The 113,091-nt window shown below is 62.1% G+C and carries 112 protein-coding genes (2 of these 112 running past the window's edge); 23 read left to right on the forward strand and 89 right to left on the reverse strand.

Going from position 1 to position 113,091, the window contains the following annotated elements:
- Positions 1-2,115 carry the 3' portion of a bifunctional aconitate hydratase 2/2-methylisocitrate dehydratase gene (acnB, locus tag HB675_RS04015; RefSeq protein ID WP_213876560.1) on the forward strand. The gene continues 495 nt to the left of window position 1, outside the view, so only the last 2,115 of its 2,610 coding nucleotides appear in the window; its start codon lies off the left edge, out of view; its stop codon occupies positions 2,113-2,115.
- Between the two features lie 56 nt (positions 2,116-2,171).
- Here the strand turns inward: acnB and HB675_RS04020 are convergent, their stop codons facing one another.
- The 6 genes from HB675_RS04020 to HB675_RS04045 form a co-directional block, all read right to left on the reverse strand.
- A complete protein-coding gene (locus HB675_RS04020; protein ID WP_213875907.1) occupies positions 2,172-2,564 on the reverse strand; it encodes a hypothetical protein in 393 nt (130 codons plus the stop codon).
- Positions 2,565-2,693: 129 nt separating this feature from the next.
- Positions 2,694-3,206, reverse strand: coding sequence for a hypothetical protein (locus HB675_RS04025; RefSeq protein ID WP_213875909.1), 513 nt, complete (start codon positions 3,204-3,206; stop codon positions 2,694-2,696).
- Positions 3,207-3,337: 131 nt separating this feature from the next.
- Entirely contained in the window at positions 3,338-3,874 is a 537-nt protein-coding gene (locus HB675_RS04030) for a GNAT family N-acetyltransferase (RefSeq protein ID WP_213875911.1), read from the reverse strand.
- 41 nt (positions 3,875-3,915) lie between these two features.
- The gene (locus HB675_RS04035) at positions 3,916-5,289 is read right to left on the reverse strand and encodes an ATP-binding protein (protein ID WP_213875912.1); all 1,374 of its coding nucleotides are present in this window, start codon (positions 5,287-5,289) and stop codon (positions 3,916-3,918) included.
- A complete protein-coding gene (locus HB675_RS04040; RefSeq protein WP_213875914.1) occupies positions 5,286-5,957 on the reverse strand; it encodes a response regulator in 672 nt (223 codons plus the stop codon). Before HB675_RS04040 ends, HB675_RS04035 begins: the two co-directional genes overlap by 4 nt.
- 66 nt (positions 5,958-6,023) lie before the next feature.
- Complete coding sequence (locus HB675_RS04045; protein WP_213875916.1) at positions 6,024-9,029, reverse strand: DUF6543 domain-containing protein; 3,006 nt, start codon at positions 9,027-9,029, stop codon at positions 6,024-6,026.
- A 145-nt stretch (positions 9,030-9,174) separates the two neighbouring features.
- On the opposite strand from HB675_RS04045, the gene HB675_RS04050 reads away from it, so the two are divergent.
- Entirely contained in the window at positions 9,175-9,984 is an 810-nt protein-coding gene (locus HB675_RS04050; protein WP_213875919.1) for a TlpA disulfide reductase family protein, read from the forward strand.
- Here HB675_RS04050 and HB675_RS04055 read toward each other — a convergent pair whose 3' ends face one another.
- On the reverse strand, positions 9,985-10,812 hold the full coding sequence (locus tag HB675_RS04055) for an amino acid ABC transporter substrate-binding protein (protein WP_213876562.1): 828 nt from the start codon (positions 10,810-10,812) through the stop codon (positions 9,985-9,987).
- 194 nt (positions 10,813-11,006) lie between these two features.
- Between HB675_RS04055 and HB675_RS04060 the strand changes: the two genes are divergently transcribed.
- Together HB675_RS04060 and HB675_RS04065 are read left to right on the forward strand one after the other, a co-directional pair.
- Positions 11,007-11,555, forward strand: coding sequence for an exonuclease domain-containing protein (locus HB675_RS04060; RefSeq protein WP_213875921.1), 549 nt, complete (start codon positions 11,007-11,009; stop codon positions 11,553-11,555).
- 73 nt (positions 11,556-11,628) lie between these two features.
- Complete coding sequence (locus HB675_RS04065) at positions 11,629-11,910, forward strand: pyrimidine/purine nucleoside phosphorylase (RefSeq protein ID WP_213875923.1); 282 nt, start codon at positions 11,629-11,631, stop codon at positions 11,908-11,910.
- Positions 11,911-11,934: 24 nt separating this feature from the next.
- Here the strand turns inward: HB675_RS04065 and HB675_RS04070 are convergent, their stop codons facing one another.
- A complete protein-coding gene (locus HB675_RS04070; RefSeq protein WP_213875925.1) occupies positions 11,935-13,695 on the reverse strand; it encodes an ABC transporter transmembrane domain-containing protein in 1,761 nt (586 codons plus the stop codon).
- 179 nt (positions 13,696-13,874) lie between these two features.
- Here HB675_RS04070 and HB675_RS04075 point away from each other — a divergent pair, with 179 nt between their 5' ends.
- On the forward strand, positions 13,875-14,054 hold the full coding sequence (locus HB675_RS04075; RefSeq protein ID WP_213875928.1) for a PA1571 family protein: 180 nt from the start codon (positions 13,875-13,877) through the stop codon (positions 14,052-14,054).
- Between the two features lie 62 nt (positions 14,055-14,116).
- Here the strand turns inward: HB675_RS04075 and pdxB are convergent, their stop codons facing one another.
- Positions 14,117-15,256: a 4-phosphoerythronate dehydrogenase PdxB gene (gene pdxB / locus HB675_RS04080; protein WP_213875930.1), complete on the reverse strand. Its 1,140-nt coding sequence runs from the start codon at positions 15,254-15,256 to the stop codon at positions 14,117-14,119.
- Between the two features lie 144 nt (positions 15,257-15,400).
- Here pdxB and HB675_RS04085 point away from each other — a divergent pair, with 144 nt between their 5' ends.
- Positions 15,401-16,795, forward strand: coding sequence for an MATE family efflux transporter (locus HB675_RS04085; protein WP_213875932.1), 1,395 nt, complete (start codon positions 15,401-15,403; stop codon positions 16,793-16,795).
- A 7-nt stretch (positions 16,796-16,802) separates the two neighbouring features.
- Here HB675_RS04085 and HB675_RS04090 read toward each other — a convergent pair whose 3' ends face one another.
- Entirely contained in the window at positions 16,803-17,690 is an 888-nt protein-coding gene (locus HB675_RS04090) for a DUF808 domain-containing protein (RefSeq protein WP_213875934.1), read from the reverse strand.
- A 146-nt stretch (positions 17,691-17,836) separates the two neighbouring features.
- Here HB675_RS04090 and HB675_RS04095 point away from each other — a divergent pair, with 146 nt between their 5' ends.
- Positions 17,837-18,442, forward strand: coding sequence for a TetR/AcrR family transcriptional regulator (locus tag HB675_RS04095; RefSeq protein WP_213875936.1), 606 nt, complete (start codon positions 17,837-17,839; stop codon positions 18,440-18,442).
- 51 nt (positions 18,443-18,493) lie between these two features.
- Here HB675_RS04095 and HB675_RS04100 read toward each other — a convergent pair whose 3' ends face one another.
- On the reverse strand, positions 18,494-18,919 hold the full coding sequence (locus HB675_RS04100) for a heme-binding protein (RefSeq protein ID WP_213875938.1): 426 nt from the start codon (positions 18,917-18,919) through the stop codon (positions 18,494-18,496).
- Between the two features lie 212 nt (positions 18,920-19,131).
- On the opposite strand from HB675_RS04100, the gene gcl reads away from it, so the two are divergent.
- The 6 genes from gcl to HB675_RS04130 all read left to right on the forward strand — a co-directional run bounded on the left by gcl (position 19,132) and on the right by HB675_RS04130 (position 25,604).
- A complete protein-coding gene (gcl, locus tag HB675_RS04105; protein ID WP_213875940.1) occupies positions 19,132-20,907 on the forward strand; it encodes a glyoxylate carboligase in 1,776 nt (591 codons plus the stop codon).
- 10 nt (positions 20,908-20,917) lie between these two features.
- Positions 20,918-21,700, forward strand: a complete 783-nt coding sequence (gene hyi / locus HB675_RS04110; RefSeq protein ID WP_213875942.1) for a hydroxypyruvate isomerase — start codon at positions 20,918-20,920, stop codon at positions 21,698-21,700.
- A 12-nt stretch (positions 21,701-21,712) separates the two neighbouring features.
- Positions 21,713-22,612 carry a 2-hydroxy-3-oxopropionate reductase gene (locus HB675_RS04115; RefSeq protein WP_213875943.1) on the forward strand — a complete coding sequence of 300 codons (900 nt, stop codon included), beginning with the start codon at positions 21,713-21,715 and terminating at the stop codon, positions 22,610-22,612.
- 165 nt (positions 22,613-22,777) lie between these two features.
- Entirely contained in the window at positions 22,778-23,650 is an 873-nt protein-coding gene (locus tag HB675_RS04120; protein WP_213875945.1) for an urea transporter, read from the forward strand.
- 30 nt (positions 23,651-23,680) lie between these two features.
- On the forward strand, positions 23,681-24,508 hold the full coding sequence (locus HB675_RS04125) for an ion transporter (RefSeq protein WP_213875947.1): 828 nt from the start codon (positions 23,681-23,683) through the stop codon (positions 24,506-24,508).
- A 94-nt stretch (positions 24,509-24,602) separates the two neighbouring features.
- Positions 24,603-25,604 (forward strand): sulfate ABC transporter substrate-binding protein, encoded by a 1,002-nt coding sequence (locus HB675_RS04130; protein WP_213875949.1) that lies wholly within the window; start codon positions 24,603-24,605, stop codon positions 25,602-25,604.
- A gap of 72 nt (positions 25,605-25,676) precedes the next feature.
- On the opposite strand, the gene HB675_RS04135 is transcribed toward HB675_RS04130, so the two are convergent.
- The 11 genes from HB675_RS04135 to ccmA form a co-directional block, all read right to left on the reverse strand.
- Positions 25,677-26,297, reverse strand: a complete 621-nt coding sequence (locus tag HB675_RS04135) for a DUF5666 domain-containing protein (RefSeq protein ID WP_213875951.1) — start codon at positions 26,295-26,297, stop codon at positions 25,677-25,679.
- Between the two features lie 68 nt (positions 26,298-26,365).
- Positions 26,366-26,773 carry a hypothetical protein gene (locus HB675_RS04140; protein ID WP_213875953.1) on the reverse strand — a complete coding sequence of 136 codons (408 nt, stop codon included), beginning with the start codon at positions 26,771-26,773 and terminating at the stop codon, positions 26,366-26,368.
- 10 nt (positions 26,774-26,783) lie between these two features.
- On the reverse strand, positions 26,784-27,983 hold the full coding sequence (ccmI, locus tag HB675_RS04145; protein WP_213875955.1) for a c-type cytochrome biogenesis protein CcmI: 1,200 nt from the start codon (positions 27,981-27,983) through the stop codon (positions 26,784-26,786).
- Positions 27,980-28,483: a cytochrome c-type biogenesis protein gene (locus tag HB675_RS04150; protein ID WP_213875957.1), complete on the reverse strand. Its 504-nt coding sequence runs from the start codon at positions 28,481-28,483 to the stop codon at positions 27,980-27,982. Before HB675_RS04150 ends, ccmI begins: the two co-directional genes overlap by 4 nt.
- Positions 28,480-29,016, reverse strand: a complete 537-nt coding sequence (locus HB675_RS04155) for a DsbE family thiol:disulfide interchange protein (protein ID WP_213875959.1) — start codon at positions 29,014-29,016, stop codon at positions 28,480-28,482. The genes HB675_RS04150 and HB675_RS04155 overlap by 4 nt, the downstream gene beginning before the upstream one ends.
- Positions 29,013-31,001, reverse strand: a complete 1,989-nt coding sequence (locus HB675_RS04160; protein ID WP_213875960.1) for a heme lyase CcmF/NrfE family subunit — start codon at positions 30,999-31,001, stop codon at positions 29,013-29,015. Before HB675_RS04160 ends, HB675_RS04155 begins: the two co-directional genes overlap by 4 nt.
- Positions 30,998-31,441 (reverse strand): cytochrome c maturation protein CcmE, encoded by a 444-nt coding sequence (gene ccmE / locus HB675_RS04165; RefSeq protein WP_213875962.1) that lies wholly within the window; start codon positions 31,439-31,441, stop codon positions 30,998-31,000. Before ccmE ends, HB675_RS04160 begins: the two co-directional genes overlap by 4 nt.
- On the reverse strand, positions 31,438-31,614 hold the full coding sequence (ccmD, locus tag HB675_RS04170) for a heme exporter protein CcmD (RefSeq protein WP_213875964.1): 177 nt from the start codon (positions 31,612-31,614) through the stop codon (positions 31,438-31,440). The genes ccmE and ccmD overlap by 4 nt, the downstream gene beginning before the upstream one ends.
- Positions 31,611-32,387: a heme ABC transporter permease gene (locus HB675_RS04175; RefSeq protein ID WP_213875966.1), complete on the reverse strand. Its 777-nt coding sequence runs from the start codon at positions 32,385-32,387 to the stop codon at positions 31,611-31,613. The genes ccmD and HB675_RS04175 overlap by 4 nt, the downstream gene beginning before the upstream one ends.
- Positions 32,388-32,434: 47 nt before the next feature.
- Positions 32,435-33,103 carry a heme exporter protein CcmB gene (gene ccmB, locus HB675_RS04180; protein ID WP_213875968.1) on the reverse strand — a complete coding sequence of 223 codons (669 nt, stop codon included), beginning with the start codon at positions 33,101-33,103 and terminating at the stop codon, positions 32,435-32,437.
- Positions 33,100-33,720, reverse strand: a complete 621-nt coding sequence (gene ccmA / locus HB675_RS04185; protein ID WP_213875970.1) for a cytochrome c biogenesis heme-transporting ATPase CcmA — start codon at positions 33,718-33,720, stop codon at positions 33,100-33,102. The genes ccmB and ccmA overlap by 4 nt, the downstream gene beginning before the upstream one ends.
- A 176-nt stretch (positions 33,721-33,896) precedes the next feature.
- On the opposite strand from ccmA, the gene HB675_RS04190 reads away from it, so the two are divergent.
- The 5 genes from HB675_RS04190 to HB675_RS04210 all read left to right on the forward strand — a co-directional run bounded on the left by HB675_RS04190 (position 33,897) and on the right by HB675_RS04210 (position 40,290).
- On the forward strand, positions 33,897-35,507 hold the full coding sequence (locus tag HB675_RS04190; RefSeq protein WP_213875972.1) for a flagellar hook-length control protein FliK: 1,611 nt from the start codon (positions 33,897-33,899) through the stop codon (positions 35,505-35,507).
- Positions 35,504-35,818, forward strand: coding sequence for an EscU/YscU/HrcU family type III secretion system export apparatus switch protein (locus HB675_RS04195; protein WP_213875974.1), 315 nt, complete (start codon positions 35,504-35,506; stop codon positions 35,816-35,818). Before HB675_RS04190 ends, HB675_RS04195 begins: the two co-directional genes overlap by 4 nt.
- 94 nt (positions 35,819-35,912) lie before the next feature.
- A complete protein-coding gene (locus tag HB675_RS04200) occupies positions 35,913-38,681 on the forward strand; it encodes a DUF6543 domain-containing protein (protein WP_213875976.1) in 2,769 nt (922 codons plus the stop codon).
- A 212-nt stretch (positions 38,682-38,893) separates the two neighbouring features.
- Entirely contained in the window at positions 38,894-39,982 is a 1,089-nt protein-coding gene (locus tag HB675_RS04205; RefSeq protein WP_256737463.1) for a M4 family metallopeptidase, read from the forward strand.
- Positions 39,982-40,290 carry a protealysin inhibitor emfourin gene (locus tag HB675_RS04210; RefSeq protein ID WP_213875978.1) on the forward strand — a complete coding sequence of 103 codons (309 nt, stop codon included), beginning with the start codon at positions 39,982-39,984 and terminating at the stop codon, positions 40,288-40,290. Before HB675_RS04205 ends, HB675_RS04210 begins: the two co-directional genes overlap by 1 nt.
- A gap of 52 nt (positions 40,291-40,342) precedes the next feature.
- Here the strand turns inward: HB675_RS04210 and HB675_RS04215 are convergent, their stop codons facing one another.
- The 64 genes from HB675_RS04215 to flgB form a co-directional block, all read right to left on the reverse strand.
- Entirely contained in the window at positions 40,343-41,011 is a 669-nt protein-coding gene (locus tag HB675_RS04215; RefSeq protein ID WP_213875980.1) for a response regulator, read from the reverse strand.
- Positions 41,011-42,402, reverse strand: a complete 1,392-nt coding sequence (locus tag HB675_RS04220) for an ATP-binding protein (protein ID WP_213875982.1) — start codon at positions 42,400-42,402, stop codon at positions 41,011-41,013. The genes HB675_RS04215 and HB675_RS04220 overlap by 1 nt, the downstream gene beginning before the upstream one ends.
- 116 nt (positions 42,403-42,518) lie before the next feature.
- Complete coding sequence (locus HB675_RS04225; protein ID WP_213875984.1) at positions 42,519-42,911, reverse strand: DUF2802 domain-containing protein; 393 nt, start codon at positions 42,909-42,911, stop codon at positions 42,519-42,521.
- On the reverse strand, positions 42,912-43,391 hold the full coding sequence (locus HB675_RS04230; protein WP_213875986.1) for a chemotaxis protein CheW: 480 nt from the start codon (positions 43,389-43,391) through the stop codon (positions 42,912-42,914).
- 22 nt (positions 43,392-43,413) lie between these two features.
- A complete protein-coding gene (locus HB675_RS04235) occupies positions 43,414-44,262 on the reverse strand; it encodes a CheW domain-containing protein (protein ID WP_213875988.1) in 849 nt (282 codons plus the stop codon).
- Complete coding sequence (locus tag HB675_RS04240) at positions 44,262-45,050, reverse strand: ParA family protein (RefSeq protein WP_213875990.1); 789 nt, start codon at positions 45,048-45,050, stop codon at positions 44,262-44,264. Before HB675_RS04240 ends, HB675_RS04235 begins: the two co-directional genes overlap by 1 nt.
- Positions 45,051-45,151: 101 nt before the next feature.
- Positions 45,152-46,018 carry a flagellar motor protein MotD gene (motD, locus tag HB675_RS04245; protein WP_213875992.1) on the reverse strand — a complete coding sequence of 289 codons (867 nt, stop codon included), beginning with the start codon at positions 46,016-46,018 and terminating at the stop codon, positions 45,152-45,154.
- A 2-nt stretch (positions 46,019-46,020) separates the two neighbouring features.
- Positions 46,021-46,761 (reverse strand): flagellar motor protein, encoded by a 741-nt coding sequence (locus HB675_RS04250; protein WP_213875994.1) that lies wholly within the window; start codon positions 46,759-46,761, stop codon positions 46,021-46,023.
- Entirely contained in the window at positions 46,761-47,885 is a 1,125-nt protein-coding gene (locus tag HB675_RS04255; protein WP_213875996.1) for a chemotaxis response regulator protein-glutamate methylesterase, read from the reverse strand. Before HB675_RS04255 ends, HB675_RS04250 begins: the two co-directional genes overlap by 1 nt.
- A 40-nt stretch (positions 47,886-47,925) precedes the next feature.
- Positions 47,926-50,112, reverse strand: coding sequence for a chemotaxis protein CheA (locus HB675_RS04260; protein WP_213875998.1), 2,187 nt, complete (start codon positions 50,110-50,112; stop codon positions 47,926-47,928).
- Between the two features lie 45 nt (positions 50,113-50,157).
- A complete protein-coding gene (locus HB675_RS04265; protein WP_213876000.1) occupies positions 50,158-50,946 on the reverse strand; it encodes a protein phosphatase CheZ in 789 nt (262 codons plus the stop codon).
- Between the two features lie 19 nt (positions 50,947-50,965).
- Complete coding sequence (locus HB675_RS04270) at positions 50,966-51,340, reverse strand: chemotaxis response regulator CheY (protein ID WP_213876002.1); 375 nt, start codon at positions 51,338-51,340, stop codon at positions 50,966-50,968.
- 119 nt (positions 51,341-51,459) lie between these two features.
- Complete coding sequence (gene fliA, locus HB675_RS04275) at positions 51,460-52,212, reverse strand: RNA polymerase sigma factor FliA (RefSeq protein WP_345945750.1); 753 nt, start codon at positions 52,210-52,212, stop codon at positions 51,460-51,462.
- Positions 52,206-53,039 (reverse strand): MinD/ParA family protein, encoded by an 834-nt coding sequence (gene fleN / locus HB675_RS04280; protein WP_213876005.1) that lies wholly within the window; start codon positions 53,037-53,039, stop codon positions 52,206-52,208. The genes fliA and fleN overlap by 7 nt, the downstream gene beginning before the upstream one ends.
- 115 nt (positions 53,040-53,154) lie before the next feature.
- Positions 53,155-54,477: a flagellar biosynthesis protein FlhF gene (flhF, locus tag HB675_RS04285; RefSeq protein ID WP_213876007.1), complete on the reverse strand. Its 1,323-nt coding sequence runs from the start codon at positions 54,475-54,477 to the stop codon at positions 53,155-53,157.
- Between the two features lie 12 nt (positions 54,478-54,489).
- A complete protein-coding gene (gene flhA / locus HB675_RS04290; protein WP_213876009.1) occupies positions 54,490-56,619 on the reverse strand; it encodes a flagellar biosynthesis protein FlhA in 2,130 nt (709 codons plus the stop codon).
- 160 nt (positions 56,620-56,779) lie between these two features.
- Positions 56,780-57,922 carry a flagellar biosynthesis protein FlhB gene (gene flhB / locus HB675_RS04295; protein ID WP_213876011.1) on the reverse strand — a complete coding sequence of 381 codons (1,143 nt, stop codon included), beginning with the start codon at positions 57,920-57,922 and terminating at the stop codon, positions 56,780-56,782.
- A 1-nt stretch (position 57,923) separates the two neighbouring features.
- Positions 57,924-58,709, reverse strand: a complete 786-nt coding sequence (fliR, locus tag HB675_RS04300) for a flagellar biosynthetic protein FliR (RefSeq protein ID WP_213876013.1) — start codon at positions 58,707-58,709, stop codon at positions 57,924-57,926.
- A gap of 2 nt (positions 58,710-58,711) precedes the next feature.
- Positions 58,712-58,981 carry a flagellar biosynthesis protein FliQ gene (gene fliQ, locus HB675_RS04305; RefSeq protein ID WP_213876015.1) on the reverse strand — a complete coding sequence of 90 codons (270 nt, stop codon included), beginning with the start codon at positions 58,979-58,981 and terminating at the stop codon, positions 58,712-58,714.
- A gap of 27 nt (positions 58,982-59,008) precedes the next feature.
- Positions 59,009-59,761 (reverse strand): flagellar type III secretion system pore protein FliP, encoded by a 753-nt coding sequence (gene fliP / locus HB675_RS04310; RefSeq protein ID WP_213876017.1) that lies wholly within the window; start codon positions 59,759-59,761, stop codon positions 59,009-59,011.
- The gene (gene fliO, locus HB675_RS04315) at positions 59,761-60,228 is read right to left on the reverse strand and encodes a flagellar biosynthetic protein FliO (protein WP_213876019.1); all 468 of its coding nucleotides are present in this window, start codon (positions 60,226-60,228) and stop codon (positions 59,761-59,763) included. Before fliO ends, fliP begins: the two co-directional genes overlap by 1 nt.
- Positions 60,228-60,689: a flagellar motor switch protein FliN gene (gene fliN, locus HB675_RS04320; protein ID WP_213876021.1), complete on the reverse strand. Its 462-nt coding sequence runs from the start codon at positions 60,687-60,689 to the stop codon at positions 60,228-60,230. The genes fliO and fliN overlap by 1 nt, the downstream gene beginning before the upstream one ends.
- 47 nt (positions 60,690-60,736) lie before the next feature.
- Positions 60,737-61,705, reverse strand: a complete 969-nt coding sequence (gene fliM, locus HB675_RS04325) for a flagellar motor switch protein FliM (protein ID WP_213876023.1) — start codon at positions 61,703-61,705, stop codon at positions 60,737-60,739.
- Between the two features lie 9 nt (positions 61,706-61,714).
- Positions 61,715-62,221 carry a flagellar basal body-associated protein FliL gene (gene fliL / locus HB675_RS04330; RefSeq protein ID WP_213876025.1) on the reverse strand — a complete coding sequence of 169 codons (507 nt, stop codon included), beginning with the start codon at positions 62,219-62,221 and terminating at the stop codon, positions 61,715-61,717.
- 234 nt (positions 62,222-62,455) lie between these two features.
- Positions 62,456-63,976 carry a flagellar hook-length control protein FliK gene (locus HB675_RS04335; RefSeq protein WP_213876027.1) on the reverse strand — a complete coding sequence of 507 codons (1,521 nt, stop codon included), beginning with the start codon at positions 63,974-63,976 and terminating at the stop codon, positions 62,456-62,458.
- A gap of 84 nt (positions 63,977-64,060) precedes the next feature.
- Positions 64,061-64,405 carry an Hpt domain-containing protein gene (locus HB675_RS04340; protein WP_213876029.1) on the reverse strand — a complete coding sequence of 115 codons (345 nt, stop codon included), beginning with the start codon at positions 64,403-64,405 and terminating at the stop codon, positions 64,061-64,063.
- Positions 64,406-64,431: 26 nt separating this feature from the next.
- Complete coding sequence (locus tag HB675_RS04345) at positions 64,432-66,135, reverse strand: SpoIIE family protein phosphatase (RefSeq protein ID WP_213876566.1); 1,704 nt, start codon at positions 66,133-66,135, stop codon at positions 64,432-64,434.
- A 2-nt stretch (positions 66,136-66,137) separates the two neighbouring features.
- Entirely contained in the window at positions 66,138-66,446 is a 309-nt protein-coding gene (locus HB675_RS04350; RefSeq protein WP_213876030.1) for an STAS domain-containing protein, read from the reverse strand.
- A gap of 96 nt (positions 66,447-66,542) precedes the next feature.
- Entirely contained in the window at positions 66,543-66,992 is a 450-nt protein-coding gene (gene fliJ, locus HB675_RS04355; protein ID WP_213876031.1) for a flagellar export protein FliJ, read from the reverse strand.
- A 6-nt stretch (positions 66,993-66,998) separates the two neighbouring features.
- Positions 66,999-68,357 carry a flagellar protein export ATPase FliI gene (fliI, locus tag HB675_RS04360; protein ID WP_213876033.1) on the reverse strand — a complete coding sequence of 453 codons (1,359 nt, stop codon included), beginning with the start codon at positions 68,355-68,357 and terminating at the stop codon, positions 66,999-67,001.
- Positions 68,358-68,392: 35 nt separating this feature from the next.
- Positions 68,393-69,160, reverse strand: coding sequence for a flagellar assembly protein FliH (gene fliH, locus HB675_RS04365; protein WP_213876035.1), 768 nt, complete (start codon positions 69,158-69,160; stop codon positions 68,393-68,395).
- Between the two features lie 181 nt (positions 69,161-69,341).
- Entirely contained in the window at positions 69,342-70,361 is a 1,020-nt protein-coding gene (gene fliG, locus HB675_RS04370; protein ID WP_213876037.1) for a flagellar motor switch protein FliG, read from the reverse strand.
- Entirely contained in the window at positions 70,354-72,153 is a 1,800-nt protein-coding gene (gene fliF, locus HB675_RS04375; protein WP_213876039.1) for a flagellar basal-body MS-ring/collar protein FliF, read from the reverse strand. The genes fliG and fliF overlap by 8 nt, the downstream gene beginning before the upstream one ends.
- Positions 72,154-72,167: 14 nt before the next feature.
- Positions 72,168-72,497, reverse strand: a complete 330-nt coding sequence (fliE, locus tag HB675_RS04380) for a flagellar hook-basal body complex protein FliE (protein ID WP_213876041.1) — start codon at positions 72,495-72,497, stop codon at positions 72,168-72,170.
- A gap of 221 nt (positions 72,498-72,718) precedes the next feature.
- Positions 72,719-74,128 (reverse strand): sigma-54 dependent transcriptional regulator, encoded by a 1,410-nt coding sequence (locus HB675_RS04385; protein ID WP_213876043.1) that lies wholly within the window; start codon positions 74,126-74,128, stop codon positions 72,719-72,721.
- Positions 74,125-75,360, reverse strand: a complete 1,236-nt coding sequence (locus HB675_RS04390) for an ATP-binding protein (RefSeq protein ID WP_213876045.1) — start codon at positions 75,358-75,360, stop codon at positions 74,125-74,127. The genes HB675_RS04385 and HB675_RS04390 overlap by 4 nt, the downstream gene beginning before the upstream one ends.
- Before the next feature lie 203 nt (positions 75,361-75,563).
- Positions 75,564-77,045, reverse strand: a complete 1,482-nt coding sequence (locus HB675_RS04395) for a sigma-54 dependent transcriptional regulator (RefSeq protein ID WP_213876047.1) — start codon at positions 77,043-77,045, stop codon at positions 75,564-75,566.
- A gap of 161 nt (positions 77,046-77,206) precedes the next feature.
- The gene (gene fliT / locus HB675_RS04400) at positions 77,207-77,503 is read right to left on the reverse strand and encodes a flagellar protein FliT (RefSeq protein ID WP_213876049.1); all 297 of its coding nucleotides are present in this window, start codon (positions 77,501-77,503) and stop codon (positions 77,207-77,209) included.
- A gap of 40 nt (positions 77,504-77,543) precedes the next feature.
- Positions 77,544-77,933 (reverse strand): flagellar export chaperone FliS, encoded by a 390-nt coding sequence (gene fliS / locus HB675_RS04405; protein ID WP_213876051.1) that lies wholly within the window; start codon positions 77,931-77,933, stop codon positions 77,544-77,546.
- Between the two features lie 220 nt (positions 77,934-78,153).
- The gene (gene fliD / locus HB675_RS04410) at positions 78,154-79,650 is read right to left on the reverse strand and encodes a flagellar filament capping protein FliD (RefSeq protein WP_213876053.1); all 1,497 of its coding nucleotides are present in this window, start codon (positions 79,648-79,650) and stop codon (positions 78,154-78,156) included.
- A gap of 82 nt (positions 79,651-79,732) precedes the next feature.
- Positions 79,733-80,095: a flagellar protein FlaG gene (locus HB675_RS04415; protein WP_213876055.1), complete on the reverse strand. Its 363-nt coding sequence runs from the start codon at positions 80,093-80,095 to the stop codon at positions 79,733-79,735.
- A gap of 106 nt (positions 80,096-80,201) precedes the next feature.
- Entirely contained in the window at positions 80,202-81,632 is a 1,431-nt protein-coding gene (locus HB675_RS04420; RefSeq protein ID WP_213876057.1) for a flagellin, read from the reverse strand.
- A gap of 408 nt (positions 81,633-82,040) precedes the next feature.
- Positions 82,041-82,967 carry a ketoacyl-ACP synthase III gene (locus HB675_RS04425; protein ID WP_213876059.1) on the reverse strand — a complete coding sequence of 309 codons (927 nt, stop codon included), beginning with the start codon at positions 82,965-82,967 and terminating at the stop codon, positions 82,041-82,043.
- Positions 82,968-83,285: 318 nt separating this feature from the next.
- Positions 83,286-84,860: a flagellar hook-associated protein 3 gene (locus HB675_RS04430; RefSeq protein WP_213876060.1), complete on the reverse strand. Its 1,575-nt coding sequence runs from the start codon at positions 84,858-84,860 to the stop codon at positions 83,286-83,288.
- Positions 84,861-84,873: 13 nt separating this feature from the next.
- Complete coding sequence (gene flgK, locus HB675_RS04435) at positions 84,874-86,919, reverse strand: flagellar hook-associated protein FlgK (RefSeq protein ID WP_213876062.1); 2,046 nt, start codon at positions 86,917-86,919, stop codon at positions 84,874-84,876.
- Positions 86,920-86,929: 10 nt separating this feature from the next.
- Positions 86,930-88,252, reverse strand: a complete 1,323-nt coding sequence (gene flgJ / locus HB675_RS04440; protein WP_213876064.1) for a flagellar assembly peptidoglycan hydrolase FlgJ — start codon at positions 88,250-88,252, stop codon at positions 86,930-86,932.
- Between the two features lie 11 nt (positions 88,253-88,263).
- Positions 88,264-89,370, reverse strand: coding sequence for a flagellar basal body P-ring protein FlgI (locus tag HB675_RS04445; protein WP_213876065.1), 1,107 nt, complete (start codon positions 89,368-89,370; stop codon positions 88,264-88,266).
- 24 nt (positions 89,371-89,394) lie between these two features.
- Entirely contained in the window at positions 89,395-90,090 is a 696-nt protein-coding gene (gene flgH, locus HB675_RS04450; protein ID WP_213876067.1) for a flagellar basal body L-ring protein FlgH, read from the reverse strand.
- 73 nt (positions 90,091-90,163) lie between these two features.
- Complete coding sequence (gene flgG / locus HB675_RS04455; protein WP_213876069.1) at positions 90,164-90,949, reverse strand: flagellar basal-body rod protein FlgG; 786 nt, start codon at positions 90,947-90,949, stop codon at positions 90,164-90,166.
- A 51-nt stretch (positions 90,950-91,000) separates the two neighbouring features.
- On the reverse strand, positions 91,001-91,741 hold the full coding sequence (locus tag HB675_RS04460; protein WP_213876071.1) for a flagellar basal body rod protein FlgF: 741 nt from the start codon (positions 91,739-91,741) through the stop codon (positions 91,001-91,003).
- Between the two features lie 331 nt (positions 91,742-92,072).
- Positions 92,073-95,528 carry a glycosyltransferase gene (locus HB675_RS04465; protein ID WP_213876073.1) on the reverse strand — a complete coding sequence of 1,152 codons (3,456 nt, stop codon included), beginning with the start codon at positions 95,526-95,528 and terminating at the stop codon, positions 92,073-92,075.
- Complete coding sequence (locus HB675_RS04470; protein WP_213876075.1) at positions 95,525-96,694, reverse strand: aromatic ring-hydroxylating dioxygenase subunit alpha; 1,170 nt, start codon at positions 96,692-96,694, stop codon at positions 95,525-95,527. The genes HB675_RS04465 and HB675_RS04470 overlap by 4 nt, the downstream gene beginning before the upstream one ends.
- Before the next feature lie 49 nt (positions 96,695-96,743).
- Positions 96,744-97,979 (reverse strand): FkbM family methyltransferase, encoded by a 1,236-nt coding sequence (locus HB675_RS04475; RefSeq protein ID WP_218626419.1) that lies wholly within the window; start codon positions 97,977-97,979, stop codon positions 96,744-96,746.
- A 55-nt stretch (positions 97,980-98,034) separates the two neighbouring features.
- Positions 98,035-98,661 (reverse strand): hypothetical protein, encoded by a 627-nt coding sequence (locus HB675_RS04480; RefSeq protein ID WP_213876077.1) that lies wholly within the window; start codon positions 98,659-98,661, stop codon positions 98,035-98,037.
- Positions 98,658-99,830, reverse strand: coding sequence for an aromatic ring-hydroxylating dioxygenase subunit alpha (locus HB675_RS04485; protein ID WP_213876079.1), 1,173 nt, complete (start codon positions 99,828-99,830; stop codon positions 98,658-98,660). Before HB675_RS04485 ends, HB675_RS04480 begins: the two co-directional genes overlap by 4 nt.
- Complete coding sequence (locus tag HB675_RS04490) at positions 99,823-100,497, reverse strand: acetyltransferase (RefSeq protein ID WP_213876081.1); 675 nt, start codon at positions 100,495-100,497, stop codon at positions 99,823-99,825. Before HB675_RS04490 ends, HB675_RS04485 begins: the two co-directional genes overlap by 8 nt.
- Entirely contained in the window at positions 100,490-101,239 is a 750-nt protein-coding gene (locus tag HB675_RS04495; protein ID WP_213876084.1) for an SDR family oxidoreductase, read from the reverse strand. Before HB675_RS04495 ends, HB675_RS04490 begins: the two co-directional genes overlap by 8 nt.
- A gap of 9 nt (positions 101,240-101,248) precedes the next feature.
- On the reverse strand, positions 101,249-102,289 hold the full coding sequence (locus tag HB675_RS04500) for a ketoacyl-ACP synthase III (RefSeq protein ID WP_213876570.1): 1,041 nt from the start codon (positions 102,287-102,289) through the stop codon (positions 101,249-101,251).
- Between the two features lie 3 nt (positions 102,290-102,292).
- Positions 102,293-102,520 carry an acyl carrier protein gene (locus HB675_RS04505; protein WP_213876086.1) on the reverse strand — a complete coding sequence of 76 codons (228 nt, stop codon included), beginning with the start codon at positions 102,518-102,520 and terminating at the stop codon, positions 102,293-102,295.
- 62 nt (positions 102,521-102,582) lie between these two features.
- Positions 102,583-103,719 carry a DegT/DnrJ/EryC1/StrS family aminotransferase gene (locus HB675_RS04510; RefSeq protein WP_213876088.1) on the reverse strand — a complete coding sequence of 379 codons (1,137 nt, stop codon included), beginning with the start codon at positions 103,717-103,719 and terminating at the stop codon, positions 102,583-102,585.
- Positions 103,720-104,295: 576 nt separating this feature from the next.
- Positions 104,296-105,612, reverse strand: coding sequence for a flagellar hook protein FlgE (gene flgE / locus HB675_RS04515; protein WP_213876090.1), 1,317 nt, complete (start codon positions 105,610-105,612; stop codon positions 104,296-104,298).
- Between the two features lie 30 nt (positions 105,613-105,642).
- Entirely contained in the window at positions 105,643-106,350 is a 708-nt protein-coding gene (locus HB675_RS04520) for a flagellar hook assembly protein FlgD (protein ID WP_213876092.1), read from the reverse strand.
- A 21-nt stretch (positions 106,351-106,371) separates the two neighbouring features.
- On the reverse strand, positions 106,372-106,824 hold the full coding sequence (gene flgC, locus HB675_RS04525) for a flagellar basal body rod protein FlgC (RefSeq protein WP_213876093.1): 453 nt from the start codon (positions 106,822-106,824) through the stop codon (positions 106,372-106,374).
- A 3-nt stretch (positions 106,825-106,827) separates the two neighbouring features.
- Positions 106,828-107,238 (reverse strand): flagellar basal body rod protein FlgB, encoded by a 411-nt coding sequence (gene flgB, locus HB675_RS04530; RefSeq protein ID WP_213876095.1) that lies wholly within the window; start codon positions 107,236-107,238, stop codon positions 106,828-106,830.
- 632 nt (positions 107,239-107,870) lie between these two features.
- Between flgB and HB675_RS04535 the strand changes: the two genes are divergently transcribed.
- Positions 107,871-108,410: a hypothetical protein gene (locus tag HB675_RS04535; protein WP_213876097.1), complete on the forward strand. Its 540-nt coding sequence runs from the start codon at positions 107,871-107,873 to the stop codon at positions 108,408-108,410.
- A gap of 109 nt (positions 108,411-108,519) precedes the next feature.
- Entirely contained in the window at positions 108,520-108,807 is a 288-nt protein-coding gene (locus HB675_RS04540; protein WP_213876099.1) for a hypothetical protein, read from the forward strand.
- A 203-nt stretch (positions 108,808-109,010) separates the two neighbouring features.
- On the opposite strand, the gene HB675_RS04545 is transcribed toward HB675_RS04540, so the two are convergent.
- The 3 genes from HB675_RS04545 to HB675_RS04555 all read right to left on the reverse strand — a co-directional run bounded on the left by HB675_RS04545 (position 109,011) and on the right by HB675_RS04555 (position 111,433).
- Complete coding sequence (locus HB675_RS04545; RefSeq protein ID WP_213876101.1) at positions 109,011-109,490, reverse strand: FkbM family methyltransferase; 480 nt, start codon at positions 109,488-109,490, stop codon at positions 109,011-109,013.
- A gap of 113 nt (positions 109,491-109,603) precedes the next feature.
- Positions 109,604-110,431 (reverse strand): protein-glutamate O-methyltransferase CheR, encoded by an 828-nt coding sequence (cheR, locus tag HB675_RS04550; RefSeq protein ID WP_213876103.1) that lies wholly within the window; start codon positions 110,429-110,431, stop codon positions 109,604-109,606.
- Between the two features lie 78 nt (positions 110,432-110,509).
- Positions 110,510-111,433, reverse strand: a complete 924-nt coding sequence (locus HB675_RS04555) for a chemotaxis protein CheV (protein WP_213876105.1) — start codon at positions 111,431-111,433, stop codon at positions 110,510-110,512.
- Between the two features lie 71 nt (positions 111,434-111,504).
- Between HB675_RS04555 and flgA the strand changes: the two genes are divergently transcribed.
- From flgA to HB675_RS04570, 3 genes are all read left to right on the forward strand, one after another.
- A complete protein-coding gene (gene flgA / locus HB675_RS04560) occupies positions 111,505-112,248 on the forward strand; it encodes a flagellar basal body P-ring formation chaperone FlgA (protein WP_213876107.1) in 744 nt (247 codons plus the stop codon).
- A 163-nt stretch (positions 112,249-112,411) separates the two neighbouring features.
- Complete coding sequence (gene flgM / locus HB675_RS04565; protein ID WP_213876109.1) at positions 112,412-112,726, forward strand: flagellar biosynthesis anti-sigma factor FlgM; 315 nt, start codon at positions 112,412-112,414, stop codon at positions 112,724-112,726.
- A gap of 51 nt (positions 112,727-112,777) precedes the next feature.
- Positions 112,778-113,091, forward strand: the 5' portion of a protein-coding gene (locus HB675_RS04570) for a flagellar protein FlgN (RefSeq protein ID WP_213876111.1). 154 nt of this gene lie beyond the right edge of the window; the window shows 314 of its 468 coding nt (coding positions 1-314); it begins with the start codon at positions 112,778-112,780; its stop codon lies beyond the right edge, outside the window.

Below are 113,091 nucleotides of genomic sequence, written 5' to 3' on the forward strand. Positions count from 1 at the left end.
ATCAGCCTGCGCGTGTTCAAGGTCACCGGCGAAACCAACACCGACGACCTCTCCCCGGCGCCCGACGCCTGGTCGCGCCCGGACATCCCGCTGCACGCCCTGGCCATGCTGAAAATGGCCCGCGACGGCATCGTTCCGGACGTGCAAGGCTCCATCGGCCCGATGAAGCAGATCGCCCAGATGTACAACGACGGCTTCCCGGTGGCCTACGTGGGTGACGTGGTCGGTACCGGTTCATCGCGTAAATCGGCGACCAACTCGGTGCTGTGGTTCTTCGGCGACGACATTCCATTCGTGCCGAACAAGCGCGCCGGCGGCTTCTGCTTCGGCACCAAGATCGCGCCGATTTTCTACAACACCATGGAAGACGCCGGCGCCCTGCCGATCGAATTCGATGTCTCGAATATCAACATGGGTGACGTGATAGACCTGTACCCGCACCTGGGCAAGGTCTGCAAGCACGACAGCGAAGAAGTCATCACCACGTTCGAACTGAAAACCCCTGTGCTGCTGGACGAAGTCCGTGCCGGCGGCCGTATCCCGCTGATCGTCGGCCGTGGCCTGACCGACAAGGCCCGTGCCGAGCTGGGTCTGGGTGCCACTGACCTGTTCAAGCTGCCGGAAGCCCCGGTCGACACCGGCAAGGGTTTCACCCTGGCCCAGAAAATGGTCGGCAAGGCCTGCGGCCTGCCGGAAAACAAAGGCGTGCGCCCTGGCACCTACTGCGAACCGCGGATGACCACCGTCGGCTCTCAGGACACCACCGGCCCGATGACCCGCGACGAACTCAAAGACCTCGCCTGCCTGGGCTTCTCTGCCGACCTGGTCATGCAGTCCTTCTGCCACACCGCCGCCTATCCAAAGCCGATCGACGTCACTACCCACCACACCCTGCCGGATTTCATCCGCACCCGTGGCGGCGTGTCCCTGCGTCCTGGCGACGGCATCATCCACAGCTGGCTGAACCGTATGCTGCTGCCTGACACCGTCGGCACCGGTGGCGACTCGCACACCCGCTTCCCGATCGGTATCTCGTTCCCGGCGGGCTCCGGCCTGGTAGCGTTCGCCGCTGCCACGGGCGTGATGCCGCTGGACATGCCGGAATCGGTACTGGTGCGCTTCAAAGGCAAGCTGCAACCGGGTATTACCCTGCGCGACCTGGTTCACGCCATTCCGTACTACGCCATCCAGAAAGGTCTGCTGACCGTCGAGAAGAAAGGAAAGATCAACGCCTTCTCCGGCCGCATCCTGGAAATCGAAGGCCTCGACGACCTGACCGTGGAGCAAGCGTTCGAATTGTCCGACGCCTCGGCCGAACGTTCGGCGGCCGGTTGCACGATCAAGCTGCCGGAAAAGGCCATCGCCGAGTACCTGAAGTCCAACATCACCCTGCTGCGCTGGATGATCAGCGAAGGCTACGGCGATGCCCGGACCATGGAACGTCGTGCGCAGGCCATGGAAGCCTGGCTGGCCAACCCGGAACTGCTGAGCGCCGATGCCGACGCCGAATACGCCGAAATCATCGAAATCGATCTGGCCGACCTCAAGGAGCCAGTGCTCTGCGCCCCTAACGATCCGGACGACGCTCGGCTACTGTCCTCGGTGGCTGGCGAGAAAATCGACGAAGTGTTCATCGGTTCCTGCATGACCAACATCGGCCACTTCCGCGCTGCTGGCAAGTTGCTGGACAAGGTCAAGGGCTCGATTCCGACCCGTCTGTGGCTGTCGCCGCCGACCAAGATGGACGCTCACCAACTGACCGAAGAAGGCTACTACGGCATCTACGGCAAGGCTGGTGCGCGCATGGAAATGCCGGGCTGCTCGCTGTGCATGGGTAACCAGGCGCGGGTAGCGGCAAACTCGACGGTGGTCTCCACCTCGACCCGTAACTTCCCGAACCGTCTGGGCGATGGCGCCAACGTATACCTGGCCTCGGCGGAACTGGCCGCTGTGGCTTCGATTCTGGGCAAACTGCCAAGCGTCGAAGAGTACATGGGCTACGCCGCGAGCATCGACAGCATGGCAGCGGACGTATACCGCTACTTGAGCTTCGACCAGATCGCTGAATTCCGTGATGCCGCAGCGAATGTGAACATCCCGGTGGTTCAGGCGTAAGCACTGACAGCCATGAAAAAACCCCGTGAATTCACGGGGTTTTTTTCGCCTTCATGTCAGCCCACGCTCAAGATACGCACTTGAAAATCCAGCACCTGTCCCTCCTCCGCGCTCAGGTAGTCAAAGGTGCGATTGAGGATGTTTTGCGGTGTTTGAGGCTGACGAATGTTGGCGGGTGGGTCAACTCGAGTGATTACCGACACACGGTGACCGCGATGGTCACGCCAGATGCACTGCCCGCTGTCCGAGCTGCCGACCCACTGGAGCTTCCAGAAGTCAGTCACCTCGGCGATCGAATAGAAACCCAGGTAACCGTTACGACTGATACCCAGTTTGGCACCCATGTACTCCCCGGATGCCGCACTGATATTGAAGTGGTCACGGCCCTCGACGTGGTCGATGAAATCGAAACGCATGGCGATCGACTCTTGCTTGTCTTTGGTTCGCATCAGCCAACCTCCGGTCGCGAATCCGTCCGACCGCCTGCAGCATACGGGTGACTCGAATCCGGGCGTCACTATGTCCAAAGTGGCGATGAATGAATTCCCTTTTATCAACTCCATGATACCGCCTCTCCTTCAAATCGTAGTGATACTCAGGACATTGGCCTGAAACTCCAGTGGTGTTCCCGACTCCACGCACAGGTAGCGATGGATGGGGGGCAAGAGATCCTCCGCCGCTGTATGCCTGCCTCCCCAGCGCCTGGTCTCTTGCTCGTCGGCAGCACCGACGCGATAGCCACGATGATCGCGCCAGATGAACCGCCCTGAGCCCGCCGCACCGACCCATTCGACTTTCAACGGATCAGCCACATCCCCGGGGGTATAAAAACCCAGATAGCCATTACGGCTGACCCCGAGCCTGCTACCCACGTAGATTCCGGAGCCGGCGGTTATAGTGAAGAAATCCCGTTCGGCCTCATGTTTCAAAAAATCAAATCGCAACGCCAGGAACGGACCAGAATCCGTTGACCGTACCAGCCACCCCCCTCCGGTGGGTACCACCATTTTGGGCATGCAAGCCACCACGCTTTCAAATCCGGGGGTTACCACCTCTACTGTGGCAACAAACGACTTTATATTCATATCCATAATGCTGCCTCCCGTCTCATGAAGTTCGACGGCCCTCCAGCTACACCGCTGTCCGACGCGCCGACGATCATGCTGGTGTGCCACGGCATTGGAGCCAAGAGGGAACCGCGGCCGCTGCAGTGCTGGATGGATCAGGTGGCGGGCGCCCTGACCCCCGCCATCAGCCGCGCCATCCAGTCCCCCATGGCCGGACGCACCAGGCTTTTTTCCATCAGGGTGACCGTGAGTCCATCGACCTCCAGACGCTGGCCCGACTCCCGATAGCCAAGGTGCCGATAGAAGCCAAAACCTGTCAGGGTGCTGCTCAGGCTGGCCACCTCGCGCCCTTGTTCCAGCAGGCACCCCTCTATGTCCGTCATCAGGGCGGTGCCCACACCGCGCCGGCTGAACTCGGGCATGACATAGCACTGAAGAATCTCGCCGTCGGAGCCGGCGATGACCACGCCGACAGGCTTGCCTTGCAGCAACGCGAGCCGGGCCAGGGTCTTGGGCAGACGCAGGCAGCGCAACAGCTGTGCCGGGCTGGTGCTGCGCAGCCATGCACCAATGAGGCGTTGTTCGTTGCGATGGTCGGCGGCGCAGGCGGTGCGAATGGCCCGCTCGATGATCAGGCTGATGGCCGTGACATCGGCCGGCAGGGGTTGGCGCAAGTGCAGAGAGTGGTCCATGAGAGGCTTCCTCGATCCATGAGTGTGCTGGAAAGGAAACCTTACCTCGCTGCCTGGTGCACAGCGACCGCGTTGCTGTAACCATCCGTTTCGGCGTCCGCCAGCGGCAGGCACAGCGTCACCTGCAGGCCATGGTCGTGGCTGTGAAAGTGCAGTTGGCCAGCGTATTGCTGGACGATCGCCTGAACGATGGCCAGCCCCAGACCGCTGCCGGCCCCTTGCCCTTTGCGCCAGAAACGCTGGGTCAGATAGGCCAGGTGCTGGGGCGCGATGCCCGGCCCCTGATCATGGATGTCGAACCGTGCAGCCCCCTCCTCCACACTCAGGGCCAGGCGCACTACGCCACCGGCCGCGCCATGGCGCCGGGCGTTCTCCAGCAGATTGCGCAAGGCAGCAATGGCCAGGGCGGACGGCACGGCGAGCACTTGATCGCCCACCCGCGCAGGCAGCTCCAGCTGGATAGGCAAGTCGGCGCCCTGCTGCGCATCGTTCATGGCCAACCGGGCGATCTGAGTGATATCGCAGGCCACGCCATCCTCGAACGACAGGCTGCCTTCGACTCTGGCCAGCAACAGCAGTTGTTCAAGGGTCCGATGCAGCCGGTCGGCACCTTGTTCGGCATGTTCAAGTGCCTGCTCCCGGGCGGCGCCAGTGGTCATGCGTGCTACCTGCAAGTGAGTCTTCACCGCCGTCAGCGGGCTGCGCAACTCATGGGCCGCGTCGCCGGTCAGGCGACGCTCGCGCTCGAATGCCTGCGCAATGCGCAGCAATAATTGATTCTGGGTGTCGAGCAAGGGTTGCAGTTCGCGGGGCAAAGCCGAGACCTGCAGCGGCTCCAAAGAGTCGGCGCTGCGCCGGGTCAACGCCTCGCGCATGCGCTGGAGCGGCGCCAACCCTCGCCCCAGCCCCAGCCAAAGCACCCCCAGGCTGCCCAGCAGCGCCATCAAAACCGGCGCGGAGGCGGCCAGCACCACCGAGCGTTCGAGGGCTTCACGCTCTTGCTGGCGGTCGGCGGTGGTGATGCGCACATCGCCATGGGACAAGGTAAAGCTGCGCCATGCAGCCCCCTCGATCTGCTGGTCACGAAAACCGCTGCTCTGCGCATCCAGCGCGGACTGCGTGGCCGAATGGCTGCGGGCCAGGATCTCGCCGCGCAACGAACTGACCTGGCAGGCCATGCCGTCCGGAATGCTCAGTGGGTCGGCGCTGAACCGGGTGCCCTCGCCGACACTGGACAAAGGTTGCGGCAATTGGTTCACCAAACCGGCGACCATGCGCGCCGACGCCACCAGACGCTGGTCCAGCGAGAACATCATCTGGTTGCGCAGATCCCGAAACATCCACGCAGCCGCCAAGGCCCAGATCAGGATGAACGCGGCGCCGAGAATCAGCGTCAGGCGCAGACGCAAGGTCACGTGGCCGCTCCGGCAGGCCCGAGGCGATAGCCCAGACCGCGCACCGTCTCGACGATCTGCGTGCCAAGCTTGCGGCGCAAGTGATGAATATGCACGTTCAGGGCGTTGCTCTCGACCTCATCGCCAAAGCCATAGAGGCTGTCTTTCAATTGCTCGCTGGAGAGCACCCGGCCGCGGTTGTGCAGCAAGGCCTGGAGCAACGCCTGCTCACGGCGCGACAGTTCCACCGCCTGGCCGCCCAACCAGGCTTCTCGACGGCTGGGATCGTAGCTCAGGGGGCCGTGCTCGATGAGGTTTACCGCTCGCCCGGCGGCGCGCCGCATCAAGGTATGCAGCCGCGCGCTCAGCTCGCGCAGATCGAAGGGTTTGAGCAGGTAATCATCGGCACCGGCCTGCAGGCCGGCGACACGATCGCTGACCGTGTCCCGTGCCGTCAAGACCAGTACCGGCAGGGTACTGCCCTGCCGACGCATACGCTCGAGCCAGGTCAGGCCGTCTTCGTCAGGCAGGCCGAGATCGAGGATGATCACATCGAAATCTGCCGCCAGCAGCAGGGCCTGCGCGGCGGCGGCGGTGGCCACGCGGTCGACCACCAGACCCTGCGCGCCCAGGCCGGCAACGATGCCGCTGGCGATCAGGTCGTCGTCCTCGCAAAGCAGTATGTGCATGGGCAGACTCGGGTAAAAGACAGCACTGTGACGTCAGTGCATTAACGCCACATTATGCCGTCTTGGTCAGGTCGACAGCCAGCTGCCGGTGGAGCCGATACGGATCAATCCGCCCAACGCGCTGTAATGCCGAGCCTGCGCACGCAATTGCTCGGCGATGGCTTCACGCATCGGCGCCGGCACATGCAACTGGCCCCGCGCTATGTGGTGCAGCCCTCGGTATTGCCGGTAGGCGGGCAGCGCGCGATCAATCATCTCGTTGAACAACTTCGGCCCGGTGACATGGCTGATACGTTGACCGTAGGCGTTCAGTTCGGCATCGGTGTTGGCAAAGTCATAGGGACGGGTCTTGTACAAGTCTGTGTTCGCGAGAAAACGTCGGTAGCTTTCCTCGGACATCTGCTCCAGCAATGGATTACCGGGCAACGAGCCAAAATTGCTGGTATTGAAGTCCACCTGCATCCGCAGCCGCTGATGACAGACCGGGTTGTTCAGCAGCAAGTGCCCGGGCGCCACCTCGAACGCGCCTTCGGCGAAGTTGGGCACGCCGTCCCCCGACCCTTCGATCAGGTCATCGACATCCATGTAGATACCGCCTTCGCGGTACAGCAGCCGATAGCGCAGCACGTCGACGGCACTGGCGTAGTTGATGGCCGGCCCCGTGCTGGCGGCCAGGTACTGCTGGTAATAGCGCGTGGTGCGAAACGCCTTGAAAAAATCGGTCTGTTCCAGAATGTGCACCTTGAGTGTGGACGGCCCCCGGGCCAGGCGCAGCAAGGTGCTGTCCAATTCCACGGGGTCTTTGATGTCGAGGTACAGGTGCGTCTCGAAGGGCTGCGAACCTTGCCCGGCTTCCTCGGCGTTATGAATCACCCGACGAATCAGCTTGCGTGGCATGTGCCGGCCGAGCCAGACGCTGTGCAGTTGGCGTGGGACAGGGCGGACCTGGGCGGTGGGCAGTGGCTCGACTTCCCAGGGCAGATGCACATTGATGCCGAGTTGCTGCACCGCGCGATCGATATCGACGGCCACACGTGGCGGCAGGCTGTCCGGGACTGACACCCCGACGAAGCCCCGTAACGGATCGAAGCGGTACGCGCTGCCGGCAGACGTGCGCCAGGTGTCGCTGAACGGGTCGTAGCGCACAGCCCGGGGCACGCCCTGTACTTCGATGCTGTAGCGCGGCAGGTGACACCCAAACCCCACAGGCAACTGCTGCACGCCCTGGAGCACCCCAGGTGAATCGGGGGGCGAGAGCCTCCCGTGCAACGGATCAGCCAGACGTTCAAGGTCGGCAGTGGATACCGGGAGAAATTGCCAGCGGTCCAGGCTGTCCATGGCCAGATGGACTTCATCGAAAGCCCAGCTGCCCCCGCTCCATTCGCCAAGCCCGCGCCCTGCGGCCTGCAGTGCATGCAAGGCATCAGCCGGCTCACCCAGATGACGCAGCAGGGCGGCCTGATTGTGGCTGAAATTTTCGCGAAAGGACGCCGTCATCACACCCTCGGCATCGATTTCGTGCAGGACAAAGGCTGCGTCGAACTCGGCCTGGGCATATTCCAGCGCGCCCCTCGGCGTGGCAAAGGCCTGTAGCACAGGACCTTGCAGCATGGGTCGCACGCCAGATGTCTCGGTCAAGGGCGTCAGCGAGGCGAGGACGGCGGCCGGGTCGGCGCCCCGCAGCAGGGGGTGAATGCAATACAGGGTTTTCACGTCACTGCGTTCGATCAGGCCCAGCCCGTTGACCTGTCCGCCGGGGAGCGGCTCGAAAGGATGGACGACGGGCGCCTGCTCCAATACGTCAAGGCTCTGCTCGGCAGACGATGTTTCAGGCAGTCGGAGCTCGAACAACAGAGGGGTGTTGAAAGCGATCACGATGGCACCGTTGAGCGCACCGAAGATGCCATCGCGGCGCTCTTGACGGGTTGCCGCGTACACCGCCTTGTGTACATTCAATGCCAGCGAGACGGCTGCTGCACCGACCACCACCAAGGCCACTGGCCACCCCAGGGGCGCGAATCCACTGCCCAGGTTGATAAAGGCACTCAGATACCCCAGCCATAAGCCTTGACGCAGATGAGCGTTGGAGGTCAGCAGGGTATCGGCCTGGTGCTGCATTTCCTGCTCGGCCTGTCTACGCAGCCAGGCGAACGGATCGCCGGCGAGAGCGGACTCTCGCGGCTGCAGCACGTTCAGGCGCGCCAGGCGGGTGTCCTGGCGAACCTGTTCAAGCAGTTCGCGCAACCCATCCAACTCGGAGGTACGGGCCGGGTTGAACGAGGAAAAATGGCGCAGCAAGGCATCCCGCTCGCGAGGAATCGCCGCGCAGTGGCGCAACCATTCATAAAACGCCCGGTGATCAGCAAAGGCTTGCAGGGCCTGGGCCTCACCCGGCAGATACAGAAGTTGGCGCCCACCGTGAGTGGCGATCCGCAAGGCATCCCGCGCCAGATAACCGCCCAGACTCAGTCGATAGACCGTGCCCGCAGGTCGCCCCTCCAGCAACGCCTGCAAGACGCCAAGATCGCCCGCAGTCAACGCCTGGCGCTGCCGAGCCGCCAGCACCGCCGCGCGCAGGGCCATCCTCGCCAGCAGCACAAAACTGACGCCCTGCTGATGCCAGAATGCGCCCAGGCGAGCGCGGTAACGTTGCGCGAAATCGATGCTCCAGAACTCTGCGCAGACGTCGGCGGCCAGCAGGCGCACTTCATTGCGTTGGTCGTACACCCCGTGTTCGGGCCCGTCGGTATAAAAGCCGCCTTCTACCTGAAGGTTGTCGAGGCTGTCCTGATCCCGCGCGCCGTAACGCTGCAAGAGCAACTGAATAAAGGTCATGGATTGCACCGGGCGCCCACTGTGCTGCCAGCCGGTGAAGGTCAGCGGGCTGCTGACGGCGCCGTCGAAGCGGTGCCACCACACGCGCTCCGGGTCCAGATTACGGTTGGTATGGCGCCGGAGGATGCGCAAGGCCTCGTCCCGAGCCAGGCTATGAATGTCCGGGAAGGCTTGCGTCCAGCGCCGCGCCGTGTCGCTCCAGAACGCCTGGTCGTGCCCCAGAATAGTGGTGCTCATGTGCTGCCCCTTTTGGCTGAAAAGGGGCGCAGGGTGGCAGCGTGGCCCGGCGACATGAGGTACATATATCTGGGCAACCTGCATTAACGACGCCTTAACATCCCCCCCGCATCCTCGGCCCTCGATCGACTCAGGAACGCCCGCCATGCTCAGCTTCACCCTCGGCCCCTTTACCTTGGCCATGGACCATTTGATTCTGCTGGCATCCTTGCTGCTGGCCACCTGGAGCGGGGCACGCAGCGCCAGAGCCGCCGGGGTGAAAAACCCCGAGTCGGTACTGTTCAGCCTGCTATTGATGGCGCTGCTGGTAGCCAGGCTGAGTTTTGCGCTGGTTTATTGGCCGCAATACCGGCAGGCGCCCTGGCAGATCCTCGACGTGCGCGACGGCGGCTTTCTGCTCTGGCCTGGCGTGCTGGCGTTGCTGTCAAGCGCGGCCTGGCAGGCGTGGCGCCGGCCGGACCAACGCCGGCCACTGGCCTGGGCTATCGGCAGCGGCCTGACCCTGTGGCTGCTGGGCACACTGACCGTACAGCTCCATGACCGCCGCCAGACCTTGCCGGATACCCCCCTGCAAACATTGGCCGGCACCCCACTGAACCTGCGTGACTACGCCGGACAACCACTGGTGGTCAATCTGTGGGCCAGTTGGTGTCCGCCGTGCCGGCGAGAAATGCCCGTGCTGCTGGAGGCCGCCCGGCGAACGCCGGGGGTGCGATTTGTACTGGTCAACCAGGGTGAGAGTCCCGATCAGGTAAGGACATTCCTCGCTGCAGCCGGCATTGATAGCCAGCAAGTGGTGTTCGATCGAGCCAGTCAACTGTCGCGCGCGGCAGGCTCGGCAGCATTGCCGGCGACCTTGTTCTATGACGCTCAGGGCCGGTGGGTGCGAAGCCACGTCGGCGAGCTGTCCAGCGCCAGCCTGGAGCATGGCCTGCAAGGGCTGTTGCAGCCCTGATCAGCGAGATGCCTGGCCGTTTCGGGCCACCGACTCCCCGGTGGCCAGGGGCAGCACGGCAATCCGGTAAGGTTGAAAGATCCGCGCCATGTCGCCGTTTTCGCGCAACATGCCGAGGTATTGGCTGAACGCTTCGGCGCTGATCGGTCCCTTGGGCTGAAGCAGGGCAAAGTGGTGGTAGATCTGGTCAACCCGCTCGGAAATCAGCAACTGGCTGGCACTGTCCGGATTGCGCGCCAGGAAGTCGCTGAGGTAGGAGCGCGTGATCAGGGCGATGTCCGCACGATCACGCAGCACCAACGTCAAGTTGCTGTCATGGGAATAGGTCAGGGTGGCGTTGAAATGCTGCGCCAGATAACGCGGGTCGGCGTCAAAACCGGCAAACGCATAGTGATAACCGCTGAACAGCGCCAAGCGTTTGCCCTCCAGGTTACGAAAATACGACTGGTCGCGCCCCGTGGCACGATGGGCGACAAACACTTCAGCGTCTTCGAGGCCCAGGTCCACGTTGACATGGGGAATGTCCTGCCACCCCCAGTCAGGGTTCTCGAAAATTGCCACGTCCACGCGGTCCTGCTGGAAATCACGGAACCGTCGAGCCAACGAGGTCGGTACCATCACGAAGTGGTATTGCTGCTGGACCTTGTTCAGCGCCTGGACCATCTCGGGCAGCAAGCCGCTTTGGGCCCCTTCTTCAGGCTTGGAGACGTAGGGCGGAAAATAGGCGGCACCGATTCTGACCTCTTGCGCCGCCATCGCGTGCAGGCTGAGCACGGTGGTCACGACACACAACAGGTAACGGAGGGCAGCCCGCAAAGTGAGATCGATCAAGGCCAGGACTTCCCGAAACACACGGATGGATCCTGATTAAGCTAGGCTGTTTCGCAGGGCACAGCAACTGGCAAATATTCAATTGGACCTGAGGCGGAGCATACTGGCATTTCGGCGGTCCCATCAGGCACGGTTCTATTGCCACGGCTAATTTATCGGTAGCGAACGAGCGCTATTTTCTGGAGCCTGTTATGCCGCATTGGCTGGTCATTGACCTGGAAGCCACCACCGATGAAGGCGGTTGGCCGGTCGAAGAAATGGAAATCATTGAAATCGGCGCCAGCGTGGTCGATCGATCCGGGCGCGAGATCGACCATTTCCAGCGCTTCGTCAAACCCGTGCGCCGCCCGGCCCTGACCGGATTCTGCCGGCAATTGACGCACATCACCCAAGCGAACATCGACGGCGCCAGCACGCTGGTGGAAGTCTGGCGTCAGTTCGAGCGCTGGCTGGGCCACTGCGGATCGCAACTGCAAGCCTGGGTGAGCTGGGGTGACTACGATCGTCAGCAACTGCTGCTGGAATGGCAACGTCACCAATTGCACAGCGTGCTGGCGGACTTGCCCCACATCAATCTCAAACAGCGTTTTGCCAAGGCCCGCCAGCTGCAACGTCCGCTGGGCCTCAACAGTGCACTGCAACTGGCAGGGCTACAGTTCTGCGGACAGCAGCATCGAGCACTGGAAGATGCACGCAACACGGCCAGGCTGCTGCCATTGTCCCTGCCGGCCAGCGGCTGAAAGGGCATGACGGATGGACATCGCTTGGGCATACTGGCGAGCGTTTTTTTGACCACTTCGAGGAGATCGCTACATGTTCAAAGTCAACGAGTACTTCGATGGCACCGTTAAGTCCATCGCATTCGAAGCGCCTGAAGGCCCCGCCACCATCGGCGTGATGGCGCCTGGCGAGTACGAGTTCGGCACGGCACAGCGCGAGATCATGCACGTGGTCTCCGGCGCCCTGGTGGTCAAGCTGCCGGACAGCACCGACTGGGAAAGCTTCGAAGCCGGCAGCCAGTTCAATGTCCCCGCCAACAGCAAGTTCCAACTCAAAGTGGCAGTAGAAACCGCTTATCTCTGCGAATACCGCTGATACAGGCTGATCGGCACACCGTCCTCAAGCTGGAAACTGTAGCGCCGCCAAACGCGCATACAGTTCATTGCCCGCAATCAGCTCCTGATGCGTGCCGATCGCCGCCACCCTTCCCTGTTCGATCACCGCAATGCGGTCCGCGTTCTGCACGGTGGCGAGGCGGTGGGCGATCACCAGGGTGGTGCGACCTTGCATCAAGGTCGGCAGTGCCTGCTGGATCAGATGCTCGCTCATGGCATCCAGCGCGCTAGTGGCTTCGTCCAGCAACAGAATCGGTGCGTCCACCAACAGCGCACGGGCAATGGCCATACGTTGCCGCTGGCCGCCGGACAAGCCCAGCCCCGCCTCCCCCAGATGGGTCTGATAGCCATTGGGCAAGGCCATGATGAACTCATCGGCATGGGCGATTCGCGCCGCTTCGCGCAGTTGCTCGTGCGTCGCCGATGCCCGACCGTAACGCAGGTTGTCCTCCACCGTGCCGTAGAACAGCGCAGGCGTCTGTGCAACCAGAGCGAAATGCCGACGCAGGTCGCTGGGGTCAAGATCGACCAGCGCATGGCCATCGATCAGAATGCGCCCGTGCTGAGGGTCGTAGAAGCGCAGCAACAGGTCGAACAGCGTCGACTTGCCGGCGCCGGATGGACCGACCAGCGCCAGGGTTTCGCCCGGTTTGACACTCAAATTCAGGCCGCGAATCGCCGGTACATCCGGTCGCGACGGGTAGGCAAACTGCACGTCCTGCAGATCGAGCCGGCCGCTGACCCGCTCGGGTAACCGCAGCACGCCCGTGACGGGTGCCTGAATCTCGCTGCGGGCCTGCAGCAGTTCGCCGATACGTTCCGCGGCACCGGCCGCCCGTTGCAACTCGCCGATGACTTCGCTCAGCGTGCCGAAGGCGCTGCCGACAATGAGGCTGTAGAAGACGAAGGCCGCCAGATCACCGTTGGAGATTTTTCCGGCGATCACGTCCATGCCACCGACCCAGAGCATCACACCCACTGCGCCGAGCACCAGCACGATCACCAGGGTAATCAGCCAGGCACGTTGCAGAATACGCTGGCGTGCGGTGTCGAATGCCTGCTCCACGGTCAGGCTGAAGCGGCGGCGATCCTCCGCCTGGTGGTTGTAGGCCTGCACCGTCTTGATCTGCCCCAAGGCTTCGGCCACGTAGCTGCCCACTTCGGCCACTCGATCCTGGCTTTGCCGCGACAGCCCGCGCACGCGGCGCCCGAACAGCAGGATGGGCGCCAGAATCAGCGGCAATGCCACCACCACGATGCTGGTGAGCTTCGGGTTGGTGATGAACAGCAGCACCACGCCACCCAGCACCATGAGCGCATTGCGCAGGAACAACGACAAGGAAGAACCCATCACCGATTGCAGCAGTGTGGTGTCAGTTGTCAGCCGTGACTGGATCTCCGAGCTGCGGTTGTCTTCATAGAAGCCGGGGTGCAATTCGAGCAGATGGTTGAACACGATCTGGCGGATGTCGGCGACACAGCGCTCGCCGATCCAGGACACCAGGTAAAAACGGGTAAAGGTCCCGGCCGCCAAGGCCATCACCAGCAGCAAAAACACTTCGATGGAGCGTCGCAGCAGTTCCGGCGAACGGGTCATGAAGCCTTGATCCACCAGCATCCGCACGCCCTGGCCCATGGACAGGGTAATGCCCGCCGTGACGATCAACGCAACCAGCGCGCCGGCTGCCTGCCAGCGATAGGGACGCATGAAGCGCCAGGCCAGGCGAATGGCGCGCCGCTGACGAGAAGAAAGCAGTGAAATCATCGAGGGCTCACAGCAGACAAATGAGCGCCCAGCCTACACCTTGTCGGGCGCATTACGGTGCCGGGGAACCATTGTTTTATGACTCAGTCAGGATGCACAGGCGCCCGAGACCTGAATTCCGGGGGTCTTGGTCATCTGCTGGCACTGCACTGCCCGCTGAACCCAAGAGGAGATTGATGATGAATCTGCAGCACAGCCGCGAACGTGACGCCAATTCCCGCCAGGCTCGGAACGAGCCAGTCCTGGGCGGATCCTTTATCGACGCTCAAGGCCGCGAAGTGCCCATCACCGAAGAAATGATCCAGAGCGCTTGTCTGGAGCTGGAAAAACGCCTGGTCAAGCCTGCCCGCGGCCACTGACCAGGACCTTTCCCGCTTGCCCTCGACGGCCCGGCCCTGCCGGGCTTTTTGATGATCGCGCGTCAGTGCTGGCAGCCCAGCGCCTCGACCATCTGCCACAACACCGGCGAATCTCCCGCGATGCTCACGGTCAGGGCGTCGAGCTCGCGCCGCGGCGGGTAGTGTTTGCGCAACGCGTCGAACGCCAGGCGCTGCTGGGCGGGATTGTCGCCAAGGCTGCGGCGAAAGGCTCCATCGTCCACCCGCGGGTCATACACACTGCGGCAAACCGCCGCCAAAGCCCAGGCTGGGTCGGCGCTGGCGTGCAGGCGCAGTTCGGTCAGCCAGGCGGCCGGCAGCAGGCTGGACAGCTGAATGCTGGCAGGCACCTGGAGAAACTGGCACAACGCCCGATAGATCTGCTCGGTGCCGCGCTGACGGCCATCCAGGCTGTAGCCGGCAATGTGCGGGGTGGACAGCACACAGAGGTCGGCCAAGGCGGCATCGACAGCGGGCTCGTGCTCCCAGACATCGAGCACCGCTTGCACATCGTCGCGGGCCTGCAGCAGTTCGCGCAGGGCCAGGTTATCGATCACCGCGCCGCGGGCCGCATTGATCAGCCAACTGCCGGCGCGCAAGCGGGCCAGGCGCGGGGCATCGAACAGGTGCCAGGTGGCGTCCTCGCCTTCGCGTTGCAAGGGCGTGTGCACGCTGATCACGTCACAGCTGGCGATGATCTCATCGAGGCTGACGTAGTCGCCCCCTTCCTGCGCCTGACGCGGCGGGTCGCAGACCTTGACCTGCCAGCCCAGGCCGCGCAGGACCTTGATCAGCCGTCCGCCGACCTGACCGGCGCCGACAATGCCGTAAGTCCGCGCGGCCAGGTCGGCACCGTCGATGTCGGCCAGGGTCAACAGGCTGCCCAGCACATAGTCCACCACGCCACGGGCATTGCAGCCCGGCGCGCTGGCCCACTGAATACCGGCTTCGGCCAGGTACGCGAGGTCCAGGTGATCGGTGCCGATGGTGCAGGTGCCGACGAAACGCACCTGGCTGCCTTCGAGCAGCGCACGGTCGACACGAGTGATCGAGCGTACCAGCAGGATCTGTGCATCACCCAGTGTTTCGCGGGTCAGGGTTCGGCCGTGTACCCGACGAATGTCGCCAAAGCCTTGAAAGAAGGCGTCAACCAAAGGGATGTTTTCGTCAGCTACGATCAGCATGGGCAGGCTCCAGATCAAGCCCGCCAGTGTAGGCGTTGGCACCGCGCGCGTCATCCCTGTCGGCACAGGCTATTTCCTGACCAAGGTGTCAACGGGTAGAATCCCCGGTTTGCCGGGCCGGATGCCTGGCGTGCGGCGGACCCCATGACCCAGACTCTCGACCCTCCCACTCCCCTTGCCCGGCCGGCACGGGTGCGCCGGGAGTTGCGCACCCTGCTGACCCTGGCCGGGCCGATCATCATTGCCCAACTCGCCCACACGGCCATGGGCTTCGTCGACGCTGTGATGGCCGGTCGGGTGGGGCCTGAGGATCTGGCCGCCGTGGCCCTGGGCAACTCCATCTGGGTGCCGGTGTTCCTGCTGATGACCGGCCTTCTGCTGGCGACCACGCCGAAGGTGGCGCAGCGTTTCGGCAGCGGCGAGGTGCCTCGGATCGGCCCGCTGGTGCGCCAGGCGCTGTGGCTGGCCGTCGCTACCGGCCTGGGTGCCGCCGCGCTATTGCTCAACGCCGAACCGGTGCTGCATGCGATGAAGGTCGACCCGCAGTTGATCGGACCCTGCATGCAATACTTGAGCGGCATTGCCACCGGACTGCCCTCGGTCGCGCTATACCACGTACTGCGCTGCTGCAGCGATGGCATGGGGCGCACCCGGCCGAGCATGGTGCTGGGGTTATGCGGCCTGATGCTCAATATCCCGCTCAACTATGTGTTCATTTATGGTCACATGGGTGTGCCGGCCATGGGCGGCGCGGGTTGCGGCTGGGCCACCGCCATCGTCATGTGGGTCATGCTGCTGGGCATGGCCAGTTGGGTGCGCTGGGCGCCGGCGTATCGGCAAGCGGCGGTGTTCGCGCACTTCGAGTGGCCGCAATGGCCGGTGCTCAAACGCCTGCTGGGCATTGGCCTGCCGATCGGCATCGCCGTGTTTGCCGAGTCGAGTATCTTTGCGGTGATCGCGTTGTTGATCGCCAGCCTGGGTTCCAGTGTGGTGGCGGGTCATCAGATTGCCTTGAACGTCAGCTCGCTGGTGTTCATGGTGCCCTTCTCTCTGGGCATGGCGGTAACAGTGAGGGTCGGTCAGGCACTGGGGCGTCAACAGCCTCGGGAGGCACGTTTCGCAGCGGGTGTGGGAATGGCCACGGCGTTGGCCTACGCCTTCTTTTCGGCCAGCCTGATGTTGCTCGGCCGCGAACGCATCGCCGCGGTCTACACCGCCGATCCACAGGTGATTCATCTGGCGGCGATGTTGCTGGTGTATGCCGCGCTGTTTCAGTTTTCCGACGCGGTCCAGGTCACGGCCGCCGGCGCCCTGCGGGGGTATCAGGATACCCGGGTAACCATGTTGCTGACGCTTTTTTCCTATTGGGGGATCGGCTTGCCAGTCGGTTACGTGCTGGGACTGACCGACTGGCTGGGACCGCCCCGCGGGCCGAGCGGGCTGTGGCAAGGGCTGATCGCAGGGTTGACCTGCGCGGCGGTGATGCTGGCGGTGCGCTTGGCAAGAAGTGCGAGCAAGCGAGTGCGCAAGGGGCGGTGACAGGGCTCTAGCGACGAAACCGCGTGATCACCGCCACCACTGCCACCACCACAAACCCTGCAACAATCCCCACCAGCGCATTGAGCAGCGTCGGCATGACACTCCCCAGCGCGCCGCTCGACTCGGCGCTGAAGCCTTCTATCCAGTGATGCACAGGCCCGATGCCATGGGCGATGATGCCGCCGCCCACCAGAAACATGGCCGCCGTGCCCACCACCGACAGGCCTTTCATCAGCCAGGGTGCAAACGCCAGGATCGCTGCGCCGACCCCCTTCGCCGCGCCGCTGTCCTTGCGCGCCAGCCACAGCCCCAGGTCATCGAGCTTGACGATGGCGGCCACCAGACCGTACACGCCCAGCGTCATCACCAACGCGATACCGCTCAACACAATGACCTGTTGCACCAGCGAGGCGTCAGCCACAGTGCCCAGGGTGATGGCGATGATTTCCGCCGACAGAATGAAATCGGTACGCACCGCGCCCTTGATCTTGTCCTTCTCGAAATCCAGCCGATCCACCACGGGCTCGGGTTCGGCCACCGCCTCGCCTGTGGCGGCGCTGTGCTGGTAACGATGGGCGAGCTTTTCCGCCCCCTCGAAGCACAGGTAGGCGCCGCCCAGCATCAGCAATGGGGTGACAGCCCACGGGGCAAAACTGCTGATGAGCAAGGCCACCGGAACCAATATCGCCTTGTTCAGCAATGAGCCCTTGCACACCGCCCAGACCACCGGCAGTTCGCGCTCGGCGCGCACGCCGGTGACCTGCTGGGCATTGAGCGCCAGGTCATCACCCAGCACCCCGGCGGTCTTTTTTGCCGCCACCTTGCTCATCAGCGCCACGTCATCCAGCACGGCGGCGATGTCATCGAGCAGTGCCAAGAGGCTGCCTGCGGCCATAAAAAAGCATCCTTACTGAGGAAAAAGTCACTCAGCATACCGGCCTAGAGGGGTTGACGGTCAATATTGAGCCGTGCGCGGGGGCGGTGCTACCATGCCGCTCCGTCCTTCTCCGATCTGCCGCCAGACAAGGAACACCCTGACCGATGAGCAGCATTCGCGAGCGCAACAAAGAACTGATCTTGCGCGCAGCCAGCGAGGAGTTCGCCGACAAGGGCTTCGCCGCCACCAAGACCAGCGACATCGCCGCCAAGGCCGGATTGCCCAAGCCGAACGTCTATTACTACTTCAAATCCAAGGACAACCTCTATCGGGAGGTTCTGGAAAGCATCATCGAGCCGATCCTCAAGGCCTCGACGCCCTTCAATCCCGAGGGCGAGCCCAACGACGTGCTCAGCAGCTACATTCGCTCGAAGATCCGCATCTCCCGCGACCTGCCCTTCGCATCAAAAGTGTTCGCCAGCGAAATCATGCACGGCGCCCCGCACTTGAGCCCGGACCAGGTCGAGCAGCTCAATGCCCAGGCGCGACACAATATCCAGTGCATCCAGACCTGGGTCGAACGCGGCCAGATCGCCGCCATCGACCCCCACCACCTGTTGTTCAGCATCTGGGCAGCGACCCAGACCTACGCCGATTTCGATTGGCAGATTTCGGTGGTGACGGGCAAGGCCAGGCTGGAGGAGGCCGACTACGAGGCGGCGGCGCAGACCATCATTCGCATGGTGCTCAAGGGCTGCGCGCCGGATTAGGGTGGGGGCTGCAATGGCTGTCTCGAGATCTCGGCCAGCCCCTGGCAGCCCTCAACCCACCTCGAACCCCATCGCTTCCACCCCCTTCAAAGCACACTGCTCGTCAATATCCGACGTATCCCCACTGACCCCCACCGCCCCCAACACCACCCCTGACTCATCGCGAATCAACACCCCGCCCGGTGCCGGCACCACCGCACCCCGGCCCAAGGCATTCAACGCGGCATAGAACGCCGGACGCTGTTGCGAGTCCTCGGCCAGCAACCGTGAGGTCTTGCCCAGGGCGATCGCGCCCCAAGCCTTGCCCGTGGCCACCTGGGGCCGCAACAGGCTGGCGCCGTCCTGGCGTTGCAGGCTGACCAGATGACCGCCGATATCAATGACCGCCACCGCCAGCGGCGCCGCCTTGATGCCCCGCCCGTGGGACAAAACCCCTTCGATGATCCGGTTGGCTGATTGCAGATCCAGTGTGCTCATGGTGGATTCCTTGTTTTTAATGAATATCACAACCATAAATAGATCACAGGTGAAGTAATTTTTGTATACAATTTTACTGTAATCTCACAAAAAACCCCAAAATAGCCCTTCTATTCCTGGCAGCGAAAACCCATTGACCTGCCACCCCGGTCATGAATACACTCCAGGCACAGCAAGTTGTATACAATTACAAAGCCAAAGAGGCACAAACAATGAGCAAAATGAGAGCAATCGACGCCGCCGTTCTGGTGATGCGCCGTGAAGGCGTTGATACCGCATTCGGGATTCCCGGCGCGGCCATCAACCCGCTGTATTCGGCCCTCAAGAACGTCGGCGGCATCTCCCATGTGCTGGCCCGCCATGTCGAAGGCGCCTCGCACATGGCCGAGGGTTACACCCGCACCCGGGCCGGCAACATCGGCGTGTGCATCGGCACCTCCGGCCCGGCCGGCACCGACATGGTCACCGGCCTGTACAGCGCCTCGGCCGACTCCATCCCGATCCTGTGCATCACCGGCCAGGCGCCACGGGCGCGGATGCACAAGGAAGACTTCCAGGCGGTGGACATCACCAGCATCGTCAAGCCGGTGACCAAATGGGCGACCACCGTGCTGGAACCCGGCCAGGTACCCTATGCCTTCCAGAAAGCCTTCTATGAAATGCGCACCGGCCGTCCCGGCCCGGTGTTGATCGACCTGCCCTTCGATGTGCAGATGGCCGAGATCGAATTCGACATCGACGCCTACGAGCCCTTGAGTGTGGCCAGACCGGCGGCCACCCGTGTACAGGTGGAAAAAGCCCTGGCCATGCTCAACGATGCCGAGCGGCCGTTGCTGGTCAGTGGCGGCGGCGTGATCAACGCTGATGCCAGTGAGCAACTGGTGGCCTTCGCCGAACTGACCGGCATCCCGGTGATTCCGACCCTAATGGGTTGGGGCACCATCGCCGATGACCATCCGCAAATGGTCGGCATGGTCGGCCTGCAGACCTCCCATCGTTACGGCAACGCCACCCTGCTCAAGTCCGATCTGGTGCTGGGCATCGGCAACCGCTGGGCCAACCGCCACACCGGTTCGGTGGACGTCTACACCGAAGGCCGCCGCTTCATTCATGTCGACATCGAACCGACCCAGATCGGCCGGGTCTTCACCCCGGACCTGGGGATTGTTTCCGATGCCGGTGCCGCGCTGGACATGTTCCTCGAGGTCGCCCGCGAGTGGAAAGCCGCCGGCAAGCTCAAGGACCGCGGCATGTGGCTCGCCGATTGCCAGCAGCGCAAGGCCAGCCTGCACCGCAAGACCCACTTCGACAACGTGCCGGTCAAACCCCAGCGCGTCTATGAAGAAATGAACAAGGTGTTCGACCGTGACACCTGCTATGTCAGCACCATCGGCCTGTCGCAGATCGCCGGGGCACAATTCCTCCACGTGTACAAGCCACGCCACTGGATCAACTGCGGCCAGGCCGGGCCCCTGGGCTGGACCATTCCGGCTGCGCTGGGGGTGGTCAAGGCCGACCCGAGCCGCAACGTCGTGGCGCTGTCCGGCGACTACGACTTCCAGTTCATGATCGAAGAGCTGGCCGTGGGTGCGCAGTTCAACCTGCCGTACATTCATGTGGTGGTGAACAACTCCTATCTGGGTTTGATTCGCCAGGCTCAGCGCGGATTCGAGATGGACTACTGCGTGCAGCTGGCCTTCGAAAACCTCAACGCCCCCGAACTCAACGGCTACGGCGTGGATCACGTCGCCGTGGTCGAGGGCTTGGGCTGCAAGGCGCTGCGGGTGTTCGAGCCGGCCCAGATCGAGCCGGCCCTGCGCAAGGCCCAGGCGCTGATGGCCGAATTCCGCGTGCCGGTCATGGTGGAGATCATCCTGGAACGGGTCACCAACATTTCCATGGGTACCGAGATCAACGCAGTCAACGAGTTCGAAGACCTCGCCCTGGTCGGCGATGACGCGCCCACTGCCATTTCCCTGCTCGACTGAGGACGCCGCGATGCCCCGTTTTGCTGCCAACCTGTCCATGCTGTTCACCGAGCAGGATTTTCTCGCGCGCTTCAAGGCCGCAGCCGACGCCGGTTTCGGCGGCGTCGAGTACTTGTTCCCCTACGACTACAGTTCGGCCGAGATCAAGGCCCAGCTGGACCGCCACACGCTGACCCAGGTCCTGTTCAACCTGCCGGCCGGTGACTGGGTCAATGGTGAGCGCGGGATCGCCTGCCACCCTGACCGCATCGAGGAGTTCCGTGCCGGTGTCGACCTGGCCATCGCCTACGCCAAGGTGCTGGGCAACAGCCAGATCAATTGCCTGGCCGGGATTCGCCCGGCCGGCCTGGCCTGCACCGAAGTCGAGAAAACCTTCATCGACAACCTCAAGTATGCCGCCGGCAAGCTTGAGGCGGTGGGCATCAAGCTGGTGATGGAAGCGATCAACACCCGCGACATCCCCGGTTTCTATTTGAACAACACCCGCCAGGCCCTGGCGATTCAGGAACAGGTCGCCAGCGCCAACCTGTTCCTGCAGTACGACATCTACCACATGCAAATCATGGAGGGCGACCTGGCCCCGACCTTGTCGGCGCATCTGCCGCGAATCAACCATGTGCAACTGGCGGACAACCCCGGGCGCCACGAGCCGGGCACCGGCGAAATCAACTACCGCTTCCTGTTCGAGCACCTGGACCGCATCGGTTACGAGGGCTGGGTCGGCTGCGAATACAAGCCGCGGACCACCACCGAAGCCGGCCTGGGCTGGCTCAAGACCCATAACGCAATTTAAGGAGCAACGAACATGGCTAAAATCGGTTTTATCGGCACTGGCATCATGGGCCTGCCCATGGCACAGAACCTGCTCAATGCAGGCCACAACCTGTTTCTCTCCACCCACCACGACCCGGCCCCGGCAGCGCTGCTGGACGGCGGCGCGGTGGGCCTGGCCAACCCGCGGGAAGTGGCCCAGGAGGCCGAGTTCATCATCGTCATGGTGCCCGACACCCCTCAGGTGGACGACGTGCTGTTTCGCGAGGACGGTGTGGCCAAGGGCCTGAGTGCCGGCAAGGTGGTGATCGACATGAGCTCGATCTCGCCGACCGCCACCAAGGCCTTCGCCGCGAAGATCAAGGAAACCGGCGCTGCCTACCTCGACGCCCCGGTCTCGGGCGGCGAAGTGGGGGCCAAGGCGGCCACCTTGAGCATCATGGTCGGCGGCTGCTCCAGTGCCTACGAACGTGCCCTGCCGCTGTTCCAGAGCCTGGGCAAGAACATCACCCTGGTGGGTGGCAACGGCGACGGCCAGACCGCCAAGGTGGCCAACCAGATCATCGTCGCCCTGAACATCCAGGCAGTGGCCGAGGCCCTGCTGTTCGCGGCCAAGAACGGCGCCGACCCGGCCAAGGTGCGTGAAGCACTGATGGGTGGCTTTGCCTCGTCGAAGATTCTGGAAGTGCACGGTGATCGCATGGTCAAAGGCACCTTCGATCCGGGCTTCCGTATCAGCCTGCACCAGAAGGACCTCAACCTGGCCCTGCAGGGCGCTCGCGAGTTGAACATCAACCTGCCCAACACGGCCAATGCCCAGCAGGTGTTCAGCACCTGTGCGGCGTTGGGTGGCGCCCATTGGGACCATTCGGCGCTGATCAAGGGGTTGGAGCACATGGCCAACTTCTCGATTCGGGACGGCAAGCCACAGTAAAACTGTGTACCCATGCCTGTAGAACCGAGCCCGCTCGGGAAGAACACGCCGCTGTGTACCTGTTGTAACGCAGCGCCTGATTCCCAGGCAAGCTCGGTCCTGCGGGGGTTGTTTCACGCATGAAATCTCCCCAAGGGTTCGCACCAAACCGAGAGATCTGACCTCATGAAGCCGCTTCCTCCCGCCTGCCACGACGGGCCCGTCGCCGTGCTCAACGGCTTCAGCCAGGTCCTCCTGCAACGCCATCCTCTCTGCGGCCTGTGCTGTCTGCTGGCCATTCTCGTGGCCGAGCCGCAGTGGATCGGCGGCGCGCTGCTGGGTGCAGTGGGCGGGCTGTTCACGGCCCAGCGGCGCGAGTACAGCCGCGCGCACCGCCAGGCTGGGCTGTACAGCTACAACGGCGTGCTCATCGGCCTGCTGCTGAGCAGCCAGCTGTCGTGGTCGCCGCTGTTACCGTTATTGATCCTGAGCGGCAGCGGCCTGGCCGCCTGCCTGGTGGAGCAGTGGTTGCGCCGTTGCGTGCGCCCCAGTTGTCTGCCTGCCTACACGGCACCGTTCGTGCTGCTGAGCTGGGGGCTTTTGCAACTGCTGGAAACACATCCGTCCGCCCCCTTGCCTGACCTGCCGCTATGGCAGAGCTGGCTAATGGGCATCGGCGAAATCTTCCTGCTCGCCAGCCCCGTGGCCGGCGCGCTGATCCTGCTCGGTCTGCTACTGAGCAGCCGCCGCGCCGCCATCTGGGCCATCCTCGGCTCGGCCTGCGGCCTGGCCTTCGCCTGGCTGGAAGACGCGCCCGCCAGTGGTTTGCACGGTTTCAACCCGGCGCTGGCAGGGCTGGCGTTCAGCGCCGGGTATCTGCGCCCGCTGCTGGCGATCGGCCTGGCCGTCCTGCTGCAACCGGGCTTCAGTAGCCTGCCGGTGGCGGGGCTGACCGCCCCCTTCATACTCGCCTGCTGGCTGGTCAAGGCCGGGGAACGGGTGCACAGGCAAGCCGCGCAGGCCAGTGGGCCCTTGCACTGCCCCCTGCAAAGCTCCTAGGCTCTGCGCTTTACCGCCGCTTGAGCCGTCATGAACAATCCTATTGCCACCTGGCGCCAGCGCCTTTTCGTTGTCGTGTTCCAGACCAACACCCGCGCCGGCCGAGCCTTCGACCTGGCCTTGCTGGTGATCATCCTCGCCAGTCTACTGGTGGTCATGATCGACAGCGTCGAAAGCGTGCACCAGCGCTACGCCGATCAATTCGCCTGGATCGAGTGGGGCTTTACCTTCATCTTTGCCGTGGAATATCTGCTGCGGCTGTTCTGCTCGCCAAAACCGCTGCGTTACGCCTTCAGCTTCTATGGGCTGGTGGACCTGCTGGCGATCCTGCCCGGGATCATCGCCATCTTCTACAGCGATGCGCAGTACCTGATGGTGGTGCGCATGGTGCGCATGCTGCGGGTGTTCCGGATCCTCAAGCTCAGCCCCTACCTGATGCAGGCCGACTACCTGTGGGCGGCGCTGCGGGGCAGCCGGCAGAAGATCATCGTGTTCCTGCTCAGCGTGTCCACCCTGGTGGTGCTGTTCGGCACCCTGATGTACGTGATCGAAGGGCCGGAAGACGGCTTTACCAGCATCCCCAAGGGCATTTACTGGGCCATTGTCACCTTGACCACGGTGGGCTTCGGCGACATCGTGCCGAAGACCGCACTGGGCCAGATGCTCTCGTCACTGGTGATGATCACGGGTTATTCGATCATTGCCGTGCCTACCGGGATCTTCACCGCCGAGCTGGCCAATGCCATGCGCGGCGAGGAACTGGAGCAGGACTGCCCGTCCTGCAAGAAGCCGCGGCACGAGCCCGGCGCAGCGTTCTGCTCACGCTGCGGCAGCCATCTGTTTGCAAAAATGGAATAAGGAAAGTGTTTTTCCGTCTGCCCGGCCTGCGGCGCCGGGCTGGCATAATGCCCGCACCCACGCTTCCCATAACAACAGCAAAAGGATTTTCGCAGTGAACAGACTCCTCAGCGCCTCGTTGCTGGCCGCCGGGCTCGGCCTCGCCAGCTTCGCCCAGGCGGCCACGCCGCCGTTGCTCAACGTCTCCTACGACGTGATGCGCGACTTCTACAAGGACTACAACGCCGCCTTCCAGAAACACTGGCAAGCCGAGCACAACACCCCCATCACCCTCCAAATGTCCTTCGGCGGCTCGAGCAAACAGGCACGCTCGGTGATCGATGGCCTGCCGGCCGATGTCATCACCATGAACATGGCCACCGACATCAATGCCCTGGCCGACAATGGCAAGCTGGTGCCGGACAACTGGGTCACCCGCCTGCCCGACCACAGTGCGCCCTTCACCTCGGCCACCGTGTTCATCGTGCGCAAGGGCAACCCCAAAGGCCTGAAGGACTGGCCCGATTTGCTCAAGGACGGCGTGCAGGTGATCGTGCCCAACCCGAAAACCTCGGGCAACGGGCGCTACACCTACCTGTCTGCCTGGGGGTACGAGCTCAAACATGGCGCCACCGAGGAGCAAGCCAGGGACTTCGTCGGCCAGCTCTTCAAGCAGGTCCCGGTACTGGACACCGGCGGCCGGGGTGCCACCACCACGTTCATGACCAACCAGATCGGCGACGTGCTGATCACCTTCGAAAACGAAGCGGAAATGATCGCCCGGGAATTTGGCCGCGATCAATTCGAAGTGGTCTACCCCAGCGTTTCTGCCGAGGCCGAGCCGCCGGTCAGCGTAGTGGACAAGGTCGTCGACAAGAAAGGCACCCGTGCCGAGGCCGAGGAATACCTGAAATACCTGTGGTCAGCCGAGGGGCAGGAGATTGCCGCGCAGAACTACCTGCGGCCGCGGGACCCGGCGGTATTGGCCAAGTACAGCGACCGCTTTCCCAAAGTGGACTTCCTCTCGGTAGAGAAGACCTTTGGCGATTGGCGGACAGTGCAGAAGACCCACTTTGCCGATGGCGGGGTGTTTGATCAGATTTACAGCGGGAAGTGAGCCGAGATCGCGTAACGACAACCACCGACCGCCCACGCGGCCGGTGGCTGCCCTGACCGGATCAAAAACCCATTACATCGGCGGCGAAACCCCATTCTCTCCAGCCGACACCTGCGAAGCCGTCAAACTGCCGTCATCGGCCTTCTTCGCCGACACAATGATCTTCACCCCTGGCTTGAGCAGGCTGCGATCCCCCGGGACGATGTTGACCACCGGCACGTCATCCGGCACCACCACTTTCTTCTCGCCACCTTTGTAGTTCAGGGTCATGGTACGGCCGTTGCTGGTGACCAGGTCACCCACACTGCCGTTGGTCATGGTGCTGTTCTTGCCCAGGTCGAAGGCTCGGTGGCCGTCACCGGTGCCGGCCATGGCGGGCGGGAACACGTGGACCTCCAAGGCCTTGAGGGTGCCGTCCGCTTGCGGGATGGCGGCGGTGCCGACGTAGCTGCCGGGCTTGATGTCGGCGATGTTGGCCAGGGTAATGCCTTGGTATCGGGTGTCCGGGCTCAAGCTGACGCTCAAGTCCTGGCCTTTGTTGGTATGCACCTTGAGGGTGTCACCGTCGATGGCCGTGATGGCGCCGCGTACCCGCATGGCCTGGGGGTCGGCTGCCTGGACGTTGGCCACGCAAAGGAGCAGGGCGGTGGCGAGGATGGAGCCTTTCAAGAAGCTGGCGAGGGGCGTGTTCATGGGGCAGGCATTCCTTTTCTGATCAGATCACAACATTCAGGGTGCCGCTGGTGGCCTCTATCCAGCGATCACGGGTGCAGGCGTCCCAACCCCGGCGGTACGCCGGTGGCATCGGTACTCTGCCAGGGTCCCTGGGGGCTGGTGGACCAGCTCCAGCCATTCGCCCAGTGGTAGTAGGTGCGCTGGCGGTAATAGGTGTCAGCCTGATCTTCCAGCACATAGACCCCCAGTTTGGGGTCCCAATGGCTGGCCCCACCCGGTGGCGGCGCAAAGCTCACCGAGGTACGCGGCATGGGCTTGGCGGCCGGCGCGGTCATCGGCGCCGGTGCGCTGGCCGGCGGCGTTCCCGATGGCAGGGTATGCATCGGTGGCAGCGCCGAGCCTTGCTCATGCCGGGGTTGCACGGCACAGGCGCTCAGCCCCAGTACCAGGCCAAGCAGGCTGCTCTTGAAGGTAAAACGGACAATCGCGGACATGCACAGGTCTCTAATGGTCAGGGCTGTCGATGGTCAAGGACTGCAGGGCGCTGCTGTTGCTGGGCACCGTTTCGCCCCGCGCAATCCATTCACCCTGGGTCGGCTGACCCGCACGGGACACCCGCGCCATCAATTGGACTTCACCGAAGTTGGACAGTTTCAAGCTGGGCATCATCGCGTCACTGTCGCTCAACTCCACCTCACGGGGCAGGTCGGCCACCGTCAAGCGCTTGACCGCCAGCGGCATGGGCGGGCCGGACACCGCGCGGGCGAAGACAAACACACTGTCCCCTGGCGCGACCTTGCTGCGCAGAGCCTCACTGAGCTGCACATGGACTTTCAGGCTGGCGGTCTGGGCCACGGGCGCCGCCGTCGGGTGCCCGCCTTCTGCAACCAGGCGGTCCCGGGCCTTGTCGATACCGCCCTGCAGGGAGGCGCGGGAGGCATCGCTGGGCGGCAACAGCGCCAGCAGACGCTGCCAATAGTCGATTGCCTGCTGCCAGCGTTGCCCCTCGAACGCGGCGATGCCCAGCAGCCCCAGGCTGGTGGCTTCACGCGGGTCGTCTTTCAGGGCTTCGTCGGTGAGGCTCTGGATCTGCGGCGTCCAGTGCTTGTCCCCGGCAAAATACAGCGCCTGGGCCCATTGCCCGAGCAGTTCCGGCTGGCGTCCGGCGAGGTTGGCCGCGCGTTCGAACAGACGCGCCGCGTCGGCCGGACGGTTTTGGGTCATGTAGCTGCGGCCGAGAAAGTACAGGCCCTCGGCCGAATCCGGCTGGGCGACCACCGCACGCTCCAGGCGCTGGGTCATCTGCTCCATGGAGGTGGGCGGCTGGGAAAACTCCTCGGTCAGCTCGACCTTGTCGCTGGCCCCGAAATGCAGGTACAGCCCCAGCGCGAGCACCGGTACCGCCACGGCGGCCAGCAACGGCAAGGCTTTGCCCAGATGGGACGGGGCGACGGGCGCGGCGTTCTCGGTGTCGGTGAGCAATTCGCGCGCTGCTTCGGCCTGGCCAGCCTCCAGCTGGGCGGAAGTGAGCACGCCGGCCTCCAGTTGCGAGCGCAACTCGGCCACCCGCTCCTGATACAGCGCGACGTTGAGCGCGGTACGGTCTTCTTCGGGTTGGCTGCGACGGGCGCGCAGTACGGGGATCAACAGAAAACTCAGGGCAACCAGCAACAACAGCCCTGCGGCAAGCCAGAAATCGGTCATGGGTGCTCTTTATTCTTCAACGGGTCCGAGGGCGCAACGTCAACGCGCAGCAATTGCGCCAGGCGCGCACGCTGCGCGCTGTCGAGTTCGGTCAGGGGGACGGCGGGCTGGCCGCGACGGCGACGCACGATGAACCCGATCACCACCAGGCCGATGACCAGCAAGCCCGCCGGGCCGAACCACAACAGGCTGGTACGCGCGTTGAGTGCCGGCTTGTAGCGCACAAACTCGCCGTAGCGGTCGACCATGAAGTCGATGATCTGCTGGTTGTCCTTGCCTTCACCGAGCATGCGGTAGATTTCCCGTCGCAGGTCAGCGGCAATCGGCGCGTTGGAATCGGCGATATCCTGGTTCTGGCACTTGGGGCAGCGCAGTTCCTGGGTCAGGTCACGGTAGCGCGCACGCTCGGCTTCGCTGTTGAATTGATACGTGTCGATCGCGGCATGGGCTACACCGGCCAGCCCGACGCTCAGCAGCACGGCTGCACACCAGCGCCTCATCGTGCGGCCTCGTCCAGCAATGCCTGATAACGCGGAGCGACCTTGTCGCGCCAGGTTTGCTCATCGATGGCGCCGACGTATTTGTCGCGGATCACACCCTTGGCGTCGATCAGGAAGGTTTCCGGTGCGCCGTAGACACCCAGGTTCAAGCCCAGGCTGCCGTCCGGGTCGCTGATGATCTTCTGGTACGGATTGCTCAGGTCGCTCAGCCATTTCAGCGCGGCGTTGTTGTCATCCTTGTAGTTGATGCCATAGATCACCACGCCCTGCTGTGCCAGCTTGTTGAGCACAGGGTGCTCCTCGCGACAGGCGATGCACCAGGTGCCCCAGACATTGACCAGCGCCGGCTTGCCCAGCAGTGCCGTCTGGGTCACCGGCTGGTTGCCCTGCACGGTGTTGAGGGCGAACGGCGGGAACGGCTTGCCGATCATCGCCGAGGGCAGCTCGGACGGGTTGAGGTACAGCCCGCGATAGAGAAACACCGCCATGAGCAGAAACAGGCCCAGCGGTATCACCAACAACCAGCGCTTCATGCTGCAGCCCCCGACAAACCCAGGACATCCCGGACCTTGGCCCGAACCTTGACCCGATAACGCTGATCCAGCGCCGCCAGGGCGCCGCCCAGAGCAGTCAGCAGGCCGCCGAACCAGATCCAGCGCACGAAGGGCTTGACGTGAATGCGCACTGCCCAGGCGCCGTCGGGCAGCGGCTCGCCCAAGGCCACATAGAGGTCACGGGTAAAACCACCGTCGATACCGGCTTCGGTCATCATCGACTGCTGCACGGTGAACAGGCGTTTTTCCGGGTGCAGTAAAGTGACCTGGACGTTGTCCTTGAGCACGCGCACGGTGCCACGGTCGGCGGTCCAGTTAGGGCCTTGCACGTGCTGGGAGCCTTCGAAGATGAAGTGGTAACCGGCCAGGTCGACGCTGTCCCCGGGCGCCATGCGCAGGTCGCGCTGGGCGCTGCTGTTGCTGGACAGGACGACGCCCAGCGCACAGACGGCGATACCCAGGTGGGCCACTTGCATGCCCCAGTAGCTGCGGGTCAGGCTGCGGGCGCCCTTGAGCAGGCCTTTGTGGCGGGTCTTGTCGAACAGGTCACGCACACCGGCCAACAGCACCCAGGCGGCCAGGGCGAACACAGTCAGCACCTGCCAGTCGAAATGGTCCACCAGCAGGCCGCCGATGGGCGCCAGCACGGCACTGGCGATCAGCACCGGGGTGAGCATGCTGCTCAGCCATTTCACCGGCGTGTCTTTCCAGCGCACCAGCACGCCTACGGCCATGACCACCATCAGCAGGCCCATCAAGGGCACGAACAGGGCGTTGAAGTACGGCGGGCCCACCGACAGCTTCGCGCCGCTGATGGCGTCCACCGCCAGCGGGTAGAGAGTGCCCAGCAGAATCATCGCGGCCGCCACCACCAGCACCAGGTTATTACCCAGCAGCAGGGTTTCACGCGACCACAGGTTGAAGCCAACCTGGCTTTTGACCACCGGCGCGCGCAGGGCGAACAGGGTCAGCGAGCCGCCCACCACACAGAGCAGAAAGATCAGGATGAACACGCCACGGGACGGGTCCGAGGCGAAGGCGTGCACCGAAGTCAGCACCCCGGAGCGCACCAGGAAGGTCCCCAGCAGGCTCAGGGAGAAGGCAGCAATCGCCAGCAACACCGTCCAGCTCTTGAACACGCCGCGCTTCTCGGTGACCGCCAGCGAATGGATCAGCGCGGTGCCTACCAGCCAGGGCATGAACGAGGCGTTTTCCACCGGGTCCCAAAACCACCAGCCGCCCCAGCCGAGTTCGTAATAGGCCCACCACGAGCCCAGGGTGATGCCCAGGCCCAGAAAGCTCCAGGCGACGATGGTCCATGGCCGGCTCCAGCGCGCCCAGGCGGCATCCAGCTTGCCGCCCAGCAAGGCGGCGATGGCGAAGGCAAAGGCCACGGAAAAGCCGACGTAGCCCATGTACAGCATGGGCGGATGGACGATCAGGCCGGGGTCCTGCAGCAGCGGGTTGAGGTCGGCGCCGTTGACCGGGATCTGCGGCAAGACCCGGGCAAAGGGGTTGGACGTGAAGATCAGGAACAGCATGAAGCCGGTGCTGATCATGCCCATCACTGCCAGCACACGGGCCAGCATGTCGCGGGGCAATTGCCGAGAGAAGATCGACACGGCGAAGGTCCAGCCACCGAGAATCAACGCCCACAACAGCAAGGAGCCTTCGTGGGCGCCCCACACTGCGCTGAACTTGTAGTACCACGGCAAGGCGCTGTTGGAGTTCTGCGCCACATAGGCCACCGAGAAGTTGTCGGTCATGAAGCTGTAGGTCAGGCAGCCATAGGCGAACAGCAGAAACGCAAACTGCCCCCAGGCGGCCGGCTGCGCCAGGCTCATCCACAGGCGATCGCCGCGCCAGGCGCCGATCAACGGAACGGTGGCCTGGACCAGGGCAAAACACAGCACCAGGATCATCGCCAGATGCCCCAGCTCCGGGACAAGCAGTTGCAGGTTCATCGCGTTGCTCCCAGCTCGCCGCTGTCCTTCAAGGCCTTGGTGACCTCCGGCGGCATGTATTTTTCATCGTGTTTGGCCAGCACTTCATCGGCTACTACCACACCGTCGTCGTTGACCTTGCCCAGCGCGACAATGCCCTGCCCTTCGCGGAACAGGTCGGGCAGGATACCGCGGTAGGTCACCGGCACTTCATGCTTGAAGTCGGTGACCACGAAGCGCACGTCCAGCGAATCGGCCGAACGCTGCAGTGAGCCCTTCTCCACCATGCCGCCAGCGCGGATGCGCGTGTCGCGGGGCGCTTCGCCGCTGGCGATCTGGGTCGGGGTGTAAAACAGATTGATGTTCTGGCGCAGGGCACTGAGGGCCAGACCCACGGCAACGGCCACGCCGGCCAGCAGGCCGAAGATGATCAACAGACGTTTCTTGCGCAGCGGGTTCACAGCGGTTTCTCCCGGCGCAGACGACGCGCCTCTTCTTGCAGGTAGCGCCGACGTGCCAGCACCGGCACCGCCACGTTGACCACCACGGCCAGCAAGCACAGGCCATAGGCCGACCAGACATACAGGGCATGGTGACCCATGGCGAGGAAATCGCCGAATGAAGCAAATGTCATCGTACGTCTCCTCGCCCCAGCGCCTGCTGGATTTCTTCCTTGACCCAGCTGCTGCGCGCTTCGCGTTTGAGCACTTCAAGGCGCATGCGCAACAGCAGCACGGCACCGAAGAAACAGTAGAAGCCCAGCACCGTGAACAGCAGCGGCAACCACATGGCGGCCGGCATGTCGGGGGCGTGGGTAAAGGAGAAGGTCGAGCCCTGGTGCAGGGTGTTCCACCATTGCACCGAGAACTTGATGATGGGGATGTTGATCACGCCGACGATGGCCAGCACCGCACAAGCCTTGGCCGCGCTGTCGCGGTTGCTGATGGCCTGGCCGAGGGCGATCAGGCCGAAATACAGAAACAGCAGGATCAGCATCGAGGTCAGGCGCGCGTCCCAGACCCACCAGGCGCCCCAGGTCGGCTTGCCCCAGATGGCCCCGGTGGCCAGCGCCAGGGCGGTCATCCAGGCGCCGATGGGCGCGGCGCACTGCACCACGACGTCGGCGATCTTCATTTTCCAGACCAGCCCGACCACGCCGGCCACGGCCATCAGCACATAGCAGGACTGCGCCAGCATGGCCGCCGGCACGTGGATGTAGATGATGCGAAAGCTGTTGCCTTGCTGGTAGTCAGGCGGCGCGAAGGCCAACCCCCAGACCACGCCGATGCTGATCAATAACGCGGCGGCAACACTGAACCACGGCAACAGGCGACCACTGAGGCCGTAGAACCATTTGGGCGAACCGAGCTTGTGAAACCAGGTCCAGTTGAGCGTATTGCTTTTCATCAGGGCACATCCCGTTTCTGGCGGCCCGTCTGTGGGGCCCGTCCAGGTTATTCGCCGACGCTGATCTTCAGGCCGGCGGCTGTCGCAAAGGGTGTCAGGGTGACCGCCAGGGCGGTCAGGCTTCCCAACCAGAGCAGGAAACCGGTAGTCGGCAGGCCTTGCAGCGAGGCCTGCAGGGCACCGCTACCGAGGATCAGGACCGGAATGTAAAGCGGCAGGATCAGCAGCGCCAGCAGCAGCCCACCACGCTTGAGGCCCACGGTGAGGGCCGCACCGACGGCGCCGAGCAGGCTGAGCACCGGTGTACCCAACAGCAGGGATGCCAACAATACCGGGATGCTCGCCGCTGGCAAGCCCAACATGACCGCCAGCACGGGCGAGACGACCACCAATGCCAAGCCAGAAAACAGCCAATGGGCCATCACCTTGGCCAGTACCAGCCAGGCCAGCGAATGGGGTGACAGCACCCACTGCTCCAGCGAGCCGTCTTCAAAGTCGCTGCGAAACAGCCCGTCCAGTGACAGCAGCACCGCCAGCAGCGCCGCCACCCAGATCAGCCCCGGCGACAGGGTGCGCAGCAACTGCGCCTCCGGCCCGACTGCCAGGGGAAACAGGGCAATGACGATGGCAAAAAACACCAGAGGATTGGCCAACTCGGCCGGTCGACGGACCAGCAGCAGGGCTTCACGGCGCAACAACAAGGTAAACACGCTCATGCCGCTACGCGCCCCAGGTCCAGTTCACGGTAGCCGGAGGGCAAGTGCGAGAGGGTGTGATGGGTGGTCAGCACCACCGTTCCACCGGCTTCGCAGTGCTGAGCGAGGTGCTGTTCGAGCTGTGCCACGCCTTGCTTGTCGAGGGCGGTGAAGGGTTCGTCGAGGATCCACAGCGGCGGGCTGTCCAGGTACAGCCGGGCCAGGGCGACGCGGCGTTGCTGACCGGCAGACAGGGTGTGGCAGGCCACGTCCTCGAAACCGCGCAGGCCCACCGCCTCCAGCGCCTGCCAGATGGCGGCGCGGCTGGCAGGTCGGTGCAGGGCAGTGAGCCAAGCGAGATTTTCCTCGGGGCTGAGTAGATCCTTGATACCGGCGGCATGGCCGATCCACAGCAGTGACGCCCCCTGCCCGGCCAGCGCGGCACCTTCGAGCAGCACCTGGCCGTCGGTCGGCGCCATCAGGCCGGCCAGCAGCCGCAGCAGGCTGGTCTTGCCGCTGCCGTTGGGGCCGCTGACTTGCAGCATGGCGCCGGCGTGCAGGCTCAGGTCGAGCTGTTCGAACAGTAGCCGGCCATCACGCTCGCAGGTCAGCGCACTCGCTTGCAGAAGAGGGGTCACAAAAATACTGCCTTGATTCTTTGAAAAGGGTCATTCAAGTTTGAGGTTCGCAGGCCGATAGTCTGCCATGAATCTGTATACAAACCACGCATCACTTCTGGGCAGATGCCGCGTCATGGCGATTTTACGCATCACCGACAACGGCCAGGGCAGCAATTTCGACAGGTTTGCCGCAGATGACAAGTGAAATTACCAGCATTGCGCCAGCATCGACTCCGGCGACGGTCACCGTACCGACGGCCGTCACGGCAGCTGTGCGCAATGCCGCGATGACCAGCGAGTTGCTGCAACTCGTGCAACCGGAAGCCGTCGTGGCCACCGGCGAAACGGCGCCAGGCCAGGTGCTGGACCTCAAGCAGGCCGGGCAGGCCTTCGAGGTGCTGTTGCAAGTGACCCTGGCCAGCGGCCGTCAGACCACGGTGCAGACCACCAGCAACCAGCCACTGCTGCCCGGCACCCAGGTGAGCGTGTCCCAGCCCACGACAAACAGCCTGGCGATCACGGTGCAGCAGGCGCACGGTGACGCGGTGGCCAGCCTGACCGAAATCGACACGGCCCAGCTGCCGGTGGGCACACTGCTGCAAGGCAAGGTGGTCACCACCCAAGTGATGCAGCCCGGGGTCTGGCGCTCGCTGGTCACGCTGCTGAACACCCCTCAGGCCGGCGCCATCCTCACCTTGGACAGCCCGCAGCCCTTGCGCCTGGGGAGCCTGCTCAGCGCCCAGGTGCAAGGCAGCCAGCAATTGCAGTTCGTGCCTTTGAGCGGCCGCCTCGACCAGTTGGCCGTCTCCCAGCAACTGGCCGGCCAGCAAGCCCGCCAGGCGTCGCTGCCGAGCCTGCTGGCAGCCATTGCCAGCTTCCAGCAAAGCCAGGCAGCCGCCTTGCCGGTCGATGCCAATGACACCCTGACCACCTTGTTGGCGAACCTGCCGCAGCTGCCAGACATGGCCGACCCCAGAGTGGTCGCCCAAGCGCTGCAAGGCAGCGGCACGTTCATGGAGCCGGCATTGCTGGCCGGCCAGGCGGCCGCACTGCCAGCGGACCTGAAGACCACCCTGTTGCGTCTGGTCGCCCAACTCACGCCGCTGCTTGCGGCCAACAGCAGTTTCAACCCGTTGGCGAGCAATGCCGCCGCCTTGCTGGCCCAGAACCTGCCAGGCTACGTGCGCAATGCCCTGGGCATGCTCGGCCAGGTCAGCGCCAAGGCGCAACCGGTGAGTTTCCCGCTGACAGCCCGGGTGCTCGGCAGGACCGAGGGCGAGACTGACGTCGAAGGTCTGCTGCGCCTGGCCAGTGCGGCCATTTCCCGGCTGCAGAGCCATCAGCTGTCTAGCCTGGAACAGACCGGCATCAACGATCAGGGCCGCCTGCAGACCACTTGGCAGCTGGAAATTCCCATGCGCAATGCCCAGGACTTCGTGCCCTTGCAGGTCAAACTGCAACGCGAAGACCTGCCCGACGACGACGCCCCGCCCCAGCGCGAACATTCGCGCGAAGCCCGCGAGGCCCCGGCGCAGGCCAAACTTTGGCGCGTGGAGCTGGCCTTCGACCTGGAACCCCTGGGCCCGCTGCAAGTGCAGGCGCAGCTGTTGCACGGGACGCTCTCCAGCGACCTCTGGGCCGAACGCGCGCACACCGCTGAGTTGATCCATACCCAGCTGGGCGAGCTGCGCAGCCGCCTGCTCGACTGCGGCTTGAACGTCACCGACATCAATTGCCACCAAGGCGTGCCGCCCCGTGGCCCGCGCACCCACCTCGAACAACGCTGGGTAGACGAAACCGCATGACCGACCGCACGCCCCGCCAGGCCATCGCCCTGAGCTACGACGGCCACCAGGCCCCGACGCTCACGGCCAAAGGCGACGACGAACTGGCCGAAGCCATCATCGCCATCGCCCGCGAATATGAAGTGCCCATCTATGAAAACGCCGAGCTGGTGAAGATGCTCGCGCGGCTGGAACTGGGGGACAGCATTCCGGAAGAGTTGTATCGGATCATTGCCGAGATCATTGCGTTTGCATGGCGGTTGAAGGGCAAATTTCCCCAGGGGTTTGTGGAGGAGCCAGTGGGGGTGGAGCGGGACATCACCCCGCGCTGACTGCGCAGCCAACCCATCACTATCTACCACCGTCCCGCCGTCATCGTGCGGATCATGGCCGCGCACCAGTCAGGTGCCTGAACAGGCCATGCCCATGAAAACCCTCCCCCGAAACGCCGAAACACAGGCTTTCATTGCCCAGACCCTGCAGCCTTTCCCGCGCCCGGACCAGGCCGCCGCCGACGCCATCCGCCATTGGGCCAGGGATCGCGGCCTGGACCTGAACCCGGACAAAGTCGATGCCGTGACCCTGTACTACCAGCTCAACGAGCACGGCTGGGTGGGCCGGGTGGCGCAAAAAATGACCCTGACCCAGGCCGTGCTCGCCAATTGGCAAGGTGAATCGACCAATAACCTGGTGGGCGCGGTCTTGCACGAGGCCTGGGCCGGCGCGCCACCGCCGCAGGCCATCACCCTCGTCGACCAATTGCACCAGCAGGGCCTGTTTCGCTACGGCGATGACTATCAGGTGTACAACGGGCTTTATCGTCAGACCGTTCCTGCCAAGTACAGCCGCGTCAACCACGTGAAGATCCCGGCTGAAGATTTTCAGCGTTTTATCTGGCAGCTGGATTTCAAGACGCCTTACAAAGCGGACCTCAAGGCGTTCTGGACAACCGGCATCGAACACTACCGCCTGGCGTTGAAAGCGGCCTTTCTCGGCGCTTGCAACCAGCAACTATTGGCCGGCAGTTTGAGCGAGGCCGGCAAGCAGCTGGCCTGGCAGGCCGCCGGGATCAAGCCCATGCCCACCTGGCGCAGTCTCGGCTTGCGCAAGCAAAAAAAGGAGGTGGTGCAGGTGTCGGCGCTGGATGTCTACGGCTATGTCAGCAGCGACATACTCTATCTGCGCAACAACGCCAGTCAGTTGACCTTGCTTTACATCCCCGGCAATTCGTCACCAATCCACGAGTTCAGCAGCCCAGCGCACATGAAGGCCTGGTTAGCCAGCCAGTGCCAAAGCGGCGAAAAACGCGAGGCACTGCAACGTCACTTTCAACTGAGCGACCTGGAGGACGGTACCGATTTCAGCGGGCTGCGCACCGCGTTGCTGGGCTTGGGCCTGTACCCGGAACCCCATCAGCTGGACCCCAACCGCTACGAAGGATTTGCCACCAGCGGGATCTGGGACCCGCAGACCATCATCAACTACCGCGACAGCCACTACAGCCAGCCGATCAACGACGACCTCTTCGAGTCGGCCGCCCAGCGTCAGAAGAAGCGCTCTTATCAGGACGCGGACTTCATCATCACCAGCGACAGCAGTGTCACCAAAGCCCGCTGGCGCGGGTATCTGAATTCGGCTATCAACACCCTGGCCCCCCTGGCCCTGCTGGCGCCGGAATTGGCGCCACTGCTGGCCTTGGGTGGCACGGCCCAATTCGGGCTGGCGCTGGACCAACTGCTGCAAGCCCAGACCCAGGAGCAACGGCTGGAAGGGATCGAAAATCAGGTCTTCGGCGTGCTCAATGCCCTGCCTCTGCTGGAGTCGGTGCAGTCGGTGGCGCCTGAACTGCTGCGCATCGAGCGGCCGGGCTTCAATCCGCCCCATCGGATCAACGGCCAGATCGGCTATCCACTGAGCCCTCCAGGAGCGCCGCGGCTACCGCAAGATCTGGAAGCGCTGGCGCCCTTCTTCCCCGCCGACAATGCCGCCCAACCGCTGCCGGGCGCCGATCCGCAAGTGGCCGGGGCAATCATCCGCGAGCACTCATTCAAAGGGACCGCCGATAAGCTCGTCGGGCAATTCGACCACTACCTGGCAAATTTTGATTACAGCTATGAACTCAATGCCTTCAGGGCTGTGCGTACCCAAGATTATTATGTTGCCCCCACTGATCCAGGGACCTACATGGTGCCGCTCACCGAGCTGACCCGCGTGGTCAGCGACGAGCAGCGCCTGGCCACCCTCAGGGCCCTCGGCGTTCGGGTAAAGCTTCCGGTGAATTACACCGCGATGCACGCCGCCCATGCCACGGCCATACCGAAAAAAGTCTCGTGCATCTGGACCGGGCGCAAGATCATGGGGGAGGACTACCTGGAGAGCCTGGCCAACAACGCCTCGCTGCTCAAGGACAGTCAGTACCGCCAGCAACTGTTCCTGTCTACCGCCTCCCCCGAGGCTTACGCCACCAATTACCGCAACATCAAGGCCGTAGCCCCCACCTGCACGATTCACCCGCTGGAGCAGCACCCGGCCTTCACCGACTTTGCTGCCAGCCGCTATTTCCCGCAGTACCAGGCGGCCCTGGCCGGCAACGGCGGCGTGGCCATCAACGAAGCCTCGGCCACCGACATCCTGCGCTACCGGATCCTCAAGTGGGAGGGTGGCCTGTACATGGATTGCGACGATTTGATCCTGCTGCCCGGTGTCCCGGCGCTCAATGGCGAGCCGGCGCAAGCCATCGACCAGGTCGCCTTGAACACCGATGAGAGCGGACTGCTGGTGAGCTATCCGGTGTCCGACCAACGCATGGGTATGTACGTCAAATGCAACAACAGCCTGCTGGGCAGCCACCCCGGCAACCCGCTGTTGGACCGGATCAGCGATGAAATCCTCGCCCGCTACGGCCGCCATCCCGACTTCTATAACAGCAAGCCGGACAAGGCCCTGGACCTGCCGGCCCATCAGCGCTGGTGCAAGGCACTCAGCCACATGACCGGCCCCGACGTGCTCAATGACATGATCGACCAGCACCTGCCGGCGCTCAGCCAACTGCGGGAAATCTGCGCCTGGTTCGGCGTGCCGCGGGTCGATCTGTCACCGGGGCCGATTGATCCGGCGGCTTATGAGCAGGCCGTGTTGGCGAACATGCCGCTGACGCTGTTTGCGCGGATCAACAGTGCTTCGAGTTGGGAGTGACCGCGCCCGATTTTTGTCAGTGAGGATGGCACTGGAGATTACGTCGCAGTGCCCCATCCGGCGGGGAGTTGACTCAGATAGATACCATTCCCCGCCACGGCACCCTGCCTGCGAAAGAGGAGTCTATTAGAGCGTTCGCGTGCAGTGGGCACAGTCGTCGCGAGTAGGGTGATCTACACTCAATCTCCAGTCGCCAAGGAAAGGACATCCCCATGACCACCCACCCTGCCCCCGACAGCCCTGCCCGCCGGCCGCAAAGCATCATCCCGCCGTACATGCTCGAACACATCAGCGAGCATGCCGACGGGCCGGTGCGTGACAGTGCGAAGAAGACCCTGGAACACGTGCGCACGGCCATGGCCATGCCCGCGAAAACCGAAGAAGGCGCCATCAGGCCGCTGTTGGCGGTGGTGCCCCCGGCCCATGTCCCGGGGGTGGTCCAGCGCACCATCTACGACGCCAGACACCTGGGCACCCTGCCCGGCAAGCTGGCGCGACGGGAGGGTCAGGCCGCACCCACTGGCAGCTCCTCCTACAAAGCCACCAATGAAGCCTACGACTACCTGGGCGCCACTTACGACTTCTACTGGAAGGTGTTCCAACGCGACTCGCTGGACAACAAGGGCCTGGCGCTGACCGCCTCGGTACACTACGAAGAGAACTACCCCAACGCCTACTGGGACGGCAAGCAGATGGTCTTCGGCGATGGCGACGGCAAGCTGTTCAACCGTTTCACCTATGCCATCGACATAGTGGCCCACGAACTGACCCACGGCGTGACCGAAAGCCAGAACGCCCTGCTCTACATCGAACAGTCCGGCGCCTTGAACGAGTCGATGTCGGACGTGTTCGGCGCGATGGTCAAGCAATATCACCTGCAGCAGAGCGTGGACAAAGCCGACTGGATCGTCGGAGCCGGTCTGCTCTACAAAGGCATCAACGGCAAGGGCCTGCGCTCGATGGCCGCACCGGGCACCGCCTACGACGACCCGCAGTTGGGCAAGGATCCGCAACCGGCGACCATGGCCGGGTTCGTCAGCGCCCGGCCGGACAATGGCGGCGTGCACGTGAACTCGGGGATCCCCAACCATGCGTTCTACCTCGCCGCCCTGGCGCTGGGTGGGCGTTCATGGGAAACGGCAGGCAAGGTCTGGTACCAGACCTTGTGCGACCCGAGCCTGTCGCGCACGGCAAACTTCGATGAGTTTGCCCAGTTGACGATCCAGCATGCCAAATCCACTTTGGGTGCGAATCAGGCCGGCCTGATCGAGACCGCCTGGAAAACCGTCGAGGTGCTGTGATGGAACCGCTCAACGCATTGCATGCCGATACTGTGCTGGAAGTGGCCCATGAGGGTGGCGTGGCTTATGTGCCCAAGCTCAATGCGCCCCGGCGTATCGAGCTGGCCCATCTTAATGATGAAGCACGCCAGCACATCTGCGAGCTGATCAATCGGCTGTTGCCGTTTTCGGTGCAACCCGAGACGGCGGGCAGTGGCGACCAGCGCTATTTTCGCCTGGAGGTGCGCGGGGCACAATCGCTGGTGCTGACCATTCCCGAGGCCAAAGTGCCAACCGGGTTGGTGGAGTTATGGCGGGGTGGGCAGTAGGGGATGACAAGGGCGTCGGTCCGGCAGGATTGCGCGGTGAGGCCAGCACTGATCAAACCTCCAGGCAATACCCCACGCCATAGATCGAGCGAATCGGGTCATCGCCGGGCGCCGCGGTTTCCAGCTTGCGCCGCAGATTCTTGACATGGCTGTCCACCGTGCGGTCGGTGACCACGCGGTGGTCATGGTAGAGGTGATCCATGAGCTGCTCGCGCGACAATACCTGCCCGGCCCGGGCCTTGAGCGCCGCCAGCAGCCGAAACTCCACGGGCGTCAGTTCCAGCGCCACGCCGTTGAGGCTCGCTTCGTAGCGCTGGGTGTCCACCGTCAGGCCGCTGCGCTCGTGCGGCTGGACCTCGGCCGAGCGGCGCAGCACCGCCTTGACCCTCGCCACCACTTCCCGCGGGCTGAAGGGCTTGCAGACGTAGTCGTCGGCACCGGCTTCGAGACCCAGCAGACGGTCGATCTCCTCCACCCGCGCGGTCAGCATGATCACCGGCAGTTGGCTGAAGCTGCGCAGTTCGCGGCAGATGTCCAGGCCATCGCGGCCGGGCAGCATGAGGTCGAGCAGCAACAGCGCAGGCGGCGCGCGACGGATGGACGGGATCACCCCAAGCCCTTCGGCCAGATGCTCGACCTCATAGCCCGCCGCCCGCAGGTAATCGCCCAGCAGCATTGCCAGCTTGGGCTCGTCTTCTACCACCAGAATGCGCGTCGTCATCACAGACGCTCCAACGCGGGCAGGCGCAATGTCAGCCACAGCCCACCGAAAGGCGAACCTTGAGCCGATAACTCGCCGCCATGGACCTGGGCGATGCCACGGCAGATCGCCAGGCCAAGCCCGGCCCCGCCGCTGCTGCGGCTTCGGGAGTTTTCCACGCGGTAGAAACGCTCGAACAGGCGCGTCTGCTGCTCTGATGGCACACCGGGCGCGGTGTCCTGAAAGTCGATGCACACTTTGTCGTCGAGGCGGCTGATGCGCAGGTTGACCGAGCCGCCGGCATCGGTGTAGCGCAGGCTGTTTTCCAGCAGGTTGTAAAACAGCTGGACCAGCTTGGCATCGTCGCCGAGGACCAATAACGGTTCAGGCCATGACAGCAGGTGCAGGCTCAACTGACGCTCGGCAAACCGTGTGGCGTAAGCGTCCACTGCCATCCCCAGCAAGGCGCCCACGTCAACCGGATCGCGGCGATAGGCAGGGCCGCCCAGTTCGGTCACCGACAGTTCGAACAGGTCGTCCACCAGCTTGCTCAGCGCCATGACCTCCGCTTGCAACGAGCGCAGCGCCTGGCCGTCCATGACGCGGATGCCGTCCTCGATGGCTTCAAGCTCCGCCCGCAGGATCGCCAGGGGCGTGCGCAGTTCATGGGAAATATCCGCCATGAAGCCCCGACGCTGCTGCTCGTTGCTGGCCAGGGTTGCCGCCATGCGGTTGAAGTCGCGGGCCAATTGCGCGGCCTCGTCGTTGCCGGTCTCCGGCAAGGCAGTGGCGTAATCACCCGCCGCCAGCCGGCGGGTGGCCAGGGCCACTCGCTTGACCGGTTGCAGCAATTGATGGGTGATCCACCAGGCGATCACCCCGGACACCAGCAGACAGACCAGGCCAATCAGCAGGCTGGAGCGGATCTGATTGAGCTGGAAGCGGCTGTCACCCGTGGCGCTGACGGTTTCGAAAGGCGTCATCGCCAGCCAGCCGACCACCTGGCTGTCATGGGTGACCGCCATCAGCACCGCGTGCTGATCGAACTCGGTGTAGCCGGCGATGTAGTGGTGCTGATTATCAAGCAGGCTGAAGCGCAGGAAGGCGCCGGTCAGGTCAGACACTGGCGGCGTGCCAGGGTAATGATTGGTCTGCCCGGGGCGCAGTTCGGGACGGATCAGTTCGAACCAGCCATGGCCGTTGTTGCGCAGGTAATCCCAGTTGCCGTGATCGCTCCAGGCCTGCTCGAAGCGCGGCAAGGTGGTTTGCAGCCGTTCCACCGCCTGCTCGTTGAGGTACCCCAGAAAGCCATGGGTGAAACTCAGGTAGGCCGCAAAGCCCATCGCCAGCACCGCAAAGGTACAAAGCGCCTGGACGGCGACGAAGAGTTTGCTGGAGAGAGTCAGTTTCATGGCGCAGGCATTGTATTCGCTAAAGCGACATTAACCGCGCTATGCGTCGGGGACACAAGGGTGGGCGGCCAATCTCCACAATGTCTGCACAATGTGGCGGTCAGCACGCCGTTGCCTCACCCCCTGTGCAACCGACTCATCAACTCGGCCTCTGCCTGGGTCAAGCCACAGGCCTGTGTCAACTCGTCGATGGAAGCCCCCATGCTCACCAGCTTGGCGGCCTGGTTAAACGACAGGCTGTCCGGGTCGCGCTGTTGCAATTGCTCGAGCTTGTCCGGGAGCGGGGCCACCACGGCGCGTAGCTCGTGCAGGGCTTCGCCCATGCGCACGGTGCCGTTCTGGTAGGCGTCGACCCGCTTGCTCAGCTCGCGCAGACGCTGATCACGAGCAATGCCGTCGGCCTCCTGCTGGGCCCACAGACGCTTCTGTTCACGGGTGTGCGTCAGAAACAACGCGACGGTGCCGACCCAGAGCACGGCCAGCAGCACCACCCCCACCTCGAAGATCAATCAGATGTTCTCCAGATCGGACCACTCTTCCTCGGACATCATCTTGTCGAGCTCCACCAGAATCAGCAGTTCGCCGTTCTTGTTGCACACGCCCTGGATGAATTTGGCCGACTCGTCATTGCCCACGTTGGGCGCCGTTTCCACTTCCGATTGGCGCAGGTAAACCACCTCGGCGACACTGTCGACGAGGATACCGACCACTTGCTTGTCAGCCTCGATGATGACGATGCGGGTGTTGTCGGAGACATCGCTGGGGTGCAGGCCGAAGCGCTGGCGGGTGTCGATCACCGTGACCACGTTACCGCGCAAGTTGATGATGCCCAGCACGTAGCTCGGCGCGCCCGGCACCGGCGCGATCTCGGTGTAGCGCAGCACTTCCTGGACCTGCATCACGTTGATGCCGTAGGACTCGTTGTCGAGCTTGAACGTCACCCACTGCAGAATCGGATCTTCGGAACCTTGCCCAGACGACTTCTTCATAACCCTGACCCCTTGTTGGTATTCATCTTTTTGGTTTGCCGGCGGTCTTGCTGACAGGCGCGGCAGCCTGCATCTGTTTCACGGCACCGCTGGCGATCAACTCGGCCAGCTCTGCCACATCCAGCAGCGCACACATGTGTTCGATCACGGTGCCCGCCAGCCATGGCCGTTGGCCTCGCTGGGGGCGCCATTTTATTTCATCGGGGTCCAGACGCAGCGAGCGGCTGACCTGATGCACCGCCAGGCCCCATTCATAGCCCTGCACGGAAATCACGTATTGCAGGCCTTGCTGAAAATCGTCGCGGTAGCGATCGGGCATGACCCAGCGGGCCGTGTCCAGCACCTTGAGGTTGCCCATCTGGGTTGGCAGGATGCCAAGAAACCAGTTGGGCTGACCGAACAGAGGCGTCAGTTCCTGACCCGCGAGCGGGTAGATCGACCCCAGGCACACCAGCGGCACCGCCAGTGTCAGGCCGGCCACATCGAACAACAGGCATTCAAACGGTTCACTGGCCCATTCCGGGCGGCCGTCGAGGGCGGCCGGAGGCTGCGCGGGACCGGCTGGCGCCAGATGTACCTGAGCCACGGGCTCGACCGGGGCGAGTTCCGGCACCGCCATCGGCGCGACGCTGTCGACGACCGGCTCAGGGATCGGCATCGGTACCGCAGCCACCACCTTGACGGGCTCCGCGGCGATCACCTTCTCCAGCAACGCATCACGGGCCTGCTCTTCGCGCACGGCGGCGGCAAAGTCATCCAATGGCGCCTCGACAGGCGTCTCGACGGCTTCGGTGGCTTCCTGCAACAAGCCATCCAGATAGGACTGCAGGGCCTGCTTGGGCCGGGTGGCGATATCGACAGGACGACTCATCACGCCACCTGCGTTTGCAGTTGCTGGGCCAGCAAATGCTTGAGCAGCGCCCGATAAGCCAGCACCGAACGGCATTTGGGGTCGAACGCCGACGGCGTCTGCCCGGCCCGGCTGGCGTCGCGCAGGCGCGTGTCCACCGGGATATAGCCCTGCCAGATGTGCTCGGGGTATCCATCGCGCAAGGTGCGCATGGTGGCCATCGACGCCTGGGTGCGACGGTCGAACAAGGTCGGGATGATGCTGTAAGGCAACGGCTGCTTGCGCGAACGGTTGATCATCTCCAGCGTGCTGACCATGCGTTCCAGGCCCTTGACCGCGAGAAACTCGGTCTGCACCGGGATCACCAACTGCTGGCTGGCCGCCAGCGCGTTGACCATCAGCACACCGAGCAACGGCGGGCTGTCGATCAGCGCGTAATCGAAATCCTGCCACAGCTGTGCCAGACTCTTGGCGATCACCAGGCCCAGGCCGCTCTGACCCGGCGACTGGCGCTCCAGGGTGGCCAAGGCGGTACTGGACGGCAGCAGGGAAATACGCTCGTCACTCGTGGGCAGCAGCAGCTGGCGCGGCAAACCTTCGGGGACATGGCCCTTGTTCAGGAACAGGTCGTAACAGCTGTTTTCAAGCTGATCGGGGTTGTGGCCGAAATAGCTGGTCATCGAACCATGGGGGTCGAGGTCGACCACGACCACGCGCTTGCCCGCTTCGGCCAACAGGCCAGCGAGGGCGATGCAAGTGGTGGTCTTGCCGACGCCACCTTTTTGATTGGCTATTGCCCAGACTCTCATCGTGGTGCTTTTCCTCCCGGAGCGGCAGCCCGGATCAAAGATCCGGCCCCTACCGAGACAGTCGTTCCAAGTTGATGTAACAGTGCCGGGGTTTTGACGGCTCAGGCCCCAGGTGACCGCTGTACAGGCGACGGTGCAGTTTGTGTGCCAGTTGCCCTGCCCACCGGCTTGATGATCGGCGGCGGTTGACTGCCGGTACTCCCCGCGCCGGTCAGGGCGCGGCGTACATCCAGGTTGCGGGAAATCACCAACACCACGCGCCGGTTGCTGGAACGCCCCTGTGCCGTGGCATTGCTGGCAATGGGTTGAAATTCACCATAGCCCACCGAGGCCATACGGCTAGGGTTGATGCCGTCGGCGGCCATCATGCGCACGATGCTCGACGAGCGCGCCGAGGACAGTTCCCAGTTGGTCGGGTACTGCGAGGTACGGATCGGCTGATCATCGGTGAAGCCTTCGACATGGATCGGGTTGTCGAAGGGTTTGATGATCTGCGCCACCTTGTCGATGATGGTGAACGCCTTGTCGCTGGGAATCGCGTCGCCGCTGCCGAACAGCAGGCCGGACTTGAGTTCGATCTCGATCCACATTTCGTTGCCGCGCACGGTCAACTGATCGGACTTGATCAGGTCGCCAAAGGCATCGTTGACCTGGTTGGCAATGCTTTGCAGCGGCGTGATGGGCGATGAAATGGCCGCATCCGGCTGATCGCTATCCTTGACCAACTGTTCAGTGGGCTTGGTAGTCAGCACGTGCTCGTCGCCGATGGGGATCGGCTTGACGCTGCGCTCCGGGTCGTTGAACACCCCGACCAGAGCTTGGGAAAGCACCTTGTACTTGCCTTCGTTGACCGAGGAGATGGAGTACATCACCACGAAGAAGGCAAACAGCAGGGTGATGAAGTCGGCGTAGGACACCAGCCAACGCTCATGGTTTTCGTGCTCTTCGTGGCGACGTCGACGGGCCATGATCAGTCCATGAAGCCTTGCAGCTTCAGTTCGATGGAGCGTGGATTTTCACCTTCGGCAATCGATAGAATGCCTTCGAGCAGCATTTCCCGGTAACGGGACTGGCGCAGGGCAATGGCCTTGAGCTTGTTGGCCACCGGCAGCAACACCAGGTTGGCGCTGGCCACCCCGTAGATGGTAGCCACGAAGGCCACAGCGATACCGCTGCCCAGTTGGGTAGGGTCGGCCAGGTTGCCCATGACGTGGATCAGGCCCATCACCGCACCGATGATGCCGATGGTGGGCGCGTAACCGCCCATGCATTCGAAGACTTTCGCGGCCTGGATGTCGCGGCTCTCCTGGGTATAGAAATCCACCTCGAGGATGCTGCGGATGGCTTCCGGCTCGGCGCCGTCCACCAGCAACTGCAAGCCCTTGCGGGCGTAATCGTCGCGTTCGCCGTCGGCAATGGTCTCAAGCCCCAGCAGGCCTTCCTTGCGCGCGGTCAGGCTCCAGGTCACCACGCGGTCGATGCCGCCGGCCAGGTCCACCCGTGGAGGAAAGATGACCCAGCGTGCGATCACCAGTGCACGCTTGAACGCGCTCATCGGCGACTGCAGCAAAGCGGCGCCCACCGTACCGCCGATCACGATCAGGATCGCCGGAGCATTGAGCAAGGCGCCCATGTGGCCGCCTTCCAGAAAGTTGCCGCCGATGATGGCGACAAACGCCATGATGATCCCTATCAGGCTCAAGACATCCATCAGACGCACGCCTCCACCAGGTGCCGGCCTATGTCATCCAGACTGTAGATCGCATCGGCCAGGTTGGCCTTGACGATCGCCATGGGCATGCCATAGATCACGCAGCTCGCTTCGTCCTGGGCCCAGACGTGGCTGCCGCCTTGCTTGAGCAGGCGCGCGCCCTCGCGGCCATCGGCGCCCATCCCGGTCAGGACCACGGCCAGCACCTTGTCCCCGTAGGACTTGGCGGCCGAGCCGAAGGTGATGTCCACGCAGGGCTTGTAATTGAGACGCTCGTCACCGGGCAGAATCTTCACCGTGCCACGGCTGTCGACCATCATCTGTTTGCCTCCCGGGGCCAACAGCGCCAGGCCTGGACGCAGCACGTCACCGTCCTCGGCTTCCTTGACGCTGATACGGCAGAGTTTGTCCAGACGCTCGGCGAAGGCCCGGGTGAACGCGGCCGGCATGTGCTGGATCAGCACGATGGGCGCGGGAAAATGCGCGGGCAGCTGCGTCAATACCCGTTGCAGGGCCACCGGGCCACCGGTGGACGTGCCGATGGCCACCAGTTTGTAGGATTTGCGTTTGGGCGCGGGCGAATGGGCCGCGGCCGGGGCACGGGCAGGCGCAGCCACCGGGGCCGGCGCTGCCGGACGACGTGCGGGAGCCGGCGCCGCAGTGCTGACCGGCGCAGGCGCGGGTGCCGGGGCAGCGGCAGGCGCTGAATAACTGCTGAACCGACGGTTGCTGCGCGAGATGTTGTGGACTTTGTCGCACAGCATCTGTTTGACCTTCTCGGGATTGCGAGAAATGTCTTCGAAGTTCTTCGGCAGGAAATCCACCGCGCCAGCATCGAGGGCGTCCAGGGTGACCCGGGCGCCTTCATGGGTGAGCGAGGAAAACATCAAGACCGGGGTCGGGCAGCGCTGCATGATGTGACGGATCGCCGTGATGCCATCCATCATCGGCATCTCGTAATCCATGGTAATCACGTCGGGCTTGAGGGCCTGGGCCTGCTCGATGGCTTCCTTGCCATTGGACGCCGTGCCGACCACTTGAATGTTCGGGTCCGAAGAGAGAATTTCCGAGACGCGGCGACGGAAAAAGCCCGAGTCGTCCACCACTAAAACCTTGACTGCCATATACACCCCGTTAGGGAGCGGACGCTGCCGCCCCCCTTGATCAGATACGCCGTGCCGCGTAGCGCTTGAGCATGCTCGGTACGTCGAGAATCAGCGCGATACGACCGTCACCGGTAATGGTCGCGCCCGACATGCCTGGCGTGCCTTGCAGCATCTTGCCCAAGGGCTTGATCACCACTTCTTCCTGACCGACCAGCTGGTCGACCACGAAGCCGATACGCTGGGTGCCGACCGAAAGGATCACCACATGGCCTTCGCGTTGTTCTTCATGGGCTGCCGAACTGACCAGCCAGCGCTTGAGGTAGAACAGCGGCAGGGCCTTGTCGCGCACGATCACCACTTCCTGGCCATCGACCACGTTGGTGCGCGACAGGTCCAGGTGGAAGATCTCGTTGACGTTGACCAGCGGGAAAGCAAACGCCTGGTTGCCCAGCATGACCATCAGGGTAGGCATGATCGCCAGTGTCAGCGGGACCTTGATGACGATCTTCGAACCCTGGCCCTTGGTCGAGTGAATGTTGATGGTGCCGTTGAGCTGGGAGATCTTGGTTTTCACCACGTCCATGCCCACGCCACGGCCCGACACGTCGGAGATCTCGGTCTTGGTGGAGAAGCCAGGGGCAAAGATCAGGTTGTAGCATTCGGTGTCGCTGAGACGATCGGCGGCATCCTTGTCCATTACCCCGCGCTTGACCGCGATGGCCCGAAGGACCGCCGGGTCCATGCCCTTGCCGTCATCGGAGATCGACAGCAGGATGTGGTCGCCTTCCTGTTCAGCCGAAAGCACCACGCGCCCGCCACGGGATTTGCCCGACGCTTCGCGCTCTTCCGGCGACTCGATGCCGTGGTCGACCGCGTTGCGCACCAAGTGGACCAACGGGTCGGCCAAGGCCTCGACGAGGTTCTTGTCCAGGTCGGTTTCTTCGCCCACCAGTTCCAGGTTGATCTCTTTCTTGAGCTGGCGGGCCAGGTCGCGAACCAGGCGCGGGAAGCGCCCGAAGACTTTCTTGATCGGCTGCATGCGGGTCTTCATGACCGCGGTCTGCAGGTCAGCGGTGACCACGTCGAGATTGGACACGGCTTTCTGCATGGCCTCGTCGGCGCTGTTGCTGCCCAGGCGGACCAGGCGGTTACGCACCAGCACCAGCTCGCCGACCATGTTCATGATTTCGTCCAGACGCGCGGTGTCGACCCGCACGGTGGTTTCCGCTTCCGTGGCCACCGGCTTCTCGCCGCTCGCTGCTGGCTTGGCCGCAACCGGTGCGGGTGCAGGCGCAGGCGCAGCAGCAGCTGGCTTGGCGACCGGTACGGGTGCTGGCGCCTTGGCCACGGGGGCCGGCGCTTCGGCCGCCACTTCGGTGAACTTGCCCTTGCCGTGCAATTCGTCGAGCAAGGATTCGAACTCGTCGTCGGTGATCAACTCACCGCTCTTGGCCACCGGCGTATGGGTTGCCGGCGGGGTGCTGGCGGCCACGCCTGGCAGGCCATCGGCGGCAAACGCGCCCTTGCCGTGCAACTGGTCGAGCAGCGACTCGAACTCGTCATCGGTGATTTCGTCCGGCGCACCCGGTTTGGCGGGCGCAGCCGACGCTGCGGCGGGTGGGGCGATCTGGCCCTTGCCGTGCAACTGGTCCAACAGCGATTCGAATTCGTCGTCGGTGATTTCATCACTGGCCGGCGCGGACGATACCGGCGCAGACGGCGTGGCCTGAACGTCGTTGTTGAGGGAGTCGAGCAGCGCTTCGAATTCGAAATCGGTGATCTCGTCGGACGCAGCAACCGGGGACGCTGTCACGGGGGCCGCCACGGGTGCGGCGGACGGCGCAGGAGCGGCGCCAGCAGGTTCGGCCAGACGCGCCAGCGCTTCGAGCAACTGAGGCGACGCGGGAGTGACGGTGGTACGTTCGCGCACTTCGCCGAACATGCCGTTGACCGCGTCAAGTGCTTCGAGAACAACGTCCATCAGTTCGGAGTCGACGCGACGTTCACCCTTGCGCAGGATGTCGAAAACGTTTTCGGCGATGTGGCAGCACTCCACCAGCTCGTTGAGCTGGAGGAAGCCGGCGCCGCCTTTTACAGTGTGAAAACCGCGAAAAATTGCATTGAGCAAGTCCGCATCATCTGGTCGGCTTTCAAGCTCGACCAGCTGTTCGGACAGTTGCTCGAGAATTTCGCCGGCCTCTACCAGGAAATCCTGAAGGATTTCTTCGTCGGCGCCGAAGCTCATATGGGTGCTCCCTGGAATGAAAGAATCACGAGCCTGGGTGTTGCGTCAAAAGCCCAGGCTGGACAGCAGATCGTCGACATCATCCTGACCGGATACAACGTCTTCCCGTTTATCGGCATGAATCTGCGGACCTTCACCCCTGGCAGGGTGAATTTCGTGATCTTTTTCATCGCGAAGCTGTTGATGGTCGTGTTCGATGCCCGCAAAGCGGTCCACCTGACTGGCCATCAGCACCAGTTTGAGCAGATTGCTCTCCACTTCCGTGACCAGTTGCGTCACGCGCTTGATCACCTGACCGGTGAGGTCCTGGTAATCCTGCGCCAGCAGAATGTCGTTCAGATGCCCCGAGACCTGGCGGTTGCCCTGCTCGCTACGGGTGAGAAAGGTATCCACCCGGCGCGCCAGCTCGCGAAACTCTTCCGCGCCGATTTCCCGGCGCATGAAACGCTGCCAATCGATGCTCAACGCCTTGGCGTCGTCGGCCAGCTCGGTCATCACCGGTGTGCTCTGCTCCACCAGGTCCATGGTCCGGTTGGCTGCATTTTCGGTCAGCCGCACGACATAGGACAAACGCTCGGTGGCGTCCGTGATCTGGGAAACTTCCTCGGCCTGAGGCATGTGCGGATCGATCTGGAAACTGACGATCGCGCTGTGCAACTCGCGCGTCAGCTTGCCGACTTCCTGGTACAGGCCGCGATCACGGGTCTGATTCAGCTCATGGATCAACTGCACTGCCTCGCCAAACTGGCCTTTTTCAAGGCTGTTCACCAGTTCGACGGCATGTTTCTTCAGGGTCGACTCGAAGTCCCCCAAAGAATCTTTTTTCTGGTCCATTGCGCCCCCGTGGCGGTCATCAGCTGTTGACGCGCTCGAAAATCTTTTCGATCTTTTCTTTCAGCACCTGGGCAGTGAAAGGCTTGACCACATAGCCGTTGACGCCCGCCTGGGCGGCTTCGATGATCTGCTCGCGCTTGGCTTCGGCAGTCACCATCAACACCGGCAGGTGCTTGAGGCGATCGTCGGCACGGACCTGCTTGAGCAGGTCGATACCCGACATGCCCGGCATGTTCCAGTCAGTGACCAGAAAATCAAAGCCCCCGCTCTGCAACATCGGCAGCGCCGTATTCCCGTCATCGGCCTCGGACGTGTTGGTAAAGCCCAGATCACGCAACAGGTTCTTGATGATCCGCCGCATCGTCGAAAAATCGTCAACGATGAGGATTTTCATGTTCTTGTCCAATTAGACCTCCAAGCAGTCTTGACCCGCCCAGCAGCTGAGCGCGCGTTCAATCAAATCCGGTTTTAATTTTTTTGCAGCGACTGCCAACCCGGTACTCCGGTAATTGCCTAACCCCGCGCCCGCCACTCGCTCAGGCGTCCACGCAAACGCGCGGCGCACTGGCTGTGCAACTGGCTGACACGCGACTCGCTGACCCCCAGCACTTCGCCGATTTCCTTGAGGTTCAGTTCCTCGTCGTAATACAACGCCAGCACCAGCTTTTCCCGTTCCGGCAGGCCGGCAATGGCATCGGCCAGTGCCGCCTGGAAACGTTCGTCTTCAAGGTCGCGCGAAGGCTCCAGCGAACCGCTGGCACCGTCTTCATGCAACCCTTCATGTTCGCCACCGTCCTGCAGCAGGTCGTCAAAACTGAACAACCGGCTGCCCAGGGTATCGTTGAGAATCCCGTAGTAATCATCCAGGCTCAACTTGAGTTCGGCAGCAACCTCATGATCTTTAGCGTCGCGACCGGTTTTCGCCTCGATCGAGCGTATGGCATCACTGACCATGCGCGTATTGCGGTGCACCGAGCGCGGCGCCCAGTCACCCTTGCGCACTTCATCGAGCATGGCGCCGCGGATACGGATACCGGCGTAGGTCTCGAAGCTCGCGCCCTTGGTCGAGTCGTACTTGGTGGACACCTCGAGCAGGCCGATCATGCCGGCCTGAATCAGGTCTTCCACCTGCACGCTGGCCGGCAGGCGCGCCAGCAGGTGATAGGCGATTCGTTTGACCAGAGGCGCATAGCGCTCGATCAGTTCGTACTGCTGGGACTCACGGGAAGCCTTGCTGTACATACGATATCCGCTCGCGCTCATGATACGGGCCCTGCGCTAGTTTGCTGTACCAGACGTTCGACAAAGAACTCCAGATGCCCCCGGGGATTGGCGGGCAGTGGCCAGGTGTCGACCTTCTGGGCTATGGCCTTGAACGCCAGGGCACATTTGGAACGCGGGAAAGCCTCGTACACCGCGCGCTGCTTTTGCACTGCCTTGCGCACACATTCGTCGTAAGGCACGGCACCGACGTACTGCAGTGCAACATCAAGGAATCGATCGGTCACTTTCGTCAGTTTGGCGAACAGATTGCGACCTTCCTGCGGGCTCTGGGCCATGTTGGCCAGCACCCGGAAACGGTTCATGCCGTAATCACGGTTGAGCAGTTTGATCAATGCGTAGGCGTCGGTAATCGAGGTCGGTTCGTCGCACACCACCAGCAACACCTCCTGGGCGGCGCGCACGAAACTGACCACCGACTCGCCGATCCCGGCGGCCGTGTCGATCACCAGCACGTCGAGGTTGTCGCCCACGTCGCTGAATGCCTGAATCAGACCGGCATGCTGCGCCGCAGACAAGTGCACCATGCTCTGGGTACCCGAGGCGGCGGGGACGATACGAATCCCGCCAGGGCCCTGGAGCATGACGTCGCGCAGCTCGCAGCGGCCTTCGATGACGTCGGCCAGGGTGCGTTTGGGTGTCAGCCCGAGCAGGACGTCGACGTTCGCCAGCCCCAGATCGGCGTCCAGCAGCATGACCCTGCGGCCAAGCTCTGCCAGCGCCAGGGACAAGTTCACTGACACGTTAGTCTTCCCGACGCCACCTTTGCCGCCGGTCACCGCGATCACCTGTACGGGATGCATGCTGCCCATGTTCGTTGTTTACCTTGTCACTTAGACCGAGGCCACACGACCGACTGCGCTTGAACAACCAAGGCATGCAGACCATCGATGTAGGTAGTTTGGAACTTCATATCAACCATTTCCCTCAGCCCACACGCTTGTCAGGGCTGTGGTAGAGGTCAGCGAACATATCGGCCATGGCCTCTTCACTGGGTTCCTCCTGCATCTGCACATTTACTGCGCGGCTGACCAATTGGTGCCGGCGCGGCAGATGCAGATCGTCCGGAATGCGCGGGCCGTCCGTGAGATAGGCCACAGGCAGTTCGGTACTGATGGCCAGGCTCAGCACTTCGCCGAGACTCGCCGTTTCATCAAGTTTGGTCAGGATGCAACCGGCCAGGCCACAGCGCTTGTAGCTGTGATAGGCAGCGGTGAGCACCTGCTTCTGGCTGGTGGTGGCCAGCACCAGGTAATTGCGCGCGCGGATACCGCGCCCGGCCAGGCTTTCCAGTTGCATGCGCAAGGCCGGGTCGCTGGCCTGCAGGCCGGCGGTGTCGATGAGGATCACCCGCTTGCGCAACAGCGGCTCCAGCGCCTGACCCAGCGACTGGCCAGGATCGACCTGGGTCACCGAGACATTGAGAATGCGCCCCAGGGTCTTGAGCTGCTCCTGGGCGCCAATGCGAAAACTGTCCATGCTCACCAATGCAATGCTCTGGGCGCCGTACTTGAGCACATAGCGTGCTGCCAGCTTGGCCAGGGTGGTGGTCTTGCCCATGCCGGCCGGGCCGACCATGGCAATCACACCGCCCTCTTCCAGGGGTTCCACTTCCGGGGTGTGGATCATACGCGCCAAATGCGCCAGGAGCATCCGCCAGGCTTGCCGAGGTTCGCGAATTTCCCCGGTCAGGCTCAGCAGCTCACGAGAAATAGGGCCGGACAGGCCGATACGTTGCAGGCGCCGCCACAGGTTGGCCTGCTCGGGCTGACTGCCTTGCAGCTGCGTCCAGGCCAGCGAGCCGAGTTGCACTTCCAGCAATTCGCGCAGGCCGTTGAGCTCCGAGCGCATGGAGTCGAACAGGCGCTGATCCACTGCGGGTTGAGCGACCGGCGCCGGCACCGTAGCGCGCATCGGCTCGACGAAATTGGGTTCCACCAGCGGCTCGGAGGCGGTCAACGGCAGCCCGGCAAACAGCTGGCGGTTGTTCACGCCATCGCTGTCGCTGCGCTGGCTCAGTTCGGCCTGGGCGGAGACGATACGCGATTGAGTCTTGCGCAGCTCATCTTCCAGTTCGATGTTGGGCACACGGGGGGCCAGCGCCGACAGCTTGTAGTCAAGCGCCGCGGTCAGCTCGACGCCACCGGCGATTCGGCGGTTGCCGATGATCGCGGCGTCAGCGCCCAGCTCGTCGCGGACCAGTTTCATGGCCTGACGCATATCGGCAGCGAAAAAACGCTTCACTTGCATAACCCATCACCCTCAGCCGTTGGGCCCTACTGTCGCGACGATAGTCACTTGCTTGTTGTCAGGAATTTCCTGGTAAGCCAACACATGCAGATTCGGTACAGCAAGACGACCAAACCGCGAGAGCATCGCCCGAACCGGCCCGGCCACCAGCAGGATCACTGGCTGGCCTTGCATTTCTTGACGCTGTGCAGCCTCTATCAAAGAACGTTGCAACTTTTCGGCCATGCTCGGTTCCAGCAAAACGCCTTCTTCCTGACCCTGACCCGCCTTCTGAAGACTATTGAGCAAAATCTGTTCCAACCTGGGCTCCAGCGTGATCACTGGCAGCTCCGACTCAATGCCTACAATGCTTTGCACGATTGCGCGGGACAAACCGACTCGCACGTTGGCCACCAAAGCGGCGGTATCTTGACTCCTGGCCGCGTTGTTGGCGATGGCTTCGGCGATGCTGCGGATATCGCGCACCGGCACCTGCTCGGCCAGCAACGCCTGCAACACCTTGAGCAACGCCGACAGCGACAACACACCCGGCACCAGCTCTTCAGCCAGCTTGGGCGAGGCCTTGGCCAGCACTTGCAGCAACTGCTGGACTTCCTCATGCCCGATCAGCTCATGAGCATGTTTGGACAAGATCTGGTTCAAGTGCGTGGCCACTACTGTACTGGCATCGACCACGGTATAACCTAAAGATTGCGCCTGGCTACGTAAACTTAGCTCGATCCACACGGCTTCCAGGCCAAACGCCGGGTCTCTGGCGGTGATACCGTTCAGGGTGCCGAACACCTGGCCTGGGTTGATGGCCAGCTCTCGATCCGGATAAATTTCCGCTTCCGCGAGAATCACCCCCATCAGTGTCAGGCGATAGGCACTTGGGGCCAGATCGAGGTTGTCGCGAATGTGCACAGTGGGCATGAGGAAGCCCAGGTCCTGAGACAGCTTCTTGCGCACGCCCTTGATCCGTGCCAGCAGTTGACCGCCCTGATTGCGATCCACCAGCGGGATCAGACGATAGCCGACTTCCAGGCCGATCATGTCGATGGGGGTCACGTCATCCCAGCCCAGCTCCTTGGTTTCCTGGTTGCGGGTAGGCGACGGCAGCATTTCCTGTTGGCGCTGCACTTCCGCCAGGGCCGTTTCCTTGATCAGGTTCTGCTTTTGCCATAACAGGTAGGCACCGCCCATGGCCATGGCGGCCAGGCTGAGGAACGACAGGTGTGGCATGCCAGGCACCAGGCCCATGATCGCCATCAGCGCGCCGGAGACAGCCAGGGCCTTGGGCGAGGCGAACATCTGCCGATGGATCTGCTTGCCCATTTCCTCGGAGCTCGACGCCCGCGTCACCATCACGGCAGCAGCAGTGGATAGCAGCAGCGACGGCAGCTGGGCCACCAGGCCGTCACCAATGGTCAGCAGCGCGTAGACCTTGCCGGCATCGGCAAACGACATGCCGTGCTGGATCATGCCCACGGCGGTACCGCCCAGCAGGTTGATGAACAGAATCATCAAGCCGGCGACGGCGTCACCGCGCACGAACTTGCTGGCACCGTCCATCGAACCATAGAACTCGGCCTCGGCCGCCACTTCCATCCGGCGCAGCTTGGCCTGGTTCTGGTCGATGATGCCGGCGTTGAGGTCGGCGTCGATGGCCATCTGCTTGCCGGGCATGGCGTCCAGGGTAAACCGTGCGCTCACCTCGGAAATACGACCGGCACCTTTGGTGACCACCACAAAGTTGATGATCATGAGGATGGCGAACACCACGATACCCACCACGTAGTTGCCGCCAATGACCACTTCACCAAACGCCTGGATCACCTTGCCCGCCGCCGCATGGCCCTCCTGGCCGTGGAGCATGACCACGCGGGTGGAAGCCACGTTGAGCGCCAGACGCAGCAAGGTGGCCACCAGCAGAATGGTGGGGAACACCGCGAAGTCCAGCGGCCGCATGGCGTACACGCAGACCAGCAGCACGACGATGGACAGCGCGATGTTGAAGGTGAAGAACACGTCGAGGAGGAAGGCCGGGATGGGCAACATCATCATTGCCAGCATCACCAGCAACAACAGGGGCACCCCCAGGCTGCCTTGCCCCAGACCCTTGGCGTTGCTGCGAACCGTGTTGATTAGCTGAGAGCGATCCACCGACATTCCCCGTTCAAGCAATCTTTTGACGCCCTGAGGCGTTGTAACAAGGCTTGTGCAAGAACCTGTCCAACTTTGCCTAAAGGTTTGCAAAGTTGTGTCGAGGGGGATACATGGGAGCCATTGAGACACGCATCAGACCGCAGGACCGAGCTGGCCGTTACTCATCGCGCCGCAACTCATCCGGAATCGGTAAATCATCACTGGGCGGCTTGGGTCTGGGCTTGCCCTGCCCCGCCCTGTACTGGCGGATCTGATACACATAGGCCAGCACCTGCGCCACCGCCAGATACAAACCAGCAGGAATGGGCTGGTCAAGCTCAGTGGAGTAATAGATCGAACGCGCCAGGGCCGGCGACTCCAGTAGCTGGATCTGGTTCTGCGTGGCGATCTCGCGGATCTTCAGGGCCACGAAGTCGCTGCCCTTGGCCAGCAACATGGGCGCATTGCCTTTCTCGGGGTCGTACTTCAGGGCCACGGCATAGTGAGTCGGGTTGGTGATGACCACGTCGGCCTGGGGCACCGCTGTCATCATGCGTCGCTGGGACATCTCGCGCTGGAGCTGGCGGATGCGACCCTTGACCTCTGGACGCCCCTCCGAGTCCTTGTGCTCGTCGCGGACCTCCTGCTTGGTCATCTTCATTTTTTCCTTGAAGCTGAACAGCTGGAACGGCGCATCCAGCGCGGCGATGATGATCAGCCCGCAGGACATCCACAACGAACTCCAGCCCACCAGTTGCACGCTGTGCAAGATGGCGCTTTCCATCGGCTCGTGGGCGATGGCGATCAGCTCGGCGCGGTCCTTGCGCAACACCACCAGACCAATGAACAAGGTCAGGGAAAACTTGCCCACCGCCTTGAGCAGCTCGGTCAGCGAGCGCGCCGAGAACATCCGCTTGAGGCCGGCGCCAGGGTTCATGCGGCTGAACTTGGGCGCCAGTGCCCCCATGGAGAAGAGCCAACCGCCCAGCGACAGCGGGCCGACGATGGCCGCGATCATCATCAGGACCATGAAGGGCTGTACCGCCAGAATCGCCGCCTTGCCCGACTGCAGCAAAAAGATGCCCATGTAGCGCTCGTCGACGATCACTTCACGGCTGAGGGTGAAATTCTTGCGCATCAGGTCGATCATCATCTGCGCCATGGCACCGCCGAATGCCAGCAGGCCACCGGTACCGGCGAGCATGATCACCAGGGTGTTGAGCTCCCGGGAACGGGCGATTTCACCCTTTTCTCGCGCATCTTTCTTGCGTTTGTCCGTGGGGTCTTCTGTCTTGTCCGCGCCGCTTTCGCTTTCAGCCATCTCAGGGCTCCCCGGCCAGTTGGCGCAGCCACAGCAGTGACTGGGTTGCCAACGGCTCGTACTGGTTGAGAATGTCACCCATGGTCAACCACAGGATCACCATGCCGATCACCAGCGTCAGCGGCACGCCGATGGAGAAGATATTGAGCTGGGGCGCCGCCCGGGTCATCACCCCGAAGGCGCAGTTGATCACCAGCAGGGCGGTGATGGCCGGCAGCACCAGCAAGATCCCGGCACCCAGCACCCAGCCCATGCGCAGCACCAGGTCCCAGAATTTGGGGGTCAGCAGGGTGGCGCCCACCGGCAAGGTGGTGAAGCTTTCGGTCAGCACCTCGAGCACCAGCAGGTGGCCGTTCATGGACAGGAACAACAGCGTCACCAGCATGGTGAAAAACTGCCCGACCACCGGCGACGAGGTGCCGTTGGTGGGGTCGACCATGGCGGCGAAGGTCATGCCCATCTGCGTGGCAATGATTTGCCCGGCGACCACGAACGCCTGAAAAAGAAACTGCAGGGAAAACCCCAGCATGGTGCCGATGATGATTTCCTCGGCGATCAACAGCAGGCCACTGAGGTCAAGCGCATGGAACGGCGGCATCGGCGGCAGGTTGGGCGCGATGCATACCGTGATCGCCACCGCCATGTAAAGGCGAATACGGGTCGAGACCAGGGTGGTGCCAATGATGGGCATGGCCATCAGCACCGCCGCCACGCGAAACAGCGGCAGCATGAAACTGGCCACCCAGCTCTGGATCTGGGTGTCGGTCAGTTGCAGCAGCGAATTCATGGTCAGCCGATGACTTGCGGGATGCTGGTGTACAGGTTGGTGATGTACTCCATGAAGGTACGCACCATCCATGGCCCGATCACGATGAGGGTGACCAGCATGATCAGCATGCGCGGCAGAAAGCTCAGGGTCTGTTCGTTGATCTGCGTGGCGGCCTGGAATACCGCCACCGCCAGCCCGACCAACAAGCTGGGCAGCACCAGGATTGCCACCATGACCGTGGTCAGCCACAGCGCCTGGCGAAACAGATCGACAGCAACTTCAGGGGTCATGGCGCGGATCTCCCGAACAAGGTGAAGTCAGACACCGCCGAAACTGCCGGCCAGTGTCCCGATAATGAGCGCCCAGCCGTCCACCAGCACAAACAGCATGATCTTGAACGGCAGGGAAATGATCAGCGGCGACAGCATCATCATGCCCATGGCCATCAGCACACTGGAAATCACCAGGTCGATGATCAGGAACGGGATGAAGATCATGAAGCCGATCTGGAAGGCAGTCTTCAGTTCCGAGGTGACGAAGGCCGGGACGATGATGGTCAGCGGCGCCTGGTCGGCCGAGGGAATGTCGGTGCGCTTGGACAGGCGCATGAACAGATCAAGGTCGCTCTGCCGGGTCTGCGCCAGCATGAAGTCCTTGAGCGGCCCGCTGGCCTTGACCACCGCGTCCTGGGCGCTGAGCTTCTCGGCCAGATAGGGTTGCAGGGCCTGGGTGTTCACCTTGTCGAACACCGGCGCCATGATGAACATCGTCAGAAACAGCGCCATGCCGGTCAGCAACTGGTTGGACGGCGTCTGCTGCAGGCCCAGGGCCTGGCGCAGGATCGAGAAGACGATGATGATCCGGGTAAAGCTGGTCATCAGCATGACGAACGCCGGGATGAAGCTCAGCGCCGTCATGATCAGCAGAATCTGCAGGTTGACCGAATACTCTTGCTGACCGTTGGCCCCGCTGGTCATGGAAATGGCCGGGATCTGCAGGGGGTCGGCAGCCATCGCCAACGGCGCGGCCATCAGCAGCAACAGCGTCAGGCACAGGCGAAACGCGCGCATCACTTCGTATCCTTCTGATCCTTGCCCAGCAGTTCCATCAAGCGCTGAGCGAATTCAGGCGTGGCAGCGGCGGTTTTCGCCGGGGTTGCCACGGGTTCCTTGAGCACGTGCAAGGCCGAGATCTGGCCGGGGGAAACCCCCAGCAGGATCTGCTCGTTGCCGACCTGGACCAGCAGCAGCCGGTCGCGCGGGCCGAGGGCTCGGGAGCCCAGCAGCTCGATGACCTGGCCACCTCGCGGGCCGGTCTGCTGCACCCGGCGCAGCAACCAGGCCAAGGCAAAGATCAGCCCCAGCACCAGCGCCAGGCCCAGCACCAACTGGATCACCTCGGCGCCCAGGCCCGCCCCCAGATTGCTCAGGGCGGGGTTGGCCACCGGCGCGCTGGCGGCCGGTGCGACCATGGGCTCGGCGGCCAGCGCCAGCAGGGGCGCCAGCGCGGCGAGCCCGGCCACAAACAGGCGCTTCATCAGCGCAGCTTCTTGATGCGTTCGCTGGGGCTGATCACGTCGGTGAGACGGATACCGAACTTCTCGTTGACCACCACCACTTCGCCGTGGGCAATCAGGGTGCCGTTGACCAGCACGTCCAGCGGCTCGCCGGCCAACCGATCGAGCTCGATCACCGAACCCTGGTTGAGTTGCAGCAGGTTGCGGATATTGATGTCGGTGCTGCCGACTTCCATGGAGATGGTCACGGGAATGTCGAGGATCACGTCCAGGTTCGGACCGTCCAGGCTGACATGCTCATTGCTGCGGGGTGAGGCGCCGAACTCTTCCATGGCCAGACGCGAGCCTGCGGATTTGGCGGCATCGGCGGCCAGCAAGGCATCGATGTCATCCTGGCTGCCATCACCCGATTCGCTCAAGGCGGCGGCCCATTCGTCAGCCAGTGCCTGGTCTTCGCTGGAGGTTTCGTTTTTATCGGCCATCAGTATTCCTCGACGGGCAAAAGTTCAATAAGTGAACCGAGAGCGCCTCAGCGGCGCTCGATCGGCTCGATGATTTGCAACGCCAGGTGGCCCTTGTGCGAGCCGAGCTTGGCCTTGAACGACGGCACGCCATTGGCGCGCAGGACCATATGGTCGGGCAGCTCCACCGGAATCACGTCTCCCGGCTGCATGTGCAGGATGTCGCGCAACTTCAGCTGGCGGCGCGCCACGGTGGCCCCCACCGGTACGCTGACGTCCAGCACATCTTCGCGCAGCGCCTTGCTCCAGCGCTCGTCCTGGTCGTCGAGATCGGACTGGAAGCCAGCGTCGAGCATTTCGCGCACCGGCTCGATCATCGAGTACGGCATGGTCACGTGCAGGTCGCCGCCACCGCCATCGAGTTCAATGTGAAAGGTCGAGACCACCACCGCTTCGCTGGGGCCGACGATGTTGGCCATGGCCGGGTTGACCTCGGAGCTGATGTACTCGAAGTTGACATCCATGATGGCGTGCCAGGCTTCCTTGAGGTCGACAAAGCATTGGTCCAGCACGATGCGCACCACACGCAACTCGGTCGGTGTGAACTCGCGGCCTTCGATCTTGGCATGACGACCATCGCCGCCGAAAAAGTTGTCCACCAGCTTGAACACCAGCTTGGCATCGAGGATGAACAGCGCCGTACCGCGCAGCGGCTTGACCTTGATCAGGTTGAGGCTGGTGGGTACGTACAGGGAATGCACGTATTCGCCAAACTTCATCACCTGCACACCGCCCACCGCCACGTCCGCCGAGCGGCGCAGCAGATTGAACATGCTGATGCGGGTATACCGGGCAAAACGTTCGTTGATCATCTCAAGGGTCGGCATGCGCCCGCGCACGATCCGGTCCTGGCTGGTCAGGTCGTAAGTCTTGATGCTACCGATTTCACCGGCGCTTTCAGTGGCGACGAGCCCATCGTCAACGCCATGCAGCAGCGCGTCGATCTCGTCCTGGGACAGCAGGTCCTGCACGGCCATGTCGTGTTCCTACTGCAATACGAAGTTGGTGAAGAGCAACTGGTCGATGACCGGCTTGCCCACCTCTTTCTGCGCGACTTCCTGAACACTGGCCGTGGCTTTCTGGCGCAGCATTTCCTGGCCGATCGGCGTGTTCAGCGTGTCGAAACTCTGGCCGGAAAACATCATCACCAGGTTATTGCGAATCACCGGCATGTGCACTTTCAACGCATCCAGATCGGCCTGGTTGCGGGCCTGCAGGGTAATGCTGACCTGCATGTAGCGGTCGCGACCGTTCTGTTTGTAGTTGACCACGAAAGCAGGAGAAAGTGGCTCGTACAAGGCCGGCTGCTTGCCGTTGGTCTTGGCCGCATCCGCCGCAGGCTTGGTTTCGGCCGGCTTGTGCAGGAAAAACCAGGTGCCGCCCACCGAACCACCCACCGCCACCAGCAGGGCGACGACGATGATGATGATCAGCTTGAGTTTGCCCTTGGGCTTTGCTTCGGTCGCGTCTTTTGCAGCTTCGGTCGTCGCCATGCCAATAATCCGTCACCAATCGAGGAATTTACGAATGCTGAGGTGAGTGGAGCAAGGGTTATGCCAGATTGTATGAAGGGGGACAAGATGAGTACCCCGGCCGCACATTCACTGCTGAACCGAGCCTGCTCGGGAAACCGGCACCGCTGCACTGACGCTGCAACGCGGTGTCTTGTTCCCGAGCAGGCTCAGTCCTGAAGAGCGATCTTGCGCCGGCGAGTTCGAGCGAAAGGCTTACGCGTAATAATCCACGGCACTGCTGCCAATCACCACACTCTGCGCCACCGCCGCCGCAACGCCGGCCGAGCTGTCAACGCTGTCGCCCCCGCCGGTATCACTGCTGCTACCGCCCCGCGAACTGCTCGATCCACGGTTCGCCTGGTCGGCCTGTTGCTGCTGGCCCTGTTGGTTGCGTGACTGGTCGGAGACATTGACGTCCATCTGGCCGAGGCCTTGTTGGGCGAACATTTCCTTGAGGCGGCCTTGCTGACTTTCGAGGGCATCGCGCACGCCGATGTGGGCGCTGACGAAGGTCACCTGGGTCTGCTGGTCCGGGGTCATGTCCACCCGTATGTCCAGTTTGCCCAGCTCGGCCGGGCTCAACTGGATGTCGGCCGACTTGAGGTTCTGGCTGGACAGGTACATGACCCGGTTCACCAATCCTTCGCTCCAGCCGGTCTGGTTCATCGCCAGCGGCGTGGCCAACGGCGTGGCGCTGGCAGTCTTGGCGGTGGCCGCTTCCGTCAGGTTCTGCAGGCGGTTGGCAAAGTTGTCCATGCGCGTGTCGGCCGAGGCGTCTTTGACATCCTTCAGACCGCCGTCGATGATGGCCGAGAAATCCTTGTCATCACCCTTCTTGCCGGTGTCCGCGTCAGAACCTTGTTGCTGCACGACCTGGGACGCCAGAGTGTTGACGAAGCTGCTGTCGATGCCACTGTCGGCCGTGGCCGTGGCCGTAGCGTCCTTGGCATGGGCCGACGTCGTGCCTTGGGCCTTGGCACTCTGCTCCAGGGCCAGACGCACGGCCGGCAGGTCGGCCAAGGCATCGGGGGCCGGGTCGCTTTCGGTCTTGCTGGTGCTGGCGCTGGTCACCGGCGCGGCGGTGGCGGGCGCGGGCATCATGCTGGCCACCACCGAAGGGTCGAGGGCCTGGGGCGCCTGCGCAGTCGTATCGACCACGGCCTTGGGCGGTTCAACCGGTGCTTGCGCCTGCACATCAGGCACCTGCGCCGGGACAGCAGCGGTCAAGCCTGGGTCGACATCCGTCTGGGCGTCGGCGCTGTCGTCCTTGCCGTCATCGGCAGTGGCATCGGCCAGTGCGTCATCGCCAGAGGCGACAGCATCGGCGCTGGCGCTGGCGTCGGCCTGGTCGGCGGCATCGGTCTTGTCCGCCTTGTCCGCCTTGGCCGATTTGTCGGCCTTGCCGCTTTTGTCTGCCTTGGCCACGTCATCATGTTTGGCTGGCAAGGTTTTGCCGTTATCGGCAACGGTCGGTTTGTCGGGGGTTGCATTGGCCTTGACGCTGTCCTTGGCGGTCGGCACGTCCTGATGCACCGAGGCGGCCCTGTCAGCCGCCCGCGACGCCACATTCTGCGCCTGGAGCTGTTGCCCCTGACTGTGCTTGGCGTAGAGCTCGGCAAAGCTGGAAGCCGTGTCGGCGTTGGTGTCCACGACTTTGGCGGGCGCCGTGACGCTGGTGACCGCCGTCTTGGAGACGCTGGTCAATTGAAGCAATGGGTTTGACGCAAGGGACATGTCGGATCTCCGCAAAGCTGGGATCGTGGAATCGATTTACCAGAGCTTTAGCAAGAGACGAGCCAACTTTGTCAAATGAGTGGATCAGGACAAGAAACGCTGGCGTTCGGCGGTGTAGAGCCGCTGCACAACGACCACTTCCTGGGCAATGTCCTGCAACAACTGCGCCGTCGCCGTCGGGCTCAACTGTTCGGCTTCCTGTTCCAGTTGCCGACACAACTCGGCCAGCCGCACGGCCCCCATGTTGCTGCTGCTGCCTTTGAGGCTGTGGGCCGCCTGAGCCAGACCATCGGCATCGGTGGCTTTTTGCAGTTGCTTGAGGCGCGCCCCCGCGTCGCTCAGAAAGGTGTCGAGCAGCAACGGGTACTCTTGCTCCATGACATCCTGCAGCGCGCCGAGCACGGCTTCATCCAAATGGGTATCTGACACTTGCTCACTCCTTGATCAAGCGCGGATTATGCCAGACCCTCCCAGCAAAACTCCACGTGAACACTGCGGCCGTCGTCGGCCCAACTGGCACTGTTACTCAACTGAGACACAAGATTCAAGCCACGCCCCGACAGCCCGCGCTCTGCCGCCGACCGCGCCAGTACTGTGCCGACGTCAAAACCCGGGCCGCTGTCCTCGACGCTGATCAGCAACTTGCCGCCCCGCTCCTGCGGCACCACTTGAAAGTGCAAACGCACATAGCCCTCGCGCAACTGGGTCAGGCGGGTGTTGCGCTGCTCGTAGTACTGGGCAAACCCTTGGGCATCGCGCTTGAGATTGGAGTTCAGCCCCAGCACCCCATGTTCCAGGGCATTGGAGTACAGCTCGGCGAGCACGCTGTACAGCGCTCCGCTACGGCTGCGCAGGCCGTGGATTTCCTGCAGCAATTGCAGCAGATAAGGCAACGGGTTGAAACGTTTGAGGGTCTCGGCGCGCAGTTCGAAGGTCATGGACCAGTCCAGCGGGCTCGACTCGCCGCTGTCCGAGTAGATCAGCGCCGGCGGCGTCAAGGTGTCGGCGCCGACCATGGCAATCTGCACCATGCTGACATCATCGCGGGCCTGGCCACGAAAATCCTCCAATGCCTGGAGAATGTCCTCGAACAATCGACCCGGGTCGCGATTGGCGCTGAACACCTCGCACAGACGCTCGACACCGAATTGTTCGTCATCGCCGTCGCTGGTCTCGATCACCCCATCGGAGAGCAGGAACAACCGGTCGCCCTGGCTCATGGGATAGACCTCGGTCCCCCCCTCGAAGCGCGACGGCGGCAGTACGCCCAGCGGCAGGTGGCGCGACACCAGCGGCACCTGTTCGCCGGTGTCGTGGCGTAGCAGGTAGCCATCGGGCATGCCGCCGTTCCATACCTCCACCACGCCACGCTGGAAACTGACGCTGAGCATGGTGGCACAACAGAACATGTCCACCGGCAGGATGCGCTTGAGCTTGGCGTTCATTTCCCGAAGGCTTTCGGCCAGCCCGTAGCCCTTGGCAGTCATGCCGTAGAACACTTCCGCCAAGGGCATGGCGCCCACCGCCGCTGGCAAGCCATGGCCGGTGAAATCGCCGAGCAGGATGTGCATGTCCCCGGCCGGGGTAAAGGCGGCCAACAGCAGATCGCCGTTGAACAGCGCGTAGGGCGACTGCAGGTAGCGGATATTCGGCGAACTGAGGCAGCCGGAGTGTGCTACCTGGTCGAACACCGCCTTGGCCACCCGCTGCTCGTTGAGCAGGTAGCCGTGGTGCCGGGTGATCTGGTCACGTTGCTCCAGGACCGTGGCCTGCAGCCGGCGCATGCGGTCCATGGCCTTGATCTTCGCAGCGAGGATTACCTGGTTATAGGGTTTTGCCAGAAAGTCGTCGCCGCCAGCCTCCAGGCAGCGCACCAACGCCTGCTCTTCGGTCAGCGACGTCAGGAAAATGATCGGCACCAGCGTTTCACCCGCCAGCTGCTTGATCTCGCGAGCTGCCTGGAAACCATCCATCACCGGCATCATGGCGTCGAGCAGCACCAGGTGTGGACGCACGTGACGAAACACATCGACCGCTTCCTGACCGTTGCCCGCCGTCGCGACCGAATGTCCCTGACGGCGCACGATGCTGGACAGCAGCATGCGGTCGGTGAGGTTGTCGTCGGCAATCAGGATGGTCAGCGGCTCGAACGACTCGATCACTAGCTTTCGACCTTGAACAGCTTTTCGAAGTTGGAGATCGCGAGGATCTTCTTCACGTCGGCACTGACGTGAGTGAGCCTGACATCGGCATTGTCGCCACCGGCGTGGTCGCGCAGCAACAGCAGCATGCCCAGCGCCGAGCTGTCCAGGTAGGTGGTTTCCTTGAGATCCACCACGAAATGCTTCGGCGATTCGTTGATTTTTTCGTAGGCGGTACGAAAATCCTGATGCGCACTGAAGTCGAAACGGCCCGCGACCTTGATGGTCAGGGTCTGGCCGTCTTCAGAAAGGGTAGACGTGGCGCTCATTGACATAGCTCCTTGGGAGAAAGGCAGTCCTGACAAAGGTTTAGCATCGACTGGAAGCCCCAGCAAATGCCAACCCGATAAATACGCACCAGCCGACTAAAGGGCGTCATGGCGCGGCAAGCGTTGCGACAGCTCGTCGAGCAGACGCTGCTCACGCTTGTCTTCCAGCATCCGTGCCTCATCGATGTAGCGCTGCACCAGCTTGCGCAGCCCTTCAACCCGCGCATAGGCCTGCTGCCAGGCGCTGCGCGCGGTCTTGAGGTTGTTCTCGTGCCAGGCCAGGCTTTTCTGCTGCTGGCCCACGGCGGTTTCCAGCTGATTGAGAAAGCGCTGGTAGTTCATCAGCCACTGCCCCGATACGCCCTTGCTGCCGTTGTTGATCCACTGTTGCTGGTAGTCACTGCGAAAACGCTCGAGCTCCATCAACTTGGTCTCGGCCAGGCGCACCTGGCCCTGAAAATGCCCGAGGCGCTGAACCGCCGCCCGCTCGACCTTCTCTGCCATTTCGACCACAGGGGCCAAGCGTGCTGCACGACTGGTAGCCATGGGGAATTACCTCGGGGCCACGGGGGTGAACACGGCAGCCAGGCGCTCGCGGCTGTCCTGCATGCTCTCGTTGTCGTTGAGGCCTTGGCGCAGATAGCGAACCATGGCCGGTTGCAGGGCGATGGCGGTGTCGGTGTCGCGATCGCCACCGGCTACATAAGCGCCCACGCTGATCAGGTCGCGGCTCTGTTGATAGCGCGACCACATCTGTTTGAATTGCTGCGCCTGCCCCAGGTGCTGGGGCGTGACTACCGAGGGCATCACCCGACTGATGGACGCTTCGATATCGATGGCCGGGTAATGCCCCTCCTCCGCCAGGCGCCGGGACAGCACGATGTGGCCGTCCAGCACACCCCGCGCGGAGTCGGCGATAGGGTCCTGCTGGTCGTCGCCTTCGGACAGCACGGTGTAAAACGCGGTGATCGAACCGCCACCGGCTTCGGCGTTACCGGCGCGCTCCACCAGCTTGGGGAGTTTGGCAAATACCGACGGCGGATAGCCCTTGGTCGCCGGCGGTTCGCCGATGGCCAGGGCGATCTCGCGCTGAGCCTGGGCGAAACGGGTCAGGGAGTCCATCAGCAACAGGACGTTCTTGCCTTTGTCGCGAAAGTATTCGGCGATACGCGTGCAATACATCGCCGCCCGCAGGCGCATCAGCGGCGCATCGTCGGCGGGAGAAGCCACTACTACCGAACGCTTGAGGCCTTCGGTGCCGAGGCTGTGCTCGATGAACTCCTTCACTTCGCGACCCCGTTCACCAATCAGCCCTACCACGATGATGTCGGCTTCGGTGAAGCGGGTCATCATGCCGAGCAACACCGATTTGCCCACCCCGGTACCGGCGAACAGGCCCAGACGCTGCCCGCGACCGACGGTGAGCAGGCCGTTGATGCAACGAATACCGACGTCCAGCGGTACGCTGATGGGGTCGCGCTTGAGCGGGTTGATGGTCGGGCCGTCCATGGGCACCCAGTCTTCGGCCTTCATGCCGCCCTTGCCATCCAGCGCGCGGCCGGCGCCATCAAGCACCCGCCCGAGCATGGTCATGCCCATCGGCAGACGGCCCGTGTCGGCCAGTGGCACCACCCGCGCGCCGGGCGCAATGCCGGCGACGCTGCCCACCGGCATCAGGTACACCTTGCTGCCAGCAAAGCCCATGACTTCGGCTTCCACGGAGCCTGCATCATAACCGTCGTCGTTGATCACGATGCAGCGGCTGCCCATGGCGGCACGCAACCCTTCAGCCTCCAGGGTCAAGCCGACCATGCGCAACAGGCGGCCTTCAAGGACCGGCTGGCGCGGCAGACTGATGGCGCCTTCGTAGGTACTCAGGCGTTTGCCGAAAGTGGTGCGTTCAAGTTTCATGGGCATTCACTCTGGTGAGGCAACTCTGGCAGACCTCAAACCTTGGCCGCATCCGGGGCCAGGTCGACAATCATGTCGGACGCTTCCGGGTGCATGGCCTGCTCGTGCATCTGTCCAAACATCTGGGCCACGGCCAGGCTGATCCGGGTTTCCATGCTGGCGTCGATCCGGCTGTGCTCGGTTTCGACCCGGCAGCCGCCGGGCATCAGCCCGTCGTCTTCGAGAATCTTCCAGTTCTCCTCATGCTTCTCCCGCAAGGCCTTGATCTGCTCGAAGTCCTGCGGATTGATGAAGATGCGGATGTTGCTGGCGCCCATGGGCAACAGTTTCAGGGATTCGCGCAAGACCCGCTCGATCTGGCTGGAATCGATGGTCAGCTCGCGCTGTACCACCTGTCGGGCGATATGGCCGATCAAGGTAACCATGGAGCGCTCGATCTGGGTGTCCTGCTCGGCAATCGGCTCCAGCAGATGGGTCATCAGCGATTCCATCATCTGCAGGCGGCCGGTCAAGGCGGTTTCGGCTTCCTGACGGACCTTGAGCTGGGTGCTGCGAAACCCGTCGCGTTCACCGGCGGCAAAGCCTTCGTTGTAGGCTTCCTGGCGTATGGCTTCGAGCTCTTCGAGGGTCAGCGGCTGAACTTCGTCCAGCGGCACCTCTTCCATTTGATCCTGGACGAGAGGCTCGGCTTCCGGCTCGGGCTCGGGTTTTTCCGGGTCGAAGCTTGGCAAGGCCCAGACATCCAGGCCTTCCAGATCCTTGGCACGGATCAGGTCGCTGAGCGGTTCGTTGGGGCGGGACATTGATATGTGTTCCTGGTGCAAGAGGGCCAACGGAAAAACTCGATCCTGTGGGAGCAGGCCTTGGCCGCGATAGCATCACCGCCATTCCCCTGCCAATCGCGCCTTCAGCATCGCAGGCAAGCCTTGCTCCCACAAGTTCCGTGCATGACAGGACAATCCCCGCATACCCGAAGTCTAACCCTTAGATCATCTCTTCGCCGCCCTTGCCACCCAACACGATCTCGCCGGCCTCGGCCATGCGGCGGGCGATGGTGAGGATTTCCTTCTGCGCCGTTTCCACGTCGCTGACGCGCACTGGCCCCTTGGCTTCCAGGTCGTCGCGCAACAGCTCGGCCGCGCGCTTGGACATGTTCTTGAAGATCTTCTCCCGCACGCCTTCGTCGGCACCCTTGAGGGCCACCACCAGCACGTCCGAGGAGACTTCCCGCAGCAACGCCTGAATACCGCGGTCGTCGACGTCGCGCAAGTTGTTGAACACGAACATGAGGTCTTCGATCTGACCGGAAAGGTCGTCGTCGATCTCGCGGATCGAATCCATCAACTGGCCTTCGATCGAGCTGTCGAGGAAGTTCATGATGTCCGCGGCCCGCTTGATACCCCCCAAGGTGGTCCGCGCCGCTTGCGAGTTGCCCGAGAACTGCTTCTCGAGAATGGTATTCAACTCTTTGAGCGCCGCCGGTTGCACGGTGTTCAGTGACGATACCCGCAGGATGATGTCCAGCCGCACCTTGTGGTCGAAGTGCCCCAGCACCTCGCCTGCCTGGTCGGCGTCGAGGTAGGCGACGACGATGGCCTGGATCTGCGGGTGCTCGTAGCGAATCACGTCGGCCACGGCCCGCGGTTCCATCCACTTGAGGCTGTCCAGGCCGCTGGTGTTGCCGCCCAGCAGGATCCGGTCGATCAGGCCGTTGGCCTTGTCTTCACCCAGGGCCTGGGTCAGCATTTTGCGGATATAGCCGTCGGAGCCGACGCCCAGGCTGGTCTGGTCGCCCACCACCTCGACGAACTCGCTCATGACCTGTTCGACCTGCTCGCGATGCACGTTGCGCATCTGCGCCATGGCCACGCCCACCCGCTGCACCTCCTTGGGACCCATGTGGCGCAGCACCTGCGCGGCATCGGTTTCACCCAGGGACAGCAACAGAATGGCCGCTTTGTCGACACGCGTCAGTTTTGCGGCAAGTGCAGGATTATTACTCATCGGCGTTGATCCACTCTTTCACGACCTGGGCCACACGACCCGGGTCTTCGGCCACCAGACTCTTGATTGCATTCAGTTGAGCGTCATAGCCCTCGGTCGGGCTGGGCAGGAGAATACTCTGCGGCCCACCCAGGCTGACCCGATCATTGGCCAGCTCACCGGTCAGGCCGGGCAGGCCGCCCAATTCGACATCACTGCCATCGGCACCGAGCATGCCGCCTTTGCCACCCTTGCCACCGCCGGTGATGTTCTTGAGCACCGGACGCAGCACACCGAACACCAGCACCAGAATGAACAGCACACCCAGGCCCTGCTTGACGATGTCCCAGAACCACGGCTCCTTGTAGAACGGCGTTTCCGGAATGACCTCGCCCTGCTGGGCGGAAAACGGTACGTTGATCACCGTCACACTGTCGCCACGGCTGGCATCGAAGCCCACGGCGTCCTGCACCAGACGGGTAAAACGTTGCAGCGAATCGGCGTTCCACGGCGTATTGACCGCCTTGCCGTCGGCGCCGACGCTGACCTTGTCGTCCACCACCACTGCCACCGAGAGACGCTGCAAGCGGCCCTGTTGTTGCTGGGTATGGCTGATGGAACGGTCAAGCTCGTAGTTCTTGGTCGACTGCTGGCGCTTGTCCGCCGGGAACGGCGCGAGCATGGGCTGGCCGGTGGCAGGGTCCATGATCTGCTGGCCGTTGGCGTCGAGCAGCGGTTGGCCGGCGGCCACGGGACCGGCCGGGCCAGGGGCGGCAGTACCGCCGGTTTTCTGTGGCGCCGAGGCCGGAGCCGGTGGCTGGTTGCTCAGCGCGCCGGGCACACCGGTCGGGCCGCTGGAACCCGAGGAACGTTGTTCGGTGGTCGACTGTTCGCTGCGCAGCGCCGCCTGGTCCGGGTTGAACTGCTCGGAGGTGGACTCCACCGCGCTGAAGTCAACCACCGCCGACACTTCGGCCTTGTAGCGATCAGTGCCCAGTACCGGCTGCAGGATGTTCTGCACGCGCTGGGTCAGCATGCCTTCCAGACGACGACTGTAGTCGAACTGTTTGCCGGCCATGCTCAGCTCTGAGTTCTCGCCGGTATCGGAAAGCAGATTGCCTTTCTGGTCGACCACGGTCACGCCGGACTTTTCCATCTCGGGTACGGCGGTTGCCACCAGATTGACGATGGCCAGCGTCTGACCCGGGTCCAGGGTGCGGCCCGGGTACAGCTCCACCAGCACCGAGGCCGTGGGCTTGCGCTCGTCACGGACGAACACCGAGCTCTTCGGAATGGCCAGGTGCACGCGGGCGGCCTTGATGTTGTTGAGGCTGGAGATGGTCCGGGCCAGTTCGCCTTCCAGGCTGCGGCGGTAACGCGCCGCTTCCATGAACTGGCTGGTGCCCAGGCCCTGGTCCTTGTCCAGCGACTCATAACCTACATTGCCATCACTGGGCGCCACGCCGGCGGCGGCCAACTGCATGCGCGCCCGGGACATGTCGTCGGCCTTGACCAGCAGCACGCCGGAATTGGGCTCGACCGTATAGGGAATGTTCGACTGGGTCAGGGTGTCCATGACCTGCTTGGTGTCCATGCCCGCCAGGCTGCCATAGAGCGGGCGATAGTCAGGCTGCTGCGACCAGAGCACCACGGCAAAGCCGATGGCGACGCTGGCAGCCAGGCCGACCAACAGGCCGACCTGACGCAGCATCGTCATCTGGGAGATTTTCTCCAGCATCGACATGCTCAGCAGGGAGGATTTACCGCCCGCTGGCTTCTTCGCTGCAACTGTATCCGGGACTGCATCAGCCATGACTCAATTTATCCTCAAACCGGCATCTGCATGATGTCTTGGTAAGCCTGGACCAACTTGTTGCGCACCTGGGTCAGCGCAGTGAACGAGACGCTGGCTTTCTGCGACGCGATCATCACATCCGTCAGGTCGACGCCGCTCTTGCCGATCTCGAAGGCGTTGGACAGCTGGTTGGACGCCGTCTGCGTATCGTTGACCTTGTTGACCGCATTGCCCAGAAGATCGGCAAAGCTGCTCTGGCCCACGGCCGGCACGGTGCTGGCAACCTTGGGCGTGGCCATGGCGTCAGCCTGCATGCTGCGCATGTCCAACATCAAACGATTGAATTCAATACCCTGGCTCATGAAATCTCTCTCTGTGGCGGCGCGCAATTTTTTGACACTGAATCGGTGTCTACAGGGGTAGTAGCAAGGACGGTGCCAGTTGTGTGAGGTGGTTCACTAAACCGATACATTGCGAGGACCGCCTCACTGCAGGACCCAGCTTGCTCGGGAACCGTCGAGTACGTTGTTCCCGAGCAAGCTCGGCCCTGCAGGGAATTGCCCGTAACTGCCGGTGTGCTGTTTCAGGACGCGTACAGACTCGCTTCCACATCCATCCCCGCATCGCGCATCTGTGCCAGCTTGTAGCGCAATGTACGCGGGCTGATACCCAGCTTTTCCGCCGCTTCCTTACGCCGCCCACGCTCGCTGCGCAGGGTTTCGATGATCATTTCGAACTCGCGCCGGCGCAGGTCGTCTTCCAGCGCCCCGCCGCCCTCACCCACCTGCGGATGATGACTGTCCACCAGTGGCGGATGAATATTGTCGACCACCACCTTGAGGGCCGGGGTCAAGGTGCCACTGATGGGGCCGGCCAGGCAGAAGTCTTCCGCCTGAATCATCCCGCCCTGTTGCAGGATCAACGCACGCTGAATGGCGTTGTCGAGTTCGCGTACATTCCCTGGCCAGTTATAGCTGGTGAGGCAACCCCGTGCCTGGGACGACAGACGTACGGCACCGTGCTTCATTTTTTTGACATGCTTGTCCAGCAGGCGCTCGGCCAGCGGCAGAATGTCGGCGCGGCGTTCGCGCAGGGCTTTCCACGCCAGCGGGAACACCGACAGGCGGTAGAACAGGTCCTCGCGAAAACGCCCCGCTGCCACCTCGCCGGCCAGCTCGCGGTTGGTGGTAGCCACCACGCGAATGTCCAGGCTGATGGGTTTGCGTCCCCCCACCCGTTCCACTTCCCGTTCTTGCAGGACGCGCAGCAGTTTGGCCTGCAAACCCAAGGGCATTTCGGAAATCTCGTCCAGCAGAATCGTGCCGCCGTCGGCCTGTTCGAACTTGCCGGCCTGAGCGGCAATGGCGCCGGTAAAGGAGCCTTTCTCGTGGCCGAACAGCGTGGCTTCCAGCATGTTGTCCGGAATGGCCGCACAGTTGATGGCGACGAAGGGCTTGTCGGCGCGGCTTGACTGGGTATGGATATAGCGAGCCAACACTTCCTTGCCCGTGCCGGACTCGCCGGAAATCAGCACATTGGAATCGCTGCGGGCGACCCGCGCGGCCAGGTGCAGCAACTGCACACTGGCGGGGTCCAGGGCCACCGGCCCCTCGGTGTCGCTGGCGCGCACGCTGCCTTGACCGTGACGTGCCACCAGCTCCAGCAGCGCCCGCGGCTCGAAGGGCTTGACCAGATAATCGGCGGCGCCCTGGCGCATGGCGTCGACGGCACGCTCGACTGCGCCGTGGGCGGTCATCAGCAGCACCGGCAGTTGCGGTTGGCTTTTGCGCAACGCCGCGAGCAATTGGTGGCCGTCCATGCCCGGCATGTTGACGTCGGTGATGACCATGCCGAAGGCTTCCGCGTTGGCGGCAGCCAGGGCCTCCTCGGCCGAGCCCACCGCCTCGTACTCGTAGCCGCCGATCTCGAGGGTGTCGCCAAGCGCTTCGCGCAGGGCACGATCATCTTCAACCAGCAACACTTTGACGTTCATAGCATGCGTCCTTCCGAATTCATGTCGGCGATCAACGGCAAACGTACGATGGCGCAGGTGCCACGGCCCACGCGGGACTGCAACACCAGCTCGCCCTGATGAGCACGCGCCACCGCCTGGACCACGGTCAGGCCCAGCCCGGTGCCCGTGGTCTTGGTGGTGAAAAACGGCTCGCCCAGGCGGGCAAGGATCTCGGGGGCAATCCCGTCGCCACTGTCACTGACGCACAGGCGCAGTTCATGGCCGCGGTTATACAAGTGCACCTTGAGTCGCGCCTTGCCGGCACTGGCTTGAATGGCGTTCTCGATCAGGTTGAGCAAGGCCCCGACCAAGGTGTCGCGGTTGCACAGCAACTCGCCGTGGCGGGCATCGCACTGCCAGCGGAGGGCCAAGTCCTGGGTCTTGGTTTCGCTGGCGTTTTGCAAGGCCTTGAACAGGGCTTGCGGGGTCAGGCGGTCAGTCAACGGCAATTCGCCGCGGGCAAATACCAGCATGTCGCGGACCTGGTGCTCCAGCTCGTGCAGGCGCTCCTTGAGGCGCCCGGCAAATCGTTGCTGAGTCTCCACCGGCAGCGGTTGCTCCACCAGATGGCTGGCATAGAGCAAGGCGGCCGAGAGCGGCGTCCGGATCTGGTGAGCCAGGGAGGCAACCATGCGCCCCAGAGAGGACAGACGCTCATGGCGCGCCAGTTGCTCTTGCAGGTCGCGGGTACCGGTGAGGTCGGTGAGCAGCACCAGCTGGCCAGGCTCCACGTCCAGCGAGCGGGTGGCAATGGACAGTCGGCGGCCGTCACGCAGGGAAATTTCATGACCATCATCCTCACGCGGGGCAAAGCAGCGAGCGATCACTTCGCGCCACAACTCGCCTTCCAGCGGAGCGCCCAGCAGGTCACAGGCGGTGGGGTTGGCTTCGCAGACCCGGCCACTGCCATCAATGACGATGACGCCACCGGGCAGCAGGTCCACCAGGTGTTGCAGGCGGTTGGCCAACCGCTCCTTCTCCGCCAGCTCGGCCATGCGCTGCGCGCTGACCACCGCCAATTCGCCCTTGAGCTCGGCAACGCGCGCTTCAAGCATGCTGTAGGAGTCGGTCAACTGCGTGGACATCTGGTTGAACAGCGAAAACGCCTGTTCGAGACCCATGCGGCTGGCTTCCTCCACGGAAGCGGGCGAGTTGCCGGAGTCTGCCCGGGAGGGGGCGGCGGCGGATACTAACGGGGCGGCCTGCGACATGATGCTCTCTCGTATGGCTCACCGTCATAAAACGGTGTCGTAGTCGAGACATAGCAATAGGCGTGCCGGAAGATTTTGTCAGCTTTGTGACGAGACTCTCGCACCGACGCAAAGCGCAGGCGGGTCAAGGGTTTGAAGGGGGCAATGCAGGTGAGGTGCAAGCAAGGACTCGGCGCCGGACAGCGCCGAGCAGAAGTCAGGCGTCAATCCTCCGCCTGTTCTTCACCCTCGCCTTCGCGTCGGCTCATGCCGTATTTGCGCATTTTTTCCACCAATGTCGTGCGGCGGATACGCAGGCGCTCGGCGGCGCGGGCGACGATCCCGTTGGCATCGTCCAGGGCTTGCTGGATCAGGCCTTGCTCCAGGCCGCCGAGGTAGTCCTTGAGGTCCAGCCCTTCAGGCGGCAGCATTGCACTGGTGGCGAAGTCTGGCGCGTGACCGTTGATGGCCACACGCTCCTCGAGATCGGTGCGCAGGCTGTCGACCATTTGCTCGTCTTCGTCATCGACGTAGCGGAATTTCTTCGGCAGCTCGGCCACGCCGATCACCCCGTAGGGGTGCATGATCGCCATGCGCTCCACCAGGTTGGCCAGCTCGCGCACGTTGCCCGGCCAGGCGTGGCGACAGAGCGACATGATGGCGGCAGAGTTGAAACGGATAGAGCCGCGCTTCTCGTGCTCCATGCGCGAGATCAGCTCGTTCATCAACAGCGGGATGTCCTCGACGCGCTCACGCAGCGGGGCCATCTCGATGGGGAATACGTTGAGGCGGTAATACAGGTCCTCGCGGAAGGTGCCCGCCTCGATCATGTTTTCGAGGTTTTTGTGAGTGGCCGCGATGATCCGCACATCGATGCTCTGGGTCTTGTTGCTGCCCACGCGCTCGAAGGTGCGCTCCTGCAGCACGCGCAGCAGCTTGACCTGCATGTTCAACGGCATATCGCCGATTTCGTCGAGAAACAGCGTGCCGCCGTTGGCCAGCTCGAAGCGCCCGGCCCGGCTGGTGATGGCGCCGGTGAATGCGCCCTTCTCATGACCGAAGAGTTCGCTTTCCAGCAGCTCGGCCGGGATGGCCCCGCAGTTGACCGGCACGAACGGCGCGTCGCGGCGCTTGGAATGGTAGTGCAGGTTGCGCGCCACCACTTCCTTGCCGGTGCCTGACTCGCCAAGGATCAGCACGCTGGCATCGGTGTCGGCCACCTGCTGCATCATCTGGCGCACGTGCTGGATCGCGCGGCTGGTGCCGACGAGGCTGCGGAACAGATTGGGTTCACGATGACGGCCGCGCTCCCGGGCCTGATCGTACATTTCACGGTAGACCTGGGCCCGGTGCAGGGAGTCGAGCAGCTTGCTGTAACTGGGCGGCATTTCCAGACTGGACAGCACGCGCCGACGCTGGTCATCCGGAAGCTCCGGGGTGACGACGTCACCGATCAGCAGGACCGGCAGAAATTCGTCCCAGGTGCCCAGGGTCTTGAGCAGCGCCACCAAACCGCCGGGAGCGCTGATCGTACCAATCAGCACACACAGGGCTTCGCGGTTGGAAGACAGGGTCTCGCACTCTTGCTGCCAGCTTTCACTGCTGCAAGGCAAGTTGTCTTCGCCGAGGAAATTGAGGATCACCGCCAGGTCGCGGCGGCGAACGCTATCGTCATCGATCAGCAGAATTTTGGTTTCACGCCACATGCAATAGCAACTTCCCTAGTCCACTCGGTACCCGAATTCGGGCAAGCTCGACACATTTTTGCCACATCTGGAATGAAGACGCCAGAACGCGGTAAACAGACACTAGTAAAGTCAAAAAAGCAGCGGCAGTCAAATTTATGGCGTTGGTATTTGCTAAAAAACTAGCGGAAAAGCTGGTAGACCTTCGCCGCATTGTGTGCGTGTGAAACTTGCTTCATTTCTTCGACAATGGCCTGACGCGCGCCGGTGGTGACTTCCAGCAGTTTGCGATACACACCCAGCAGGTCTTCGAGGTTGGCGCGCAGCTGCGCTTCGTCCACAGCCGCCCCGCTTTCCAGCACACTTTCGACACAGGCCCGGCACTCGATGTCCAGGGTGCCGATGGCTTGCCAGTCCTCGGCAGCCATGGCGTCGACCAGCGCGTCGCGGGTCTGCTCGATTCGTTGTAATGCGCTCATGGATGAGCTCCTGATGCTGGATAGGCTGGCCGGAGCCGGGCTATTCGACATGGGCAATGGCATCCCAGCCGGATTTGACGGTGATCAGCAGACGCGCCACTTCATCAATGGCCGCCGGGTCGTTGTTACGGTTGGCTTCGGTCAGGCGCTCGATCATGTAGCCGTAAAGGGCTTCCAGATCGTCCAGGTAGCCTGGCTCGGCTTTCTCCGGGTCCAGGCCCAGACGCAGGCCGTGGATGATATCGATGGCCTTGCAGAGCATTTCGCCTTTGCGGCCGATCTCGCCACGGGCCATGAAACCCTTGGCCTGGGCCATACGATCGAGGCCGCCTTCCATGAGCATTTGCACCAGGCGATGAGGGCTGGCTTCCGAGGTCTGGGCGTGGGCGTTGACCTTCTGATATTGGCGCATGGCTTTCATGGAGTGCATGTGGAGAGACCTCGTCGCACGAAAATTGGAAAGTGTTCATTGTGTTGCTTGTTTACTGTTTCGGCTTGGCGGGGGGAAACTTTAGGGGTGGGTTGGGCTTGGGAGCTTGCCTTTGGATCTCGTCAAGGGCCAGCACCGACCGCGCGCCGGAGCGCCGGCCAGACTTGCCGCGGTGCGGCTTGACGAGATCGCGAGGCCTCCCCCCAAGCCCCATCCACACTTACGTCGAAGACGCCTTGTTCAGCGCATTCAACGTCGTCATCACGCTGGTGCTGGTCGCCGTCAACTGCGCCACCAGTGTGTCCATCGCCGTATATTTAGCGGTGAGCGTGGTCTGCAACAGCGCAATCCGCGTATTCAAAGCGGTCTGCTGGGTCGTCAGGTCACTGATCGTGGTGTTGAGGTTGGTCGTGCGCTGAGCCAGGATGCCCGAGGAGCCGGCATAAACGTCGGTGGCGCTGGTCATCGTGGTCAGAAGACCGGTCTTGCCGGTGAACAGACTCTGGATAGCCGACACCGTACTGCTTGATGACGTCGCGCTGGCCCAAGTGGTGTCACTCATGGTCAGCAGGCCGGTGTTGCCGTCGGTGGTCACGCCCAGCTGCGCCAAGGTGATACCGCTGGTGTTGGACTGCGAGACCAACTGGTTGCGAATGGCCGTCATCATGTTGCGCACGGTCGAGTCGCCGGTCAGACCGCCACCGCTGGTGGTGCCATCGTCCCCAATGGTGACCTTTGTCAGGGTATTCATGGTTGTCATCAACGCGTTGTAGGCGTCCATGAAGGTGGTGACGTTGGTCTTCAGTGAGCTGGTGTCGGTGCCCACCGTGATGGTGGTACCACTGGTACTGGTGGTGGGCGCGAGCAACTTGAGGCTGACACCACTGATGGCTGCCGCCACCGTGTTGGTCGAGGAACTCAAGGCAATGCCGTCGATGCTGTAATTGGCGTTGACCGCCGAAACCTGAGAGGTGAAACCGGTGAGACCGGAATCGAGGGTCGAACCGCTGGGCGCCGAGACCGTGATGTCCGTACCGGCACCGGTAGTGGTCGAACTCAAGACCAGGCGCGAACCGCTGGCATCGGTCAGGATGTTGGCGGAGATACCATTGCTCGACTCGGCCGAGTTGATGGCATCGCGGGCCTGGGACAACGTGGCACCGGCAGCAATCGAGACGTTGATGCTTTTACCCGATTGGGTAATGACCAGGTCTTGAGCACTGGTACCGCTGTTGACCACCGCCGTGCTCTTGCCGGCAAACTCGCCGGAAGTGACTTTCGACGACGTGGCAATGTTGGTGATCTTGAGGGTGTACGTACCGGTGGAGGCCGTGGAATCCACCGTGGCCGTCGCGGCCGCAGTCTCACCCACAGTCCCGGTCAGACCGTTGAAATCCGCTGTGTTGTTGATGGCGGCAATGGCCGTGCGGTAAGTAGACAGCGCACTGCTCAATTGCCCGATGGCGCTGAGCGAGGTGTTGGCAATGGTCGTCTGGGTATCGATCTGCGACTGCTTGGGCGCTTTTTCGGCGTTGACCAAGGCGGTCACGATCGAAGCGGTGTCGATACCCGAACCAATACCGCTAGTGGTGATCGCGCCGCTGCTGCTGGTCGACGTGGTCCCCGACGTCGAGCTGCTCGAAGTGGTCGAGGCTGTCGAGGCCGTGGAAGCCGTCGTACCGGTCGACGTCGTGCCGGTTGAAATCGTACTAGTCATGAATACGCTCCTGATTCGATGGCCGATGGTTTTTTGACCTTATCGGCTTTGATACCTTCGACCATCACATTGCGTGCCAACCTCATGCCTTCTCGTCGAAGATCATGCTGCCGGTTTCGCTCAAGCTCTGCGCCAACTTCACCGCGGCCTCGTCAGGGATCTGGCGAACGACCAGCCCCGTCGAGGTCGCGATGACCTTGACCACCACCTGGTGGGTCTTGTCGTCGATGGAAAACTTGAGGTTGCGCTGAGTGGAGTCGGCAAAATCCTGAATGGACTTGACGGCCTGTTCCAGTTCGGCGCGGGCCGGCTTGGCTTTGGCGGTCGTGACATCGCTGCTCGACGTGACGGGTGCAACGGCCGCCGTGGTGCTTGCACCCGCGGCGATGTTGGAAGAGGTGGCGGCCACGGGTTGCGTGGCGGCTGCACTGACGCTCATGTCCATTTCCATTACCTCTGGAGATGAAAAAGCACAAAATAAAAGCCGTGAGGAACGAAAAAACGGAAGAGCACGTGAGCGCCCCTCCGTTGTTCAGTCACCCGGCGCCGGATTACTGAAGCAGTTTCAGTACGCCAGCTGGCAGCTGGTTAGCTTGTGCCAGGATCGCGGTCGAAGCTTGTTGCAGGGTTTGTTGCTTGGTCAGTTCGGCAGTTTCCGAAGCGAAGTCAGCATCCTGTACGCGGCTACGAGCGGCAGTGGAGTTCTGCGAGATCGAAGTCAAGTTGGCCACGGTGCTGTCGAAGCGGTTCTGGATGGCACCGAGGTCGGCACGCTGGGAGTCGATGTTGGAGATCGCCTTGTCGAGGACGGCGATCGCGTTCTGCGAATCTTCAGCGGTGGAGATGTCGGAGCTGGCAACCGACACCAGTTTGGAGCTTGCAGTGGTACCCGAAGCGGCGAACAGACCGGTTACACCGGCACCGGCCAGGGAGTAGGCCTTGGCACTGTTCAACTGTACAGCACCGGTGGCGATAGTGCCGTTGGCAACGGAAACCGCAGTACCCAGTGTACCGGCAGCGTCTTCAGTGGCCACGGTCACACCTGTGTAGGAAGCCGATACACCGGTGGTGGTTGGATCGCCGAACTGGATGTTTTCACCCGTGGCCGAAGTCACGGTCACAGTGCCAGCTTTCGAATCGTAGTTGACGCTGATACCCAGTTTCGAGGCGTTGGATTGCAGCTGGTCGTTCAGGGACGAAGCATCGGTTGCGCCGATGATGTCGACTTTGGTGCTGCCGACGGTGACGCTGAAGTTGGCGCTGGAACCCGAAGCAACGGTCAGTTGAGCGTTGGTCGAAGCGGTAGCGGTCAGACCGGCTACAGCACCGTTCAGTGCGGCAGCAGTGGTCGCAGCCGAGCTACCCGAAGCGATGGTCACGGTGGTGGCTGCGCCGCCGCCGGTTACAGTGATCGCGCCGCCAGTCACGCCGGTGGTGCTAGGAGCAATGGCAGTCGAGTTGACCTGGTCAGAGCCGATGGTGTTGGCCGACACGTCACCCAAGGTGATGTTGATGGTCTGGTTGGCGTCCGAACCGACTTGGAAAGCGGTGGTGCCGAACGAGCCGTCGATCAGGTTCTTGCCACCGAAGGTAGTGGTCGACGCGATACGGGTCAGTTCCGAGCTGTACTGAGCGTATTCAGACTGCAGGGAAGCACGGTCTTCGTCGCTGTTGGAACCGTTCGCCGATTGCAGAGCCAGTTCACGCATCGATTGCAGAATGTTGGTCGATTCCTGCATCGCGCCTTCAGCGGTCTGAGCGATCGAAGTACCGTCGTTGGCGTTCTTGATTGCCACGCCCAGGCCGTTGATCTGGCTGGTCAGACGGTTGGAGATCTGCAGGCCGGCGGCGTCGTCTTTGGCGCTGTTGATTTTCAGGCCGGAGGACAGACGGGTCATGGCGGTGGACAGGGACGATGCAGCCTTGTTGAGGTTGTTCTGTACGGTCAACGAGGCAATGTTGGTGTTTACGGATAACGACATGACAAATTCCTCAGGGGTTGTTTACTGTGGCTTCCGGCCCTGGCAAGCGCCGGGTGTGGCCTAGAGAACCTTCGTAGTAGTTATCGTCGGTTTGTTGATTTGCTTGAGGGCTTTTTTCAAAATTTGCCTTCAAACCTGTTGACCGACGAGCATTGATGCACTTGCTCATTTCTCTCACACCCTAGTTATCCGCCCTGCCGGATTTTTCTTTAGGGGTTTGGTATCAAAAAAGATGAAAGGATGGCGTCATAAAACGGTCAGCGGTCTCGCAGGGCTCTACTCCAGCGTTTCGCCCCGGCTTCCAGGCGAGCTCGGTCCTGCACGACCCCTGCAGAACCGAGCTTGCTCGGGAATGTCGGGGCATAAAAAAACCCGGCACATGGCCGGGTTTTCAATAACGGGGTTGTATCAATCACGCTGCAATATCGCCGAACCCCAGGACAGGCCCACGCCGAAACCGCTGATCGCCACGCGTTTCCAGCTGGCATCGAACATGTGTTTTTCCAGCAGCAACGGAATACTGGACGACACGGTGTTGCCGGTCTCGACCATGTCCTTGATGAATTTCTCCGGGTGCTCTTCAAAGCGACGCGCGACAGCATCCACAATCGCCGCGCTGCCTTGGTGAATGCAATAGGCGTCGATGTCGTCGCTGCTCAGGCCGGACTCGTCGAGCAGCTGATGCAAGTGGGCGGGCACTTTCAGCGAGGCAAAATTGAATACCTGACGCCCGTTCATGAAGAACACGCCGTTGGTCACTTTCAAGTGCGGCGCACCGGAGCCGTCGGTGCCGAACCTGGCCTTGCCCAGTTGCCACTCGGCGCCCTCGCCCATCCAGGTCACCGTGGCGGCGTCGCCGAACAGCATGGTGGTGTTGCGATCTTCCGGGTCGACGATCTTCGAGTAAGGGTCGGCGGTGACCAGCAGGCCGTTTTTCAGACCGGCGGCTTCCATGAAGCCCTTCATTGCATAGATGCCGTAGACGTAGCCCGAGCAGCCCAGGGAGATGTCGAAGGCCGCGACGTGGGTCGGCAGGCCGAGCTTATCCTGGACGATGGCCGCGGTATGGGGCAGGCCTTCTTCGTCGCCGTTCTGGGTCACCACGATCAGCGCGTCAATGGAGGCGCGGTCCAGCTGCGGATTGCTGGCGAACAACGCGTTGACAGCCTCGACACACAGGTCAGAGGTTTCCTGATCGGCGTCTTTACGCGGCAGGAATGCCGAGCCGATCTTGCCGAGGATGAAATCCTCGTCCTTGGCGAATTTCGCACCCTGCACGTAGTTGTCCACGCCAGCCGCGGGCACATAGCTCGCGATGCTTTTTATGCCAATCATTGGTGGCTTCCCAAAACAGAAGTATACAAATTCGGATTTTGCGCCGCAGGACGCCGGGGTAAAAACCCCTCTGCGCGATTGGGCGGCTAACACAATACAGTGAAGATGCGCGTTTCGACCGGCGGGTCACAGCATTTTGTGACAATGTCATGCGCGGAAGGAAGGGGCTTACACGACTTTTACCCTTGAGCGGATGGCCTCATCGCGGGCAAGCCCTGCTTCCACAGGTTCAACCTCCCTGTCGAGGTCATCTTGTGGGAGCAGGGCTTGCCCGCGATGAAGGCGACGCGATCTTTCAGAAAAACCGCGTAAAAGTCCTTAAATCTTGTTGAACAAGCTCAGCTGCGAAATCTTCGCAAACGCCAGCTGCGAGGCCTGCAGCATGGTCTGTTGCAAGCTCAAGGTCACCGAGGCACTGGCCATGTCCGTATCGGCAATCGCCGATTGGGTGCTCTTGTTGGCCAGCGCCAGGCTCGTGTTCTCGGTGGACTGGATGTCCAGGGCGTTGCCCCGGGCACCGATCAGCCCGCGCGTGGTGTCGATCAGCACACTGGCGCTGGCCAGGTTGTTGATGGCCGAGCTGACAGCGTTTTTCAGCGTCAGCTTGGAGGCCGCGTCGGAACCGGACGGCACCTGCAATGCAGTCTTCAGCTGGTTGATGGTGTCCAGCACGTTCTGGGTCTTGTGGCTGTCCGACGAGATCGTGAACTGATCCCCCGTGGCCGGCGTACCGCTGACGTTGAAGGTCACCCCGGCGGCCGTGATCGACGTGCCGGTCATGGTGCCGGTGGCCACCGCCTTGCTGCTGGTGCTGTAAGGCTGTGAATACACCGCGTACTGGGTCGGGCTGGTGAATTTGATGACCGCGCCCTGGGTCGGGAAGCTGCTGTTGTAGGCCGTGGTGTCGGTCACCGAGGCCGTGGCTATCTGCGCCGTCGAGGTGTTGGCCGGGTTGCGGCTGGCGGTAATGGTGTCTGGCGTGCTGCCCAGCGTAAACGTATGCCCGGCCAGCACCGAATCGGCACTGACAGACGAATCGGAGCTTTGCAGGTTGACGTTGATGGCGTACTGCACCCCGCGCAGGGTGAAGTTGGTGCCATCGGTGCTGTTGGGGTCGTAGGTGCCGTTGCCGCTGGTCTCTGACGTCACGTCGTTGCCCGAAGCATCCGTCAGCGTGTACTGAGTGCTGCTGGTGAAATTCAGGGTGTAGGGCTGGCCACTGACGTAGCTGTTGGTGTAGTCGGCCTTGGAGGTCATGTTCCCGGCGGACACCTGAATGCGCCCGTCGTCCGTGGTGGGGGACGTCAGCGTGGTGGTGGTGCGGCTGGTGTTCACGGCCTGATCGAAGGCGGCGAACCCGCTGTCGTTAGTGGCCACTTGCAGAGTATCGGACACCTGCAGGCTCAACTGGGTCTGGTCACCTTGATAGGTGTAGCTGCCGTCGCTGTTCTGCACATAGGGCGCAGTGCCGGTCTGGGAGCCGGAAAACATGTAGTTGCCGTTGGTGTCCTTGGAGTTCATCAAGCCGAACACGGTGTTCTGGATCTGCCCCAGTTCACTGGCGATGGAACCCTTGTCCTCGTCGCTCAAGCCGCCGTTACCCGCCTGCACGGCCAGTTCCTGGGCTTTCTGCAAGGCCGTGTTGATGCTGTCGAGCACGCTTTCGGCCTGGTTGCCGGCGTTGGTCACGGCCGTGATATTGGTGCTGTACTGGGTCAGCATCGAGTTCTGTTGCTGCAACTGCAGCAATTTCGACGCGCCGACCGGGTCATCGGACGCCGTGGTGATGCGGCTGCCGGAGCTGATCTGCTCCTGGGTCTTGGCCGTGTCCGAGAACGCTTTCGAATAGTTGGTTGCGCTGGTTTCGAAATACTGAGAAGTGGAAATACGCATGTTTCAGTACTCCTTAGAGTGCGTTGAGCAACGTAGTGAAAATGTCTTGCGCGGTCTTGATGATCTGCGAAGACGCCGTGTAGTACTGCTGGAACTTGACCAGGTTGGCCGCTTCGTCATCCAGGTTGACCCCGGACACCGAATCCCGGTTGGCCTTGGCCTGGGTCAGTACCGCTGTGGTCGCGGTAGTGTCCACCGTGGCCTGGCTGGCCTTGGAGCCGACGTCTGCCACCAGGTTGGCGTAGGACGTGGACAAGCTGACCCCGGCATTGCCCGCCGTGACGCCCACGGTGGACTTGGTTTGCAAGGTCAGCAGCGCGGCAGCGTTGCGGTTGTCCGAGGCGCCGGCACTGTTGAAGTTGACGCTGTAGCTGTCGCCGCTGGCCGCAGAGCCCGAGACCGTGGCCTGGAAGCTGAAGGTCTTCTGGGTGCCGCTGGCATCGTTGATCGGGTTGCCGCTGGCATCCACCATCGGCACGGTGATGCCGACGTTGTTGGACTGGCCAGGCACCACGGTGCCGGTGCCAATGCTGGTGCCCTGGGCGTTGTATACCGTGTAGGCCTGGCTGCCGCTGCTGACGGCACCGAACACCAGCTTGACCGGAGTCGAGTTCTGGATGCCGGTCTGCAGGTCCGACTGGCCGGTGCTGTCGTAGATGTCCACCGTGTCGTTCAGGGTCGGCTGGGTGATGCTGCTGGTTCCGGTATTGCCCGAGGCTGCCGTGGCGGCCAATGGCGCAGCAAACGCCAGCTTGTTGCTGTCCGTGAGGGCGGTGGTGATGTCCGAGGCGCCGTTGCGGGTCGGTGTGATCTTGAAGCTGTCGCCCGCCGCCGGCGAGGTGCCGTTCAACGCCAAGGTAAAGCCGTCGATCACCGGCGCCGGCGTGGTGCTCAGGTCATAGCTGCCCATCGCCGTGCCGTCGGAACGGGTCACGCTGTAGGCCGTGGCGCTGGTGAACTTGACGCTGTAATCATTGGTGGTCAGCTTGCTGGTATCGCTGATGGCCACGTCGAGGTTGCCGGAGCCCGCGCTGTTGGCGCTCGAGGCGATACTGCGGTTGGCCTCGGCGGTGGCGCTGTTGATGCTGGAAAACATCGTCGAGCCGAATTGGCCGTTGAGGTCCACGCCCTGTGCCAACTGAGTATTGACGGTGTCCGACACGGCCATGGCCGTACGGCCCAGCTGATTCATCGCCGGGGTCAGCACGTCAGTGCGATAGCGCAGCAAGCCACCGATGGTGCCGCCGGTAGTCACCGAGGTGACATCGGAAGTGAAGCCTTGGTAATTGACGGTCAAGGCGTACTGGGATTTGTCAGTGGTGCTCGGCGCCGCCGTCAAGGTATTGGCTGTAGTACCGTTGACCAGCGACTGACCCGAACCCAGGTACACATCGTAGTTGTCACCACGCTGTTGCACGGTCACGCCTACCAGCTCGTTGAGCGAGCGCACGGCTTCGTTGCGCGCATCGAGCAAGCTGTTGGGGCTGGTGCCGCTGGAAGACAGCGCACTGATCTGCTTGTTGTAGTCGGCAATCGACTGCGACAGCTTGTTGACCTGCCCCGCCACGGTAGTCAGCTGCGAGTTGATGCTGTCGTTCTGCTGGGTCAGTTGGCTGGAAATCGAGTTGAAGCGGTTGCTCAAGGTCGCCGCCGAGGTCAGCAACGCCTGGCGCGCCGAGGTGTCGGTGGGGCTGGCCGAGGACGTCTGCACAGCAGAAAAAAAGCTGGTCAGCACGGCGCTGATGCCGGTGGTGCTGTCGGACAGCAGCGTGTCGGTGGATGTTGCCTGTGTGCTGTAGGCCGTCGCGTCTGCTGCCAGCGCGGTGCTGGTCTGCAGTTGCGTGTCCATGTACGAGTTGTAGATGCGACGCACGTCGGAAATGGTCGTACCGGTGCCCAGGTAACCCACGCCAATGTTCTGCAGGGCGCTGGACGTGGTGTCCACCGACTCCCGCGAGTAACCGGCGGTGGAGACGTTGGTGATGTTGTTACCGGTGGTGGACAGCGCCGCCTGGCTGGCGGCGAGGCCGGAAAGACCGATGGAGATCAGATTCGACATGCTTCAAACCTTACAAGTTTGTGGTACTGCTACTGGTGCTGGCGTAGCTCTGAGCAGCCTGCATCTGTTTGGCGATCGACGAAATTTTGCTGGCGTAATTCGGGTCGGTGGCATAACCGGCCTTCTGCAATTCTTTTACAAACTGTTCAGGGTTATCGGCCGCTTTCACCACATCTTGATAGCGATCATTGTTCTGCAAGGTGCTGACCAGGTCGTGGAAGCTGTCGGCATAGGAATCGTACGAACGGAAGTTCGCGGTTTCCTTGACCATCTGCCCGTTACGGAACTCACTGGTAATCGCCTTGGCCTGGTCACCCTGCCAACTGCTGCTGGCCTTGATGCCGAACAGGTTGTGGCTGCTGCCGCCGGCATTGGACCGCATGACCGATTTGCCCCAGCCGGTTTCCAGTGCGGCCTGGGCCACGAGGATCTTCGGGTCGACGCCAATGCGCGCGGCGGCCTCTTTGGCCATCGGCATCATGGTGGCGACGAATTCATCGTGTGAAGCAAACGCGGTTTTCGACGGCGCATAAGGAATCTGTGCAACGGTTGCAGTGGTAGCGATCGTGTCATCGTCGCCCAGCGTAGTCCGGTCCGCCGCGCTCATGGCGTGGGTCTGGAACGTCGAATCATCGTCGCCGTCGTCGGTGGCCGAGGCGACCAGCGCCGTCACGGCGGCCGTGTCGGTGCGGGTGGCAGTGGTCGCCGTGCTGGCGGTCGTGGCGGCCGCGATGGACGCTACCGGACGACTGCCCGGCACGATGCCTGCCAGCAAACGATCGGACAGCTTGCTTGGCAGCGACAGGCGACGCGCGTTGAGCGCCGCCACATCGTTGCGGACCACGCCGGTGTTGCTGGCGTTGCCGGCAAAGGTCAGCTTCTTGTTGGCCGTGCTCGCCAGGCTGTTGACCAGCTTGCCGCTGGCGGTGGTCGTGGCGGTGCCGGTGGTGTTCAGGGACGTGTTCACCTGGGCAAACGGATTGCCGCCCGGGCGCGTGGTGTTCTTGTTCTTGGACAGCTGACGCATCAGTACGTCCTGCAGGCCGATGCCGCCGCCACGGGACAGGTTCACCGCCAGCTGCTGGTCGTACATCGACTGATACTGCTTGGCTTCTTCAGTGTTGAGCGGGTTGTCCTTGGCCAGCACATCGTTGGCCGAGCGCATGGACTTCAACATTTCGCCCATGAACAGCGATTCAAACTCCGAGGCCACCTTGCGCAGGTTGGCATCGCTGTTCTTGTCACCCGTTTTCAGGGCAGCCAGCCGATTCAGGTCGGTGTAGGCACCCGAGTCCTGGCTGGTGGTGGTCGACATCCCGCTCTTCATTTCCATCGTCAGCTACCTCAAATCACGATCAGGTCGGCCTGCAAGGCGCCGGCCTGTTTCAACGCTTCGAGAATGGCCATCAGGTCTCCCGGTGCTGCGCCAACCTGGTTGACTGCACGGACAATCTCGTCAAGCGTCGTGCCCGGACCAAACTTGAACATCGGCTTGGCTTCCTGGGTGGCACTGATCTTGGAACGAGGGACCACCGCGGTCTGACCACCGGACAAGGCACCTGGCTGGCTGACGATCGGGTCTTCGGTAATGGTTACCGTGAGACTGCCGTGGGTCACTGCTGCCGGCGAAACCTTGACGTTCTGGCCGATCACGATGGTGCCTGTCCGAGAGTTGATAATGACCTTGGCAACGGCTTGGCCAGGGTCTACCTCAAGGTTCTCGAGCACTGACAGGTAATCTACCCGCTGGTTCGGATCGATCGGCGCGGTCACTCGTACCGAGCCGCCGTCAATGGCTTGTGCAACTCCCGGGCCAAGCAGCTCGTTGATCTTGTCGCAAATGTTCTTGGCAGTGGTGAAGTCAGCACGGTTGAGGTTCAGCGTCAGGCTATCGCCCTGGTTGAAACCGCTCGGCACAGTCCGCTCGACGCTGGCGCCGCCAGGAATACGGCCGGCCGACGGAACGTTGACGGTGATCTTCGAGCCGTCGCGCCCTTCGGCGTCAAAACCGCCCACCACCAGGTTGCCCTGGGCGATGGCGTAGACGTTGCCGTCAATACCCTTGAGCGGGGTCATCAACAGGCTGCCGCCGCGCAGGCTTTTCGAGTTACCGATGGACGACACGGTAATGTCGATCTGCTGACCCGGCTTGGCGAATGCCGGCAGGTCGGCATGGACGGACACAGCGGCAACGTTTTTCAGCTGCACGTTGCCGCCGACCGGCACTTTTATGCCGAACTGGGCGAGCATGTTGTTGAAGGTCTGCAAGGTAAACGGGGTCTGGGTGGTCTGGTCACCCGTACCGCTGAGCCCCACCACCAGGCCGTAGCCGATCAGTTGGTTGGTGCGCACGCCTGAAATACTGGCGATGTCCTTGAGCCGTTCGGCCTGCGCTCCCAGCGCAGTGGTCAGCAGGAACACAGCAGCAATCAGGTGTTTGAACTTGAGCATGTTGGCGCGCACTCACTAAGAAGATCAGAAAGGAAAATACGGACTGCCAAAGAAACGATCCAACCAACCCGGCTGACTGGCCTCGGCAAACGAACCGGTGCCCGAGTACGTGATTCGCGCATCGGCCACTCGGGTCGACGACACGGTATTGTCGGTTGCTATGTCATCTGCACGAATCAGGCCAGCAATGCGCACCACTTCCTGACCGGTATTGAGCGTCAGCCATTTCTCGCCACGCACCGCAACAATTCCGTTGGGCAGCACGTCGGCCACGGTCACAGTGATCGAGCCGGTGAGGCTGTTGCCCTGGTCGGCCTTGGCCGTACCGTTGGTGGTCCGGGTGCCGGTGTAGCCGGCGTTGAGCCCCAGGTCAGCGCCGCCCAACGGGTTGTTGGTGGTGGCGCTGGTGCCGAACAGCGAGGTCAGACCAATGGAGTTGGTGCTGGCCTTGCCGACCTTGGAGTCGGCGCTTTTGCTCGCCGAAGTCTTCTCTGCCAGGGTCACGGTGATGATGTCACCGATCCGAAACGCTTTGCGGTCGCTGTACAGGCCTTGTTCGAAACCGGCCTGGTAGATCGAGCCGTTGTTCGAGGCGGCAGGCAGCGGCGTGCGCGGCAACACCGGAGAGAAATAGGCGTCATTGGCCTTGGGCGGTGGGGCGATGCAACCGGCCAGCAAAGCAAAAGCACTCAGGGCAAGCACATTCAAGACACGACTCATGACACAAACCTCTCGGTGTAACCGGGCAGCGAACAGAAGGTGGAAAAGAGCGTTTAACCGTGAACGTTCAGGCTTACAGGTTCTGCGTCAGGTTCTGCAGCATCTGATCGGCGGTGGAGATCACTTTGGAGTTCATCTCGTAGGCACGCTGGGTGGTGATCATGTTCACCAGCTCGTTGACGGTGCTGACGTTGGAGTTCTCCAGGGTGTTCTGCTGGATGGTGCCCAGGCCGGTCAGGCCCGGGGTACCGACCTGCGGAGCACCCGACGAAGCGGTTTCCAGGAACAGGTTGCTGCCCACGGCTTGCAAGCCGCCCGGGTTGATGAAGTCGGCGGTCTGGATGTTGCCGATCACCTGCGAGGTGGCGCTGGCAGCAGTGGTGATCGAGACGGTGCCGTCGGTGCCCACGGTGAAGGACTGGGCGTCGGTCGGTACCACGATGGCCGGCTGCAGGGCGTTGCCGTTGGCGGTCACGATCTGGCCGTTGTTATCCAGGTGGAACGTGCCGTCACGGGTGTAGGCCGTGGTGCCGTCCGGTTGCAGCACCTGGAAGAAACCGTGGCCGTTGACGGCCATGTCCAGCGGCTGGTCGGTGGTCTGCAGGCTGCCGGCGGTGAAGTTCTTCTGGGTGCCGACGATGCGCACACCGGTACCCAGCTGCAGGCCGGACGGCAGGGTGCTGTCCTGAGTGGACTGGGCACCAGGCTGACGTTTGATCTGGTACAGCAGGTCCTGGAATTCGGCACGGTCGCTTTTGAAACCGGTGGTCGAGGAGTTGGCCAGGTTGTTGGAAATGGTGGTCAGGTTCATGTCCTGAGCCTGCAGACCGGTCTTGGCAACGTAGAGTGCTGGAATCATTTGCGGTATCTCCAAATACGCCGGGTGGGCGGCGCGTCACAAGGGGGTTGATTAGCTGTTCTGCAAGACGCGCGAGACCGACTCGTCGTCTTCTTTGGCCGTCGTCATCATCTTGATGTGCAATTCGAACTGCTTGGACAGGGTCATCACTGCCGTCATTTCTTCCACAGCGTTTACGTTGCTGGCTTCCAGAAAACCGGACTCGACCTTGACGTTGGCATCGAAAGGCGCCGCCTGGCCGCTGGTGGTGTGGATCAGGCCGTCGGTGCCTTTGGTCAGGCTGCCGACCGGCGGGTTGACCAGCTTGATGCGGTCTACCTGGGCCACGGCGTTCGGGGTCTCGCCCATGCCGCGGATGCTGATGGTGCCGTCGGAACCGACATCGATCTTCTCGTCAGGCGGAATGGCAATCGGCCCGGAGTTGCCCATGATCGGCAAACCGTTGCCGGCGCGCAGAATGCCCTGTGCATCGATGTTCATGGCGGCGGTGCGCACGTAGGCTTCGCTGCCGTCAGGGGCCTGCACGGCAATGAAACCGTCGCCGCCGACGGCGACATCGAGGTCGCGGCCCGTTGCTTGCAAGGCACCGGCACTGAAGTCAGTGGCAGGACGCTCGCTCATGGCATAGGCGCGAGAGGCGAAGGTATCGCCGAACACCGGCATCGACCGCGCCTGCTCCAGGTCACGCTGAAAGCCGGTGGTGCTGACGTTGGCCATGTTGTTGGCGTGGGCCTGTTGAGCCAGGGTGTTCTGGCTCGCACCGCTCATTGCCACATAAAGCATCTTGTCCACAGTGATCCTCCGCTGACGGGCGTTTGCCGCCTGATCTGTACTGATTAGACATAGAGCAATTAGTGGGCCAAGTTTGAAAACGTGGCTACAGCCCTTGTATCTCGGGGGTTACAGAGAAATACAAAGCGGCCGTCAAAAGAGGAGCGCCGAGAATGTGGCGCGGGGTGGCCGGTAGCGGCAAGGGGGCATGGCCGGTTGCGGCAACGAAGGCGCTGCGCCCTGCAGGACCGAGCTTGCTCGGGAACCCGGCACCGCGATTCGGCAGGGGTTCGGTAGCGATCCTTTTCCCGAGCAAGCTCGGTCCTGAAGCGGGGGCATATCCTGTTGGGGTTTAGCCCAACCAGGCCGCTTTCCAATCTGCCAGGCCCCGCTCATCGAGCATCCAGTCCCGGCGGATCACCGCCTGCAACTCATCCCCCAGCCGCGCCGTGCCATCCAGGTCGGCCAGGTGCGCGCGGATCGCCTCCAACCAGTCCTTGAAGCGGTTGCGCACCCGCGTTACCGGTAGCCCGCGATAAGGTGCGATGTCGCTGCACACCACGGGATAGCCACAAATGCCGTACTCCAGCAGGCGCAGGTTGCTCTTGCACTCGTTGAACAGGTTCTGCTCCAGCGGTGCCAAGGCCAGGTCGAGGTTCAGTGCTGCCAGCGCGGCCGGGTAATCGGCCAGATCCACACCGGGGTGGAACGAGGTGGCGAACGGGCGCAGCACCTCGGGCACGCCGCCCATGAACACCCACGTCACCTCCCCCGCCAGCGCCTTGACCAGGTCCAGCACCAGGCCCAGGTCGCCCTCGTGGCCAAAGCCCCCTGCCCAGCCCACCCGTGGCTTGGGGCCAGCACGGCGCTGGCTGGCCGGCAATTGCCCCCAGGCGGCAGGATCGAGCCGGTTGGGCACCACGCGGATGTCCGGGTGCATGCCCTTGAAGGCCTCTGCCAGCGGCTGAGTCGACACCACAAACCGGTCGACACATTCCAGCCCCCGGCGAATGGTGCGCAGCACGTCCTTGGGGAAGTTGCCGCGGTGCACACTCTTGAGCGGCAGGTTGGGCAGGTAATCGTCGAGCTCGTAGACCTTGAACGCACTGCTGAAGGCTTTCATTTTCTGCAGCAGGGGCAGCTGCCCCTCACTCACCGGGCGTTGCAGGATGATCGAGTCCGGCGTGTAACGGGCCAGGTCCGCTGGGTGCATCAAACCGCTGCAGAGCATGCCTTCGATCTGCCCGGCCGCCTTGAGCGCGTTGAAAGGCTGAATGATCCGATAATGCCCGGCGCCGAAGGGGTCGGCCGGGTGCCCCAGCACCACGGGCAGCGGGCGCCAGCCCAGCGGCCGCCAGTTGACCCGGGAATCCACCAGGTCGAAGCTGGTGGTTTCGTGCAGGGCGAAGTTCAGGTTGTAGGCCGGGTCCCGCGCCAGCAGCGGCAGCCAGCGTTCGTAGACGGCCTTTTGCGCAGCGTCTTCGTAGGGCTCCGGCGCCTGGCCTTGCAGCAGCACGGCGCGTGGGGTCCATACGGTGAGGTAACCCAGCGCGGCGATGCGCAGGCACAGGTCCAGATCGGCGCCCTGATCGGCGAAGGCCTCGCTGTCAAAGCCGCCGATCTCATCGAACACCGCCTTGCGCACCATCAGGCACAGGTCGGACACCGCGCTGTAATTTTGATCCGCTTGCAGGCGCCACAGGTAACCTGGGGCACTGCGCCCGGCACCGGCAAACGCCGTGGCCGCCACCCCGTTGAGGCCGAGGATCAACCCCGCATGGGTGATCGCCCCGTCGCCATCGACGGTCTTGGCGCCGACGATCGCCACCTCCTGGCGCAAGCCATGGTTGAGCATCTCGCCCAACCACGGTGATTGCTCGCACACCACCGTCGCCCGGAAGAACACCAGGTATTCACCCTGCCCCTGCTGTGCCCCCAGGTTCAGCGCCGCACTGTGGCTGACCGGCTGCTCCAGATGCAGCACCCGAATACGCTCGGGCGCCATTTTTTCCATGGCCTGCAGCCAGGCACGGCTGGCGGGCAACTGGCTGGCGTTGTCGACGATCAGCACTTCATAGCGCCCGTAACCGGTGTGCTCGAACAGGCTCATGACGCAACGCTGTACCGCCGCAAGATCGTCCTGCATCACCAGCACGATGGACACCAGCGGCTGCCAGCTGTGGCCATAGTCAATGTGATACAGCCCCGGCGACGGGCTTTTCAGCACCGCCGCTTCGTAGCCGCGCAGGCGCAGGTGGGATTCGATGGCCGCACGCTGCGCCGGGTTATCCTGCATGGCGGGCGCGGGGCTGATCATAAACGGCTCGTGAATATGGCCGAGACCGGCCATTCCGCCTTCATTGATCAAACGCAGAATCAGTTCGAATTCCAGCGCCTGGGCAAAGTTGGGATCAAAGCCCCCGGCCGCCACCACCACTTCCCGGCGAAACAGCCAATGGCGCTCCATCGCCAAGGGGAAGCTCAGGAGAAAATCGAGGTTGAAATCGGGGCGCATCCCGGCATCGAGATTGCCTTGGGCGTCGCGCCACAAGGTGTCGCCGTAAACGGCGCGGCAGTCCGGCCCCGGCAACAACTCCAGGCCCGCCACCGCCAGCCCGCCTGCGGTCAGCTCGTCCCCGGCCTGGACCAGCATGATCCAGGTGGCATCGCTGTAGCCGATCATCGGGTTGATGTGGTGGAGGTCGCGCAGCACCAGGGCCTGTAGCGCCGGGTAATGAGCACGCACGGCTTCGACACTGGCCAGTGTGCGCTTGAGGGCCGGGTTGTCGCCGGCCAGGTCGAGGATGATCAGCTCGATCACCGGTGCTGGGGCGTGCTGTTCCAGGTATTCGTTGATGAAGCCTTGCTGGGTGGGGCTGGGGATGCGGTAGGCGATCCAGCGTTCCAGCACTTCGGCGGCCTGGCGGCGCTGGTAGGCCGCCATGAGCAGAGCCATCAGGTCGACTTTCTCGACGGCGGTCGGGTTGGACAGGGGCGCGACGGACACCAGGCGAGGTTGTGGCGCGGGTTGGTACCAGCCCAGTTCGCGGATCGAGCGGCGAAAATCCTCATGCCCCTTGTCACCCACGCCAATCATCTCGCGGCCGGTCTGGCTGAACTGCACCGCCGAGACGCGGAAATAACTCAACGGCCGCTGCAAGAACGCCAAGTCGCCACCACGCAGCAGCTTGACGCAGAGAGCCAGGTCGCCCACCCAGAAAATCACGCAACCGTTGAGCGAGGTCAGGTCATGCTCGGTGTACACCAGCAGGTCTTCACGCCGGCACATGTAGCAGCTGGGCTCACCGACGATATTGAGGGTGTGGTCCACCAGAAACGACGTCAGCTCGGCGCCGTTGATAATCACATCGCCCGCGAATGGAAACGAGGTCTGCACAATGTCCGGCAAGGTATTGCCTTGCTCGTCGATGCGCGCCCGACGCGATGAGGCGACCGCTACCTTGGCGTCACTCTCCATCGCCCTGACCAACTCGCTGATGCAGTCGGGGTGGAGCATGTCGTCGTCATGGAGAAACTTGAGGTACTTGCCCTGCGCCTGCTGGATACAATCCACGGCGTTGGGGGTTTCGCCGCGCTGGAGCGGGTTGCGGTAGTAATGAATGACAAAAGGTGACTGCCCTTGCTGCGCCGCCACCGCCTCACTGACCTGCAAGGTAGGACAGTCGTCGCGCACGACAATTTCGATGTTGGGATAGGTCTGGGCGCAGGCACTGGCCAGGGCCTGGGCAAAGAAATCAGCCTTGTAGGCCGGTATGACGAGGCTGACCAGCGGCAGGGTCGAGGTCATTGTTCGGTGGTTCCTGTGAGGTGGTTCAGGTACCAGAGGCCCATCGCGGCGAGGGGGCCTTCCTGGGCGCCGAACAGACCGACGGAGTCGGCTGACTTCAATGCCTCCTGAAGTTGGGTCAACAAGAACGCATCCTCTTGGAGGACGCTCATCTCGGCGTGATGCATTCCCCACAGTAGCTGGGGCTGGAACGCGACTCCATCAGCCAACTGAGCCGTAAAAACCCACGAATGTACCTCGGTCCTGTCAGGTGACACAGGGCTGAACTGCTGCACAAAGAAGGTTTCACCCTGCAGCGAGCCAATATTGAGATTGGGAAACAAACGTAAATTAACGATAGCCCCGGTATCGGCACGATCAATCAACGGCGAAAACCAGCGCGGCTGATGGGGCATGGAACTACGGGTTATTTGCGAGATGTGAGGCAGGTCTGTATCGCCGAGACCCGAAACGACAGCCGGAAGATCAAGGTGATTTAAATCGCCTTCAGGTCCGAACCAACGAGAGTCTTCGATTCCCCGCGCAGCAAAGGCGCCCGAAGGTTCGTACTCGATCAACGGAGCAAAACTGGCTGGATGAATAAACTGGACGTGGTTTGGATCAATTACATTTTCGAAATTGAGCTTCCAGTTGAAGTTTTTTTCAAAATGCGTATACGAGACTTGGGGAGCTGCAGAGCGGGACATCACCTCCAGGATTTCCAAGGCAGCAACCGTATATTGCGCGGAAAGGTCGATGGGCTGCGCACTCAAGTTGACAAACACAAAAATTCCGACCGTCTGCACGGCAAAAGCCTGCAGACGAATCGCGTCTTTTTCGGCTTGGCACATTTCGTAAAGGGTGCCGTTGGGTACGCCCCGCAGCGCTCCCTGACCGTCATACCCCCAACCATGGTAAGGACAGATGGCCTTGCGCGTACCAAACGGCTCCGTCTGAATCGGCATGCCCCGATGCGCACAGGCATTGCGGAACGCCTTGATCTCGCCCTTGAAATTCTGCACCAGCACCGGCACCCCGTTCAGACGACGGGTGATGAAACTGTTGTCCTCGGTCAATTGGTGGGCAAATCCGGCAAACAGCCACAGCTGACCGAAGATTTTTTCCTGCTCCAGATCGAACCAGGACTGCTCGGTATAACAAGCAGGCGGCAAGACGGCTTTACGCATGACAGTCCCCAACGGGTCAGGGGATGGCGGCCGCCCTCCCCCGGTGGTTTCAATAGAAGTACAGGCAGGTGTCCCAGCGGTCTTCAGTGTGGTGGCGCAGGCCGATTTTATAGTCGCCGCGCAGGCTCTCGATCAGTCGGGGGATCTCCAGCAAATCGGACTGGCCGTGGTAAGCCGAAATGGCCAGTCTGGGTCGGGCTTCGGCGATATAGCGACTCGCCCCTTTCAACGCGCCCAGCTCTGCGCCTTCGATGTCCATCTTGATCAAGGTTGGCGCTTGATCGAGGATATCGTCCAGACGGCGTATCGCGACCGGGCGGCAGTTCTCCAGGCCCGTGGCAGCCGTGAGCAGATGCCCGTTATGGCCGCCTTCATGCAAGAACGGCATCTCGCCGTCTCCATCGGCGATGGCGTATTTCAACAACTCGATTTCACCCTTGGCGAGCACAGAAGGCTGCGAGCGATAGGTGTCGATGAACGTGGTCAGGGTCTTCTGATTGACTTCATCCGGCTCGATCAGCCAGATCTTCTCGAACACCCCGTCGGTGGCGTCCAGAAAGGCACTGGTGGATTCAGCAATGGACGCGCCGCAGTCGGCAAAGCGCTCGTTTTGCCCCAGCGTGAAAAGGCCCGATCGAAAATACAGCGATGAATAGGGTTTGCCGGCAGCCAGCGTCCATTCCAGATCCCCCGTCAGATGCGCCAGCAACACGCTGTAGAGGGTATAGCGCGAATACTCATCGTCCAGACGCTCGCTCAAGGCGGCAAAGGATTCCAGATGCTCGACAATGTAACCGCCCCAGTCAGCGACGCGAGCGTCGGTGCAAGGGTCGATGGCCAGCCAGCGCACCGACTGTTCATAGCTCAGCACCGGAACGCCGATGCGCAGGCACAATCGCTTGAAGTAACGCCGGCCAACATCGGTACGGCAACCGTGTATTGCCACGATCGGCTCGCGGCGGTTCAGGGCTTCAAAGTCCTGACTGGTGATAAAGGGGCAGCCGTAGAACGTCTCGCCGGTACCGGCCCTGAAGTCATCCACCACACCGACGATATGGACCCGTGATTGCGCTTGGCTGAAGAAGATATGCGCGAAAGGGCTGACACCGAGCACGACCACCTTGATCTGCGAGCCGGCAGCGTCCAGTCGCTCGCACGCGAGCGTGGGTACACAGAAGCGAGGATTGTCTCGATACGCGGCGGCGGCCTGCGCCAGGCGAACTTGCAGCTTGCGGTAATCCGCCGACGCCACGGCCTCGGTCGAGCTGTTGTAATTGAATTGCATGCTGCCTCCGATGAACGGCTGAGTACGGGAATAAGGCGTCAAACCGACCAGCGCATCACACCTGGCCGATCACGCGCACAGGGTTCTGGAACGCCGGGGAGAACCAGGTCATGTCGGCGATTTCGCCGCTGTACTGGCGTTGAATATTCAAGTAGCAATGTTTGCCGACCTTGGCCTGACGCATGAGGCTGGAGTTGGCGCAGACGGTGGTGAAACTGCCCACCGAGGCCAGTTCACGCAATGCCACATTCGCCTCCAGGGTCACGTAATCCCCCAGGACCACGTCCTCGGCCAAAACCACGTTGGCCCGCAGCACACACTGCTGGCCCAACACGACGTTGGGCCCGATCACACACCCGGCATAGATCACGGCATTGCTGCCGATCACGGCACTGGCATCGATGTCGGCACGCGGCGAAATCACCGAGGCGTTACTGAAACCCCGCGCCGCCACCGCCTCTTGCAAGGCGCGACGCACGTCATTGACATAGAACTCGTTGACCGCCACACACACCTCCCAGTCATTGGGGGAGTAGGCGTCGAGCACGCTCAGGTCGAACAAGTAGTACTGCTTGGCCGGAATCACCAGACTTTGAATCCGCCGTTGCGGCCACGCTTGCTGAGCCAAGGCGAACACGTTGCGCAGGGTGCTGTCCGGTCCCAGAACCAATAAGGGTTTCATGCCAGGGTTTCTCCAGTCAGTTGTTTCAGGTACCAACGGCCGATCAGGTTCAGCGGGCCCTCATGCGCGCCCATGATGCCGATGGACGGCGCCGACCACAGGCCACGCTGCAAGGCATCGAGCAACTGGATGTCTTCCTCCAGCACGCTCTTCTCGCCGTGGTGCAGGGCCCACAGCAGTTGGGGTTGGGGCGGTACGCCTGGCTTGAACCGGGCGGTGAACATCCACGAGTGATATTCGGTCTGGCCGGGAGAAATCGGCACGAATTGCTGCAGGTAGAACTGCTCGCCGTGAATGCAACCGAAGTTGACGTTGGGGTAGAGGCTGCAGGTCAGGGAGCCGGTCACGTCGAAAGCGTTTTCCAGCATCGGCAGGAACCAGCGTGACGCATGGGCAAAATAGGCCCGGCCAAAGCGTGAGAGATCGGTCAGGTCCACTTCTTCACCGGGGGGCGGATCCTGGGAAAACTGCACATGTTCCAGCGGCCCGCCTTCGCCAAAGAGGAAGGTGCCTTCCCGGGGGGCCGAGGCGATATAACCTGGGTCCAGGTACTCCATGGACGGGCCAAAAGACCGCTCATGGACAAACTTGACGTGGTTCCAATCCACCACGTTCTCGAAATTGAGCTTCCAGTTGTAGTCCGTGGTGAAGTGGGTGTACGAGGCATAGGGCGAGAAATGCTCGGAGAGCACTTCCAGCACCTTGAGCACGTCGGGCTTGTACTGTTCGGTCAGCGCCATGGGCGTCGCCGACATATTGATGAAAATAAATTGGCCGACCGTCTGCAACGCGTAGGCCTGCAGCCGGAGCCCCGCCTTCTCGGCGTCGCAAAAGTTATAGATCTTCGGGTTGGGAATACCGCGCAACTCACCGTTGCCGCGATAACTCCAGCCGTGGTAAGGGCAGGTCATGCGCCGTTTGCCGCTGACCTCGGTCTGGATCGGCATGCCCCGGTGGGCGCAGGCATTGCGGAAGGCGTACAGCTCGCCATCGGTGTTCTGTACCAGCACCGGCACGCCGCTGAAGTCACGGGTGATGAAGCTGTCCGGCTCCATCAATTGGGTCTTGAGGCCAACAAACAGCCACAACTCGCCGAAGATCTTTTCCTGTTCCAGCTCGAACCAGCGCTGTTGGGTATAGCATTCGGGCGCGAGTACAGGCTTAGCCATGGGCGGCATCTCGCGGGGCAGACGAATGAATGACGCGTGCTGGATTGCCGAAGACGGTTACACCCGGCGGCACGTTATTGACGACTACCGAACCGATTCCAACGATGGCGCCGTCACCGATTACCACATTCTTGGCGATGGTGGCACGCGGGTGGATGGACACTCCCCGACCGACCCGGACCCCACCGGCCAGAAAGCTCATGGCGCCAATCTGGCAATGATCCCCTAGCACCACGTCGTGACCAAGGATGACGTAAGTGTCGAGGTAGGCAAACTCGCCGATCTGACAATCCACCGAGACCACCGCGCCAGGGGTTATAAACGAACCCCGTCCGACGGTGGTGCGTGCGCCCATGGAGGAATGGCGTGTCTGGCTGATGAAGCGTGCACCCCGTTCAAGCAGAGGCGCCACCAGTTTTTCTCGCCAATCGGGCAAGCCGACAGCGGGAATGAAATACTCATCCGCGCCAGGTACGTAATCCAATGGATTACCCAGGATCGGCACTTCAATATCAGCGGGAAGTTGCAGATCGAGCCGAGTGTCGAGAAAACCGATGATCTTGTACTCTGCCATGGCGACCGTGTCGGCCGTCAGTACGCTGTAGACAATACGTCCCAAGCCACCCGCACCAACGATCACCAAGGACTTGCGATGGGAGTCAGCCAATGGTGTGCCCTCCGTCGAGAATCAGGGTAGTCCCAGTTATCCAACGGCTCGCAGGAGCAAGGAGAAATATCGCAGCATTCGCGACGTCCTCTGGTTCTCCAATCCCCAACGGATAGCGTGCGATGGTATCAGCCACCCCCCCCGTCGTGGCCTCGAGGGCGCGCAACATAGGGGTTTCAACAAACCCGGGCGCTAAACAATTGGCGCGAATGGCTTTCTTGGCCACTTCCATTGCCAGACACCGGGTCATCGACTCGATAGCTGCTTTGCTCGCTGAGTAAACAGCTACACCCTGTACGCCTATATGAGCCGCAATCGAGGAAATGAACACAATAGAGCCATTTTTCTGAATCGCATTGCGTTGCAGCAAATGCCGAGTCAGCAACAGCGGCCCCACAACGTTTGTATCCATCTGACTTTCGATGTGGGCGCGCGAGACCATGCGCACTGGCGCCAACGCTGCGTGCCCAGCGCAATGGACAAGCCCATCGATAACGCCAACGTCCTTGCTGAGTTGCTCGAGCTGAGCGTCGACAGACAGATCTGCCACAAAAGACCGATGATGCCCCTGACCCATTTCCCTCAGGACTTCAGCCAGCCTTTGCTCGTTGCGCCCCGTCACTAAGACGGTTGCACCCGCTTCGGCACAACTCAGCGCTATCTGCCGGCCAATGCCCGAGGAGCCACCGGTGACGAGCACTGTTTTGCCACTCAAACTGAAATTTTCAAGAACAGCAGGCATAAGCGTTACTCAAGATTCGATCAAGGCCGGAAATTTGGCGTTCTCGATGTCCACCAGGCAAGTGCCCCAGGACAGACCGATACCGAAGCCGCAAAGGATCAGGCGGTTAAGCCCGGCACCTAGTTGCTCATGGATACGCGCGGTCATGGTGACCGGCAACGACGCGCCACTGGTGTTACCGAAATCGCGTAACGTCGATGGCACTTTTTCCGGCTCCAGCCCCAGTTTCTTGCGGATGGTCTCGTTGATCATCCGGTTGGCCTGGTGAAAGATGAAATAGTCGACGCTGTCGATGGGGGCACTGGCGTACTCAAGCAAAGACTTGACCGCCGGCGGCACTCGCTGGGTCGAGAAGCTCAACACGGCCGGACCGTCCAGGACCAGATCCACGGCACGACGCCAATGATCGAATTCGCCGTTTTTGAACTGCACCAGATGCTGCGGGGCGACCGGCTCGCGACTACCGCCCACCGGCAGAATGATTGCCTTGTGGCCGCTGCCATCGCTGTTCAGATCGAAATACATGGGCGGCGCGCTGGTGTCGAACTCCAACGCCGTTGCCGTCCCCGCATCGGAGAACAGCGGGTCGTTGAAGGTGCCGGCTTTGTCACCCACCAGCACCAGGCCTTTCTTCACGCCGCCCGCAGCGATCATCGAGCCCAGCAGGTGCAGGCCGAACGGATAGGCTGAGCAGCCAAGATTGACGTCAAAGGCAATGGTGCCCGTGGAGAGTCCGAGACGATCCTGCAAAATGATCGCGGTCGAAGGCGCGAGGTAATCAGGGGATTGGGTTACCACGATCAACGCATCAATGTCGGCGCGGTTCCACTCCAGGGTATCCAGCAGCTTCTCGGTGGCGTCGAAGGCCAAGTCAGAAAAACATTGCCAGTCATGGGAGAGCCGCCGCAACTCAATACCGATATTGCGCACGAGGCGCTCACGATCGGCGCGGATCTCTGGACGGCAGTCAGTCAGGTTGGAGACGACACGCTTGGGCACGCAGGTCGCCATGCCAGCGAAGCGCACATTGTTCAAGGTCGCTTGCATAATGCCTTACTCCGCTTGAGACAACGCATACAGTTGGGCAATGGTCTCCACGCTGTATAGGTTATCTCCCGTAATGGCCTTGCCATATTCCATGTCGAACATGACGATCACACCCAGGGCTGCCAGCGAATCCCACTCGGGGAGTTCGCGAAATCTGGTTTCAGGAGTCACTTCCACAGGCTCCTGGAAGTCAGTCGCGGTGAGGAAGTTTTCAATGAATTGTTCTTGACTCATGACTCGACTACTCCAAGTTGATCTCATTCGATTTATTCACGGCGCAACGACCCACTTCTACGCTAGCTGACCTTCCTCACCCGATTGACCAAGGCGCCCTCCCGCACGATGGCCACGATCCTGGCCACGTCTTCGGCGGCAAGGTCCGGATAGATCGGCAAGCACACCACCTGACTGGCAATCTTCTGCGCCCGCGGCCACGGCGGCTCACGCAGATCCGACATTTCCCGATACGGGCCCATCTCGGTAATCAAGGGGTAGAAATAGCGCCGCGCATGAATCTGCTGATCGCGAAGGCGCTGGTACAGCCCGTCCCGAGTGAGGGGGTAGTCGTCGCCCACCAGCACTGGAAAGTAGGAATAATTGGAGCCCTTCTGCCGCACTTTCAAACGCAGGCCCGGCACATCCGCCAGCAGTTCGCGATATAAGCCGTCGACTTCCTGGCGGCGCTGCAAGGCAGCGTCGATGTGCTGCAACTGCAGCATGCCGAAGGCGGCGTTGATCTCGCTCATTTTGCCGTTGATGCCCGGCGTCACCACCGTGACTTCGTCGGTAAAGCCGAAGTTGCGCAGGTGGTCGATATGCTGTTTGGTGGCGGCGTCGGGGCTGATGATCGCGCCGCCTTCGAAGGTGTTGAAGACCTTGGTCGCGTGCAGGCTGAGGACGCTGAGATCGCCGTGGCGCAGGATGCTGCCGCCGGCATCGTCCTTCACGCCGAAGGCATGGGCTGCGTCGTAGATCAGCTTCAGGCCATGGCGATCGGCCACGGCTTTCAATGCCTCGACATCGCAGGCGCGGCCGTAGCAATGCACCGGCATGATAGCGGTGGTGCGCGGTGTGATCGCCGCCTCTACCGCTGCCGGGTCAAGATTGAAGGTGTCTTCATCGACGTCCACGAACACCGGCGTCAGGCGGTTCCACAGCAACGCATGAGCGGTGGCCACGAACGAATAAGGCGTGGTAATGACTTCGCCCTGCACGTGCAAGGCCTGCAAGGCGGTGATCAAGGCCAGGGTGCCGTTGGCAAACAGCGACAGGTGTTCGACGCCAAGGTATGTGGCCAGCGCCACTTCCAGCTGCTGGTGAAACTGCCCGTTGTTGGTCAGTTGCTTGCTCGCCCAGATCTGTTCCAGGTACGGAATGAACTGCTCCAGGGGCGGCAGCAGCGGACTCGTCACCGTGATCACTTTATTTTTCAATCAAGCACACCCTTCCGGACTGGATACTCAACGGGACCTTGGCTGCAGCGTGCCTTGGCGGTGGTGTCGGATTCCTGCACGTCTTTGTGTCAGGAAAATAACGTTTCAACCCATTGTCGAGATTAGTGCAAAAAACTGGCCACAAATCATTGAGCGGTGTATCTCGCTGATTTATCGATTGAAATAAATATTTGAAAGAACAGGGGCGTCAATCATCGGGGACGGCAACCGGCGTTGGACCAGGGCCCGGAGGACTTGACGTAATGAGGGCCGGGATCGACCTGAGTGCAGATATAGCGGCCGGTGGCGAGGCTTTGATAGCGATACCAGGGCGCCGGGGCGGCCAGGACGAGGGGAGGGAGTGTCAAAAAAAAGAAGAGGATCAGGGTAAGGCGGCGCACTTCGGGGCCCCTTTTGGTCCGTATGGAAATTCGCGCTGTCAGGTTCCCGAGCAAGCTCGGTCCTGCGGGTAACTGCAGGATCGAGCTTGCTCGGGGACCCGGCACCATGGTTTCGGGTCGTCGCCCCGGCCAACAAAAAAGGCCGGCGAACCGGCCCTTCTCGTCTAACCGATCATCAGGTCATCTGAATCAGCGTCTGCATGATGGTGCTCTGGGTCGAAATGGTCTTCGCGTTCGCCTGATAGTTGCTCTGTTCCTTGATCAGGTTGACCAGCTCGGAGGTCAGGTCGACGTTCGACTCCTCCAGCGACTCGGAGGTCAGGCTGCCCATGGTGCCGGTCGCCGGAGTACCAATCACCGGCACACCCGAAGCGTAGGTCTCTTTCCAGTCAGTACCACCGGCTGGCGCCAGGCCCTGCACGTTGGCGAAGTTGGCCATCGCCACCTGGCCGATGGTCTTGCTCTGGCCGTTGGTGAAGTTGGCGAACAGCACACCGGTGCTGTCGACCGACAGGCCCGACAGTTCACCCGTGGCGTAACCGTCCTGGGTCTTGGCCGAGGTCGCGGACGACGCGTTGTACTGGGTAGCTTTGAGCAGGTCGACTTTCACACCGGTGGTGCTGGCGTTGGCGCCGTTGGCAGCCCAGGTACCATCCGAGGCTTCGGTCGCAGGCACCCAGTTGGTCAGCGAGAAGGTCTTGTCGGCGTTGACCGTCAGGCCGCCGGTGACCGCGCCGGCCGTGAGGGCGGTGGTGTCCAGCGAGCCGTCGGAGTTGAACGACACCGAGTTGGCCAGCGGCGTGGTGGACGTCGGGTCGGCCGGGTTGCGGCCATCGACCGTGGTGTACATGGTCCACGCGTTGTTGGCGCTGTTCTTCACGAAGTACTGGTTGAGCTGGTGCGCGTTGCCCTGGCTGTCGTAAGTGTCGGTGTTGAAGGTGTAGTTATAGCTGTTGACGTTCGTGGCGTCGAAGACCGAAACGGTCGGGTCGGCGTCGCTGGAATCCAGGTTGATGGTTTCCGCGATGCTGGAGGTGGCCTTCGGCGACAGGTTCGAGCTGTCGATTTTCAGGTTGGTCAGCGAGCCGGTCTGTACGGTGCCGTTGACGGCGTTGTAGCCCTGCACGTTGGCGCCACTGGTGGTGGTGATGTAGCCTTCCTTGTCGGTATTGAACGTACCGTTACGGGTGTATTCCTTGGTGCCGTTGGCGCTGAGCACGAAGAAACCACTGCCGTTGATGGCCATGTCCAGAGCCTGACCGGTGGAGCTGATGGTGCCCTGGGTAAATTCCTGGGACACAGCAGCAGTGGTCACACCCGTGCCGTTGGTGGTCTTGCCAGCGGTGGCCGCCAGGGAAGCGGCGTACTGGTCGGCGAACTCGGTGCGCGAGGCCTTGAAACCGGTGGTGGCAACGTTGGCAATGTTGTTGCCGGTGACGTCGAGGGATTTCTGTGCAGCAGAGAGCCCGCTAAGGCCGATATTGAAAGACATGTGTCGACTCCTTATGCCGTTAGCCGGCTCTTAAATACCGATGGATTGAACTTTGGACAGAGCAACGCTGCCCTGACCAGCCAGATTGAGCGTCATGTCCCCACCGCTGGTGGTGGCCATGGTCACGCTGTTTACCGTTGCCGGCAGGTACGTCAGCATGTCGGTGGCGGTGCCATTGATGGCCGACGATGCCTTGAAGGTGTAGGTACCGGCGGTGACGGCAGCGCCGCTGTCGTCGTTGCCATCCCAGGTGAAGCTCTGCGAGCCGGGGGCCGAAGCACCCAGGTCGAGGGTGCGCACCAGGGAACCCGACGAGTTATAGATGCTCACGGTGTTGTCGGTGCTGCTGCCGGTCACGGCCACCGAGCCGGTCAGGCCCTTGGTCGGGTCGACGATGGCGGTGCTGCTCTGCGCGATCACCGAACGGCCGACCAGTGCCGAAGCTTGCAAGGCCTGGGAGGACGCGACGGAGCTGGTGATCGAGCTGACCGAGGTGTTCAGGTTCTGCAGGCTTTCAACACTGCTGAACTGCGCCAGCTGGCTCACGAACGTGGTGTTGTCCTGTGGGTCCAGCGGGTTCTGGTTTTTCATCTGGGTAACCAGCAACTGCAGGAACGCATCCTTGCCCAGGGCGGTAGTGCCCGTGGTGCTGGCAGGGGTGCTGGCTGCGGTCGATGACGCTTGTAACTGCGCAAGTACGGAAGATCCGACGCTGCTGGTGCTGTCTGTAGTGCTCATGGTTTAGCTACGCCTCTAGAGTTACTGACCCAGGGTCAGGACCTTCTGCATCATGGTTTTTGCGGTGTTCATGAGATCCGCGTTGGTCTGGAAGGAACGGCTGGCAGAGATCATGTCAGCCATTTCCGAGACCACGTTGACGTTGGGGTAATACACATAACCGTCTTTGTTGGCCGCGGGCGAGTTGGGCTCGTAGCGCGGCTCGAGGTTGCTCTGGTCTTCGACGATGCCGGCCACTTTCACGCCGGAACCGGAGGCGTCCTGGTCCTGGAACAGCGACTGGCTTTCCTGGGCGCCGCTGCTGGTCTGGTCCTGGAACACCGTGGAAAACACCGGGTGCCGGGCGCGGTAAGTCTTGTCCAGGCTCGAAGACACGGTCTCGGCGTTGGCGATGTTACTGGCGACGGTGTTCAGGCGAGTGGTTTGAGCACTCATGCCGGTACCGGCGATGTTGAAAACACTGGCTAAGGACATGGGTTACTCTCCGCGAATGGCTGAAACCAGCCCTTTGAATTTGGCGTTAAGCAAGGTGAAGCTGGCGTTGAAACCCACCGAGTTCTGCGCGTAGTCGGCTTGCTCGATCTGGGTGTCCACGGTGTTCTGGTCCAGCGAAGGCTGCGTCGAATTGCGGTACTTCAAGGTCGAATCAGCCAGGCCATCGAAACCCGAAGCTTCGATGTGGTTGGCGTTGGTCACGTCGAGGCCGAAAGCGCCTTTGGTGGTCTTCTCGGCCTGCGCCGCCAGCACTTCGGAAAAATCCATGTCCCGCGCCTTGTAGCCCGGGGTGTCAGCGTTGGCGATGTTATTGGCCAGGACCTCGGCGCGCTGGGCGCGGAAGTTCAAGGCCTGTTGACTGATGCCGAGCGCTTTGTCGAAGTTGATGCTCATGTCGTGGATCCTGTGCGGCGGAACTGACGTGATGAAAAGTTTCTCTATCTTGGGTATAGCAACCGGCGTGCCAACTCTTGAAGCCACCGGTTTTGCTGGGTTTGCGGGCTGTCTGCAAGCCTTTTGCCGCTGACCGGCAAGCGGCAATGCCAGAAAAGCGGCAAGCGTTGTCCGGTTGGCGCCAGCAAAGCGGCAATGGCGACCCAGGTGTATTGCCGGTTGCAGGAGGTGTGCCAGTAGCGAGGGGATGCCGATGGCATTTCAAAGGGAGGGCGGGCGTGCGCGAAGTTCTTCACCCATCAACTTTGCCACCTGGAGACCTTGGCTTGGCAATCACCGCAGGACCGAGCTTGCGCGGGAAGAAAGCGGCGCGGTATCTGTTCCCGAGCAAGCTCGGTCCTACAGGTGAGCCGCTACTTAGAGGTCCCGCTACGGGAACAAGCTGTTCGCGAACAGGCAGACCTCATCGGGCTCATGGGCAACTCCGATCAGGTGGTCAGGCACAGCTCATCCCCTTGGGGACTTGTACAGAGAATGCCTACGAGCCATTGTACTGGGGGCCCTCTGTTGGCCTGCCTTTTCACCAAGCGTGGCTTGGTAATCGAAAATTTCTACTGCGTACGGACAAGCGAATGGCAATTGAAAATGTGTTCATCGCCGGGTTTGAGAAATGTGGGACCACAGCATTAGCTGACTGGGTTTTGCTCAATGGCCTGGCTGAACATCGCGTTCCTGGAAAAAAAGAACCTCACTTGTATGCAAATGATGAGCCTCACCCTATTCGTCTACGCACGTCTACGCTGCCCTTGATGGATGCAAGCGTCGGCTATGCAACCGATCCTGCGGCCATCGGGCGCCTGCCTCAGCACGACACTCGCATCGTACTGTGCCTGAGAGGCCAGTTCGAACGCCTCTGGAGCGCCTACAAAATGATGAAGATCATCGGTGTCAGCACGGCTTCGGCCGATACCTATTTCGCCTCATATTTCACCCCCGCGACGGCTGAAAGCGGTCAACAGAGAACCGCGCATAACGCAGAAAAAGCGCTCGATTTTTATATTAATACCTTCAAAAAATACTTCCCGCGGCGGTCTCACGAGGTGGTGCAGGGTTATGTTGAAAAGGAGCTTGCCAATATCCGCTCAGACGCTCCTGGAGCGAATCGAGTATGAGCTAGGTTTTTATCTCTCCCGCAGGCAGCTTCCATTCGCATCGCTTCTGGGTCCCTGCTTTTTCTATTACCCCCTAAGGACCCTGCTCGAAAAATATCAGCGTTGCGATGTGGCAGTGATCTCTGTAACCCGACTGAGTGACCCGGCGTCCAGAAAAAAATTCACGGAAGGCGTCTTTGAACGAAGCCTTGATACCTCTGACGTTCCGATCCGCTATAGCGGCGCCATACTGGACAGTGACGAACCCAAACCTGACTTCAACGATAACGCCTTCGACCTTCTGCGATCGTGCTTCAGTTACGATCTGGCCCAGGCTCGAACGTTGATCCAGAAGACCCGTTTCGGCGATACGCTGCTGGATAATGACGATCTGAACCGTTATCTGGTGAAGACATGATCGCACCTTTGAACGCCCCATTCGAAACGGTCAGAGAGGGGTCCAACGTCTCTTTCTCCCTGGCGTCACCGACCTAAGGATGTTCCGTGCAACGTTCCGCCCGTCAGCGGCAAGTCGAAATTCACCCGCCAAACAGCGTTATTCTCGCTCGACGGTAGACACACCCGGGATGTCATCCGATTTCTCGCTGACAAATGCTCGAATCAGGCGCAGTACATCACCATCGCGTCCGGACACAGCCGGTTGTGTTGGCGAAAACCCAATCTGTACCCTTTATCGGTTTCCACAACGAACTCAGTCAGCGTCAGCAGATCCTCCGGCTTGTGGTACATCGAAATGGCCATTTGCGGCCGGTTACGGGCAATGGTTTGCCGTGCACCGTGCAGGGCTTTCAGCTCAGAACCCTCGATCTCCAGCTTGATGAAGGTGGCGGTCTGGCCGGTGGCTTCGTCGATGGTGGTCACTGGGCTGGTGAATGCGATGCTGTCTCCAAGTGATTGGCCGTGAACGTGGCTCAACATTCCCGAGTCGGCAACATGGGCCGTGTTCGGCAGGACGGGGTCTGCGCCGAAGCCGGGAACGGTACAGCCGGGGTTGAATTTCAGCGCCGTGGTACTTTCCCAAAGGCCTTGCTCATGGAGCGTGATGTTGCCCACCAAGGGCTTGAGGTATTCGTTCTGCAAACCGCCGTAGCCATCTTTTTGCCTGCATCAGGACTGCCATAGCGCAGGTCTGGCCAATCAGGTTTTCCCGAACAAAAAAAGAGGCCTTTCGGCCCCTGGAAAACGTAAAACCTTTATTTCGCCTGGTAAATGATCCCCGGGCTGCACTGCACCATCTGATACAGGTCGGGCAACCCATTCAGTGCCTCGGAAGCGCCAAGGAACAGATACCCACCACGCTTGAGGGTACCGTGGATGCGGGTCAGGATGTCTTTCTTGACCTGCGCCGAGAAATAGATCAGCACGTTACGGCAGAACACGATATCGAACTTGCCCAGCGCCGCGTAGCTGTCCAGCAGGTTGAACGAGCGGAATTCCACGCGGGTGCGGATCGGCGCCTTGATGGCGTAGCGGCCGGCGCCCTTGGCGTCGAAATAGCGTTGCAGGCGCTCGGGTGACAGGCCGCGGGCGATGGCCAGGCTGTCGTACTCGCCGCTTTTGCAGTTGGTCAGCATGGTACCCGACAGGTCGGTGGCGACGATCTGCGCACCCGCCTTGAGCTGGCCCAGGTTGCTGCGTTCGAACTCGTCGATGGACATCGACAGCGAATAGGGTTCCTGTCCCGAGGAGCAGGCTGCCGACCAGATGCGCAGGCGCTGGCCGGGGCTCGCCTTGATGGCCTCTGGAAGGACCTTGTTCTTCAAGACTTCGAAGGGATAGGTGTCGCGAAACCACAGGGTCTCGTTGGTGGTCATGGCGTCCACCACCTGCTCGCGCAAGCCACTGCGCGGCTGGGTCTGGATGCGCTGCACCAGCTCGCCCAGGGATTTGATGCCCTGCTGTTCCATCAGCTTGTTCAGACGGCTGGAGACCAGATACTGCTTGTTCTCACCCAGCAGAATGCCACAGGCTTTTTCCAGGAAGACCCTGAACTGATCAAAATCCAAATTACCTGTAGACACTATGCCGCCTCATGAATCAGTCACACCGATGGCGGATGCCACCGGCTTTTCGTCTTTTTGATTACAACCACTGCAACATTAGTTTGCCTTGATCCGATTCACCACACGAGCGGCGAGATCATCCGGGCGGAACTTGGCGAGGAAGTCGTCAGCGCCGACCTTCTTCACCATCGCCTGGTTGAACACCCCGGACAGCGAGGTGTGCAGGCAGATATGCAGCTTCTGCATGCGCGGGTCGGCGCGGATTTCTGCCGTCAAGGTGTAGCCGTCCATCTCCGGCATTTCAATGTCGGAGATCATCATCAGGAATTCTTCTTCCGGCTTCTTGCCTTCGTCCACCAGCTTGCGCAGGTAGTCGAGCGCCTGGCGGCCGTCGTTGAGGGCGACCACTTCGACTCCGATGGTCTGCAGGCAACGGGTCACCTGTTTGCGCGCCACCGAGGAGTCGTCCACGGTCAGCACCCGCAGGCTCTGCGCTTTCTGCTGGACGTGTTCTTCGACGATGCCCACGGAGATCGCTTCGGAGGTCGGCGCCACTTCGGCGAGGATTTTCTCCACGTCGATGATTTCCACCAGCTTGTTGTCTACCCGCGTCACGGCCGTGAGGTAGTGATCGCGGCCAGTGCCCTTGGGTGGTGGATGGATCTCTTCCCAGTTCATGTTGACGATGCGCTCGACCGAGTGCACCAGAAAACCCTGAATCTTGGTGTTGTACTCCGTGATGATCACGAAGGTGTCCTTGACCGATGGCAGCAGCGGCGAACCGGTGGCCAGCGACAGGTCAAGAATCGGGATCGTTGCCCCTCGAATGTTAGCGACACCGCGCACAACCGGGCTGGACCTTGGCATAACGGTCAAGTTGGGACATTGCAGCACTTCCCGCACCTTGAACACGTTGATCCCGTAGAGCTGCTTGCCGTTAAGGCGAAACAGCAGCAGTTCGAGACGATTCTGCCCTACCAGTTGAGTGCGCTGGTTCACCGAATCCATTACACCAGCCATGCCCAGACTCCTCATTGATGCTTGAACCGCGGACGAACGAAGTCGGCACGGGCCTTGCTATTTGTAACGGTATGAACGCCAAACCGACATTTTTCCGACACTGCCTGCTCAAAACGCTGGCTGCCTTTTTCCTGATCCTATCGGGCGCTTCTGTATTTGCGGACGATATCACCTCGCCTGAACAGCTTATCGGTGCAACCCAAGGGTTTCTTGAGTTCACGGTAGAAGATTATTTGGCGACTAGCCAAATAGACGGTCGTTACGAGATCGAAGTGGCGCAGCTGGACCCTCGCCTGCAGATGGCTGCGTGCGACAAACCGTTGACCGCCACTCAGCAAAGCCCCGGCGCCCCGCTGGGCCGCGTGACGGTCAAAGTGCGCTGCGAAGGCGAAAAGCCCTGGACGGTTTTCGTCGGTGCCCAGGTGAAATTATTCCGCCAGGTGGTCATTACCACCCGGCCCATGAAACGCGACACGGTGCTGGCTGACGGCGACGTGTCGCTGCATGAACAGGATGTGGGTCTGTTGAGCCAGGGTTACCTGACTGGCCTGGATCAGGCACTGGGGCAGAAATTGGTCCGACCAACGGTCAATGGCCAGGTCCTCACCCCCCAGCACCTTGAACAAGTGGCAGTGATCGCCAAGGGTGATCAAGTGGTCATCACCGCACGCAGTGGCACGCTGGCCGTGCGCATGCCCGGTGAAGCCTTGAGCGACGGGGGCATGAGCGAGCAGATCCGGGTGCGCAATCTCAACTCCCAGCGGGTGGTCAAAGCCAAGGTCATGGGGCCTGGCCAGGTGGAGGTGTCGATGTAGGGCGCTGGCGGTGGCCGCCAATTTTTTCTAGACTGTGAATCCGACGGCTCGAATCGAGGGCGCGGCGTGCACGTTGTTTTGCCGCCAGCAAAAAAACCCTAAAGTTTTTGGCGAGAGCGCCGAAAAAAGGGCAAGCGTCCAAAACACCCAGAGGTTTCACATCATGGCCATCGACTTAAGTCGTTTGAACAACTCCCCAGCGGTGTCGACTACGACCCGCAGCAGCGGCACCAAGGAAAGCTCGGCTGTCAGCGCTGATACCAGCGTGACCAAGACTTCCGCCGTGTCCAGCGGTGAACCCGTAACGCTGAGCGATGGGGCACAGCAATTGCAAAAGATCACTGACAAGCTGAACGACCAGCCTACCGTCAACAGTGCACGTGTTGCCGCCCTCAAGCAGTCCATCGCCGATGGCAGCTACCAGGTGGACAGCGCCAAGGTTGCCGGCAAGCTGCTTAACTTCGAAGCCCAGCGCTAACCCAAGGGTCTGCGTCGGGGTTCTCCACTGCGTAGAGAGCCAGAGCCTGCCATGCAAGATCAAATGTTGTTGCAGCTGATTGAAGATGATATTGCTCCGGCGCATCAGCTCCTGGAATTACTGCGAGCCGAGTCAGTGGCTTTGCACGGTCGGGACATGGTGCTGCTCGAAAATATCCTCGCGCACAAGCAGTCGCTCATCGTTCAGCTCGAACAACATGGTCGCAAGCGCAGCGAAATCCTCGCCGGCCTCGGTTTGACCGCGGACCGAGGCGGCCTGCAGATTCTGGCCCAGCATTCACACCTGGGCGCTACCCTGCTCGAAAGGGGCGACCAGTTGACCGCCGTATTGGACCAGTGCCAGGC

Source organism: Pseudomonas sp. dw_358 (genome assembly GCF_018449655.1).
Classification (GTDB): Bacteria; Pseudomonadota; Gammaproteobacteria; order Pseudomonadales; family Pseudomonadaceae; genus Aquipseudomonas.

Excerpts from the sequence above, each read along its gene's own strand:
- HB675_RS04020 (WP_213875907.1), bottom strand. The coding sequence starts at position 2,564 with ATGCGAACCAAAGACAAGCAAGAGTCGATCGCCATGCGTTTCGATTTC.
- HB675_RS04025 (WP_213875909.1), bottom strand. The coding sequence starts at position 3,206 with ATGGATATGAATATAAAGTCGTTTGTTGCCACAGTAGAGGTGGTAACC.
- HB675_RS04030 (WP_213875911.1), bottom strand. The coding sequence starts at position 3,874 with ATGGACCACTCTCTGCACTTGCGCCAACCCCTGCCGGCCGATGTCACG.
- HB675_RS04040 (WP_213875914.1), bottom strand. The coding sequence starts at position 5,957 with ATGCACATACTGCTTTGCGAGGACGACGACCTGATCGCCAGCGGCATC.
- HB675_RS04045 (WP_213875916.1), bottom strand. The coding sequence starts at position 9,029 with ATGAGCACCACTATTCTGGGGCACGACCAGGCGTTCTGGAGCGACACG.
- HB675_RS04050 (WP_213875919.1), top strand. The coding sequence starts at position 9,175 with ATGCTCAGCTTCACCCTCGGCCCCTTTACCTTGGCCATGGACCATTTG.
- HB675_RS04060 (WP_213875921.1), top strand. The coding sequence starts at position 11,007 with ATGCCGCATTGGCTGGTCATTGACCTGGAAGCCACCACCGATGAAGGC.
- HB675_RS04065 (WP_213875923.1), top strand. The coding sequence starts at position 11,629 with ATGTTCAAAGTCAACGAGTACTTCGATGGCACCGTTAAGTCCATCGCA.
- HB675_RS04070 (WP_213875925.1), bottom strand. The coding sequence starts at position 13,695 with ATGATTTCACTGCTTTCTTCTCGTCAGCGGCGCGCCATTCGCCTGGCC.
- HB675_RS04075 (WP_213875928.1), top strand. The coding sequence starts at position 13,875 with ATGAATCTGCAGCACAGCCGCGAACGTGACGCCAATTCCCGCCAGGCT.
- pdxB (WP_213875930.1), bottom strand. The coding sequence starts at position 15,256 with ATGCTGATCGTAGCTGACGAAAACATCCCTTTGGTTGACGCCTTCTTT.
- HB675_RS04085 (WP_213875932.1), top strand. The coding sequence starts at position 15,401 with ATGACCCAGACTCTCGACCCTCCCACTCCCCTTGCCCGGCCGGCACGG.
- HB675_RS04090 (WP_213875934.1), bottom strand. The coding sequence starts at position 17,690 with ATGGCCGCAGGCAGCCTCTTGGCACTGCTCGATGACATCGCCGCCGTG.
- HB675_RS04095 (WP_213875936.1), top strand. The coding sequence starts at position 17,837 with ATGAGCAGCATTCGCGAGCGCAACAAAGAACTGATCTTGCGCGCAGCC.
- HB675_RS04100 (WP_213875938.1), bottom strand. The coding sequence starts at position 18,919 with ATGAGCACACTGGATCTGCAATCAGCCAACCGGATCATCGAAGGGGTT.
- gcl (WP_213875940.1), top strand. The coding sequence starts at position 19,132 with ATGAGCAAAATGAGAGCAATCGACGCCGCCGTTCTGGTGATGCGCCGT.
- hyi (WP_213875942.1), top strand. The coding sequence starts at position 20,918 with ATGCCCCGTTTTGCTGCCAACCTGTCCATGCTGTTCACCGAGCAGGAT.
- HB675_RS04115 (WP_213875943.1), top strand. The coding sequence starts at position 21,713 with ATGGCTAAAATCGGTTTTATCGGCACTGGCATCATGGGCCTGCCCATG.
- HB675_RS04120 (WP_213875945.1), top strand. The coding sequence starts at position 22,778 with ATGAAGCCGCTTCCTCCCGCCTGCCACGACGGGCCCGTCGCCGTGCTC.
- HB675_RS04125 (WP_213875947.1), top strand. The coding sequence starts at position 23,681 with ATGAACAATCCTATTGCCACCTGGCGCCAGCGCCTTTTCGTTGTCGTG.
- HB675_RS04135 (WP_213875951.1), bottom strand. The coding sequence starts at position 26,297 with ATGAACACGCCCCTCGCCAGCTTCTTGAAAGGCTCCATCCTCGCCACC.
- HB675_RS04140 (WP_213875953.1), bottom strand. The coding sequence starts at position 26,773 with ATGTCCGCGATTGTCCGTTTTACCTTCAAGAGCAGCCTGCTTGGCCTG.
- ccmI (WP_213875955.1), bottom strand. The coding sequence starts at position 27,983 with ATGACCGATTTCTGGCTTGCCGCAGGGCTGTTGTTGCTGGTTGCCCTG.
- HB675_RS04150 (WP_213875957.1), bottom strand. The coding sequence starts at position 28,483 with ATGAGGCGCTGGTGTGCAGCCGTGCTGCTGAGCGTCGGGCTGGCCGGT.
- HB675_RS04155 (WP_213875959.1), bottom strand. The coding sequence starts at position 29,016 with ATGAAGCGCTGGTTGTTGGTGATACCGCTGGGCCTGTTTCTGCTCATG.
- HB675_RS04160 (WP_213875960.1), bottom strand. The coding sequence starts at position 31,001 with ATGAACCTGCAACTGCTTGTCCCGGAGCTGGGGCATCTGGCGATGATC.
- ccmD (WP_213875964.1), bottom strand. The coding sequence starts at position 31,614 with ATGACATTTGCTTCATTCGGCGATTTCCTCGCCATGGGTCACCATGCC.
- HB675_RS04175 (WP_213875966.1), bottom strand. The coding sequence starts at position 32,387 with ATGAAAAGCAATACGCTCAACTGGACCTGGTTTCACAAGCTCGGTTCG.
- ccmB (WP_213875968.1), bottom strand. The coding sequence starts at position 33,103 with ATGAGCGTGTTTACCTTGTTGTTGCGCCGTGAAGCCCTGCTGCTGGTC.
- HB675_RS04190 (WP_213875972.1), top strand. The coding sequence starts at position 33,897 with ATGACAAGTGAAATTACCAGCATTGCGCCAGCATCGACTCCGGCGACG.
- HB675_RS04195 (WP_213875974.1), top strand. The coding sequence starts at position 35,504 with ATGACCGACCGCACGCCCCGCCAGGCCATCGCCCTGAGCTACGACGGC.
- HB675_RS04200 (WP_213875976.1), top strand. The coding sequence starts at position 35,913 with ATGAAAACCCTCCCCCGAAACGCCGAAACACAGGCTTTCATTGCCCAG.
- HB675_RS04205 (WP_256737463.1), top strand. The coding sequence starts at position 38,894 with ATGACCACCCACCCTGCCCCCGACAGCCCTGCCCGCCGGCCGCAAAGC.
- HB675_RS04210 (WP_213875978.1), top strand. The coding sequence starts at position 39,982 with ATGGAACCGCTCAACGCATTGCATGCCGATACTGTGCTGGAAGTGGCC.
- HB675_RS04215 (WP_213875980.1), bottom strand. The coding sequence starts at position 41,011 with ATGACGACGCGCATTCTGGTGGTAGAAGACGAGCCCAAGCTGGCAATG.
- HB675_RS04220 (WP_213875982.1), bottom strand. The coding sequence starts at position 42,402 with ATGAAACTGACTCTCTCCAGCAAACTCTTCGTCGCCGTCCAGGCGCTT.
- HB675_RS04230 (WP_213875986.1), bottom strand. The coding sequence starts at position 43,391 with ATGAAGAAGTCGTCTGGGCAAGGTTCCGAAGATCCGATTCTGCAGTGG.
- HB675_RS04235 (WP_213875988.1), bottom strand. The coding sequence starts at position 44,262 with ATGAGTCGTCCTGTCGATATCGCCACCCGGCCCAAGCAGGCCCTGCAG.
- HB675_RS04240 (WP_213875990.1), bottom strand. The coding sequence starts at position 45,050 with ATGAGAGTCTGGGCAATAGCCAATCAAAAAGGTGGCGTCGGCAAGACC.
- motD (WP_213875992.1), bottom strand. The coding sequence starts at position 46,018 with ATGGCCCGTCGACGTCGCCACGAAGAGCACGAAAACCATGAGCGTTGG.
- HB675_RS04250 (WP_213875994.1), bottom strand. The coding sequence starts at position 46,761 with ATGGATGTCTTGAGCCTGATAGGGATCATCATGGCGTTTGTCGCCATC.
- HB675_RS04255 (WP_213875996.1), bottom strand. The coding sequence starts at position 47,885 with ATGGCAGTCAAGGTTTTAGTGGTGGACGACTCGGGCTTTTTCCGTCGC.
- HB675_RS04260 (WP_213875998.1), bottom strand. The coding sequence starts at position 50,112 with ATGAGCTTCGGCGCCGACGAAGAAATCCTTCAGGATTTCCTGGTAGAG.
- HB675_RS04265 (WP_213876000.1), bottom strand. The coding sequence starts at position 50,946 with ATGGACCAGAAAAAAGATTCTTTGGGGGACTTCGAGTCGACCCTGAAG.
- HB675_RS04270 (WP_213876002.1), bottom strand. The coding sequence starts at position 51,340 with ATGAAAATCCTCATCGTTGACGATTTTTCGACGATGCGGCGGATCATC.
- fleN (WP_213876005.1), bottom strand. The coding sequence starts at position 53,039 with ATGGGCAGCATGCATCCCGTACAGGTGATCGCGGTGACCGGCGGCAAA.
- flhF (WP_213876007.1), bottom strand. The coding sequence starts at position 54,477 with ATGCAAGTGAAGCGTTTTTTCGCTGCCGATATGCGTCAGGCCATGAAA.
- flhB (WP_213876011.1), bottom strand. The coding sequence starts at position 57,922 with ATGGCTGAAAGCGAAAGCGGCGCGGACAAGACAGAAGACCCCACGGAC.
- fliR (WP_213876013.1), bottom strand. The coding sequence starts at position 58,709 with ATGAATTCGCTGCTGCAACTGACCGACACCCAGATCCAGAGCTGGGTG.
- fliQ (WP_213876015.1), bottom strand. The coding sequence starts at position 58,981 with ATGACCCCTGAAGTTGCTGTCGATCTGTTTCGCCAGGCGCTGTGGCTG.
- fliP (WP_213876017.1), bottom strand. The coding sequence starts at position 59,761 with ATGCGCGCGTTTCGCCTGTGCCTGACGCTGTTGCTGCTGATGGCCGCG.
- fliO (WP_213876019.1), bottom strand. The coding sequence starts at position 60,228 with ATGAAGCGCCTGTTTGTGGCCGGGCTCGCCGCGCTGGCGCCCCTGCTG.
- fliN (WP_213876021.1), bottom strand. The coding sequence starts at position 60,689 with ATGGCCGATAAAAACGAAACCTCCAGCGAAGACCAGGCACTGGCTGAC.
- fliM (WP_213876023.1), bottom strand. The coding sequence starts at position 61,705 with ATGGCCGTGCAGGACCTGCTGTCCCAGGACGAGATCGACGCGCTGCTG.
- fliL (WP_213876025.1), bottom strand. The coding sequence starts at position 62,221 with ATGGCGACGACCGAAGCTGCAAAAGACGCGACCGAAGCAAAGCCCAAG.
- HB675_RS04335 (WP_213876027.1), bottom strand. The coding sequence starts at position 63,976 with ATGTCCCTTGCGTCAAACCCATTGCTTCAATTGACCAGCGTCTCCAAG.
- HB675_RS04350 (WP_213876030.1), bottom strand. The coding sequence starts at position 66,446 with ATGAGCGCCACGTCTACCCTTTCTGAAGACGGCCAGACCCTGACCATC.
- fliJ (WP_213876031.1), bottom strand. The coding sequence starts at position 66,992 with ATGGCTACCAGTCGTGCAGCACGCTTGGCCCCTGTGGTCGAAATGGCA.
- fliI (WP_213876033.1), bottom strand. The coding sequence starts at position 68,357 with ATGAAACTTGAACGCACCACTTTCGGCAAACGCCTGAGTACCTACGAA.
- fliH (WP_213876035.1), bottom strand. The coding sequence starts at position 69,160 with ATGTCCCGCCCCAACGAACCGCTCAGCGACCTGATCCGTGCCAAGGAT.
- fliG (WP_213876037.1), bottom strand. The coding sequence starts at position 70,361 with ATGAGTAATAATCCTGCACTTGCCGCAAAACTGACGCGTGTCGACAAA.
- fliF (WP_213876039.1), bottom strand. The coding sequence starts at position 72,153 with ATGGCTGATGCAGTCCCGGATACAGTTGCAGCGAAGAAGCCAGCGGGC.
- fliE (WP_213876041.1), bottom strand. The coding sequence starts at position 72,497 with ATGAGCCAGGGTATTGAATTCAATCGTTTGATGTTGGACATGCGCAGC.
- HB675_RS04385 (WP_213876043.1), bottom strand. The coding sequence starts at position 74,128 with ATGAACGTCAAAGTGTTGCTGGTTGAAGATGATCGTGCCCTGCGCGAA.
- HB675_RS04390 (WP_213876045.1), bottom strand. The coding sequence starts at position 75,360 with ATGTCGCAGGCCGCCCCGTTAGTATCCGCCGCCGCCCCCTCCCGGGCA.
- HB675_RS04395 (WP_213876047.1), bottom strand. The coding sequence starts at position 77,045 with ATGTGGCGTGAAACCAAAATTCTGCTGATCGATGACGATAGCGTTCGC.
- fliT (WP_213876049.1), bottom strand. The coding sequence starts at position 77,503 with ATGAGCGCATTACAACGAATCGAGCAGACCCGCGACGCGCTGGTCGAC.
- fliS (WP_213876051.1), bottom strand. The coding sequence starts at position 77,933 with ATGCACTCCATGAAAGCCATGCGCCAATATCAGAAGGTCAACGCCCAC.
- fliD (WP_213876053.1), bottom strand. The coding sequence starts at position 79,650 with ATGACTAGTACGATTTCAACCGGCACGACGTCGACCGGTACGACGGCT.
- HB675_RS04415 (WP_213876055.1), bottom strand. The coding sequence starts at position 80,095 with ATGGACATGAGCGTCAGTGCAGCCGCCACGCAACCCGTGGCCGCCACC.
- HB675_RS04420 (WP_213876057.1), bottom strand. The coding sequence starts at position 81,632 with ATGTCGTTATCCGTAAACACCAACATTGCCTCGTTGACCGTACAGAAC.
- HB675_RS04425 (WP_213876059.1), bottom strand. The coding sequence starts at position 82,967 with ATGATTGGCATAAAAAGCATCGCGAGCTATGTGCCCGCGGCTGGCGTG.
- HB675_RS04430 (WP_213876060.1), bottom strand. The coding sequence starts at position 84,860 with ATGCGTATTTCCACTTCTCAGTATTTCGAAACCAGCGCAACCAACTAT.
- flgK (WP_213876062.1), bottom strand. The coding sequence starts at position 86,919 with ATGTCGAATCTGATCTCCATCGGTCTTTCCGGCCTCGCCGCCAGCCAG.
- flgJ (WP_213876064.1), bottom strand. The coding sequence starts at position 88,252 with ATGGAAATGAAGAGCGGGATGTCGACCACCACCAGCCAGGACTCGGGT.
- HB675_RS04445 (WP_213876065.1), bottom strand. The coding sequence starts at position 89,370 with ATGCTCAAGTTCAAACACCTGATTGCTGCTGTGTTCCTGCTGACCACT.
- flgH (WP_213876067.1), bottom strand. The coding sequence starts at position 90,090 with ATGAGTCGTGTCTTGAATGTGCTTGCCCTGAGTGCTTTTGCTTTGCTG.
- flgG (WP_213876069.1), bottom strand. The coding sequence starts at position 90,949 with ATGATTCCAGCACTCTACGTTGCCAAGACCGGTCTGCAGGCTCAGGAC.
- HB675_RS04465 (WP_213876073.1), bottom strand. The coding sequence starts at position 95,528 with ATGACCTCGACCCTGCCGCTGGTCAGCCTCGTCATACCGGCCTACAAG.
- HB675_RS04470 (WP_213876075.1), bottom strand. The coding sequence starts at position 96,694 with ATGCGTAAAGCCGTCTTGCCGCCTGCTTGTTATACCGAGCAGTCCTGG.
- HB675_RS04475 (WP_218626419.1), bottom strand. The coding sequence starts at position 97,979 with ATGCAATTCAATTACAACAGCTCGACCGAGGCCGTGGCGTCGGCGGAT.
- HB675_RS04480 (WP_213876077.1), bottom strand. The coding sequence starts at position 98,661 with ATGAAACCCTTATTGGTTCTGGGACCGGACAGCACCCTGCGCAACGTG.
- HB675_RS04485 (WP_213876079.1), bottom strand. The coding sequence starts at position 99,830 with ATGGCTAAGCCTGTACTCGCGCCCGAATGCTATACCCAACAGCGCTGG.
- HB675_RS04495 (WP_213876084.1), bottom strand. The coding sequence starts at position 101,239 with ATGCCTGCTGTTCTTGAAAATTTCAGTTTGAGTGGCAAAACAGTGCTC.
- HB675_RS04505 (WP_213876086.1), bottom strand. The coding sequence starts at position 102,520 with ATGAGTCAAGAACAATTCATTGAAAACTTCCTCACCGCGACTGACTTC.
- flgE (WP_213876090.1), bottom strand. The coding sequence starts at position 105,612 with ATGTCTTTCAATATCGGCCTTAGCGGGCTCTCTGCTGCACAGAAATCC.
- HB675_RS04520 (WP_213876092.1), bottom strand. The coding sequence starts at position 106,350 with ATGAGCACTACAGACAGCACCAGCAGCGTCGGATCTTCCGTACTTGCG.
- flgC (WP_213876093.1), bottom strand. The coding sequence starts at position 106,824 with ATGTCCTTAGCCAGTGTTTTCAACATCGCCGGTACCGGCATGAGTGCT.
- flgB (WP_213876095.1), bottom strand. The coding sequence starts at position 107,238 with ATGAGCATCAACTTCGACAAAGCGCTCGGCATCAGTCAACAGGCCTTG.
- HB675_RS04535 (WP_213876097.1), top strand. The coding sequence starts at position 107,871 with ATGGCAATTGAAAATGTGTTCATCGCCGGGTTTGAGAAATGTGGGACC.
- HB675_RS04555 (WP_213876105.1), bottom strand. The coding sequence starts at position 111,433 with ATGGCTGGTGTAATGGATTCGGTGAACCAGCGCACTCAACTGGTAGGG.
- flgA (WP_213876107.1), top strand. The coding sequence starts at position 111,505 with ATGAACGCCAAACCGACATTTTTCCGACACTGCCTGCTCAAAACGCTG.
- flgM (WP_213876109.1), top strand. The coding sequence starts at position 112,412 with ATGGCCATCGACTTAAGTCGTTTGAACAACTCCCCAGCGGTGTCGACT.